91 protein-coding genes and 1 tRNA gene (1 of these 92 running past the window's edge) are annotated in these 115,343 nt (G+C 51.8%); 36 read left to right on the top strand and 56 right to left on the bottom strand.

The genetic code is table 11. The annotated features are described in order from the left end of the window. The 25 genes from TRESADRAFT_RS06590 to TRESADRAFT_RS06710 form a co-directional block, all read right to left on the bottom strand. A partial coding sequence (locus tag TRESADRAFT_RS06590; RefSeq protein WP_002704049.1) for a leucine-rich repeat domain-containing protein occupies positions 1-975 on the bottom strand: 975 nt, incomplete at its 3' end. A 208-nt stretch (positions 976-1,183) separates the two neighbouring features. Then, on the bottom strand, positions 1,184-1,465 hold the full coding sequence (locus tag TRESADRAFT_RS06595; protein WP_002704051.1) for a hypothetical protein: 282 nt from the start codon (positions 1,463-1,465) through the stop codon (positions 1,184-1,186). A gap of 97 nt (positions 1,466-1,562) precedes the next feature. After that, positions 1,563-3,707 (bottom strand): leucine-rich repeat domain-containing protein, encoded by a 2,145-nt coding sequence (locus TRESADRAFT_RS15075; protein WP_002704053.1) that lies wholly within the window; start codon positions 3,705-3,707, stop codon positions 1,563-1,565. Positions 3,708-3,836: 129 nt separating this feature from the next. Further along, positions 3,837-6,533 carry a leucine-rich repeat domain-containing protein gene (locus tag TRESADRAFT_RS06610; RefSeq protein WP_002704055.1) on the bottom strand — a complete coding sequence of 899 codons (2,697 nt, stop codon included), beginning with the start codon at positions 6,531-6,533 and terminating at the stop codon, positions 3,837-3,839. Between the two features lie 262 nt (positions 6,534-6,795). After that, a complete protein-coding gene (locus TRESADRAFT_RS06615; protein ID WP_002704056.1) occupies positions 6,796-7,293 on the bottom strand; it encodes a hypothetical protein in 498 nt (165 codons plus the stop codon). Positions 7,294-7,506: 213 nt separating this feature from the next. Then, a complete protein-coding gene (locus TRESADRAFT_RS15080) occupies positions 7,507-9,051 on the bottom strand; it encodes a leucine-rich repeat domain-containing protein (RefSeq protein WP_002704059.1) in 1,545 nt (514 codons plus the stop codon). 53 nt (positions 9,052-9,104) lie between these two features. Continuing rightward, a complete protein-coding gene (locus tag TRESADRAFT_RS06625; protein ID WP_002704062.1) occupies positions 9,105-10,070 on the bottom strand; it encodes a hypothetical protein in 966 nt (321 codons plus the stop codon). A gap of 13 nt (positions 10,071-10,083) precedes the next feature. Beyond that, the gene (locus TRESADRAFT_RS06630) at positions 10,084-10,941 is read right to left on the bottom strand and encodes a MotA/TolQ/ExbB proton channel family protein (RefSeq protein WP_141607231.1); all 858 of its coding nucleotides are present in this window, start codon (positions 10,939-10,941) and stop codon (positions 10,084-10,086) included. Positions 10,942-11,094: 153 nt separating this feature from the next. Beyond that, complete coding sequence (locus tag TRESADRAFT_RS06635) at positions 11,095-11,331, bottom strand: hypothetical protein (protein ID WP_002704065.1); 237 nt, start codon at positions 11,329-11,331, stop codon at positions 11,095-11,097. 68 nt (positions 11,332-11,399) lie between these two features. After that, positions 11,400-11,936, bottom strand: coding sequence for a hypothetical protein (locus TRESADRAFT_RS06640; RefSeq protein ID WP_002704066.1), 537 nt, complete (start codon positions 11,934-11,936; stop codon positions 11,400-11,402). A 91-nt stretch (positions 11,937-12,027) separates the two neighbouring features. Then, on the bottom strand, positions 12,028-12,333 hold the full coding sequence (locus tag TRESADRAFT_RS06645; RefSeq protein ID WP_002704068.1) for a hypothetical protein: 306 nt from the start codon (positions 12,331-12,333) through the stop codon (positions 12,028-12,030). Between the two features lie 31 nt (positions 12,334-12,364). Beyond that, positions 12,365-12,910, bottom strand: a complete 546-nt coding sequence (locus TRESADRAFT_RS06650; RefSeq protein WP_002704070.1) for a MotA/TolQ/ExbB proton channel family protein — start codon at positions 12,908-12,910, stop codon at positions 12,365-12,367. Between the two features lie 25 nt (positions 12,911-12,935). Then, positions 12,936-13,529, bottom strand: coding sequence for a hypothetical protein (locus TRESADRAFT_RS06655; protein ID WP_002704072.1), 594 nt, complete (start codon positions 13,527-13,529; stop codon positions 12,936-12,938). A gap of 32 nt (positions 13,530-13,561) precedes the next feature. Then, positions 13,562-14,071, bottom strand: a complete 510-nt coding sequence (locus TRESADRAFT_RS06660; protein WP_002704074.1) for a hypothetical protein — start codon at positions 14,069-14,071, stop codon at positions 13,562-13,564. 31 nt (positions 14,072-14,102) lie between these two features. Further along, positions 14,103-14,552, bottom strand: a complete 450-nt coding sequence (locus TRESADRAFT_RS15985) for a hypothetical protein (protein WP_141607233.1) — start codon at positions 14,550-14,552, stop codon at positions 14,103-14,105. A gap of 420 nt (positions 14,553-14,972) precedes the next feature. Beyond that, positions 14,973-16,808, bottom strand: a complete 1,836-nt coding sequence (locus TRESADRAFT_RS06670) for a leucine-rich repeat domain-containing protein (protein WP_002704084.1) — start codon at positions 16,806-16,808, stop codon at positions 14,973-14,975. Positions 16,809-16,825: 17 nt separating this feature from the next. Further along, the gene (locus TRESADRAFT_RS06675; RefSeq protein WP_002704085.1) at positions 16,826-17,635 is read right to left on the bottom strand and encodes a hypothetical protein; all 810 of its coding nucleotides are present in this window, start codon (positions 17,633-17,635) and stop codon (positions 16,826-16,828) included. Between the two features lie 26 nt (positions 17,636-17,661). After that, positions 17,662-17,832 carry a hypothetical protein gene (locus TRESADRAFT_RS16230; RefSeq protein ID WP_002704086.1) on the bottom strand — a complete coding sequence of 57 codons (171 nt, stop codon included), beginning with the start codon at positions 17,830-17,832 and terminating at the stop codon, positions 17,662-17,664. 52 nt (positions 17,833-17,884) lie between these two features. Further along, a complete protein-coding gene (locus TRESADRAFT_RS06680) occupies positions 17,885-18,424 on the bottom strand; it encodes a hypothetical protein (protein ID WP_002704087.1) in 540 nt (179 codons plus the stop codon). An 88-nt stretch (positions 18,425-18,512) separates the two neighbouring features. Further along, on the bottom strand, positions 18,513-18,926 hold the full coding sequence (locus TRESADRAFT_RS06685; RefSeq protein ID WP_002704088.1) for a hypothetical protein: 414 nt from the start codon (positions 18,924-18,926) through the stop codon (positions 18,513-18,515). Between the two features lie 155 nt (positions 18,927-19,081). Then, positions 19,082-19,894, bottom strand: a complete 813-nt coding sequence (locus TRESADRAFT_RS06690; protein WP_002704089.1) for a leucine-rich repeat domain-containing protein — start codon at positions 19,892-19,894, stop codon at positions 19,082-19,084. 201 nt (positions 19,895-20,095) lie between these two features. Next, positions 20,096-22,738: a cell envelope integrity protein TolA gene (locus TRESADRAFT_RS06695; RefSeq protein WP_002704090.1), complete on the bottom strand. Its 2,643-nt coding sequence runs from the start codon at positions 22,736-22,738 to the stop codon at positions 20,096-20,098. A 239-nt stretch (positions 22,739-22,977) separates the two neighbouring features. Then, positions 22,978-23,451: a hypothetical protein gene (locus tag TRESADRAFT_RS06700; protein ID WP_002704091.1), complete on the bottom strand. Its 474-nt coding sequence runs from the start codon at positions 23,449-23,451 to the stop codon at positions 22,978-22,980. Between the two features lie 79 nt (positions 23,452-23,530). Continuing rightward, on the bottom strand, positions 23,531-26,068 hold the full coding sequence (locus TRESADRAFT_RS06705) for a leucine-rich repeat domain-containing protein (protein ID WP_002704093.1): 2,538 nt from the start codon (positions 26,066-26,068) through the stop codon (positions 23,531-23,533). An 18-nt stretch (positions 26,069-26,086) separates the two neighbouring features. Further along, the gene (locus tag TRESADRAFT_RS06710) at positions 26,087-26,626 is read right to left on the bottom strand and encodes a hypothetical protein (protein WP_002704095.1); all 540 of its coding nucleotides are present in this window, start codon (positions 26,624-26,626) and stop codon (positions 26,087-26,089) included. Positions 26,627-26,872: 246 nt separating this feature from the next. On the opposite strand from TRESADRAFT_RS06710, the gene TRESADRAFT_RS06715 reads away from it, so the two are divergent. From TRESADRAFT_RS06715 to pbpC, 3 genes are all read left to right on the top strand, one after another. Continuing rightward, on the top strand, positions 26,873-27,745 hold the full coding sequence (locus TRESADRAFT_RS06715; protein ID WP_002704097.1) for an EamA family transporter: 873 nt from the start codon (positions 26,873-26,875) through the stop codon (positions 27,743-27,745). Between the two features lie 633 nt (positions 27,746-28,378). Next, positions 28,379-33,910, top strand: coding sequence for an alpha-2-macroglobulin family protein (locus tag TRESADRAFT_RS06720; RefSeq protein ID WP_002704099.1), 5,532 nt, complete (start codon positions 28,379-28,381; stop codon positions 33,908-33,910). 7 nt (positions 33,911-33,917) lie between these two features. Then, on the top strand, positions 33,918-36,227 hold the full coding sequence (pbpC, locus tag TRESADRAFT_RS06725; protein ID WP_002704101.1) for a penicillin-binding protein 1C: 2,310 nt from the start codon (positions 33,918-33,920) through the stop codon (positions 36,225-36,227). Positions 36,228-36,256: 29 nt separating this feature from the next. Here pbpC and TRESADRAFT_RS15085 read toward each other — a convergent pair whose 3' ends face one another. Beyond that, on the bottom strand, positions 36,257-38,329 hold the full coding sequence (locus TRESADRAFT_RS15085; RefSeq protein WP_002704103.1) for a methyl-accepting chemotaxis protein: 2,073 nt from the start codon (positions 38,327-38,329) through the stop codon (positions 36,257-36,259). Between the two features lie 372 nt (positions 38,330-38,701). On the opposite strand from TRESADRAFT_RS15085, the gene TRESADRAFT_RS15090 reads away from it, so the two are divergent. From TRESADRAFT_RS15090 to TRESADRAFT_RS06760, 6 genes are all read left to right on the top strand, one after another. Beyond that, positions 38,702-42,223: a two-component regulator propeller domain-containing protein gene (locus TRESADRAFT_RS15090; RefSeq protein WP_002704105.1), complete on the top strand. Its 3,522-nt coding sequence runs from the start codon at positions 38,702-38,704 to the stop codon at positions 42,221-42,223. A gap of 63 nt (positions 42,224-42,286) precedes the next feature. Further along, positions 42,287-44,560, top strand: coding sequence for a GGDEF domain-containing protein (locus TRESADRAFT_RS06740; RefSeq protein WP_002704107.1), 2,274 nt, complete (start codon positions 42,287-42,289; stop codon positions 44,558-44,560). Between the two features lie 39 nt (positions 44,561-44,599). Then, positions 44,600-45,091: a hypothetical protein gene (locus TRESADRAFT_RS06745; RefSeq protein WP_002704108.1), complete on the top strand. Its 492-nt coding sequence runs from the start codon at positions 44,600-44,602 to the stop codon at positions 45,089-45,091. 183 nt (positions 45,092-45,274) lie between these two features. Continuing rightward, positions 45,275-46,648: an MATE family efflux transporter gene (locus tag TRESADRAFT_RS06750; RefSeq protein ID WP_002704109.1), complete on the top strand. Its 1,374-nt coding sequence runs from the start codon at positions 45,275-45,277 to the stop codon at positions 46,646-46,648. Between the two features lie 198 nt (positions 46,649-46,846). Then, entirely contained in the window at positions 46,847-47,194 is a 348-nt protein-coding gene (locus TRESADRAFT_RS06755; RefSeq protein ID WP_002704110.1) for a NusG domain II-containing protein, read from the top strand. Beyond that, positions 47,178-48,221, top strand: a complete 1,044-nt coding sequence (locus TRESADRAFT_RS06760) for a Gx transporter family protein (RefSeq protein WP_002704111.1) — start codon at positions 47,178-47,180, stop codon at positions 48,219-48,221. The genes TRESADRAFT_RS06755 and TRESADRAFT_RS06760 overlap by 17 nt, the downstream gene beginning before the upstream one ends. On the opposite strand, the gene TRESADRAFT_RS06765 is transcribed toward TRESADRAFT_RS06760, so the two are convergent. After that, positions 48,197-49,228, bottom strand: coding sequence for an FAD:protein FMN transferase (locus TRESADRAFT_RS06765; protein WP_002704112.1), 1,032 nt, complete (start codon positions 49,226-49,228; stop codon positions 48,197-48,199). The two genes, TRESADRAFT_RS06760 and TRESADRAFT_RS06765, sit on opposite strands and share 25 nt — an antisense overlap. 118 nt (positions 49,229-49,346) lie before the next feature. Here TRESADRAFT_RS06765 and TRESADRAFT_RS06770 point away from each other — a divergent pair, with 118 nt between their 5' ends. Beyond that, on the top strand, positions 49,347-51,290 hold the full coding sequence (locus tag TRESADRAFT_RS06770) for a hypothetical protein (protein WP_002704114.1): 1,944 nt from the start codon (positions 49,347-49,349) through the stop codon (positions 51,288-51,290). 260 nt (positions 51,291-51,550) lie between these two features. On the opposite strand, the gene TRESADRAFT_RS06775 is transcribed toward TRESADRAFT_RS06770, so the two are convergent. From TRESADRAFT_RS06775 to TRESADRAFT_RS06795, 4 genes are all read right to left on the bottom strand, one after another. Beyond that, positions 51,551-52,627, bottom strand: a complete 1,077-nt coding sequence (locus tag TRESADRAFT_RS06775; protein ID WP_002704116.1) for an ABC transporter permease — start codon at positions 52,625-52,627, stop codon at positions 51,551-51,553. Positions 52,628-52,629: 2 nt separating this feature from the next. Next, on the bottom strand, positions 52,630-53,709 hold the full coding sequence (locus TRESADRAFT_RS06780) for an ABC transporter permease (protein ID WP_002704118.1): 1,080 nt from the start codon (positions 53,707-53,709) through the stop codon (positions 52,630-52,632). Next, complete coding sequence (locus TRESADRAFT_RS06785) at positions 53,699-55,219, bottom strand: sugar ABC transporter ATP-binding protein (protein WP_040842468.1); 1,521 nt, start codon at positions 55,217-55,219, stop codon at positions 53,699-53,701. Before TRESADRAFT_RS06785 ends, TRESADRAFT_RS06780 begins: the two co-directional genes overlap by 11 nt. A 252-nt stretch (positions 55,220-55,471) precedes the next feature. After that, positions 55,472-56,425, bottom strand: a complete 954-nt coding sequence (locus TRESADRAFT_RS06795) for a substrate-binding domain-containing protein (RefSeq protein ID WP_002704122.1) — start codon at positions 56,423-56,425, stop codon at positions 55,472-55,474. 307 nt (positions 56,426-56,732) lie between these two features. Here TRESADRAFT_RS06795 and TRESADRAFT_RS06800 point away from each other — a divergent pair, with 307 nt between their 5' ends. Continuing rightward, entirely contained in the window at positions 56,733-58,241 is a 1,509-nt protein-coding gene (locus tag TRESADRAFT_RS06800; protein WP_002704124.1) for a carbon starvation CstA family protein, read from the top strand. Between the two features lie 106 nt (positions 58,242-58,347). Here TRESADRAFT_RS06800 and TRESADRAFT_RS06805 read toward each other — a convergent pair whose 3' ends face one another. Genes TRESADRAFT_RS06805 through TRESADRAFT_RS06815 form a run of 3 tightly spaced genes read right to left on the bottom strand, consistent with a single transcriptional unit; the run spans position 58,348 to position 62,457 of the window. Next, positions 58,348-59,952 (bottom strand): response regulator, encoded by a 1,605-nt coding sequence (locus TRESADRAFT_RS06805; RefSeq protein ID WP_002704126.1) that lies wholly within the window; start codon positions 59,950-59,952, stop codon positions 58,348-58,350. Positions 59,953-59,976: 24 nt separating this feature from the next. Continuing rightward, positions 59,977-61,419, bottom strand: coding sequence for a sensor histidine kinase (locus TRESADRAFT_RS06810; RefSeq protein WP_002704128.1), 1,443 nt, complete (start codon positions 61,417-61,419; stop codon positions 59,977-59,979). Then, on the bottom strand, positions 61,420-62,457 hold the full coding sequence (locus TRESADRAFT_RS06815; RefSeq protein ID WP_002704130.1) for an ABC transporter substrate-binding protein: 1,038 nt from the start codon (positions 62,455-62,457) through the stop codon (positions 61,420-61,422). Positions 62,458-62,604: 147 nt separating this feature from the next. Between TRESADRAFT_RS06815 and TRESADRAFT_RS06820 the strand changes: the two genes are divergently transcribed. The 7 genes from TRESADRAFT_RS06820 (at position 62,605) to TRESADRAFT_RS06840 (ending at position 68,921) form a co-directional block, all read left to right on the top strand. Continuing rightward, complete coding sequence (locus TRESADRAFT_RS06820; RefSeq protein ID WP_040842472.1) at positions 62,605-64,200, top strand: xylulokinase; 1,596 nt, start codon at positions 62,605-62,607, stop codon at positions 64,198-64,200. A gap of 62 nt (positions 64,201-64,262) precedes the next feature. Continuing rightward, a complete protein-coding gene (gene araA, locus TRESADRAFT_RS06825) occupies positions 64,263-65,783 on the top strand; it encodes an L-arabinose isomerase (RefSeq protein ID WP_002704134.1) in 1,521 nt (506 codons plus the stop codon). 77 nt (positions 65,784-65,860) lie between these two features. Continuing rightward, a complete protein-coding gene (gene araD, locus TRESADRAFT_RS06830; RefSeq protein WP_002704135.1) occupies positions 65,861-66,580 on the top strand; it encodes an L-ribulose-5-phosphate 4-epimerase AraD in 720 nt (239 codons plus the stop codon). Between the two features lie 59 nt (positions 66,581-66,639). Then, the gene (locus TRESADRAFT_RS16235; protein WP_159100039.1) at positions 66,640-66,804 is read left to right on the top strand and encodes a hypothetical protein; all 165 of its coding nucleotides are present in this window, start codon (positions 66,640-66,642) and stop codon (positions 66,802-66,804) included. Between the two features lie 28 nt (positions 66,805-66,832). Further along, positions 66,833-67,594: an exodeoxyribonuclease III gene (locus TRESADRAFT_RS06835; RefSeq protein WP_002704137.1), complete on the top strand. Its 762-nt coding sequence runs from the start codon at positions 66,833-66,835 to the stop codon at positions 67,592-67,594. Between the two features lie 152 nt (positions 67,595-67,746). Continuing rightward, positions 67,747-67,818 (top strand) — tRNA-Gly (locus TRESADRAFT_RS16130). Positions 67,819-67,901: 83 nt separating this feature from the next. Beyond that, the gene (locus TRESADRAFT_RS06840) at positions 67,902-68,921 is read left to right on the top strand and encodes a hypothetical protein (protein ID WP_002704139.1); all 1,020 of its coding nucleotides are present in this window, start codon (positions 67,902-67,904) and stop codon (positions 68,919-68,921) included. Positions 68,922-69,120: 199 nt separating this feature from the next. Here TRESADRAFT_RS06840 and TRESADRAFT_RS06845 read toward each other — a convergent pair whose 3' ends face one another. The 7 genes from TRESADRAFT_RS06845 to TRESADRAFT_RS06875 form a co-directional block, all read right to left on the bottom strand. Beyond that, positions 69,121-70,017, bottom strand: coding sequence for an SPFH domain-containing protein (locus TRESADRAFT_RS06845; protein WP_002704141.1), 897 nt, complete (start codon positions 70,015-70,017; stop codon positions 69,121-69,123). An 87-nt stretch (positions 70,018-70,104) separates the two neighbouring features. Continuing rightward, complete coding sequence (locus TRESADRAFT_RS06850; RefSeq protein ID WP_002704143.1) at positions 70,105-70,566, bottom strand: NfeD family protein; 462 nt, start codon at positions 70,564-70,566, stop codon at positions 70,105-70,107. A 4-nt stretch (positions 70,567-70,570) separates the two neighbouring features. After that, positions 70,571-72,103, bottom strand: a complete 1,533-nt coding sequence (locus TRESADRAFT_RS06855) for a putative bifunctional diguanylate cyclase/phosphodiesterase (protein ID WP_002704144.1) — start codon at positions 72,101-72,103, stop codon at positions 70,571-70,573. 26 nt (positions 72,104-72,129) lie between these two features. Further along, a complete protein-coding gene (locus TRESADRAFT_RS06860) occupies positions 72,130-73,119 on the bottom strand; it encodes a sugar ABC transporter substrate-binding protein (RefSeq protein ID WP_002704146.1) in 990 nt (329 codons plus the stop codon). Positions 73,120-73,152: 33 nt separating this feature from the next. Further along, the gene (locus TRESADRAFT_RS06865) at positions 73,153-75,006 is read right to left on the bottom strand and encodes a sensor domain-containing diguanylate cyclase (RefSeq protein ID WP_002704148.1); all 1,854 of its coding nucleotides are present in this window, start codon (positions 75,004-75,006) and stop codon (positions 73,153-73,155) included. A 417-nt stretch (positions 75,007-75,423) separates the two neighbouring features. Beyond that, positions 75,424-76,437: an LPP20 family lipoprotein gene (locus TRESADRAFT_RS06870; protein ID WP_002704150.1), complete on the bottom strand. Its 1,014-nt coding sequence runs from the start codon at positions 76,435-76,437 to the stop codon at positions 75,424-75,426. A 175-nt stretch (positions 76,438-76,612) separates the two neighbouring features. Further along, entirely contained in the window at positions 76,613-78,145 is a 1,533-nt protein-coding gene (locus tag TRESADRAFT_RS06875; RefSeq protein ID WP_040842475.1) for an NADase-type glycan-binding domain-containing protein, read from the bottom strand. 186 nt (positions 78,146-78,331) lie between these two features. Here TRESADRAFT_RS06875 and TRESADRAFT_RS06880 point away from each other — a divergent pair, with 186 nt between their 5' ends. The 4 genes from TRESADRAFT_RS06880 to sstT all read left to right on the top strand — a co-directional run bounded on the left by TRESADRAFT_RS06880 (position 78,332) and on the right by sstT (position 86,745). Beyond that, a complete protein-coding gene (locus TRESADRAFT_RS06880) occupies positions 78,332-80,161 on the top strand; it encodes a leucine-rich repeat domain-containing protein (RefSeq protein WP_002704154.1) in 1,830 nt (609 codons plus the stop codon). A 4-nt stretch (positions 80,162-80,165) separates the two neighbouring features. Continuing rightward, a complete protein-coding gene (locus tag TRESADRAFT_RS06885; protein ID WP_002704156.1) occupies positions 80,166-82,862 on the top strand; it encodes a leucine-rich repeat domain-containing protein in 2,697 nt (898 codons plus the stop codon). A 240-nt stretch (positions 82,863-83,102) separates the two neighbouring features. Beyond that, positions 83,103-85,271 carry a methyl-accepting chemotaxis protein gene (locus TRESADRAFT_RS15095; RefSeq protein ID WP_002704158.1) on the top strand — a complete coding sequence of 723 codons (2,169 nt, stop codon included), beginning with the start codon at positions 83,103-83,105 and terminating at the stop codon, positions 85,269-85,271. Between the two features lie 250 nt (positions 85,272-85,521). After that, entirely contained in the window at positions 85,522-86,745 is a 1,224-nt protein-coding gene (sstT, locus tag TRESADRAFT_RS06895) for a serine/threonine transporter SstT (protein WP_002704160.1), read from the top strand. A gap of 61 nt (positions 86,746-86,806) precedes the next feature. Here sstT and TRESADRAFT_RS06900 read toward each other — a convergent pair whose 3' ends face one another. From TRESADRAFT_RS06900 to TRESADRAFT_RS16390, 8 genes are all read right to left on the bottom strand, one after another. Continuing rightward, positions 86,807-87,619, bottom strand: a complete 813-nt coding sequence (locus TRESADRAFT_RS06900) for a viperin family antiviral radical SAM protein (protein ID WP_002704162.1) — start codon at positions 87,617-87,619, stop codon at positions 86,807-86,809. After that, positions 87,619-88,746: a cysteine desulfurase family protein gene (locus TRESADRAFT_RS06905; protein WP_002704164.1), complete on the bottom strand. Its 1,128-nt coding sequence runs from the start codon at positions 88,744-88,746 to the stop codon at positions 87,619-87,621. Before TRESADRAFT_RS06905 ends, TRESADRAFT_RS06900 begins: the two co-directional genes overlap by 1 nt. Then, positions 88,743-90,614 carry a PEP/pyruvate-binding domain-containing protein gene (locus tag TRESADRAFT_RS06910; RefSeq protein WP_002704168.1) on the bottom strand — a complete coding sequence of 624 codons (1,872 nt, stop codon included), beginning with the start codon at positions 90,612-90,614 and terminating at the stop codon, positions 88,743-88,745. Before TRESADRAFT_RS06910 ends, TRESADRAFT_RS06905 begins: the two co-directional genes overlap by 4 nt. Next, positions 90,604-91,170, bottom strand: coding sequence for an adenylyltransferase/cytidyltransferase family protein (locus TRESADRAFT_RS06915; protein WP_002704171.1), 567 nt, complete (start codon positions 91,168-91,170; stop codon positions 90,604-90,606). The genes TRESADRAFT_RS06910 and TRESADRAFT_RS06915 overlap by 11 nt, the downstream gene beginning before the upstream one ends. A 56-nt stretch (positions 91,171-91,226) precedes the next feature. Continuing rightward, positions 91,227-91,466 carry a hypothetical protein gene (locus TRESADRAFT_RS06920; protein WP_002704173.1) on the bottom strand — a complete coding sequence of 80 codons (240 nt, stop codon included), beginning with the start codon at positions 91,464-91,466 and terminating at the stop codon, positions 91,227-91,229. A 73-nt stretch (positions 91,467-91,539) separates the two neighbouring features. Beyond that, positions 91,540-91,908, bottom strand: a complete 369-nt coding sequence (locus TRESADRAFT_RS06925) for a hypothetical protein (protein WP_002704176.1) — start codon at positions 91,906-91,908, stop codon at positions 91,540-91,542. A gap of 16 nt (positions 91,909-91,924) precedes the next feature. Continuing rightward, on the bottom strand, positions 91,925-92,047 hold the full coding sequence (locus tag TRESADRAFT_RS16690; RefSeq protein WP_002704178.1) for a hypothetical protein: 123 nt from the start codon (positions 92,045-92,047) through the stop codon (positions 91,925-91,927). Positions 92,048-92,121: 74 nt separating this feature from the next. Continuing rightward, the gene (locus TRESADRAFT_RS16390; protein WP_002704180.1) at positions 92,122-92,271 is read right to left on the bottom strand and encodes a hypothetical protein; all 150 of its coding nucleotides are present in this window, start codon (positions 92,269-92,271) and stop codon (positions 92,122-92,124) included. Positions 92,272-92,549: 278 nt separating this feature from the next. Between TRESADRAFT_RS16390 and TRESADRAFT_RS06930 the strand changes: the two genes are divergently transcribed. From TRESADRAFT_RS06930 to TRESADRAFT_RS06940, 3 genes are all read left to right on the top strand, one after another. Next, positions 92,550-93,014, top strand: coding sequence for a hypothetical protein (locus tag TRESADRAFT_RS06930; protein WP_002704181.1), 465 nt, complete (start codon positions 92,550-92,552; stop codon positions 93,012-93,014). Between the two features lie 30 nt (positions 93,015-93,044). Further along, positions 93,045-93,941: a hypothetical protein gene (locus TRESADRAFT_RS06935; RefSeq protein ID WP_002704182.1), complete on the top strand. Its 897-nt coding sequence runs from the start codon at positions 93,045-93,047 to the stop codon at positions 93,939-93,941. Between the two features lie 166 nt (positions 93,942-94,107). Next, positions 94,108-94,347 carry a hypothetical protein gene (locus TRESADRAFT_RS06940; protein WP_002704183.1) on the top strand — a complete coding sequence of 80 codons (240 nt, stop codon included), beginning with the start codon at positions 94,108-94,110 and terminating at the stop codon, positions 94,345-94,347. A gap of 122 nt (positions 94,348-94,469) precedes the next feature. Here the strand turns inward: TRESADRAFT_RS06940 and TRESADRAFT_RS06945 are convergent, their stop codons facing one another. The 7 genes from TRESADRAFT_RS06945 to TRESADRAFT_RS06975 form a co-directional block, all read right to left on the bottom strand. Then, the gene (locus tag TRESADRAFT_RS06945) at positions 94,470-94,979 is read right to left on the bottom strand and encodes a bacteriohemerythrin (protein WP_002704187.1); all 510 of its coding nucleotides are present in this window, start codon (positions 94,977-94,979) and stop codon (positions 94,470-94,472) included. 167 nt (positions 94,980-95,146) lie between these two features. After that, complete coding sequence (locus tag TRESADRAFT_RS06950; RefSeq protein ID WP_002704188.1) at positions 95,147-96,607, bottom strand: glycoside-pentoside-hexuronide (GPH):cation symporter; 1,461 nt, start codon at positions 96,605-96,607, stop codon at positions 95,147-95,149. 56 nt (positions 96,608-96,663) lie between these two features. After that, complete coding sequence (locus TRESADRAFT_RS06955; RefSeq protein ID WP_002704190.1) at positions 96,664-97,350, bottom strand: TetR/AcrR family transcriptional regulator; 687 nt, start codon at positions 97,348-97,350, stop codon at positions 96,664-96,666. Continuing rightward, positions 97,331-98,812: a DUF6937 domain-containing protein gene (locus TRESADRAFT_RS06960; protein WP_002704192.1), complete on the bottom strand. Its 1,482-nt coding sequence runs from the start codon at positions 98,810-98,812 to the stop codon at positions 97,331-97,333. Before TRESADRAFT_RS06960 ends, TRESADRAFT_RS06955 begins: the two co-directional genes overlap by 20 nt. A gap of 41 nt (positions 98,813-98,853) precedes the next feature. Then, positions 98,854-100,740: a glycoside hydrolase family 36 protein gene (locus TRESADRAFT_RS06965; RefSeq protein WP_050985054.1), complete on the bottom strand. Its 1,887-nt coding sequence runs from the start codon at positions 100,738-100,740 to the stop codon at positions 98,854-98,856. 95 nt (positions 100,741-100,835) lie between these two features. Beyond that, the gene (locus TRESADRAFT_RS06970; RefSeq protein ID WP_002704202.1) at positions 100,836-102,818 is read right to left on the bottom strand and encodes a hypothetical protein; all 1,983 of its coding nucleotides are present in this window, start codon (positions 102,816-102,818) and stop codon (positions 100,836-100,838) included. Between the two features lie 173 nt (positions 102,819-102,991). Next, complete coding sequence (locus tag TRESADRAFT_RS06975; RefSeq protein WP_040842481.1) at positions 102,992-103,285, bottom strand: hypothetical protein; 294 nt, start codon at positions 103,283-103,285, stop codon at positions 102,992-102,994. A 59-nt stretch (positions 103,286-103,344) separates the two neighbouring features. Between TRESADRAFT_RS06975 and TRESADRAFT_RS06980 the strand changes: the two genes are divergently transcribed. The 11 genes from TRESADRAFT_RS06980 to TRESADRAFT_RS07030 form a co-directional block, all read left to right on the top strand. Then, complete coding sequence (locus tag TRESADRAFT_RS06980) at positions 103,345-104,097, top strand: ParA family protein (RefSeq protein WP_002704203.1); 753 nt, start codon at positions 103,345-103,347, stop codon at positions 104,095-104,097. Then, on the top strand, positions 104,098-104,400 hold the full coding sequence (locus TRESADRAFT_RS06985; RefSeq protein ID WP_002704204.1) for a hypothetical protein: 303 nt from the start codon (positions 104,098-104,100) through the stop codon (positions 104,398-104,400). It abuts the gene before it with no gap. Positions 104,401-104,416: 16 nt separating this feature from the next. Then, positions 104,417-105,619, top strand: coding sequence for a hypothetical protein (locus TRESADRAFT_RS06990; protein ID WP_002704205.1), 1,203 nt, complete (start codon positions 104,417-104,419; stop codon positions 105,617-105,619). A 609-nt stretch (positions 105,620-106,228) separates the two neighbouring features. Then, positions 106,229-107,737, top strand: a complete 1,509-nt coding sequence (galT, locus tag TRESADRAFT_RS06995) for a UDP-glucose--hexose-1-phosphate uridylyltransferase (protein ID WP_002704206.1) — start codon at positions 106,229-106,231, stop codon at positions 107,735-107,737. An 8-nt stretch (positions 107,738-107,745) separates the two neighbouring features. Continuing rightward, the gene (locus TRESADRAFT_RS07000) at positions 107,746-108,774 is read left to right on the top strand and encodes an aldose epimerase family protein (protein ID WP_002704207.1); all 1,029 of its coding nucleotides are present in this window, start codon (positions 107,746-107,748) and stop codon (positions 108,772-108,774) included. A 168-nt stretch (positions 108,775-108,942) separates the two neighbouring features. Beyond that, on the top strand, positions 108,943-110,136 hold the full coding sequence (locus tag TRESADRAFT_RS07005; protein WP_002704208.1) for a galactokinase: 1,194 nt from the start codon (positions 108,943-108,945) through the stop codon (positions 110,134-110,136). A 275-nt stretch (positions 110,137-110,411) separates the two neighbouring features. After that, positions 110,412-111,413 carry a LacI family DNA-binding transcriptional regulator gene (locus TRESADRAFT_RS15100; RefSeq protein ID WP_002704209.1) on the top strand — a complete coding sequence of 334 codons (1,002 nt, stop codon included), beginning with the start codon at positions 110,412-110,414 and terminating at the stop codon, positions 111,411-111,413. A gap of 61 nt (positions 111,414-111,474) precedes the next feature. Next, positions 111,475-112,686, top strand: coding sequence for a sugar ABC transporter substrate-binding protein (locus TRESADRAFT_RS07015; RefSeq protein ID WP_002704211.1), 1,212 nt, complete (start codon positions 111,475-111,477; stop codon positions 112,684-112,686). A gap of 18 nt (positions 112,687-112,704) precedes the next feature. Then, positions 112,705-114,024: a carbohydrate ABC transporter permease gene (locus TRESADRAFT_RS07020; protein ID WP_002704213.1), complete on the top strand. Its 1,320-nt coding sequence runs from the start codon at positions 112,705-112,707 to the stop codon at positions 114,022-114,024. After that, positions 114,021-114,872, top strand: a complete 852-nt coding sequence (locus tag TRESADRAFT_RS07025) for a sugar ABC transporter permease (protein ID WP_002704214.1) — start codon at positions 114,021-114,023, stop codon at positions 114,870-114,872. Before TRESADRAFT_RS07020 ends, TRESADRAFT_RS07025 begins: the two co-directional genes overlap by 4 nt. Before the next feature lie 90 nt (positions 114,873-114,962). Next, positions 114,963-115,343 carry the start of a beta-galactosidase gene (locus TRESADRAFT_RS07030; RefSeq protein ID WP_002704216.1) on the top strand. It continues 1,758 nt past the right edge of the window, so the window shows 381 of its 2,139 coding nt (coding positions 1-381); its start codon is at positions 114,963-114,965; its stop codon lies beyond the right edge, outside the window.

The following is a 115,343-nucleotide window of genomic DNA, read 5'->3' on the forward strand; positions in this document are numbered from 1 at the left end:
CTCAACCGACGAAAGCGCCGTGCAGCCCAAGAACGCCCTCTCGCCGATTTCCGTGACGCTTGACGGAATCTCAACCCACGAAAGCGCCGTGCAGACTAAGAACGCCCTCGCACCGATTTCCGTGACGCTTGACGGAATCTCAACCGACGAAAGCGCCGTGCAGCCCAAGAACGCCCCCGCACCGATTTCCGTGACGCCGAAAAGCTCAAGATTCTTCAAGCCGTCATATTTGCATTTGAACAATGTGCCGGAAGCAAAAACGCGCAGGCTGCCTTCACTGTCGGCTTTGAGGACAGTTTTCATGCGCCACCATTGTGGAATTTCGGCAAGCGGAAGTTTCTGCGCTTCTATCACGGCAAGTATTTCCGCGCCGCTTTTTGAAGAATCCGCAAAGGATTCGGCCACTTTCTGAATTTTCGGAAGCCACCTTGAATGGTTCGAGCAGAGCTTGAAAAAGCCCGCGTTCTTCCCCATTTTGAAGAGAGCGACATCCGAGCCTTTTTTGTTCTGGAAAATCTCAAACGAAGAATCCCCGACGTTTTCAAGCAAAGTGCCGAGCAGGGCTTTCATGCCCGCCTCTTTCAATTCGGAAACCTTCTTTTCCTTCGCAATCTGCAACGCGATTTCTTTAACGTGCGTTCTGAGATGCGGGCTTCGCCTTACCGACTTGTATGTGCTGCTGTCTTTTGTGCAGACGATTTCATAGTTCGCCTCGTTCAGGCTGACGAACCATTCCGACGGCACTTTCTCAAAATCGTCCGAAAGCACAATTTTCGAAAGCGACGTGCATTTTATAAACGCTTTTTTGCTGATATGTCTGACGCTTTTGGGTATTGTCAAAGACTGGAGATGCGTGCATTTCCTGAACGCAGTCCAAGCGATGTCCCTAACGCCGTCGGGAATTGCCACGCTCGTCACGTCCTTGTCCGAGCATCCTTTCAGCACGCCGCCTTCAATCTGCAAAATGTCTGCCATTGTTTATTCTCCTGTAATACCGAATTGTATGCATCCTCCGTCACCTTGTCAGACAGAACCGCGCCCGCGGCGTTTTTGAACGTCGCATTTCGAAGCGACCTGTTCTGTTTTGTCATGATGAATAGGATTTCGAATCAAGTTCGGAAATGGCAGAGCGGCCTCACACCGCATCAAGACGGGATATTCGCAAAGGCATCGAACCAGCATGTCAGTCGAAATTCGGGCCGTTCTCTTTTATCCATTCGACAAACAGACCGTAGAATTCGAGCAGGTCGACATCGAAGAAATGCTTGAAAAGAGCCGCCACAGCCGCGAACCAGAAAGGCGTGACAATGATGGCGATGACAAACGAAAGGCAGCCGCCCTTCCCGCTGAGCTTCCTGAATATCGCGAAGATTATCGGCGCGAAGGGAAGCAGCAGCAGCAAAAGAAGGCAGCCGCATCCTCCTCCATTGTCTTCTTCCTCGCCTACGATGATATACTTTTTCATTCAATTCTCTCCTTGATTTATTTTATCGACAAATCTCCTGCTGCGCTAAAAGCCCGCACGGCTCTTGCTTATTATTTGCCTTGGTCATGCAGCATCTCTACAGCCTCGCTTTTCCGTCCGAACATTTCACGCGCTTTGCAGGAACGCCTCTGTTCCAGTCCTCGCCTTTTTCCACAGCTTTCCATTGTGCCACCGTTCCGCCGAACTCCACCGACGAAAGCGACTCGCACCCCGCAAAAGCAGTTTCGCCGATTTTCTCGACGCTTGACGGAATCACCACAGACGCAAGCGATTGGCACCCATAGAACGCATCCTCGCCGATTTCTATAACGCTGTCGGGAATCTCCAAGGACAAAAGCTTTGAGCAATTAGTGAACGCAAAATCGCCGATTTGTGTAACACTATTTGGAATTTTCACATACGAAAGCGATTCGCAACAACTGAACGCATACCCGCCGATTTTCGTGACGCTTGGCGGAATCTCAACCGACGTAAGCAATGTATGATTCGAGAAGGCACACTCGTCGATTTCCGTGACACCATCAGGAATTTTTATTGAGCCGCTCTGACTTGTGCAATATAGAACTGCATTCTCTTTGATTGCACATCCGTTCTCTATCGTGAGGAGAGGATGCGAAAAATTGTCGATATTGCAGCCTTTGAACGCAGAAATGCCGATTTTCGTGACGCTCGACGGAATCACCACAGATGTAAGCGACTTGCACTCATAGAACGCACACCTGCCGATTTCCGTGACACCGTCTGGGATTGTGATTGAACTGCTCTGACTTGTGAAATACAGAACCTGATTATCTTTTATTGCGACACCGTTCTTTATCGTGAGAAGAGGATGCGAAAGCTCGCTGATGTTGCAGTTTTTGAATGCCTCCTTGCCGATTTCCTCGACGCTTGGCGGAATCACAACCGACGAAAGCGACGTGCAACCACGGAATGCCTTCTCGCCGATTTTCGTAACGCTCGGCGGAATCACCACAGACATAAGCGACGGCCACTCATAGAACGCATACTCGCCGATTTCCGTGATGCCGAACAATGCTATGTTCTTTACGTCCTCATAGTTCATTGCTCTCAATTCACCCGTGGCAAAAAAATTCAGAGAGCCGTCGCTGTCCGATGGGAGCGGCAACCTTGCATCCTCGGGAATCTCGGCAAGCGGAAGCCCCTGCTCTGTTATCACGGCAAAAATATCCGCACCGCTTTTAATGGAGTCCGAGAACGCTTCAATCACTTTCCTGAACGTCACAAGCCACTTCGACGAATCCTCGCCAAGCTCGAACACGCCTATATTCTTGCCGATTTTCACGATAACGACAGTCGCGCCCTTCGTGTTTGAGAGAATAAAGAACCCGGAATCCGCCATGCCCTCAAGCAGCGATGACAGCACGGCGGTTATACTTGCCTCATTCATTTCTGCAATCTTTTTTTCTTTCGCAATTTCCATACTGTTCAAGTGCATTCTAAGCTTCGGGTTTCGTTTTACCGCCTTGTATGTGCTGCTGCCCTCCGTGCAGACGATTTCATAGTTCACATTTTCGTAGTCCAGACTGTCGAACCACTCGGACGGCACTTCTTCAAAGTCGTCCCCAAGCGTCACCGACGAAAGCGACTTGCAATCACTGAACGCATAGCCGATTTCCGTGACGCTTGACGGAATCACAACCGACGTAAGCGACGTGCAACCACTGAACGCACTGTCGCCGATTTTTGTGACGCTTGGCGGAATCTCAACCGACGTAAGCGATGTACAATCCGAGAACGCCCACTCGCCGATTTCCGTGACACCATCAGGAAATTTTATTGAGTCGCTCTGCCTTGTGAAATACAGAACTACACCATCTTTGATTGCACATCCGTTCTCTATCGTGAGGAGAGGATGCGAAAGCTCGCCGATATTGCAGTCCTTGAACGCATAATCGCCGATTTTCTTGACGCCGTCGGGAATCACCACCGACGAAAGCGACGTGCAACCACTGAACGCATGAACACCGATTTCCGTGACGCTCGACGGAATCTCCACCGACTCAAGCGATGTACAATCCGAGAACGCCCCCTCGCCGATTTCCTCGACGCTCGACGGAATCACAACCGACGAAAGCGACGTGCAACCACTGAACGCATAAACACCGATTTCCTCGACGCCGTCGGGAATTTCCACGCTCGTTGCGCTCTTGTCCGTGCAGTCTTCCAGCACACCGTCTTCGATTAGCAAAATGTCCGCCATTGTTTATTCTCCTCATGTCATGCTGAACTGTATTTTCCGCTGGAAAATACTTTCAGCATCTGCGTTCATTTAGGTCATTTCGACTACGCTCAATGACCAGTCGGTTGCTGAGCGTAGTCGAAGCACCTCTCACAGCTCCGCCTCGCCATCCGAGCACTTCACGCGCTTTGCAGGAATGCCGCTGTTCCAGTCCGCGCCTTTTTTCACTGCTTTCCACTGCGCCACTGTTCCGCCGAACTGCATGAATAAAAGCGACTGGCAGAACCGGAACGCCTGCTTGCCGATTTCCTTTACGCTTTGCGGAATCGACACTGATTTGAGCGAATAACAATAAAAGAACGCCTTCTCGCCGATTGTCGCAATGCCGTCGGGGATTACGATTGATTCTTTCTGGCTTGCGAGGTACAGAAACTCTTCGTCTTCGATTGCGATTCCGTCCTTTATCGTAAGGCACGGATGCGAAAGGGCGGTGATGTTGCAATTGAAGAACGCCTTGTCGCCGATTTTTGTAACGCTGTCGGGAATCACCACCGACGTAAGCGACCTGCAATCATAGAACGCCTTGTCGCCGATTTCCGTGACGCCGGGCGGAATCACCACCGACGAAAGCGACCTGCAGTCAGAGAACGCCAACCTGCCGATTGCCTTGACGCTTGGCGGAATCGACACTGATTTGAGCGAATAGCAGTTTTCGAACGCATACTCGCCGATTTTCGTAACGCCGTCGGGGATTGCGATTGATTCGCTCTGGCTTGCGAGGTACAGAACCTCGTCGTCCTTGATTGCGATTCCGTTCTTTATCGTCAGGAGAAGATGCGAAAGTTCGTCGATGTTGCACCCCTCAAACGCCTTTTCGCCGATTTCTTTTACGCTGTCAGGGATTACCACAGATTCAAGGCTTGTGCACTTATAGAACGCCCTCTCGCCTATTTCTTTGATACCGAACAAAGCGATGTCCTTTAATCTGGAACACTCTATTTTTCTCAATACGCCTGATACAAACAGATTCAAAAAGCCGTCAGAATCCGCTTCGAATGTAATATCCTTTGATTTCTTCTCGCTGATTTCGCCAAGCGGCAGCTTTTGCTTTTTTATCACGTCAAAGATTTCTTCTCCGCTTTTTGAAGAATCCGAAAAGGCTTCTATCACCTTTTTGACTTTCGGAAGCCACTTCGATGAATCAGCGCCGAGTTTGAACACGCCTGTATTCTTTGCGATTTTCAAGAGAACAACGGTTGCGCTCTTCGTGGTCGCAAGAATCTGGAACGAGAAGCCCCTCACGCTCGGAAGCAAAGTGGAAAGCAGAGCGTCAGCGCCGACTTTGTTCACCGTGGCAATCTTTTCGTTTTTTGCCACTTGAAGAGCAAGGGCTTTGATGTGCTTCTTGAGCTTCGGGCTTCGTTTCACAGCCTTGTATGTGCTGCTGTCTTTTGTGCAGATGATTTCATAATTCTCATTCCAGTCCAGTCTGTCGAACCATTCGGACGGCACTTTTTCAAAATCGTCAGCAAGAATTACCTTTGAAAGAGATTTGCCAACAAAAAAGAACGCATCTTTGTCGAATTCAGTGATGCTTGACGGAAGCGAAATGGACGAAAGCGATTCGCAGAAAGAGTACGCTCCAATTTTTGTGACGCCTGAAGGAACTTCAAGCGACTTAAGCGACTCGCAGCCACTGAACGCATTCTCTCCGATTTCCGTTACGCCGTCGGGGATTGTCACGCTTGTTGCGCTCTTGTCCGTGCATTGCTTCAGGCTGCCGTTTTCCACCAGCATAACAGGCATTTCCCAAACTCCGTCTTTGCACTTCACGCTTTTTTCGCTAGTATGCTCAAGAAGATACCATTTTCCTACTATCGCTTCCCACTGCGCCACAGTTCCTGAGAACTCCACAGACTCAGGATAGTTGTAGCCATCAAGCACGTCCTTATCGATTTCCTTGACGCCTTCGGGGATTATGAATGAATTGCTCTGGGTTGTGCGGTACAGAACCTTTTTTCCCTTGATTGCGAATCCGTTTTTTATCTTCAGGCACGGGTGCGAAAGCTCATCGATGTTGCAGCCCAAGAACGCCTCAGCTCCGATTTTCCTGACGCTGTCGGGAATCACCACCGAAGAAAGCGAAGAGCAGCCCTCGAACGCTTCCTTTCCGATTTCCTTGACGCTTGGCGGAATAACCACCGACGAAAGAGTCTTGTTATCATAGAACGCAGAGTATTCGATTTCCTTGACGCCGTCGGGAATCGTGATTGAACTGCTCTGGTTTGTCCAATACAGAACTTTGTTGTCCTTGATTGCGACTCCGTTCTTTATCGTCAGGAGAGGATGCGAAAGCTCAGTTATGTTGCAGCCCTTGAACGCCTTGTTACTGATAGTCGTGACGCTCTCTGGAATCTTCACGCTCTCAATCGACGCGCAGTCGCAGAACGCCCTATCGAAGATTACCCTGATGCCGTCGGGGATTGTGATGGAACGGCTCTGTGTTGCGCAGTAGACAACCCAGTCGTCGTACTCGATTGCAAGTCCGTCCTTTATCGTCAGGCACGGATGCGAAAGGGCGGTGATGTTGCAATGACAGAACGCATAACTTCCGATACTTGTGACGCTCTCCGGAATAATCACAGACGAAAGCGATGTGCAATTGAAGAACGCATAGTCGTCGATTTCCGTAACGCTTGGCGGAATCACTATCGACTTAAGCGACGCGCACCTCCTAAACGCCTTTATGTCGATTTTCGTGACATAATTCGGGATTGTCACGCTCTCCACATTTTTGTCCAGGCATCTAACCAGCTCTGTGCCGTTGATTTTCAATACGTCTTCCATTGTTTATTCTCCTCTATTTGTCATGCTGAAATTTGATTTTGTCGCTTTCTGAAGCGAACTCAAAACATGGATTCCTTATTTTAAGGAAAGCCTCTTTTTAAAAAAACAACTTTCCTTATCTTAAGGAAAGTTGTCATGCTGAACTCGTTCCAGCATCTGTGTTCATTTAGGTCATTTCGACTACGCTCAATGACCAGTCGGTTGCTGAGCGTAGCCGAAGCGTCTCTACAGACTCACCTCGCCGTCCAAGCATTTTTCCGCATTAAAACGGGACATCTTCATCAAACTCATCTTTGTTTTGAGAATCAGATTGAATCTGCTCAAACAAAAGCAACATTCTGTATTTTGCGTCGCCCTCGCTCTTTTCAACGCTTGCGCCAAAGAACATTTTCCCGCCGTCAACGCAAGTCCCCGTGCAGTATGGCTCAAGAGCGTCAATCGCCTCTTTCGCCTCGCACATCGCACAGTCGGAGCGCACAAAAAGCAGCATCGCCTTGATTTTCTTGTTCTTTACATAATCCACAATTTCGCCAATCGACTCCGCCTCAAAATAAGTCGGGAACTCGCTCCCAAAACAGTTGTCTATGTCGCATTTTTCGAGGTGGGTCAAACTATTGTGCAGTGCGTCATTTATCAACTTGTTCGTTTTCTCTTCGCATTCTTCACAGTATGCTTCGTATTGTCGATCTATCTCTGACGGCTCATGCTCCTGCCAAAAATACTCATCGTCAACGATAAAATCAATGTCGTGGTCGTCCATTCTTCCGCTCCTTTTTGCTCGCTTTTGTTTTTCAGTTTCCGTCGCCACAAGCCCAGTGATAGTGCTGATTCACAAAGAAATCGACACATTCGGCAAAATCCGCTTTTACCGCTGTCATCATATTTCCACCTCTAGACTTTGATTACATGCAAATCCTAGCCTGTGATTATCGCTTTATCAGCACTAGGATTTACATCAATCATAGCCTATGATTCACTTTTCAATCGCTTCTACAGAAACAAGTTCGTAGTAAAAATTTTTCCACGCATCGCCATTTCCTGCACAATCACCAAGATAGGAGCGAATATCGTCCAAACTTACTTCTCCATCCCAGTTTTCAAATGCATTGTCTAGGTCGTTGGATTCCAAAATATCATTGTACGCTTTCTCATAGAGCTTGTTGTCAAGATAGTATTGGAGTGCGCCCTCTTTGGTGTTGAACACAGCGACAACCTCTTTGCCAAAGCCGTAGTCATCGCCCCGCATTTCGTACATCGCTTCGCGCATACCGTACTCGTAGCCATTTTTCACATAGAGCAGAACCCATTTGTAGCCCTCACAATCTTCTGAATAGTCAGTTTCGATAAACGAGAGTTTCTCTTTTTTTGTCCATTCTCGGTCAAGCTTCTTGTCTTCTGTCCGTTCTTGGTCAGGGGGCTCGTCTTTCGCATTCTGCAACGCAAGCGTTTTTATATGAGACTTGAGTTTCCTGCTTCGCTTTATCGCCTTGTATGTGCTGCTGCCCTCCGTGCAGACGATTTTATAGATCGCATTCGCCTCGTTCAGGCTGTCGAACCATTTGCTAGGAACTTTTTCAAAGTTGTCCCCAAGCGTCACCGACCGAAGCGACTCGCAACCATAGAACGCATCATTGCCGATTTTTGTGACGCTCGACGGAATCGCAACCGACGAAAGCGACCTGCAACGATTGAAAGCCTCCTTGCCGATTTCCGTGACGCTGGACGGAATCTCAACCGACTCAAGCGACTCGCACAGCTCGAACGCCTCCTCGCCGATTTTCGTGGCGCTAGGCGGAATCTCAACCGACTCAAGCCAATTGCAACACGCGAACGCATCCTTGCCGATTTCCGTGACGCTCGATGGAATCTCAACCGACTCAAGTGACTCGCAACACGTGAACGCCGAATCGCCGATTTTTGTGACACCGTCTGGGATTGTGATTGAACTACTCTGACTTGTGCAATATAGAACTACATTCTCTTTGATTGCACATCCGTTCTTTATCGTGAGGAGAGGATGCGAAAAATTGTCGATATTGCAGCCACGGAACGCATCCTCGCCGATTTTCGTGACGCTCGACGGAATCTCAACCGACTCAAGCGACTCGCAACCATAGAAAGCCTCCTTGCCGATTTTTGTAACGCTCGGCGGAATCTCAACCGACTCAAGCGACGAGCAGTGAAGGAATGCCTCCTCGCCGATTTCCGTGACACCGTCTGGGATTGTGATTGAACTACTCTGACTTGTGCAATATAGAACTACATTCTCTTTGATTCCACATCCGTTTTTTATCGTGAGGAGAGGATGCGAAAAATTGTCGATATTGCAGCCTTTGAACGCATCATTGCCGATTTTCGTGACGCTCGGCGGAATCTCAACCGACTCAAGCCCATCGCAACCTATGAATGCCCTCTCGCCGATTTCCGTGACGCTATCGGGAATCACCACGCTCGTTATGCTATTGTCCGTGCATTTTTTCAGCACGCCGTCTTCGATTACCAGAACTTCATCTTTCATTTAGTTTATATCTCCTTGCCGCGTTTCTTTGCGCTCAGGCTCGCTTTTGTTTTTCAGTTTCCGTCGCCGAAAGCCCAGTGATAGTGCTGTTTCACAAAGAAATCGACACATTCGGCAAAATCCGCGCTTCCTTTCCAGTCGTCGAACTTCTTTTTCGCTTCTGCAAAATCGCCCGCGTCGATTGCGTGGAACACAAGCTCCGCACCTCCTGCAACGCTCGCACCGACAAGCTGGGCAAGATAAATGAGCTCTCGGTTGTTCCCGAACGCGCCTGCACCCCAGTTTCCAGTGTGGATAACACACTTCTTTGTGTCTGCAAGAGCGAGCGCCGCCGAAAACGAAGCGATAACCGCTTTCAAAATCTGCTCGATTTGCTTTCGCTTGTACTCGCCGCTTCCCAAAGCAGGAGCCGCAAGCGCGATTATGTTGTTCGCTCTCTCCTCTTTAATCGGCGTTACAGCAATGTCGAGGATTTCCTTTGACGCACGGCAGAAATTACGCCCGTAAAGATTGAGCGTTTCGCCAGTCGGGAGCGTCGGGTTCGTCACAACCTTGAGCCAGTACGGCGCGCCCTCCACGATGTAGGGAGTCGGCTCGCCGTTTTCCTCCGTAAGCGATTTAAGCACACTTGTTTCGTTCTTGTCGATGTATTCCATCACAGAGCCCAAAAGCGGGTGCTCAAGAGTCTGTATCTCGTCCTGCGCAAAAAGGTCGCTGTCGTAGTAGCCGAAAAGATTGGGGTCGGCGTAGTTGAGGTAATAGACTTTCGTGTCCGCAGTGTCCGCGTCGTCATAGCTAAAATATTCGTCGCAAAGCTTTACAGAAACGTCATTCTTTGCAAACGGGCTTTGGCTTTCTGCAAACTTCCAGCGAGAAACGCCGATTTTCCCCGTCTGATTCTTGTGGATAGCGAGGGCTTCCTCAAACTTTGTCTTTTTGTTCTTGCACGAATATTCAGGCGGATAGTTTTTTATCAAGTCCTGAATGTCGAGCGTAACCGCTACAAGCTGCTTTTTCATATTTCTCACCTCTTTAATCTTGCGTGTTTTCCGCAGGTGTTCCACCCAAAAGAGCGTCTATTTCGTCCTGTGAAATCGTTCCGCCCTCTTCTCCTGCATTGAAATCTGCGTATAGTATGTTTTCATTTTGACTGGAAACTGGATGTTTTTTCTCATATTCGTCTTTCTTCTGAAGAAGTTTTTCGATGAACTTCCCGCTTTCAACGATTCCCGTAAAGCTCGCGATTTTTTCCATCAGTATCCAAGGATTGTCGCCTAGCTGAATCGAAAGAACGCCCGTCAGCACCATATCAAGAGTAAATCGCTCAAAAGAGTCCGCATCGTCGTAAAAGAGGTAGCTTTCGCCAATCTGCCGAATAATCGTCGAGTCAACACCGTCAATGACAAACGTCAGCATTTTCTTCAAGAAAAGCCTGCCCTTCGTCTCCGTTTTGAGTGCAGACACATACTCGTCGATTGCCAAAAGTCCCTCGTTGCGCCCCTTTGTAGAGCAAACGACGAGGATTTCTGCAAGCTCAAGAAACTCCGTCTTCTGCGCCTCGCTCAAATCAGCGTACTTTGCAAAGTCCATATTTTTTCCAGTCAATTCAACAGAAGGAACTTTGTTCTCAATGTCGATTCTTTCGACTACATCGCCGTTGACAGTGTCGATTTCTACCGACTTGTCGTCAAAGCTGAATAAAAGGCTTTCGCCTTTCGATTCCACCGTGACATTTTCAGATTTTATGATTCCGATGCTCGGCAAAAAAGTCTCGAATGAAACGACAACCGTGCCGTCCTCGCAATCAGAAACAGGCAATTCGGACTTTATCTTGACCGACCCACCACGAGCAGAGATTGTCAGCACGTCGGATTTCAGATTCAGTTCCATAGCGGAAAAAAGATTCGTTTCAAGCTCCGTGAAAGGCATAATTGCCTTTTGCAAAGCCAAAGTGTTCGCCGTGAATTTCATTTGTCGTCCTCTCTGAAAATTATTCAGTTTGGCGCCTCCAAAAAATGCGGGATGCCAAAGCGATATTAGGAATTATAGCTTCGAAACCATATACGCCAAACCAAATAAATATGAAATTTTCGCGGATTTTTCATCGACAAAAGTTCCGGTGGCTCTCAAATACTCAATTTTCTTCTCAAGGAATTTGTTTATATCCTGAAACTGTGACTGCGCATATCTGAACGCATCGATATCGATTTCATACTCTTTATAAAAGGCTTCCCATGTTTCTTCGATTCCATTTTCATCAAAGCAACTCGGCAGTTTCATTTTCTTTCTCCTTTTTTTGTGCTGAAACTTGTGTCATGCAGAACTCGTGTCAGCTTTTCTTTTCTTGCTCAGCCACCCAATAACGCGTCAATCTCCTCATCGGAAGTCGTCGGGGTGTCTTCATCGCTCTTTTTATTCTCTGCATTCAAAAGCTCGTCAATTTCATCGGCGGAAATTGTTCCCCCACTGGAAATTTTTCCAAAAACCAGCTCCACGCCCGTTTTTGATTGCATCTCCGAAATGAACTCCGCCGAATTCAAAATTCCAAGATATGCGCCGAGTTTTTCCGCAAGAATCATGGGGTTGTCGCCCATTTGAATCGAAAGAACGCCGTCAAAAATCTCATTGAAACACGTTTCGTCGAAAGCGGTTTCCGGGTCAACGCTGATATACTTTTCGCCTATCCAGCGAACTGTAGATGCGTCCACTCCGTCAACCACAAGCGAAAGCAGTTTTTTCAGGAACAGCGTGTTTTTCTCGCCTGGAACACTGATTGTGTCCAAGTCCTCTTCAATCGCAAGAAGTCCCTCTCGCCTTGATTTTGCCGAAAGGTAGATGATTTTCTGCGCAATCTCGCAGAATTCTCTTTTCTCGTTTTCGTTCATAAAATCCTCCTTTTACAAAAAGCGATAGCGACAACAGCGTGCCACTATCGCTAATTGCTTATACTTCACTCCAAAGACCAGAAGAGTTAGTTCAAATACATTCAATCTCTTCCAAAATCTTTTCCAAATCGCCTTTGTCTTCTCTGATAAAGGAGGTAATTTTATCAAATATCTTTTCTAATTTATGATATTCTTCTTCTGTAAGAAACCCACCACCAGAAACACCTTGCTGCAAAGAAAAATGATCACATTTTTTTTCTTTCATCAAAAGAACAATTTCTTTATTTAAAGGAAATACTTTTCCTTTATAAACAGGATTATCGTTCATTTCTGGCCTTGCCTTCATAAAATGAGGGTATGTACCATCTTTTATGTTCCAAAGAATTTGAATCTTCATATTATCTCCTTGCATATCATAACCCGCAACTTCAGCACTGTTCCTTTCCACCCAAGAGTGCATCAAGTACCTCTGAGGAAAGTTCCTCTGAGGAAGTCATAGAAGATTCTTCTGTTTTCAAGAACTCATCAACCTCGTCGGCAGAAATCGTTCCACCGATGGAAATCTTTTCCCTGACCAGCTCCACGTCCGTGCTTGCTTGCAGTTCCGAAATGAAGTCCGCCGAATTCAAAATCCCCGTGTATGCAGCAAGTTTTTCCGCAACAATCCGCGGATTATCTCCCATTTGAACCGAAAGAACGCCGTCAAAAATCGCAGTGAAACACGTTTTCTCAAAAGCGCTTTCTGCGTCCACGCTGATATATGTTTCACCGATGTGGCGAATGACAGAATTGTCCACTCCGTCAACCACAAGCGAAAGCAGTTTTTTCAGGAACAGCGTGTTTTTCTCGCTCTTGACGCTGATTGTGTCCAAGTCCTCTTCAATCGCCAGCAGTCCCTCTCTTCTTGCCTTGTTCGCAAGATAGACGATTTTCCGTGCAATCTCAGCGAATTCTCTTCTCTCGTCTTCGTTCATAAAACCCTCCTTTTGACGTGATATTTCAGACTTCTTTGAGCGTCAGATACCCAAGAAGCGAATCGTCGATTTCCTTCAAATCTTCCGCGAATTTGCCCAGTTTCGCGCCATCGACATCGAATTCACCGTCCGTGCCGAATCCGTACCGTTCCAAAAGCATGGAAAATTCCTCTTCGCAATCGGAATCCCAATTCTCCTGAAAATATCTTTTCAAAGACTGTTCGAAGCCGAGTTTGTATTTTCCGTTCTCGTCGATCGCAGAAAGTATTCTGTGCCGCTCCGAATCAAATTCGCAGATATTCACCTCCGCAAATTCGCCTTCTTCGTCGAAAAAGTCATCGCCGCCGACAAGGATAATCTTGAAAGAGAATTTGTCGCATTTTGATTTCAGATAGTCATAAATGCCAACTCCGACTTCCTCGCTGCAACAGCCTGCCGACCCAAATTCCCAAACATTTCCGTCAGTCTCAATCAAATCGGCAGGCATTTCATCTTCTCCGTAATCGCAGTAGATGCTTGCAACTTCCCGAAGTTTCTTGTTCTTTCTGAAAAAATCCAACGCAAGCGCGGAAGTTTTTTCGGAATCGAATTCAACTTTGTAATCGTACGAATTGCTCATTTTAGTTTCTCCTTGCATATTTTTTTCCCGCATTAAAACGGGATATCTTCACCAAACTCATTATCAGCCTCTTGAGAATCAGCCTGTGGCTGCTGCTCCAATGCAAGCAACATTCTGTATCTCGCCACACCCTCAATGTCTTCTTCGGTGCAACCCAAAAGGAACTTGCCGTTCATGCATTCCGCCGTGCAGTATGGCTTAATCGCGTCTACCGCCTCTTGCACTTCGCTCATCTGCGGGTTTCCGCCAACAAAAATCAGCATCGCCTTGATTTTCTTGTTCTTTGCATAATCCACAACCTCCGCAATCGACTCCGCCTCAAAATAAGTCGGGAACTCGCTCCCAAAACAGTTGTCTATGTCGCATTTTTCGAGATGCGTCAAATTATTGTGCAGTGCGTCATTTATCAGCTTGTTCTTTTTCTCTTTGCATTCTTCACAGTACGCTTCGCATTCTTCACAGTACGCTTCGTACTCTGACGGCTCATGCTCCTGCCAAAAATCTTCGTCGTCAATGATAAGATCAATGTCGTGGTCGTCCATTCTTCCGCTCCTTTTTGCTTTCTTTTGTTTTTCAGTTTCCGTCGCCGAAAAACTCGTTCCAAATGCGTTTTTTCTCTTCGCTCTGTTCGATGATGATTTTCTTATAGAAAATCGAATCTTCATCGTTTTCAGAATTGTCGTCAACCGTGATTTTTTCGGTTTGGGAAACGACCCAGAAATCGTAAAGCATTTTTTTGTCGAATAGCGGATTTTTCTTTCCGAGCGAAAAGACGCTATTGAAAAAGGCTTGGAAAGAGCGGAAAACAGATTTCCGAATCGCTTTGATTTTAGAAAGAGCGTCGCCAGGCATTTTTTGGATTATCGAAGAAAGAGCGAATTGTGAAATAACCATTTCCGCCAATGACAGAAACTTTTCATTGCACTCTTCAATCTGACTGTCAGAAAGTTCTTCGCACTCCATCAATTCCAGCGCGTACGCCACCAATTCCTGAATATCGGCGATAAGTTTTTCCGCTTCCACGCAAAGAGAATCGAATTTTTTCTGCTGCTCATCTGTGAGTTTTTCCTGCCACAACGGCTTTGCTTTTTCGCCGTCTATGCAAAAATCGTCCGAAAGGGAATCATCTTCGTCGAAAGAAGAGCTCAAACGCTCAACGCAATAAAGAAAGTGCGCGTACTCGTTGCGAAGGCAATCGCGCAGAGAAATAAGCATCTGCCGAAGAGTGCTGTCGTATTCATCTGCTACGCTGTCCATAGTTGAAAGGAGCGAGTCGATTTCGTCTTGAGTGAGGATTTCAAGGTCCGAATTAGTCACTTTTGGCATTTTTGCGTCAAGCGGCAAAGTCTCTGCAATTTCGTCAACTTCTTCCTGTGAAATATTTTTTTTGTCTGTTTTCTGCATATCGGACTCCAATGAGAGCTATTTCAAATAACTTTTAGTTTACAACTCAGCGTCCCCGTCCGCGCAATGCACGACAGCGAAATTGCACCACTTGTGCCAGTCCTCGCCTTTTTCCACAGCGCGCCATTGTGCAACAGTTCCCGCAAACTCAAGGTTTGAAAGATTGTGACAGCCGAAGAAAGTGCGGTCATCAATTTCCGTAAGGCTTTGGGGCAATTTCACGCTTTTCAGGTTGAAGCAGTTCTCGAACACGCCTTTTTGCTCATTTTCAAAAGGGCCTCTGTAAATTGCTCTTATTATCGCATTGGAGGAATCGTCCTCAAAAAAGTCGGCGCAAATTCGCTCGACACCCTCGTCCAAAACAACGCTTTCGATGTCTTTGTTCAGGCACGCACGCAAGACGCCCTCCTTAAAAAACAAATCCGGCTGCGAAAGTTCGCCGTCCATGCATTTCACGCATTTGAGATTATGAGCGTAGAACCAAAAACGATTGCAAAGCGCGCTTGCAGCCTTTTTGGGGGCGTCAATGACGATTTCGTTTAAAATTGGAAGCTCGCCGTCGACAAAAAACGCGCCGGGCTTTCTATCGCACTCCGCAACAAATTCCTTTGTCGCCACAATCGAAGCGACATTTCTGCCCAAATCGCTGAAACGCCCACCTTTTCCGACAACCGCGTATCGCTCGGCCTTTTCGCCCTGCAAGGCGAGTTTGTTCTTTTGGGCAAACGCCACGACTTCAAGAACGTCCTTGCTTTTTATCATTCCAAGCAGTTCTCTGAGCGGTTCGAGCCGTTTGACTGCGCTCTTGTTCGGAAGTTTCAGCTCGATTCCGCCACGGTTGCACTTCACGCCGATATACTGGTTATCTTTGTCCTCCCACTTTTCGCATACCACGCCGCTTTCTGCAACAACCGGTTCAAGAACGCTCTTCGCGCCCATTTTGGACACTTCGCTTTTCTTTTCATCTTTGAGCTTCTGCTTTACGACTTGCGCATTTACGGTTTCGACAATTTTTTTGATTGTCATTTCGTTCTTGTCCATTTTTCGGTGGAAATAAAGGCAAAGTTCCTTCCACAGTTTGGGAAGCGCATTCACAGTGCAGCCTTGTTCAAAACTCACGCTTTCAACATACGGAAGAAAAGTCTGCTCCGCAGTCGAGCGAACGCTCTCCACGTCAAAGAAAGCGTCCTCGCCAATCGACTTGATGAAAGACGGCACGACGATATTCTTTGAAAAGCAGCGGATGAGCTTTTTCGTCTTTTTGTTGTAGAGCATTCCGTTCTCGAAGGCGAAATGCGGAGTTCTCAATTCGATTTTGATTTCCCGCCACAAACCACAGAATGCAAAGTCGTCGATGTACGCCACGTCTTTTCCAAGTTCGAGCGTTTCAAGCGAATAAAAGCCCTCGAACGCTCTTTTCGGCAATTTTTCCACGCCCTCAGCAATCGTGATATGCTTGATGTAGCTTGTGTCGAAAATCTCGCGGTAGCCTGCAATCAAATCGTTTTCGATGTTCGGTATCACGACACTTTCAAGAGCCTTGCACCTCTCAAACGCACGGCTTTTCACTTTGCAGCCGTCGGGGATTTTCACGCTCGAAAGCGATGTGCAATTTTTGAACGCCTGAGCTCCGATTTGCTCCAAGCCTTCTGGTAGCTCCACGGATTTGAGAGCCGTACACAACGAAAAAGCCAATTCTCCTATGCTCTTGCAAGCCGTGTTTATCGTTATGCTCTCTAGCTTGTCGCATTCCAAAAACGCCTGTCTTCGCACTCTCGCGATGTCTTCGGGAAACACCACGTTCACCGCGCTCTTGTCGCAGGACACAACTTCGTTATTCTCAATCTTCAATACGTCTTCGCTGTTTATTTCCATTTATTCCTCACTTCTTGTCAATATTCGTATGTGCCAAAAAACTCATTCCAAGTCTTTTCGTCCGCTTGATTCACATAGACTTCTTCGTATTTTGGATTATCGAGCGTAGAGCCTTCGGCGTGAACGAGTTTCTCGTTTTCGCTTTTCTTCCAAGCATCGTGCAACTCATTTCTGCGATAGAGCGGACTTTTTTCAACTGCAAAAACGCGCTTGAAAAACTCCCTCGCACTGCTCAAAACCGCCTGCTGAATCTCCAAAATCTTTTCCCGCTCTTTCTTTGGCAAAACGCCGAGCGCGTCGCTCAGAGAAAACTTAGAAACCGCACATTTTGCGACCTGCACGAACATTTTGTTGCACTCGCAAATCTGCACATCAGAAAGTTTTTCAGTCCGCAGCAAATCAAGCGTTTTTTCTGTCTCCGCTCGTATTCTCGAATCGAGTTTTTCAGCTCGACTTGTCAACTCGTCAAAATCTTTCCGCTGGTTTTCAGTAAGTTCTTCTCCAAAAATCGGCTCATTCTGCACGATTTGCGCCTCATCGTCCGCCTCAATGTCAAAGTTAGACAAACTACCAGAACCGCAAAAAGCATCGCACTCATAAAGGAAAAATCCGTAATCGTATAAATAATTCCGCATAGCAATGAAAGCGTGCCGAAGGTCGCTGTCCGCCTCGTCGTCCACTTTGTCAATCGTAGAAAGCAACTGGTCAATTTCATCTTGCGAGAGAATCTCGTATTCTGCATTGTCAACATCTGGGATTTCCTTGTTTGAATCCATAATCTTTTGAAGTTTTTCGATTTCGTCCTGAGTCATTGGTTCGTAATACATTTTCACCTCCTCGCAACGAGCCTTGTTCATTCCATCAGTATCCAAGGATTGTCGCCAGACTGAATCGAAAGAACGCCCGTCAGACCCATATCAAGAGTAAATCGCTCAAAAGAGTCCGCATCGTCATAAAAGAGATAGTTTTCGCCAATCTGCCGAATAATCGACGAGTCAACACCGTCAACAACATAAGTCAGCATTTTCTTCAAGAAAAGCCTGCATTTCGTATCCGTTTTATCTTTTTCTTCTTTTTCACAGCTCCTTTTCGTAGAAGTCGGCAAGCGCGCGGAATGTGTCAGCCACCGCCTTTTTCTTCAGCGTGCCGCCTTTGACAAAGCCGATTGCACTCAACGTGCCGTCGAAAACTTTGTGCCGTGCTTCCATCTCTTCTCCCACAATACCGTCGTCGTCCTCGTCGCTCTCGATAACCTTGCCGCTGTATGCGCTCAGGATTGTCCGAATCTGCTTCATCGCAAGCTCGTTGTGCTGCTCGAGCGAAAGCATTATCGGCTGCATCGCAATGTCCGTTGCATACTCCTGCACTTTCCGCATAAAAGCCTTTTCGATAAAGCTCTCAAACGCTTCGCCGTCTGGAATTTTCTCGTCATCGTCCTCGCTGAAGCCGTCGCCCATCATTTTCTGAAGCCGGGCGACAATGCCAAGATGCGCGTGGGTATACGCCTCTTGCAGAGACTCTTTGTCCGCTTCCTTGTTGGAGCAAGACTCCGCATACCAATTCTCGAACTCGTCGAGCGCGTCTTTCATAATCATCGCAAATTCTTTTGGACACATAAAAAGCCTCCTGTATGCTTTCGTTTTCTATAGATGTGCTTTGATTCTACGGACATTCAAAAAATAGTTAAAGACTCTTTTTTAAATGTCAGAACGGAATATCTTCCCCGAAATCGCTCTTGTTCTCGGTTTTCTCGTCTTCGATATGCCCGAACACAAACAACGCTCTGAATTTTGTGCAGTCTTTTGTGGTTTCATCGCCTGTACCGAAGAGAATTTTTCCGTTTTCAAGGCATTCCTCCGTGCAGTACGGTTTGAGCGCGTCTATTGCTTCCGTCAGTTCGCACATCGGAATGTCAGCTTTCACAAAAAGAAGCATCGCCTTTATTTTCGCGCCTTTCACATAATCGACGGCATCAGGAATCGTCTCGGCTTCAAAATAACGCGGGTCTCCGCCTTCAAAACATCTGTCTATGTCGGGCATTTCGAGGTGAACCAGATTGTGATTGAGCGCGTCGTAAATCAGATTGTCATACATCACGCTGTCGTAATCGGGCTCCAAATCAGGCTCTTACGAGAAAAACTCGTCGTCAATCCCGAAATCGACGTCAAAATCACCGTACACCATTTCATTTCTCCTTGCCGCGGTTTTCTGCGCGTATTTCGCCGTTGTGCTTTTATTCTACGGACGTTCGCACATTAATTAAAGACTCTTTTTTATTCGGATTTCCGGCGTTTTCCGAAATGAACGGATAATTCCGGAACATTATTGCTCCAGTTTCTGTCGAAATTTATTTTTTCCCAGTCAGATTTTGTTCCGCCGTATTCGAGTTTTTCAAGAAAAATGCATTCCGAAAACGCACTGAGCGAAATTTTCTGCACGCTTTTCGGGATGAACAGCGAACGGAGCGCGCTTTTTGAAAAGGCGAACCACTCGATTTGCTCAAGCCCGTCCGGAAACGAAATGGTTTTGAGAGAAGAACATTCGCCGAATGCGCTTATTCCGATGATTTTTGTTCCATCCGGAACGGAAACCGACTCAAGATGAGTGCACGACTTGCAGAAACATCTTCCGATTTCGTCGCAGCAGAAGAATTCGGCTCGCTTCGTCTGCGGATCCGCACGCCCCTCGGCGGAGCATTTAACGAAATAGCGGAGATTTCCCTCGGAATCGCATTTTATCGGGAGGCGCAGATCCGCGCACGAAGACGGCATTTTTGCGACCGTGATTTTCTTCGATTCGAGCGCGTCGAGAATTTCAGGCCCGCTTTTCGTCTGGTCAGAGATTATGTCGAGCGTGTCCTCGATTTTCTGCATCCATTTTTCGCCCGACGCACCCATCCGGAAAATGATGTTGTTCTTTCCCGAGCAAAGAAGCGTCACGACGGAGCTTACATTCGCAGAAAGAATCACGAACGACGAACCGATTCTCCTTCCGACGAGTTCAGAAAAAAGAGATTCCGCGGCGATTTTGTTCACGGAAGCGATTTTCTTCCGTTTTGCGTCTTCGATTTCGTTTGTATTTTGCATTATTCCTCGTCACAGAACAGATGACAGAACAGATGATAGAACAGATGTTCTTCGCCGTCGCTCCTGCATATAAAAAATCATGCAAATTCCACCAACTTTTTTTATTTTTTTGCATTTTTTGTGTGTCATTCTGAGCGAAACGAGCGTATCGCCGTTCTCCTCTCGGAATGACACGTTTTCAAAATATCCTTTGTATAGATATTATTTTCTAGTCCAGTTTCTGCCGTAATAGGCATTCGGAGCGCGAAGTGTAATCGAAGTGATTTCGCCGCCGTTTTGCTCTATCTCGAACAAGACCCATTTTCCTTTGTTGCGGTGATTGTACAAAGCAACAGTGCCGCTTCTGTTCAGCATATATGCGCCTTCGCCATTGTCGCCGTCAGATAACGCGATTTTCGCTTTGCCGTCCTTTCCGAACGTGATTTCTGCGTCATAGCAAGAATGTTCGTCCTCTTGGTTGTTCCACTTGCCCTTGAACGTCATACCGGCAAGGTACTCTTCGTTGCCCTTTGCGATTATGTCCTCGTTGTCGAAAAATATTTCGTCATAATACTGACCTTGCCCCGTTACGAGTAAGTTATTTATGACACGGAGAGCAGCATGAGGGTCTGAGTCGCCTGCACTTAAATAGATAGTGCCGGAATCAACGCTGTAATTACCCTCATAGATGTTTTTCTTTATAGTGAGTTGAACCTTTGAATTGTCGAGGAATGAAATTGTACAGCCGTCTTTATCGTCGAAGAGTTCATACGTCTTCCACTGGAACCTATCAAGCATTTCCTTTTTGATAAGCTGGTTATCGTTTTCCCAAGCCTTTTGCCTAAGCTTCTTGCCGCAGGACTGAACACCGCCGATAATCAGACCGAATACAAGCAATGTTCCGAGACAGCCAAGCCAGCGGCCGCCACAGAAAAAGACAATCACTCCAACTATGACAGCAACAACTGCAATCACCGTTGAAACCCAACCGTCTTCTGAAAATGCTCTTCCCATTGAGTTTTGGAACTTCGCTTTGCTCAAAAGGCTCTTTTTCACCTTTGCGCTTGCCTTCTCGTCGCTGTTCCGCTCCTTGTCTGTTCGCCAGTCAATGAACGTTACAGGATAATAGCGATAGACCTTGCTTTCCTTGAGTTTCATTTTTGATGTTTCTTTGTTCTGCTGCAAGTTGAAGAACGAAAGAGTATCGAGTTTGATGTCGTATTCGCTCGGGCGATTGTACGGTGCAGCGGCAATCGTGTACGCGATGTTCGCCGTGACAAACGGAACGCCCGTGCGGAAGAAACTGTCGAACAACTCGATGTCGTCCTGGAATGTGTTGTACGCTTTTACTTTCTCGTCGTATTTCTTGTCGTCGCGGTCCGGAAACTGCGGCGCTTCCTTTCCTGTGATGTCCTTGTATGTGAGAGTGCCGCTTGAACTGAAAACCGTAACGGCATTGAACGTCATTTCTATGTCATACGCCCAGCCCTGAGCCGTGCCGTCGTAATCCTTGAAGTTCAAAATCACTTTGTTGTCGAGCGTGCTTGCGATGTAAGAGCCTTTTGCGATTTCTTCTTTGTCGCTTTCGATACGCGTCCAAAGAGGGTCTTGCATATCCGAGAAACTGGATGTGATTTCCTTGGCGCTATCGCTCTTCATCGTCTCATATTTCTCATTGATTTCGGCAAGTGCGCTCTCAAGAGCCTTGCGTCCGTTCTCGCTAAGAGTGCCGTCTGCGTTGAGGTCTGCCTTTCGTGGAGGCTCTGCTTTTCGCTCGCGGATTGCGTTACGGCGCTCTGCTTCGATTCCCGCTTCTGCCGCCTTTATGCTGTCGTTGATTCTGCGCTGGTTTGACACATAAACCGCTTTCTGCTTTTCAAGCGTAACAACTTGCTCTTCAACGCCGTTGCGGTTCGCCTTTGCAAAGAGTTCCGCTGACTTGGCTTCGATTTCTGATGCAATCTCGTCGATTTTCTGCTGCTGCTCGGCGCTTCGCTTTTTGCTCTCTTCGGCTTCACGAGCACGGCGCTCCGATTCGGCTTTCATTCGAGCGATATGCTCCTGCTCGCTTTTCTGCTGCTGCAAAAGAGTCGCTTTCTGGTTTTCAAGGCGCATCTTCTCGGCTTCTTTTTCAAGGTCGAACGCGCTTGAGTTCTCGATATCAGCGAGTTTCTCCTGCATACGAAGAAGTTCGGTGTCGATAGCGTTGAGGTTATCTTGAGCGTCCTTCAACTCTTTCGCCGACACAACTGCGATGTTCTGCGTCTTCACGGAACTGCCGCCTGTCGCCTTCACCTCGTTCGCTTTGGCAATAAGGCGCTTTCCTGTCTCGGTGAGTTCAACGCCGAGTTGCTCAAGAACGCCAGCGGAAAGTTCACCGTGCGCTTTGGTGAGAAAGTCCGTCTGCGAATAGTATGACTTCGGGTTATAGCCGCCTTCGCTCGTTCCCGTTTCGATGTTGACGATTGTCGCCTGCAAGCCGTAAAGGTTCTGTCCTTTCTGCTCAATGCGTGTAATCGTGAGTTTGATATACTCTCTCGCCTTCACCATACGACCAAGTTCGAGCATATCGTTGTCGTCGTACATTGCGCTTTCGCTTTCTTTTTGCAACTTCAAGACGTTCTTTTGCTGTTCGCTTTCCAAAAGTTTCATCGCAGAATACTGCGACAAATCGCTCAAAACATCCGTCTTTACCGACTGCGTAAGCCACTTGTCGCTTCCGTTCTTAAGCCCGTTCACCATCACAGGCTCGTCAAGCAAAACGACTCTGCCCTCGCCGCCCTTGCCGTTATACAGTGCACTTTGTCCAAATACGCTTTGCACAATCATAATCGAGAGTGCAAACACAACCAATAATTTCTTCATCGTGTGTCCTCTTTTGAATTAAATTAACTCTTTCCGCAATGTCTTTATATCTCACCAACCAGAGACCTTAACAACCTCTGCAAAAGCAGGGTTCTCTATATCATCGGCAATATTAGCAAACTCTCGGTATGTATATGGTCTTCCTGTTGGCATTCCACCAAAATAAGCGCTATAACTCATACGAGCGCTTCTCGTCGGATTTTCACGGATAATCGGGGCGGAAGAAGATGCTTTATTTTTTATCCCACATTCTGCCGTAATAGGATTTTCTTCCGTTTTGCGTCTGCGATTTCGTCCGTATTTTGCATTATTCCTCGTCCTGAAGCAGTCGCTCTTCGCCGTCGTCGCAATGGACGGTCAATGCATTCCGCCGTGCAGTATGGCTTAATCGCGTCAACGGCTTCCTGCACCTCGCTCATCTGCGGGTTTCCGCCAACAAAAATCAGAATCGCCTTGATTCTCATCTTTTTGACATAATCCAGAACTTCCGCAATCGTGTCCGCTTCAAAATAGTGCGGGCATTCGTTCCCAAAGCATTGGTCAAGGTCGTATTTTTCAAGATGCACCAGATTCTTGTGCAGAGCGTCGTGAATCAGATTGTCTGTCTTTACGATTTCTTCGTCCGGCTCAAGGTCTGACTCATCTGGTTCATCTTTCTCTTTCCAAAAATCTTCGTCGTTCACGATGATATCTATATCGAAATCGCCCAGCATTTTTATTTTTCTTCTTTTGAAAATTCCGCGGAATTCAATGATAGCATAGTTTTAATCGCATCGGAAAAATAGTTGAAGACTATATAATCTCCCAGTCTTCCTTGTCGTTGCCGAGTTCTGCTTTTCCGTCCGTGCAGATAACTTCGCTTACGGGGCACTCTTTCGCAAAGTCATGGATTCTTATGACTTTCCGCCATTCTTCAACAGTGCCATCAAAGCGGATTTCCTTGAGTTTTTCGCACATCCAAAAAGTATTATGCTCTATTTTTTTTAGGGAAGAAGGAATCGTTATGGATTCAAGGCTTTTACACCGAAGGAATGAGAAACTGCACATTTTCTCGACATTTTCAGGAAGCAGAACGGACTTCAATCTTCCGCAATCTTCGAACAAATCTTCCGGCAGAACTTTCACGTTAGGCGGAAAATCCACGCGCTCTATATATGTGCATCCCGAAAATGCGCTTTCACAGACGGATTCGACGCTTTGAGGAATCACAACCTCGGTTTTTCCTTTGCCCCAGTAGCAAGGACAACGGACAAGCGTCTTTTTGTCCTTGCTGTAAAGGATTCCGTCCTCCGCCGCAAAGTTCTTGTTCTCTTCCGCCACGGTAAATCCAGCGTACATTATGCAGTTGTCAAAGGCATTCTTTTTTATTGATTTGACGCTTGCAGGAATGGAAACCTTCGCGAGGTTCAAGCACCCCTGGAACGAGCAGTAACCGATTCTTGCAAGCCCCTCGTTCAGCTCAAGTGTTTCTAGATTCTGGCAGTTGCAGAATGCATAGCCTTTGATTTCTTTCAAGTTCTTCGGGCATCGGAAAGATTCCAAAGAAACGCAATGTTCAAAAGCATATTCTGCAATCTCCGTAAGGTTTTCAGGAAGGTTGATTTCTTTGAGGGATTTGCAGTTTTTGAAAGCATATTCGCCGATTTTCCGTACGCTTTCCGGGATTTTCACCGACTCAAGTTTTTCGCAATCCGAAAAAGCCAATTCCGCAATTCTGCAAACCTCCTCAGGAATCTCTACATTCACTGCATTCTTCGAGCAGGAAAGAAGCACGTTGTCCTTTATGCAGAGTGCGATGTCAGCTTTTCCGTCGGAACAATCAACAAACGGCACATTGATTCCGAAGTTCCACAATTTGTCTTTTTTGATTGAGTTCCATTCTGCGACTGTTCCTTCATATCGGAATTCTTTCAATGCAGGAAGCTCAAAAGCGAAAGAACCGATTTCATAGACATCTTTGCCAATCGTAAGTTCTTCAAGTTTGTTGCAGCCGACAAACGCCACGCTCGGTATCGTCGTATATAAAGGGGGGATTTGTAATGTTTTGGTGTCGCCCGGAACGTGCATCAGAGTTCCGCCCAAGTCCAAAAACATGTCGATTATGTCGCCAATCATCGCAAAATCTGTTTTTCGCTCTGCCGTTTTTCCGTCGCCTTTTCTTATGACTTCCCTGGTACCGAGCCTGTCAAACGGATGCTCAAGCTCGTAAAAGCCCGCTCCGCCGTAATGCTTTATGACAAGCGGAAAATCACAGACGGCAATCAGGTCTTCCCTTGAAGTTCCGAAACAAAGCCCGAGCCCTGCAAGTTTGTCTGAAATCTCTCCGACTGCATTTTCTAGACCGACCTTGCTCATTTCCTCCTGCAATGCCGGAACTTTTTCAGGAGGCAGGGCGCACAACTCTTCCAACGTTCCAATTCCAAGATAGTTCAGATACTGCCACACTTTGTCCTGCAAGTTGAGCGAAGCAATGTTGAGCGAAAGCACCGTGTCCGCATAATAGCTGAAGTACGGGGACGACGATTTCCCTTCAAAAAACTGCCGCCATCGTTTTTCATCCTCGCTCTTCATTACCAGAGACGGAATGTCTTCGGCATCGTATTCCTTCGAAAAGTCAGGATCGGAAAGCATATCTTCCATGCGGCTTTGATAATCCTGCATGATTTCCGCATGAAGGTTCTCTTTTGAAAGCAGGGGCGACTTTGTTCCAAGCGAAAACATTTTTTTGAAGGATTGCCGAACGGTAAAGCGGACTGCGCAAAGCTGCTCCAGCTGCTCAATCGGAAGCGACTGAATTTTTTCATTAAGCGCAAAAAATGAATGCTCGATTGTGCTTGATGCAATCCTCACATACATCTTGTTGCACTCGTCAATCTGAACTTTGGACAGCCCGCCGGAAACTGCAAGCGCGAGGACTTTTTCGCCTGCAGCGAGTATTTCTTCCGGCAGATTTTTAAGCTCAACAAGGATTTCGTCGAACTTCTTCTTCTGTTCCTTGCTGAGTTTTTCTGCCCAATACGGTTCTTCCTCATCTTCCACATCATCTGTAGCGAAATCGCAATGCTCGGCATCGCTGAGTTTTTCTATTTTATAAAGGAGGCTTCCGCATTTTTCGAGTGTGTCCCTCAAATCGATAAGCGAATCCCTAAGCTCGCTTTCCGCTTCGAAAGGGACATAGTCCCTAAGCGCCATAAGCGAATCAATATCATCCTGAGTGAGCAGCTCGTAGTCGGAATGGTTCACCTCGGGCATTTCCTCGTCAGGCGGCAAATTCACTACCAATTCGTCGATTTCTTCCTGAGTAAGGTTTTCTTTATATGTCCTCCCCATTTTCGCCTCCTTGTTTTTTCACAGCTCCTTCTCGTAGAAATCGGCAAGGGCACGGAATGTGTCAGCCACCGCCTTTTTGTTCAGAGTGCCGCCTTTGACAAAGCCGATTGCGCTCAACGTGCCGTCGAAAACTTTGTGCCGCGCTTCCATCTCTTCTCCCTCAATGCCGTCGTCGTCCTCGTCGCTCTCGATAACCTTGCCGCTGTATGCGCTCAGGATTGTCCGAATCTGCTTCATCGCAAGCTCGTTGTGCTGCTCGAGCGAAAGCATTATCGGCTGCATCGCAATGTCCGTTGCATACTCCTGCACTTTCCGCATAAAAGCCTTTTCGATAAAGCTCTCAAACGCCTCGCCGTCTTCGATTTTCTCGTCGTCATCCTCGCTGAAGCCGTCGCCCATCATTCTCTGAAGCCGGGCGACAATGCCAAGATGCGCGTGGGTGTACGCCTCTTGCAGAGACTCTTTGTCCGCTTCCTTGTTGGAGCAAGACTCCGCATACCAATTCTCGAACTCGTCGAGCGCGTCTTTCATAATCATCGCAAATTCTTTTGGACACATAAAAAGCCTCCTGTATGCTTTCGTTTTCTATAGATGTACTTTGATTCTACGGACATTCATAAAATAGTTAAAGACTTTTTTTTCACTGCAAGAAGACACGGATTCCGGGACCTGCTCATAATGATAGGGTGGTTTCATCTTTTCGTCATGCTGAACTTGTTTCAGTATCTATTCTGCGCAACTTAACACGGATTCCGGAACAAGACAGAGGAAAATATGATATACTCCGCGCCCTCGGAGTTTTAAATGATTTGGATTCTTCTCGTCCTGCTTTACGGGGTTCTCAAGGGGCTTCGTGAAATCGCAAAGAAAAAGGCGCTGGAAAAGAACACCGTTATGGAAGTTCTCATCGCGTACACGTTTCTGTCTTTCGTTTTTGTCCTTCCGCAGGTTCCGAATGCTGGCGGGCTCGAAGGCAGATTCTATTTTTACATTGCCGTGAAAGCGTTCGCCGTTTTTCTCGCGTGGATATGCAGCTTCCAGTCGATAAAACACCTTCCCGTAAGCCTTTACGGAATCCTAGATTTGTCGCGCGTGCTGTTCGCGACCTCGTTCGGGGTATTCGCACTCGGAGAATCATTGAGCGCGATGCAGGCAATCGGGCTTGCGACCGTCTGTTTGGGGCTGCTGCTTCTGAAATTCCGCATTCCCCTCGGAAAGAGAAAAACGGATGATTTGAGCGCCAATATAATAGAAGAAAACAGCGCGGAAAAGAAAAAGGCTCCAACTTTTTTCGTGATTCTCGCGCTCATTTCGTGCCTGCTGAACGCGGTCTCGGGATTTCTCGACAAGGTGCTGATGAAGGACATCTCAAGCTCGCAGCTTCAGTTCTGGTACATGCTTTTCATGGTGGTTTACTACGCGCTCTACATGGTCGCGGCACGGACGAAAGTGAGCATGTCCGTCGTAAAAAACAAGTGGATTTGGATTCTCGCGCTGATGTTCATCATCGGCGACAAGGCGCTTTTCATCGCGAACGGAATCCCGGAAAGCCGCATCACGGTGATGACGCTCATAAAACAAAGCGGCTGTCTGATTACGATTCTCGGCGGCTACCTCGTCTTCAAGGAAAAGGACATCGCATACAAGCTTTTCTGCGCCTCAGTCGTAATCGCCTGAATCCTCATCGGAATGCTCCGCCTGTAAAAATCCAAGACGGAAAATGCAGATAAAAAATCGGCGGCGGAACAGGTCTATTGTCATTTCGACTTCGCTCAATGACCGTTTTTTATTTTTAGCATACTTATCGTAACATCACAAATTGAAATCTATAGATGTTCAGTGCAACAATCTGCTCAAGGATTAGTTGCCTTTTAGGCTCTTGAAAAACATGCTGGTTAGGTTGTCAATTTGTTTATACATAAGCGTACTTCTTTTTTATTTTTTTTGTGGTGATTAAAATTTTAAAGATTTACGCTTTTTTGTAAATTTTCAACCAAACTCGAAATTCAGACTACCTAGATTCCGAAACGAGTTCGGAATGGCACCAGCCAACGCGCATCGGACAGCCCTTTTAATGCAAATCGCCTGAAATTTTATCCAATGCTGCGCACTCCGGCGGTGTTGCCGCGCGCAGCAAAATTGTAATTTTCTGAAAACTACTCTAAGATTAAGCGTGTTCGATTGCTCGGTATCGCTCTCACCGCGATTTTGGGCATCGCATTTCGAGGCAACCAGTCCGAAAATCGCAATTGCAGGACACGTCAAATTCAAAACAGTAGGGGCTGGAAAACGCCCAAAGGAGTCAGGCATATGAAAAGAAAAACCGGTGCCGCGTTCGCGGCTGCTTTCTGTGCTTTCGCTTTTTTCTTCGGCAGTTTTTTTTGTGGATGCTCAAAGAAAAAGCAGGTTCAAGTATCATACAACCATGAGACCGATGTCTTTATAGATGCCATAAGCCCGTTCTGCATAGGGCGGATGGAGCCTATATCGGTAAGTTTCGCCAATGACCCCGTCGAGAAGATGGATTCGGCGATTACCCTTTCTCCCGCGGTCAAGGGAACGTGGAAATACAACGAGCGCACAGCCGTTTTCACGCCGGAGGAACCGTACGAAGGAGGAAGCCAGATTGTACTTTCCGTGGACTGCAAGAAACTGTTCGCGGCTGAATTCGACGACGCGGTTTACCGGCGCGAATTTGCCGTGAAGAACGCGGAATACAAGGTCGCTTTCGACGACATAATCCTGAACCCCGAAAGCAATACGTTCACCATCTCGGGGCGGCTCACGACGGACATCGGCATCGACGAGGATGCCGCCAAAAGCATGGTTGCCGCAACGGAAAACGGCTCGAAGCGGGATGTCGGATGGAAGGCGACGATAGATTCCGCAATATGGAATTTTTCAGTACCGGTGACGCAGGACGACAAGGCGAAATCCGTCGAAATCACATGGAACGGAAAAAAGCTCGGCGTCGATCCCCAGCTCGACAAGCTTCTCGCAGGAAGCAGGAAAATCAATTTTCCGAAAAAAGGCGAGCTTGCCGTCATAGACATAAACAGCGCGAACAAAAACGCGATTTCAGCCAGCTTCTCGCAGGAGCTCGACGAGACGCAGGATATCTCTTCCTTTATAAAGTTCAGCGGAAAGGACGACGAGACGAAAATCCTTGCCGACTACAAAAACTACAATTCCGTCATAAACGGGAACGTCCTGACCGTCTACACGGATTCCAACTGGTCGGACTCGACTGCCGTATCGTTCGGCGAGGGAATCAAAGGCTCGGACGGGACGCTGCTTGCACGGAGCGCGTCTGCCCCCATCAACGGAACATGGGAGAAGCCGGAAATCCGCTTCGCGAATGACGGCGTCATCCTTCCGTCATCGAGCGGGACGATTCTTCCCGTCCAGACGCTGAACCTTCAGGGTCTTCTGATTCAGGCATACGCGATAGAAAGCAGGAACATGAACCAGTTCCTTCAGGTGAACGAGCTTGACGGGCAGCGCGAGCTTTACCGGGTCGGCGAGCCGGTCTGGGAAAAGAAAGTTTTCTTCAAGTGGGAGGATTCCGACAAGGATGTTTTCGTCAACCGCGGGCTTGATTTGACGGAACTGGTGAAAAAATATCCGGGCGGAATGTTCCAGATACGGGTTTCGTTCAGGCACGACCAGATAATGTACAGGTGCACCGAGGGTCACCGGGATTTCAGCGCGATACCGATGCCGCCCGACACAATCGAGGAAGACGGTGTGAGGGAGCAGAGCTGGTGGGATTATTACAACGATTTGGATTACGACACGAGAAGCTCGTTCTGGTATTACGACAATGACCCGTGCCATCCCGCCTACTACATGCCGCGCTACAACAGCAGGGCGCTCATAACGAGGAATATCCTCATAACCGATTTGGCGGTAATGGCAAAAATGGACGCGAACGGAAAATACTACTGCACCGTATCCGACCTGAAGACCGCAGCACCCGTAAAGAACGCGGATGTGTTCCTGTATTCGTTCATAGGAAAGCTGCTCGGCTCGGCAAAGACCGACGAGAACGGAACGGTTTCGTTCGACGAGAAATCATCGAAAAAAGCGTATGTGATAACGGCTTCCGACGGGAAGCACAGTTCGTTCCTCCCCCTCTCAAACGGGACGATGCTTTCGACAAGCCACTTCGATGTTGGCGGAGAGCGGACGGAAAAAGGCGTAAAAGGCGCGATATACGGCGAGCGGGGCGTATGGAGGCCGGGCGACGACATATATCTTACGTTCGTCCTTCAGGATTTGAAAAAATCGCTTCCCGCCGACATTCCCGTCACCTTCACGCTTTCAGACCCGCTCGGGCGCGAGGTTGACTCGCAGGTCATAACGGAATCCGTGGACGGATTCTACAAAATCGAGACGAGGACGTTCGACGAGTCGGCGACAGGAAATTACGATGCGAAAGTGAAAATAGGCGGAAACGAATGGCACAAATCGCTGAAAGTCGAGACCGTAATCCCGAACAGGCTCGCGGTCAGCCTTGAGACGAATTCGAAATATCTGAGCAGGACAGGAAATTCGTTCACCGTCACCGGCTCATGGCTTCACGGGGCGCCGGTTCCCGGATACAAGGCGGATGTTTCGGTTCTGTTCACGCCCGCGTCCACCTCATTCAGCAGGTTCTCCGATTACACTTTCACCAATGCCTCGCGCTCCGTCAATTCAGACCGCTCCATCGTCTGGTCGGGAAAGCTTGATTCCGCATCAACCGCAAAATTCGACAAGGACTTGTACGCGGGAAGGAACCTTCCGGGAAAACTCCGGGCGAATTTCATCACCAGGATTTTCGAGCCGTCGGACGCCTATTCGACGCAGTCAAAATCAATCGAATATTCACCGTACCCGCATTACGTCGGAATAAAGCTTCCCAAAGGGGACGCCGCGCGGAACATGCTCCTGACGGACACCGACCACACCGTCGATGTCGTCCTTCTCGACCCGGAGGGAAACGAGGTTCCGGCAGGAAACATCGAGTGGACGATATACAAAATCGACTGGAAATGGTGGTGGGAGAAGGACGCGTATTCGAGCGCGACTTACGTTTCCTCGCAGTACGTGAACAGAATCGATTCCGGGACGGCGCAAATCACGAACGGAAGAGGCTCGTTCAAATTCAACATAAAGTATCCCGACTGGGGACGGTATTTCGTCATCGCGACTGACAGCGAGGGGCACAGCGCGGCACAAATCGTATATGTCGACTGGCCGGGCTGGGCGGGCCGCGCACAGGAAGACGGCTCTGGAAGCGCCGCCATGGTCGCGCTCGTCTCCGACAAAAAGCGATACAAAGTCGGCGAGCAGGCGCACATAAGCTTCACCGCGAACAAGAGCGCGAGGGCGTTCGTCACAATCGAAAAATCCGGGGAAGTCTACAAGCAGGAATGGATTGAGCCGACGGACGGGACGACCGTCTACGACCTTCCCATATCGTCCGACATGGCTCCCAACGTGTATGTCCACCTGACATTGCTGCAGCCGCACGGACAGACGGAGAACAGCCTTCCCGTACGGCTTTACGGGGTCATCCCCGTAACAGTCGACGACCCCGAGACGGAGCTATCCCCCGTCATTTCGGTGCCGCCATCATTCCAGCCGAACAGCAACGCGACGATTTCCGTGTCGGAAAAGAACGGAAAGAGGATGACATACACGCTCGCCGTCGTCGACGAGGGGCTGCTCGGCCTCACGAACTACCACAGCCCGAATCTGCGGAGCGAATTCTACAAAAAAGAGGCGTCCCAGCTTTCGAACTGGGACTTGTACAAATACGTGATGAGCGCGTACAGCGGAAAGCTTGAGACGCTTTTGGCAATCGGCGGTTCCGAGGATATAAGGGCGAACGGCAACAACGACGAGAACCGGTTCAAGCCGGTCGTAAAATTCTTCGGCCCGTTCACCATCGCTCCAGGCGAGAAAAAATCGCAGACATTCCTCATGCCCGAATACATAGGCGCCGTCCGCGCGATGGTCATTGCGGGTCATGCCGGTTCCTACGGCAGCGCGGAGAAAACCGTCACCGTAAAAAGCGATTTGATGGTCCAGGCGACGCTCCCCCGCACGCTCGGAACGGACGAGGAGATTATGGTTCCCGTAACCGTGTTCAACAACACGGAATCCCATCAGGAAGCGGACGTGGCGCTGGCTGTCACGGGCGCGATAAAATCATCGTTCGCGCAGACGGTCGGGCTTTCTCCGAACGAGACGAAAACTCTCTTTTTCAAAGTCATGACAAAAGCTGAGGGAAAAGCCTTGTTCAAGGCGACGGCTTCCTGCGATTCGGGAACGGCGAAGGCGGAGACTTCGGTAACCGTAAAATCGCGGGGCATTCCGGTCGCGTACAATACGCTGTTCTCCGTCCCGGCGGGCAAAAGCGGCACATTCAAAGTCGATTCCCCCACGGAAAACCAGACGACGGAGCTTTTTGCCGAAATCTCGACGTTCCCGCAGATTTCTCTCGAGCGCAGGCTTTCCTACCTGATTGAATATCCGCACGGGTGCATCGAGCAGATAACGAGCGGCGGTTTCCCGCAGCTCTACATTCCCGAATTCACGAAGCTCTCAAAAGAGAAAATCGAGGAGATAAAGACGAACGTGAATTCCGTCCTTGAGCGGTACCCGAAATACCAGACGGGCGAAAAGACGTTCGGATATTGGCCCGGCTCGCAAACCACGCACGAATGGGGAACCTGCTACGCGTCGCATTTCATGGTCGAGGCGCGGAACCACGGCTATTCCGTTTCCGACGACATGCTGAACAGCGCGCTCAGCTATCTGTCGAAATCGTCTTCTTCATGGGAGAACGCAGGTTCGGGCGTATCGGCTTCCGTGCAGGCGTACAGGCTTTTCGTCCTTGCGCTTGCGGGACGCGCGAACATCGGCGCTATGAACAGGCTCGCGCTTTCAGAAACGCTTGCCGGGGATTCGCGACTCCTGCTTGCCGCAAGCTACGCGAAATCGGGACGGAAGAGCGTCGCAAAGGAGCTTCTGGAAAAATACAAGGAGAAGGGAGAGGGCAGGCGCGGCTACGGAAGCGATTTCTCCTCGCCGCTAAGGGAAAAGGCTGTTCTCCTTTTCGCTTACGGCATGATTGAGGACAATGCAGCCGACAAGATTGCGAAGCAGATTGCGGAAACGCTGTCGGGCACCCAATGGCTCAACACGCAGGAAACGGCATGGTCGCTGTTCTCGCTCATCCCGTTCTACACCTCAAAGTCGAAAATTCCCGCGGCCTATGAGCTTCTGTCCGCCGGCAAGAAAATCTCGAACGAAATCTCCGGCGGCACGGTCGTCGAAAAACTTCCCGCGTCGGATTCCGGCGTCCAGGAAGTCACCGTGGCGAACAAGGGCGACAAGACGATTTTCGGCGCGCTGACAGCAAAGGGAATGTCGAAGGCAGGAACGGAGGTCGAGCAGAATTCCGGAATCAGGATGACCGTCACGGGTCTTTCGGGAATCTCGGAGAAGGAAACGGGCGACAGCGTCTCGGTTGAGATACAGATAACGAACACGAGCGGCGAAGACCTGCAGAATCTCGCGCTGACCGTCCCCGTCCCGACCGGATTCGAATTCACGAACGAGCGGCTTTCATCCGACAAAATCGACTCGAACTACACGTACCAGGACATCCGAGACGACGCAATCTACACGTATTTCGATTTGAAAGCCTCGGAGACCGTCATGTTCAAATTCGACGCGACGCTGGCGTACAAAGGAAACTACATCATTCCCGCAATCCACGCGGAAGCGATGTATGACGACAAGATTTCCGCGGTGAAGCCGGGACAGCGGGTCAACCTCATAAAATAGGCGACCCATGCTGAACAATGTGCCGAGGCGCGTTTTTGTGGCGGCCGCAGTTCTGTCTGCGGTCGTCATTCTCGTCTTCTTCAGCTCGTTCACGCTCGACTTCTCCGCGCGCCCGCTTTCCTACGCCGTCTACGACAACGACGGACGGCTTTTGGGCGCGAAGGTTGCCGCAGACGAGCAATGGAGGTTCGAATCGTCAACAGTCCCCGAGAAATTCGAAAGCGCAATCATCGCGTTCGAGGACAAGCGGTTCAGATACCATTTCGGTATAGACCCGCTCTCGCTCGCCCGCGCCGTCACCATGAACCTGAAACAGTCCCGCGTCGTTTCCGGCGGCTCGACGATAACGATGCAGACGGTGCGCCTTCTGGAAAACCATCCGAAGCGGACTTTTTTCCAGAAAGCGAAGGAGGCGGTGCTTGCCGTTTCCCTCGAAATGCGGTTCTCGAAGAAAAAAATACTCGAGCTGTATGTGGCGAACGCCCCGTTCGGGGGAAACGTCGTGGGACTTGAGGCGGCGTCATGGCGCTATTTCAACCGCTCGCCCGACCACCTTACTTGGGCTGAATCGGCGACGCTCGCGGTTCTCCCGAACCAGCCGTCACTCGTCTATCCCGGCGCGAACAAGGAAATTCTTCTCGCAAAGAGAAACGCACTACTGCGGAAGCTTCACGAGCGGGGATTTTTTGACGGCAGGGTGCTCCAGCTGTCCCTTGAGGAGGAGCTGCCCGAAAAACCGTACGCGCTTCCCTCTTCTGCTCCCCATTATCTGGAATTCCTCATCGCGTCCTCGAAGGGAAGCGAGAAAGGCAAGGCGAAAAAGCAGAAATCGAAATTCGCGACGACAATCGATTCGGGAATACAGGCGAATACGGCGCGGATTCTCGAAAGATGGTCAGCGAATTTCCGCAAAAAGGGCATCTCAAATGCCGCCGCCCTCGTCGTCGATACGAAAACGCTTGATATCCTCGCGTACTGCGGGAACACGGGCGGCTACGACGCCAATCCGGACAGCTACGACGTGAATCTAGTCCGCGCGAAGAGAAGCTCGGGAAGCATTTTAAAGCCGTTCCTGTATGCCGCGATGCTTGATTCCGGGCAGCTTCTTCCCGAGCAGCTCGTCATCGACGTCCCGACAAGAATCGGAAGCTACAGCCCGGGAAACAACATTCCGGAATATCAGGGCGTCATCCAGGCATCGGAAGCGCTCTCGCGCTCGCTCAACATTCCCGCCATCCGCGAGCTTCGGGAATACGGCGTGAACGCGTTTTTGGCACATCTGAAAAAATGCGGTTTTACGACATTCACCCGCTCCGCCGACGACTACGGGCTTCCGCTCATACTTGGCGGCGGGGAGACGATGCTGGAGGAAGTCGTCTTCGCATATGCGAGAATGATGAACAAAGCCCAGTCTCCACTAGCCGATTTTCCCTCATCGTCCGGAAGCTCCTACCTGACGCTTGAGGCGCTGGCAAACGGAACGCGGCCGCTTGAGGAAGCGAACTGGCAGCGGTACGCCCATTCAAAAAAAATCGCATGGAAAACAGGAACGTCGAGCGGGAACAGGGACACATGGGCAGTCGGAACAACGCCCGAATACACCGTCGGCGTCTGGATTGGGAATGCTGACGGGCACGGAAATTCGGAGCTGCGGAGCTTCATGACATCGGCACCCGTTCTCTTCGATTTGTTTTCCGCGCTTTCGAGGACGACCTGGCCCGCAAAACCGGAATTCGACCTGAAAGAGGTCGAGGTATGCGCGCATTCCGGGTTTCTTTCCGGCACAAACTGCCCTTCCGTAAAAACGTCTCTCGCACCAAAAAAAGCGCCGGCCGTTTTTGTCTGCCCGTACTGCCGGATTGTATCGCTTACCCCGGACCTGAAATTCCAGGCGACAGCGGACGACCTTGAAGGAGGCGTCCTTCCCGTAACCCAAAAACGGTTCGTCCTTCCCCCCGGAATCGAATTGTGGTACAAGAAAATCAACTTCGGATACGAACCGCTGCCCGCATTCACCGAAAACCACAAGAAATCAGCGGTGAACGACCTTTCGATTGTTTTTCCGGAGCAGGGAGCAAACCTCATAATCCCCGTCGAGATTGACGGAAAAGACGGCGCGATGGTCATGCAGGCGGCATGCCGAGACCCGTCGCGGACAGTATACTGGGATTTGGACGGTGAATTTTTGGGGATGACACGGCATTACCACGACATGGCGGTGACACCGCGCGCAGGAAAACACACGCTGACGCTCAGCGACTCAAACGGCACCGTCGTCTCAAGAACGTTCACGATTGTCGCCGATGACGACGAGTAGCCGCAGCCGCGGAATCGCAATAAAAGCAGCTAGTCAATCTTGAAGCGGGAGACATCCTTTCCGAGGCGGAGGACGTTCTCCTCAAGCGACTCGACACCGCCGTCAAGCTTGACTCCGTCCCGAACGACGCACTGCGCGTTCCCGAGCATGTCGGACATGCTTTCCCTGACGGCATTGAGCGACGTGCGGAGGTTGTCCATCTTCCCGAGAACATGAAAGCTTCCCTCCGCCATGCTGCTCGAAGCCTTCCGCACGCTCTCCGCAGTTTTGTCCATCTCCTCGAGCGAGGCGATGACGCTCCTCGAGTCCTCGCTCTGCGTCTCAAGCGACGAGCGCACCGACTGCACAAGCCCGTCCGTCTCGCGTATGCGCGCCGAAACGCACGAGAAAGCCGCGCTCGACTCCTGCGACACGGAGACGATTTCCTTTATGCTTGACTGAATGTTCTGAAGCTGCATTCCGATTGTCGCGGACTGCTCGCCGGACGTCTCCGAAAGCTTCCTGATTTCGTCCGCGACGACGGCGAATCCCTTTCCCGCCTCCCCCGCGTGGGCAGCCTCAATCGCGGCATTCATCGCCAGAAGGTTCGTCTGCTCGGCGATGGATGAAATCGCCATGTTCGCCTCCTGAAGCATCTGCGACTGCTGCTCGATGATGGAGATGCGCTCGTTGACGTTGTTCTGCTTCGTTATGCCGTTCTGCGCTTCCTGCCCCAAAACGGAAAACGACGACGCCATGCTTTCCATCGACGCGCTTATATCCTCGATTCTCCTGACAAGATGCCCGACGGCGACGGTCGACCCGCGGATGCTGCTCGTCTGGTCGTCAATCATATCGTTCACCGACGAAATGCTTTCGGCGACGACCTTTATCGTCCCGGCAGTCTCCTCGAACCCGTTCGACTGGTCCTGGACATGCTCCTGAACGGCGCCGATGCTCAGCCGTATCTTCGTCATCGAGTCGGAAACGGATGACACGCTCTCCTTCATGTTTTTCGAAACGACGTCAAGCGCGGAGCTCGATGACTTTATCGAGCTGACCATATTCTGAAGCTTGTCCGCAAAATCGTTGAAGCTCTCGACGACCGTCCTCATCTCCACCGACGGCGGGAGGAAGTTTATGCGCTTTGTCAAATCCGCATCCCCGGACGAAATGTCCGAAAGCGCGTTCGCCGTCAGCTTTATCGGGCGGACTATGTTCCTCATGATGAGCACGAGCGAGAAGAATATGAAGGCGAAGAGCACGACGAACGAAAGGATTATGATTTTCATCGTCTTGTTCACGAAAGTGTTGACGGCGGACCGCGGGCGCCCGTACACGAAATACCAGTGCGTCCCCTCAATCGGAGTCGATTTGTAGAGGTACGGCACGCCGCCCGTCATCGCGGAGAAAATCTCATCGCCGCCGGAAAGGAATTTGCCGGCGACATCCCGGTACTCGCCGCCGTTGACCGAGCCGATGTTGTCGTCCGCCGTATACTTCTCGTGGACGGCAAAGGCGCCCTTTTCGGAAAGGATGAACATATCCTCGTCGTTGTTCCGCTTTATCCTGCTGAACACGTCCTTTATCGAATCGAGCTTGCAGTCGACGGAAACGACGCCGAGCGGCTCATGGAATGTGTTGAAAACCCGTTTCGATATGCTGACGATAGAGCTTTTCGTCTGGTCATCGATATAGACGTCGGAATACACGAAATTATCCGGCTCAGCCACCGCTCCCGTGTACCACGGCCTCGTCAGCGGGTTCCATCCCTCGTCGGGAACCCATCCTGTCCCGTCGTAATAAACCCCGTCGATGACGCCGTAGAACCCGGTGGAGTCGACGTACGATTCGGTAAGGTTCTCGAACAGGTTCAGGTTCTCCTCCTCGCTTGCGAACGCCCCCTGAAGAAAAACGTCGTTCAGCGCCTCGAGCAGAACCCGCGGCTTCCGCATCACGTTCATGACGTACTCTGAGGCGGCGTCGCTTGCGCTTATCAGGTTATCCTCCATCTGGTTTGTCGAATAGAATTTGAGCCTGCTCGACGAAATACACAGCATCACAAGAAAAAGGATGGATGTCGGAATCGAAATCATAACAAGCGAGCGTTTTAAAAGAGTCATTTTTTGTAATCTCCTAATTTCCACAAAAAGGCATGTATCCGGGAAAACTGAATTTTCCGAATCGGCTCATTTTTTGCACATTGTTGCAATACTATGAATAGTAACATTGCCCCCGAAAAAAACAACAGGAAAGCATCCGTATAATTAGGAACATTCCGACTACTTTTTACTTTCTTTAATACCATTTTGACGCGGAATTTTGCACTTACGCGCTCCCGTTCCCGCCGTCCGATTGTTGCCACGGAAAAATGTGACTATCATTAAAAATATGTTATAATTATAGGCTATAACACGGAGCTATAAGGAAATTTTCAGGGGATGCCCGTACCATTATTTTTGGCGCCCCGACAAGTATTTTCCTAAGGAGATTTTATGAGACGTATCTTTTTTCTCGCACTACTTGCGGCAGCTGTTCTTGCGGGAGCACATTGCGAGAATTCATTCATGTCCGAGTATGTCAGCAGGGGCTGGACGACAGAAGACGGACTTCCGAGCAACGCGATAACCGACGTGATGCAGGACAGGGACGGATACATATATTTCGGAACATACGGCGGAATGGTCAGGTTCGACGGGCTTGATTTTTCAATCTACAACAAGGAAACGGGCGGCGGCTACGGATTCATCTCCGCGCGCGCTCTCTTCCAGGCAGCGGACGGCGCCATCTGGGTAGGAAGCAACGACGAGGGTATTTTCCGCATCGTGATGGACAGCGACGAGAAAATCCTGTCGTTCACGACGGAAAACGGGCTTCCGAACAACTCCGTCCGCTCGATAGCCCAGGACGCGCGCGGGAACATCTGGGTCGCGACGGCGGGAGGAATATCATACATAACGCCCGATTGCAAAGTCGTGCGCCCGGACGTGAGCGCGGGAAAAGACCTTTCGGGAATATGCACCTCGGTTTTCTGCGACTCGTCGGGGCGGATTTGGGTAACCACGAGCGAGGAAGGCGGAATTTACGTGTTCAACGGAAACGCGCCGTCAAAATACGCGCTCTCATCGCCCGGAATGGAAAATTCGGTCGTCACCTCCGTCTCCGAGGACGCTTCCGGCGCGCTGTGGTTCGGCGTCTCGCCCTGCTTTGCAGTCAAAGCCTCGAAAAGCGGCGAGGAACTATTCGACCTTTCATGTGGAACAGGAAAAGGAACGACGATAGACTCGATAACGCAGGATTCGGAAGGGGCAATCTGGTTCGCGACTGACGCGGGAATCTCAATCTACAAGAACGGCGCGATGACGAGATATTCCGAGGACGACGGGCTTATCGACAACAACATAAACAGGATTGTCGAGGACCGAGAAGGAAACATCTGGGTCGCGACTGACAAAGCCGGAATACAGAAGATGAACCGCGGTCTGTTCAGGACAATTCCCCTCCCCTCCGCGGTGAACGCAATCGCGGAAGGAACGGACGGGCGCGTGTGGCTCGGCTGCGACAAGGGGCTTGCGTGTTTCCGTACAGACTCGAACGGAACGCTGACGCGCGAGACGAACGGCATCACGGAATTCTGCGGGAGCGCAAGAATCCGCCATGTCGCCATCACGTCCGGCGGAAAGATTCTCGTCAGCACATACGCGAATTTCGGCCAGCTACTGTTCAACACGGACGGGACGCTCGCGGGCCAATGGAAAAAGGAGGACGGTCTTCCCGGAGAGAAAGTGCGCGTCGCGGTGGAGCATTCGCGGACGCACGACATCTACATCGGGACGACGAAGGGGCTTTCCGTCGTTGACGGCACGACGGGCGAGGTGCGCACATACACGAAGCAGAACGGGCTTGCGCACGAGTACATAATGTGCATTTTCGAGGACAAAGCCGACGGAACGGTCTGGCTCGGGACGGACGGCGGCGGCATCCTCGTCATGAAGAACGAGAAAGTCGTCGCGCGGTACACGACGGACAACGGTCTTGCCGGAAACATCATATTCAAGATACACCGCGGCAACGACGGAGCCATCTGGATTTGCACGGGAACGGGAATAAGCCGGTTCGACGGGAAATCGTTTTTCAATTTCAGCAACGCCAACGGAATAGGAACCGACAGCGTTTTCCAGATGATTGACGACGGAGCCGGAAACGCATGGATGACGACGAACGGCGGAATCAGGAAAGTCTCGCTTTCCGCGATGAAGTCGATGGCGGAGGGAAAATCAGCATCGCTTGAGGCAAAACTGTTCAACAGGTTCGACGGGCTCAAAACGCGAGGGGCGACATCGACGAGCCTGAGCATCATGGACTCGCGGGGAACGATGTGGTTCACGCTTGTCGACGGAGTTGCCCTCTGCAACCCGAAAAAACTCAGGGCAAACACCACGAAGCCCTCGCTCCATATAGAGAAGATACTGGTCGATGACGCGCTCACCTACCCGTCGGATGGAGGGACGATAACGCTACCCGCCGGGACGAAGCGCGTGAGCATCAAATTCGCGGGGCTGAGCTTTCTTTCGTCGGAGCCAGTCAAATTCAAGTACAAGCTCGACGGATTCGAGGCAGACTACACGGAATGGACGTCGTTGCGGACGGCGTTCTACACGAACCTGCAGCCGGGAACGTACAAATTCCACATAATCGCGCGAAACGGCGACGGAATCGAAAGCGACGAGGACGCTCGCATCGAATTCGTGCAGGAAGCCTACCTCAGGCAGAAACCGTGGTTCTGGGTCGTCGTCGCACTCGTCATCGCGCTCATCATCGGGGAACTTGCGACGGTCATCATCTCGATAATCAAGCAGCTGAAAATCCTGCGCGACTCGATTGCCGAGCTTTCGAGCGGGAACGCGGACCTGACGAAGCGAATCGCGATGAGGCGCCGTTCCGCATTCAGGATTTTCGACGAGCTTGTGACGGAGGAGAACAAATTCCTCGAAAAATTCCAGGGGATAATCGCAAAGATGAAGGAATCGGAATCGAAGCTCAACGACGTCGGCGCGGACATGGGACAGTCGACGGAAAACGCCGCGGGCGCGATAAAGCAGATAATAACGAACATCGACGGCGTCCATTCCTCGATAAATTCCCAGAACGACAGCGTCCAGGAGGCGGCGGGAGCCGTCAACGAAATCGCGCGGAGCATAACGTCGCTCGAGCAGATGATAAATTCGCAGGCGGACGGGGTGCGCTCGGCATCAAGCGCCGTAGAGCAGATGGTCGGAAACATCAGGGGCGTGAATTCCGCGATGGACGACATGGCGAATTCGTTCGCCTCGCTTGAGGGGCTTGCAAAAACGGGGCAGGAAAAGCAGTCCGCCGTAAACGACAAGATTTCCCAGATTGAGGAAAAGTCGAAGATGCTTCAGGAGGCGAACACCGCCATCGCGGCAATCGCGAGCCAGACGAACATGCTTGCGATGAACGCGGCAATCGAGGCGGCACACGCGGGCGTTGCGGGGCGCGGATTCGCAGTCGTCGCCGATGAGATTCGCAAGCTTTCGGAAACGTCGTCAATGCAGTCGAAGACAATCGGGAAGCAGCTCAAGGGAATCCAGTCCTCGATATCGGACGTCGCGCAAGCATCGCAGGAATCGAGCAGCGCCTTCACCGCCGTCTCCGACGAAATCGCGCACACGAACGGCATCGTTCAGCAGATAAAAAAGTCGATGGACGAGCAGACCGAAGGCTCCCAAATCGTCATGCAGTCGCTGATTACGGTCAAGCGCAGCAGCGACGAAGTAACCGGGGCGGCGCACGAAATGTCGGAGCGCAACAACGATATACTCGGCAACATGGGCGGCCTGAGGAAATCGAGCGCGGTGATGATGGAGGCAGTCGACGAGATGGAGGCAGGAGCGCGGCGCGTGCGCGAAAGCGGGACGGACCTTTCCGAAATGTCGCTCAAGATGAAGGACTCAATCGCCGACATCAGCGAGCAGATAGTCCAGTTCACCGTGTAAGACGGGCACATTGTTCCGCCGATTTGTCTTTATTTCTGGCGCCGATATGTTATCATATTCGGCATGGATTTGAAAAAGCGGATAAGCCAGAAAAAAGCCGAATTCATATCTATGTTTTCCGTCGGGCTGATAATAATCTCGCTCGTCTTCGTTCTTACGAGCAAGGTTATGAGCCGCTCGCTCAGGGACGCGGAGGAACGGTACACGCAGCGCAGGGAAGAAACGCTCGACGGCTACACGTATGCAATACGATTCTACCTTGAGAACCACAAGACATCGCTCATGTCGCTGTATGACGAGAATATGTTCAGGACAGCGACATCCTCTGAAATCCAAAAATGGCTTGTGCAGAACAAGGATTTGGTGCACGACGATTTCTACACCGTTTTTTACGTCGACACGAACAAAACGGGATTCTTCTCGAACGGGAACATACTCGGGCTGAGCGGGCGGAGATACCTCCTGTCGCCCGAGGAATTTGGAAGCAGCACCTACTTCGTCAGCGACATAATCGAAACGCCGTTTTGCGAAAATCCCGTTTTCGTTGTGGAAATTCCCATATTCGACAAGGACAGGAAATTCAAGGGAACGCTCTGCGCCGCAATTATCGTCGACACGCTGAAGAAAATCGCGGACATAATCAAAATCGGCTCGAACAGCTCCGTCTACGTCATGGACAGGACGGGAAAATTCCTCATCCACCCGAAAAGCGAATACATCGGAAAAATCTTCGTCCCGAAAACCGAGAAGTACAAGAGCATCACGTCGAACGTGACGGCTTCATCCGACTCCGGAATCGACGAGACCGAGAACGAGAACGGCATCCCCGTCGACTTGTTCCACAAAAAAATCGACGAGTGCGGATGGACGCTCGGCGTCGCGTTCCCCAAAGAGCAGCGCACAAAACTCTACCGGCAGCAGAACCTGACGAAAGCGCTCACGCTCGTCATATCGACGGCGGCGCTCCTGACGCTCCTCCTCATCGAGGAGCTCGTCTCCCGCTATTTCTACAGCAGGCACATGATTGAGTCCATCTACGACCCGCTAACGATGCTCTGGACGAGGGAGAGATTCGAGCGGAAGGCAAGCGATTTTTTCAAGAAGATGCCGAACGACTGCTTCATGCTGATTGAGGCGGACATCCGCGGGTTCAAATTCATAAACCAGAACTACGGGGAGGAAAAGGCGGACGAGATAATCCTTTTCTACTCGAAGCTGCTCGACAAGATGACGAAAAAACACCACGGAATAATCGCGCGCGGATATGCCGACCATTTCTATTCGCTCATGAAAGTGGACAAAGCGAAGCACGCCATACGCGATTTCAAGGAATCGGTCGAAAAAATATGCGCGGAAGTCAAATCATTCCAGATTCCGTTCTTCCCGAAGTTCGGAATCACGTTCCTCCGCCCGTCGGAAAAACCGCTCGTCACGATAAAAGACCTCATCGGCCAGGCCTCGTTCGCAAAAAGCACGGTGAAGGACAACCTTCTCGTCCCGTTCTCCATTTACAACTCGCGCCTCCTCGACAAAAGCAACCAGGAGCATCTCATCGAGACGAAGATGGAAAGCGCGCTATTGGGAAGCGAATTCTACGTCATGTACCAGCCGAAAATACGGCTTTCCGACGACAAGATTGTGGGCGCGGAGGCGCTCGTGCGGTGGGAGTCGAAGGATTTGGGAAGCCTCACGCCGGACACGTTCATTCCGATTTTCGAAAAGAACGGGTTCATCACGAAGCTCGATTTCTACGTCTACGAGCGCGTGTTCGAATTCATTCACATGCAGCTTGCCGAGGGAAAAAACATCGTGCCGATTTCCGTGAACATGAGCAGGAACCACAACAAGCCGGAAAAATTCATGCACGATTTCATGAAACTGTTCAGGAAATTCGACATATCGCCGAAACTCGTGCAGGTCGAAATCCTGGAGCGCTCCGTGATGGACAACAACACGCTCTGCGAGATAACTGACCGGCTCCACGAGGAAGGATTCACCGTCGCGATGGACGATTTCGGCAGCGGCGAGTCGTCGCTCAACATGCTCACGAAAATACCCGTCGACGTACTGAAATTCGACCGCGATTTCCTCCGCCTTTCGACAGGAAGCAACGGGAACCTCGACAAGAAATCGGCAGGCTTCATCAAAAGCCTCATCAACATGAGCAAGGAGCTCGAGAAGGAGACGATTTTCGAGGGCGTCGAGACGGAATCGCAGCGGGATTTCCTGCGCGACGCGGAATGCGACCAGGTTCAGGGGTTCTTCTACTCGAAGCCGCTCGACGAGCTTGCGTTCGTCGAGTTCCTGGAAAAAAAGACGGCAAAAAGGCGCAAATAGATTTCCGCCATAATTCCAACCAAAAGCGAGGAGACAAATATGGAAAGAAAAACGATGAAGAAAATCGGGCTGCAGATGAGCGTGCTGATGGGAGTCTCGCTCAGTTTCTGCCTGTCGCTGTCGGGAAACGCGCTTTCCGGGCATTTCACGATGCAGGGCTTCGCCATAAGCTTCGCCGCGAGCACGGCTTTGAGCCTTCTTATCGGTTTTGCCGTTCCGGTGAAGCCCCTTTCCGACAAAATATGCGACGCGCTGTCGCTCCGCCCGCGCACACTTCCCCGAAGCGTCGCGGAATCGCTCGTCTCCGATTGCGTCTACACGCCGCTCATAACGCTCCTCATGGTTTTTCTCGCATGGAAAAGCGCGTCGGCGCACGGGGCGCAGATTCCGTTCGCGCCGATGTTCCTCCATTCGCTCGCGACGAGCATGATAATAGGCTTCGTTCTTATCCTGATTCTGATGCCCGTTTTCCTCCGCCTCGTTTTCAGAATGAACGGAATAAATCCGCAAGGCGAAAACCATGAGCCTTGATTTTTTCCGCGCAAAACTGCTACCATGAGCTGCTCACTCGGAGGGTTTATCATTCGGAAGAAATGACAAGCTGGATAAGGTGCGGGCTGAAATGCCTGAATCTTATCCGGCTTTTTTTTGCATCAGACAAGATTCCGCCACAACCATTTTCCGGGCAAGACAGACATTCACAGGGAGACTCAAATGACAGAAAAAGACGAGAAAATTTCATTCACCTCGGGGAAAATTGCCGGAAAGCTCCTGCGCTTCGCCGTTCCCGTTCTCGGGGCGCTTTTCCTGCAATCGTTGTACGGCGCCGTCGATTTGCTCGTCGTCGGGCAGTTCGGCACGGCGGCAGACGTATCGGCGGTGACGACAGGAACGATGATGATGCAGACGATAACATTCATCATCGCCGGGCTTGCGATGGGAACGACGATACAGATGGGGCAGTCGCTCGGGGCAGGAAAAAAAGAGAAGGCGGCGGACATCGTCGGGACGAGCATACTCTTTTTCATTCTGCTTTCCGCGGCGGTGACGCTCATCATGGTTTTCATGACGCGTCCGTTCACCGCCATCATGAAAACGCCGAAGGAGGCGTTCGAGAAAACTGTCTCATATGTGCACATCTGCTCCGCCGGAACGATTTTCATCACGGGATACAACATTCTCGGAAGCGTTTTCCGCGGGATGGGCGACGCGAAGACGCCGCTCGTCACGGTTCTCGTATCGTGCATAGCGAACATCGCGGGCGACCTCGTTTTCGTCGCGGCGGCTGGCCTCGCCGCACCGGGAGCCGCAATCGCAACGGTGCTGTCACAGGCGATGAGCGTCGTTTTCTGCATAACGCTCGCAAAAAGAAAGGGGCTTCCCTTCGACTTCACCAGGCGGAACATCCGCTGGAATCCGAAAATCGTCGCGTCCGTCTGCAAAACAGGAATCCCGATTTCACTTCAGGACGGGCTTGTCACAATCTCGTTCCTCGTCATCGCGGCGATAATAAACCGGCTCGGGCTTGTAGCGTCGGCGGGTGTCGGTGTCGCGGAGCGCGTGTGCGCGTTCATCATGCTCGTCCCCATCGCGTTCTCGCAATCGCTTTCCGCATTCGTCGCGCAGAACATCGGCGCACAGAAATTCGACAGGGCGAGAAAAGCGCTCGCCTGCGCCATCGCCGCCTCGCTCGTCTGCGGGGTGACGATGGGGACAATCGCATTCTTCCGCGGGAATTTCCTCGCGATGATTTTCTCGAAGGACGATGCCGTCATCAGCGCCGCGCACAGCTACCTCAAGGCATACGCAATCGACACGCTTTTCGTATCGTTCCTTTTCTGCTTCATCGGCTATTTCAACGGCTGCGGAAAAACGGCGTTCGTCATGATGCAGGGAATCATCGGCGCGTTCTGCGTCCGCATCCCGGTCTCTTACGCGATGAGCCTCGGGGAAAACCCGACGCTTTTCAGAATCGGGCTTGCCACGCCGTCTTCGACATTCGTGCAGATACTTCTCTGCGCCATAGCGTTCGCAATAGTAAGCAGAAGCCAGAAAAAAAGCATTGGTGCCGTCAGCAAAAACGGCTGATTTGTTTTTTGTCATCCTGAACGCCTTTCGCAGGAAAATTTGCTTCGGAATGACACGAGAAGCCATCATCCACCGAAATTCCTCCCGCGCAGAATCAGCCGGCATCCAGTTCCGTTTTTTTCCGAGAAAAATTCCAAAGAAGGAACCGATTCGCCCGTCCGTATTCTCACGACGTGGAACATGAAATATAATCGCGCCATGAAAAGATTCCGGCCGCTTGATTTTCTCGTCGTTCTCCTCGTTCTTGCGACGGGGATTTTTTTGTGCGCGGGAACCACATTCCGGAAAAACGCGAAAGTCTTCGTGAAAGCCGCCGGAACAGAATACGAATTCCCGGCGGGCGATGACGGAATCCGCGAGGTGCGCGGCAAGAACGGAATGACGAAATTCGAGATACGGGGCGGGCGGATACGAATCCTCGACTCGGCATGCCCGAACAAAACATGCGTCCATCAGGGCTGGGCATCCACGCTCGTGTGCCTGCCGAACGACGTCATCATACAGCTCGAAGGCGGAAACGAGGAATACGATGCGCTTACAAACTAAGAATCAGGTCGCATACCTTTCGGCGCTCACGCTCCTGTTCTCGTACATCGAGTCGATTCTTCCGCGGACGGTGCCGTTTTTCAGGCTCGGGCTGGGAAACATCGCACTGCTCATGTCGTTCAGCCTGCCCCCGATGCCGTTCATGGCGCTCTGCGCCGTAAAGGCGGCGGCATCCTCGATGATGGCGGGGACGCTTTTCTCTCCGTTCTTTCCGGTCTCGCTCGCGCAGAGCATCGCAAGCGGCTTTTTCATGTACGCTGTTTCACGGTTGAACGCGCGGCTCGGGGGAAAACTGCTCTCGCTCTACGGAATTTCCGTCCTCGGCTCGGCGATAAGCGCGGTCGTCCAGATTATCTGCTGCTCGCTCTACCTCGGGCGCGGAACGTTCACGCTTTTGGGCGCGATGCTGATTTTCAACACGGCAAGCGGAATCATCACGGCGTTTTTCTGCGGCAAAATCGGAAATCCATCAATCAAAAAAAGCGGAACCATCTGCGCGCACCTCGCGGCAACCGACGGCAGTTCCGGACGCTGGCGGAAAAACCGGCACGCCCAGATGGTACTCGCCGTCGCGCTCCTCCTTTCGGCGGCTTCCGTTTTCTTCGTCAGAAGCATCCCCGTCCTCGTACTGGCGCTCTGCCTCAGCTTGGCGGCGCAAAAACTGTGCGAGCGGCGCATCCTCGTTCTTCCCCATCTCTCGCTCTGGGTGTTCGTCATCGCCGCGGCACTTCTCGCCCCCGAAGGAAAAGTCATCATGAAAATCGGGAGCATTGCCGTAACGCAGGGCGCGCTCGTTTCGGGAATACAAAAATCGCTCCGGCTTTCGGCGGCAAGCGCGCTGAGCCAATGCGCCGTCGTCCTCCGCCCGCCGAAGGATTCGCTCCTCGCGCTGTCCCTCCTCTATTACCGGGCGCTGAGCGACACGTTCCGAACGTCCGAAGGCGGCATTTTCCGGCGGATACAAAAAACGCTCGGGACGGAATCGGACGATGGCGGAACGAATCACCCGGCAACGGAAACGCTCTGAAAGGGGAAAACGAGCTTTATCGAACCGGACAACCCCGGCGAATAGACAATCCCGCGCTCTTTCGTAATAAGGATGAAATCGAAATCGCGCGTCTTCCGCCAAAAATCAACGGCGCCCTCTTTCCCCATGACGAAAAGCGACGTGCTCAGGCAGTCCGCGTACATTCCCTTCCCGCAGATTACCGTCACGCTCTCCACGTCGCTTTCGGCTGGGCTTCCAGTTCTCGGGTCGAAAATGTGGATATACTTCTTCCCGTCGTCGCCGACAAAAAAACGCTCGTATCCGCCGCTCGTGACGACTGCCTTCGACTCGACTTTTACCGCGCAGGCAGCATCGTCCGGATTCCAGGGGCACCTCACCGCGATTGTCCAGGGCGAGCCGTCCGTCTTCGTCCCGAGCGCGTGGATGTTCCCGCCCAAATCGAGGAGCGCCGATTTTATCCCGCGGGAAGAAAGGATTCCGGCAGCCTTGTCCGCCGCATAGCCCTTCGCAATTCCGCCGAAATCGACCTGCATCCCCGCGGGAAGACGGGCGACGAACTGGGACGCCCCCGATTCCGCGGAAAAAACGCGCATCTTCGAGAAATCGGTCAGCGGAAGAAGCGCCTCTATCCGCGTTTTCCCGACAACCTCGTACTGCTCCGTCGTGAATCCCCATTCGCGGACGAGCGGATATATCGCCGGATTGAACAGCCCGCCCGTCTTCGCATACATGAACGAGGAAAAATCGACAAGCTCCTTCACATCCTTGCAGACGGGAACATCGCGCACGGCGGAATTGTTCATCCTGAAAACGTCGCTCCCCGGAATCGTCACGGAAAGCGACTTCTCAAGGCGCGCAATCTCGTCGCGGACATCGGCGCAGGCTTCCCGCCCCTTCTTCTCGTCCGCCGAGAAAACCTGGACGCTCATGAACGTGTTCATCGCGGCAAAACTGTCGGCCACCCTGACATTCTTGCAGGAGACGAGGGCAGCGCACAAAGCCGCGCACACAAAAAAACTTCTCATATGAGACAATTTCGCAAAAAGTAAGACTATTTTCAATGAATCAATTGACATGTCACATATGTTAGATTAAATTCACGCGCGTTAGCAATAGCTAACCATAAAAAAACAAGGAGTCGTTATGAAAAAAACATCACGCTTTGCCGCGTCAGTTCTGAAGGCGGTTTTTGCACCACTGTTGCTTGCCGCGGCGCTCGGTTTTTCCTCATGCTCGGATGACGGAAATGACGGGAAGGACACGCAGGGAGAATCGTCATATCCGGAAGACGGAAAAACATCCCCGCTGTCAAACGAGAGTATCACGGAACTGAACGAGGCGATTATCATCGCGAATGCCTATGTAGCGCAGGACAGCACGCTCGCTTCCCTAAAGTCCGATGTCGAGGAAGCCGAAAAACTTCTCTCATCGTCGCTCGCGAAGGACAGCGACGCGGAAGCGCTTGTCGCGGAAATCAAAAAAAAGCTTGATGACGCGAAATCATCGGTGACGGTAACGGATACATCTTTTGAAAGCATCGCAGGTTCCTCGCAGTCGAGGGCGTACAAGGGGCTTTTCGAGCCGACGATTCTAAAAACGGAATACGACGGAATCTGGCTCAAATACATCACCCCGCTTGTCGGAACCGAGAACGCCGCGCAGACAGCAACGATGCTCAAATCATCAATCAGCGCGCCGTCCTACGGAAAAAATGTCAGCGAGGAGCAGAAAAAGCAGGGATTGTTCAACTGCGAATTCCACCCGCTCGACACCGTTCTCACGTTCTCGTCAAAAGACGGAGCATACACGTTGAGCGACGGAACAAAAACGTATACTTACGAATATCTCGGGCTCTCGCACATGGGAAAAAACGACAACTGGCACGCGCTTTTCCCGGAAAGGTTCAAGGAAGGAGAATCGAGAGCCTTCGACTGCTCCGTCTACAAGGCGAAAGAGAGCGACGCGGGTGAATACAAATACGTTCTCCTCTGTCCCGACACGCCGGAAGAAACGTACCACATCGAATTCCGCTACGGCGCGAACATAAACGATTTGCAGTCGGCACTGGACGGAGAATACGCATTCTGGCTTGCCGCGGGAATTCCAAGCGACGCTGACGAAGAAATGATTGAGAACGTAATCAAACTTTTCGTCGAGGAAAATGTCCCGCCGGCAACCGAGTACGCCTACGCGCTCGTAAACATCCCGTTCGAGGAATTTTTCAAGGAAGAAGCGCAGGAATTCGACGCGTACACGAGCCCCACGACAAAAGCCGCAGCGGGAAACATGTCATACGGAACGTACCACACGCAGGAAACTCCTTCGGAAGCGACGACGCGCGGAATCACCTATCCGGTAAAAATCGCGAAAGCATCTCTTTCAGCGCTCACGGGAAAAAAGATAACCGACGACAGCCCGAGTTTTGAGGTGACGACGACCGCACGCGGGAAGAGCAGCACAATCCGCTATTCGGGAAAGCAGAACCTTTTCCAGAGCGGGGACTACAGCTACTACGTTCTCGACGACGCGCCCGCATTCTACAAGGAGCTTTCGGCAGAAGGCGGCTCGGTTTCTGCTGGAAAAATCGTCGGAAACGCAACTAAAATCGAACGCCTCTACGTCACCATCACGAACGGCGAGGCGCATCACGATTTCTCGCCGCAGATAACGATGTACATCGACGACCCGACGAACGCCGGGAAAGTGACGAAGCTCACGTTCAACGACGAGGCGGAAAAAGCCGCGAAAGTGACTGAAGGCGGAACCGAGGAGCAGCCGCTGAGCGCGCTGAAGGCAATCATCGCGACTGATACCAACGGAAAAACGTACGGGCTTACGACGCTGAGCAATTTCTTCTGGGCGAAGAGTCAGATGGGATTCAAAGCGCCGAAAAGCGAGGACGAGACAAAAAACAACTACCCGCAGCATCCGCTCGTCGGAAAACAGATTGCGAAGCTCTCGTTCATCACGCAAAACGGGCTTCACGAAGCGGAAAACATCACCGTCGGTACTGTCGCGGAAAACGTCTTCACCGCACATGACGGCGACGAAGCGAAATTCATAATCCCGAATTTGCAGGGAAAATAACAGAATTCTTTGCCCCCGAGCAAAAGCGGCTCTGTCCGGCATTTTTCGGGCAGAGCCGTTCCCTCATTTCAGGCCGGATGCGTCAAAATCCTCCACGACAGGCTTGATTCCGCAGATGCCGAATTTTCGGAAAGGAAATTCTTCTCCGTGCCGCGTTGTTCGTCTGCGCCTTTCAGCATACCTTTAGCACCAACAAAAAAACGGCCGGAACGAATCCAGCCGCCAGAATTGCTCAAAAATCTTCCATATATATATGCCTATCAGCCAGCCATCGCGCCGAGCTTCCTCTTCCTTTGCGCGAGGATTACGCTCTGGAGCAGGATGAAGAAACACAACATGAGGCCGGTGGTGATGCTCTGCCAGTACGGCTCGCGAAGACCTGATGCAACGACGATGTTGTTGATTGTCTTGAGCGACATTACGCCGAACAATGTGCCGATTACGCTTCCGACGCCGCCCGAAAGCAATGTGCCGCCGATAATCGACGACGCGATTGCCTGCATTTCGGCTCCGGTCGCGTTCGAGGCGTTTCCGGCTCCCGTATGAAGGAGATAGATGAAGCCTGCGATTCCGGCAAGGACGCCGCACAGAACGTAAGCGAAGAACTGCGTGCGGCGGACGTTGATTCCGAGCATGAGCGCGCTCTCGCTGTTTCCTCCGACCGCATACAAATTCCGGCCGAACCGCGTCCACCTGAGCATCGCCCAAAGAATCAGAACGACAATCAGGGCAATCACTACGCCCACCTCAATCGAAGACGGAATCCAGTTGCCGTTTTTGGCGTAAGTCCCGATAAGCGGAAGGTCAATCTCAAAATCCTTCAAGTCAAGGAAAAGCTCGTTCTCTGCCGTGCGGGGGACTTTGCTGACGATTGTGGTCATGCCGCGCGTGAAGAACATGCCCGCGAGGGTGACGATGAACGGCTGTATTTTGAGATATGCGACGAAGTATCCCTGAACCACGCCCATCAGAAGCCCGATTCCGAGGGCAATCACGATAGAGCTGAAAACGCCGCCGTTATGGTCTTCCATAAAAACGACAGAAGCCATCGTGATAAGCGCCACCGAGCCGCCGACAGAAATATCGATTCCGCCGGTAATCATGACGATTGTCAGACCGCACGCCGTCACAATGAGGTATGCGTTGTTGTTGAACAAATCCAAAAACTGCTGCGGGTTCAAAAATCCGCCGCCCCAGATGAGCATTGCCAGAAGGTACATTCCCACGAAGGTGCAGATTGTAATCGTGAGGAGCAGTGTGGTGTTTGAAAGAGGCTGCTTGTCTTTTCCCTTCGCGAGAGGATTCAAATCCTGCAATGTCTGCATGATGTTTGCCATAATTATTTCGCCTCCACTTTTGCCTTTGCCGCGTGCTTTTCCATAATCTTGTTCTTGAGTTTTCCGAGCCATGCCTTGACGACCGGAGAGCCTGCGACAACGATGATGATGATGACGATTGCCTTGTACGCCTTGACCGCCGTCGATGAGACTTTCATCGCGTAGAGCGTGATTGTGAGGGCCTGGATGATGTATGCGCCCAAAATCGAGCCGGAAAGCTTGAATTTTCCGCCGCCGAGCGAGTTTCCGCCGATTGCGACCGCGAGGATTGCGTCCATCTCGATGTCAAGAAGGATTGTCTCATGGTTGATGAGCCCGATTCGGCAGACGTTGATTGAGCCTGCCATCGTCACGCATACGCCGAGGATTACGAAAACGACAAGCTTCCATACAACCGGATTGATGCCGTTGAGCTTCGCCGCCCGCTCGTTTATGCCGACAGACTGGATGTACAGGCTCAGCGTCGTCTTTTTGAGAAGGAGGTTAATCAGGACGATGAAGGCGATGACAACGAGAATCGGCGTCGGAATCGCGATGTGCGGGATGAAACCGCCGATATACGTCAAAAGCGGGCTTTCGACATTCGGGGTCGCTCCGCCGTTAATCCAGTACGCAATCGGACGCCCCGCCGTGTACAGAATCAGCGAGGCAATCATCGGCTGAATGTTGAATTTCGCGATAAGAATACCGTTGAACAAGCAGAAGATAATCGCAACCAGGCAAGCGACAATCAGTGCCGCGAGAATCGTTCCCGCGTTTATCGTTCCGGCTCTCAGGATTTTCACGAAAACGGAGCCGGCGATTGCCGCCGCAGCCCCGATGGAAATATCCTGTCCCTTCGTCGCGGACGTGATGAGCGTCATTCCGATCGAAAGGATTACAAGCTCGCTCGCGCCGTTGAGGATGCTGATGAGATTTCCCGAAAGGACGGTGTTCCCGAAGTTGTTGCTCTTTATTCCGATTGAGAAGAAACTGGGGTCGCGTATAAGGTTGAACACGACAAGAATCAGCAGCGCGACAATCGGAATCGCAAGCTGCGACTGAAAAAGTTTTTTTATCTGATTCACGATTTTATTTGTCATTTTTTGCTTTTCCTCCGGCAATGGTCTGCATGATTACATCCTGGCTCAATTCCTCGCCCTTCAGCTCGCCGACGATTTTCCGGTCGCGCATGACGATAAGGCGCTGGCAGACAGAAAGCATCTCGGGGATTTCCGAGGAGATGAACGTGACGCTCACGCCCTGCCCGGCAAGCTTCAGCACCTGCTTCTGAATCTGGATTTTCGTCCCGACATCGATGCCGCGGGTCGGCTCGTCGAGGATGAGATATTGCGGGTGCGTCAGAAGCCAGCGCGCAAGGATGACTTTCTGCTGGTTTCCGCCGGAAAGCGACTTGATGGGCGTCTCCTTGGAAGCCGTCTTGATTTCGAGCAGTTTGATGTACTCGTCGGCAAGCCTTTCCGATTCCGCGCGGGAAATCGGATGGAAGAACCCGCGCAGAACCTGCATCGCGAGCATCATGTTCTCTCGCACCGACAAATCCTGGATGATTCCGTCACCCTTCCTGTCCTCGGGCAGATAGCCGATTCCGTTTTTCATCGCGTCTTTCGGGGAAGTGATTTTCACGTTCTTGCCGTTGATTTTGACCTTCCCGCTCGTGATTCTGTCCGCGGCAAAAACCGCGCGCACGCTCTCGCTTCTTCCCGAACCGAGAAGACCGGTGAACCCGTTGACCTCGCCCTTCCTGATGTTGAAATCGAACGGACGCACGCCCTCCGTAGTCGCAAGGTCGGTCGCCTCGTAAACGTTCTCCGTGTTCGGAAGGGGGCGCTTCATGTTCTTGAGGTTCGTCATGTCCTCGGCGTCCTTTCCGAGCATCGCGGAAATCAGCTTTACGCGAGGCATCTCGCTTACGGTGTATTCCCCGACAAGCTCGCCGTTTCGGAGAACCGTGATTTTGTCGCAGACCTCGTAAACCTGCTCAAGGAAGTGCGTGATGAAAATGATTCCGACGCCGTGGCTTTTCAGGACGCGCATCAGCGTGAACAGAAGCTCGACTTCGTTGTCGTCCAATGAGGAAGTCGGCTCGTCGAGGATGAGAACTTTGCAGTCCATATCGACAGCTCGGGCAATCGCGACCATCTGCTGGACCGCAAGAGAGCACGTTCCGAGCTGCTGGCTCGCGTTTGCCGGAATGTTCAGGTGGCGCAGAAGCTCAGTCGCCTGCTTCTCCTGCTTCTTCCTGTTCACGAATTTGTAATTTCCGCGACCGATATACATATTCTCCGCGACCGTAAGGTTGGGGCAGAGCGTGATTTCCTGATAGACAGTCGAGATGCCGAGATTCTGGGCATCCTGCGGGGAACGGATATTCACAGGACCGTCGTTTCCCGCGATTCTTATTTCCCCTGCATCCTTTATATGTACTCCGGTGAGAACCTTCACCAGAGTTGATTTTCCGGCTCCGTTTTCTCCCATGAGCGCGTGAATTTCTGCTTCCCTCAGGGTAAAGTCAACATTCTGAAGAGCCTTTACGCCCGGAAATTCCTTGTAGATTCCGCGCATTGACAAAACAATATCATTATTTTCCATTTATACACCTTTGTCATACTCAAACTCGTCCCGGAGCGCGCCGCATTCCGGAACATGAAGAGCGTTCATCAGACAACGCCTGTGACGCGCAGCATTCCGAATGGCTGCCAACGCGTTTCCGGACCGTTTTATTTTGAACCGGCTTCCTAAAAAAAACGGCGTAAAATATGCAGCACACACTTTACGCCGTTGAATCATACAGCTCCCTAACCGCCACCGTTTTTCCCGACGGCGGAAAGCGCTATCTGATGGTTACTCACCAAGACCGTATTTGTCGATGTCAGCCTGCGTGATAGTCTTCGCGTCGAATCCCTTCTCGTCGGAGATGATTTTCTTTGAGGGAACCTTGCCCGTTGAAATCATCTTCTCGATTACGGCAGCCTGGAACGGAGAGCACTGTCCGTCATAGTTCCAGTTTCCTGCGAGAAGCTCGCGGAGCGCCCACTTGTTGCAGTCGAATCCCATGACGACAACTTTTCCGTTGACGCCGTGCGTGATTCCCGCCTCGTCGAGGGCTGCGACAGCTCCCTTCGCCATGCCGTCGTTCTCGGCGTAGATTACGTTGAAGTCCTCTTTAGAGTTGATGACAGACTCGACGATTTTCTTGGCCTCAGCCTCGTCCCATGTAGCCGTCTGCTGGACAACTTTCTTCATCTTGCCTGAAGCGAATTCAGCGTCCAAAGCGCCGGTGCGTCCAATCTGCGCATCAGAGCCCATAGCGCCCTGAATGTGGACGATGTTGTAAGCCGGAAGGTTCTGCGCCTTGAGCCATGCGACAGCAGTGTCGCCCTCTTTTGCCATGTCGGAAACGACGGCAGCTTCGTAAAGGTTGTCCTTCACGTTAATCATTCTGTCGAAAAGGAAAACCTTGATTCCCGATTTCTTCGCCTTCTTGAGGACTGAGCTCCATCCGTCAGTGGCGGCGGCCGAAAGAAGGATGTAGTCAACTCCGTCGGTGATGAACTGCGATGCCGCGTTGAGCTGCTCGTCGTTCTTGAGGCTGTAGAACGTCTTCACATCGTATTTCGCAGACGTAAAAACAGTCTCGAAATCTTTCACGTTCGCCGCGCGATAGCCTGATTCTGACGGCGGATTGTTGATAATGCCAATCTTGATTTTTCCGTCAGCGGCTTTCTTGTTTTTCTTTGCCGCGAAAGCAGAGGTCAGGCACAGAAGCGCCATGACAAAAGCGATAAGTTTTTTCATCTAATTCCTCCTTTTTTAGATGTCCTTTACTATGGTTGCAATAGTAAGTCCGCCCTCCACCGTTTTGAATGCAAATATTTAGGATTTTTTTTGACTTTTTTAGGAATTTCAGGAACCCCGTAAAATCCGGCGCGGAAAAAAGTTAGTTTTTTTATTTAAAAAGTTTGATTTCTTACTCGGGCGGATTTCCCCGCGGCTCATTTTTTTGACAACGAAAAAATCCGGATTTACAATGAGGCGAAAAACAAAGCCGCTTGAGAAACAAATTTCACAGAATTATTTCCCATCCAGACTTTAGGAGGTTTTTATGGTAACTTTTTTCGTTGCATTGGCCATCCTAGTAGTTGGCTATTTCGTTTACGGCTCGATTGTCGAGAGAATCTTCAAGCCGTCGGACAACCCGACCCCGGCAATCGCAAATCCTGACGGCGTGGATTACGTCCCGATTCCTGCCGCGAAGGCGTTCCTCATCCAGCTTCTGAACATCGCGGGTCTCGGCCCGATTTTCGGAGCGATTTCAGGGGCGATGTGGGGACCGAGCGTCTACATCTGGATTGTCGCCGGAACGCTTTTTGCCGGCGCCGTCCACGACTTCCTCGCGGGAATGCTTTCCGAACGAAATGACGGGGCCTCGATTTCGGAAGTCACCGGAAAATACCTCGGACCCGTGATGCACAACGTCATGCGCGTCTTCTCGGTCGTGCTCCTCGTCCTCGTCGGCGTCGTGTTCATGGTCGGCCCCGCGGGACTGCTCGCGCGCCTCACCCCCGAATGGCTGAACGTGAAAGTCTGGACGATAATCATCCTCTGCTATTATTTCCTTGCGACGCTCCTTCCCATCGACAAAATCATCGGAAAAGTCTATCCGCTTTTCGGAATCCTCCTCATCCTGATGGCGTTCGGAATCATAATCGGGACAATCAGGAATTCGGCGGAAAGACCGATGATGGAATTCACGTTCAAAAACCTCTATCCCGGAAACGTTGACGGAACAGGAGTGAAGCCGATTTGGCCGCTGATGTTCATAACGGTCGCATGCGGCGCGATTTCGGGATTCCACGCAACGCAGTCGCCTATCGTCTCCCGCTGCATAAAAAGCGAGAAGGAAGGAAGGCGGATTTTCTACGGAGCGATGGTCGCGGAGGGAATAATCGCGCTCATATGGGCGAGCGCAGCCGTCGCGTTCTTCTGGAACAAGGACGGAAGCGGGACGGGGCTTTCAGCTCTCAAGGCAATAGGCGGCGGAAATTCGAATTCCGTCTACGACATGTGCGTCGCGCTGCTCGGCAAAATCGGCGGCCCCATCGCGCTGCTCGGCGTAATCGTCTGCCCGATTACGTCCGGCGACACCGCATTCAGGAGCGCACGCATGACGATTTTCGACTGGTTCAAGCTCGACGAGAAAAACATAAAAGTCAGGCTCGGCGCGGCAGTCCCGCTCCTGCTCATCGGATACGCGATTTCGTTCATCAACTACAACGTCGTCTGGAGATATTTCTCATGGTCGAACCAGACGCTGGCGATGATTGTGCTTTGGGCGGGGGCCGTCTACCTTGCGACGAACTACGAGAACAGGAACAGATGCTGGATTGCCGCAGTTCCCGCGACGTTCATGTCGGCGGTCTCAATCACCTATCTGATGTACGCGCCGGAATGCTTCAACCTCGGCGCGAAGGGAGCATCCGGGCTTACGGTTTCCTACGGAACGGGAATCGCCGCCGCGGTCGTCTGCCTCGCGCTTTTCCTCCTCACCGCTTACAGGAACCCGAAATCGAGCCTTGAGCGGCAGAAAGGAATCGCAATCGGAAGAAAATAGTCGCCGCCGATAACGGCACCGTTTTCTCAAAGCGCATACAAAAAGGGCTGCCCGCCGCGTTCACCATGACGCGCATTTTGGGCAGCCCCTTCTTTTTCTGCACCGCTCATTGGACAGCGGACAATTTGTATTCCCGCGGCGACAGACCGGTGTTTTTCTTGAATATGTAGCTGAAATAATGCGGGTCAGAAAAACCGCACTCGTAGGCGATGTCGTATCCTTTCATCTCCGTCTCGCGCATGAGGCGCTTGGCGTTCTCAAGGCGCACGTTCGTCAGGTATTCGATGAAAGTCGTCTTGCATTCCTGCGAGAAAATCGTGCTGAAATGGTTCGGGCTGAGCGCGACGACTTCGGCGACCGTGGTGAGCGTCGTGTTCTGGTCGGCGTAATGCTCCTCGATATAACGCTTCGCCTTCAGAATGACGTCGCCGTATTTTCCGGTCATCTTCGAATCGCGGAATTCCAGCGCGAACGAAAGAACCTGGGTGATTTTCCGCCTGAAATTCTCCTCATCCTGAACAGCCTCGTCGATGAATTTCCGCTGGAGGATTTCCGGTTTCAGCTTCTTTATGTCGCCGCCGAATTTTTCGAGGAGCTTCGACACGGAGAAAATCAAATCGACAAGAAGATACGAGGCAAAGACGTTGAACTGCCCGGGATTGCTTCTGATAAGCTGCATCGACTCGTCGATTATCGCGGAGATGTCGTTTTTTCCCGCGTATTTGAGCCTGTCGACGAGCGGGTCGTTGTCCTTCAAATCGAGGAGCGCGGAATCGACCTGCGACTCGGAATCAAGATTCTGTCCCAAATCCTCCGAGCTTATAATCCGGCTTCCCCCGCCCTTCTCGCCCGCAGAGAGAATCCGCTTGGCGTCCTCGTAAGACAAATTCAGCTCGGAAAGATGCTCCACGGTCTTCCCGATTGCCGTCAGCGTCGTGCAGTCGTCGTTTTTTGCCGCGATATGCGCGATTGTCTCCGCGGCATGGAAAATTCCCTCGTCAAGCTCCTCTCTGGTGCTTCCGCGGAAAATGCAGACGAGCAGGTTCGAATGGTGAAAAAAGCATTCCGCCTGCTCCCACGACGGAAGGTAGGAATTGAGGAGCGAGCACGTCTCCTCCTGGTTCTGTATGGTGCTTGTCCGGCTTTTTATCCTGCTTATGAGGACTTTGTAAAAGCGCGAAATCAGGTTCAGCCCGAGCTCCTGGCTTTTCTGCATCACGTCCGACATGTTCTCCGAGCCGTGCACGAGGTTGCTCAAAAATTCCTTCTTCTTGAGCGTCTCGCTCGATTTCAGCTCCTCCTTCAGGCGCGTTATGTCGGAAAGCTGCTTCCGCTCCTTGTCGATGCGGACCGCCGTTTTCTTGAGGCTCGAAAGAAGCTCGTCGGGCGTGAACGGCTTGAGAAGATAATCCTCGATTCCGATTGAGATTGCCTTCTTCGCGTAGTCGAATTCGTCGTGACCGGAAAGGATTATGATTTTTATCCACGGCTGGATTTTCTTCACCGCCGCGGAAAGCTGCAGGCCGTCCATGAACGGCATCTTTATGTCGGTAATCAGAATGTCGGGCTTCACCTCATGGAGCATGGAGAGCGCAATCTCCCCGTCAGTCGCCTCGCCGGCAAACGAAAACCCCGAGCTTTCCCAATCGATTTTCGAGCGGATCCCGTCAAGGACAATCGGCTCGTCATCAACAACAAATACGCTGTACATTTTTCCCACTCCCCCGCAAAAACGCTACGAGCCGATTTCCCCCGGAATCACGAACGAAATCGAGCTTCCCTTTCCCGGCTCGGACTCGATGACAAGTCCCTGCGTCTGCTCGCCGTAATACAGTTTCAGCTTTTTGTTCACGTTGTAAAGCCCATAGACGGAAGTGAGTTTCTCGGAATCTGCCGCGCCCGTCGAAAGCTCCGCGCGCACTTCGGAAAGCCGCTCCGCCGTAAAACCCGCGCCGTTGTCCCGAACCTCGAAGCGGATTTTAGTCCGGCTCCCGTCGTCATAGCAGACGCGCACGCACAACTCGCCGCGGCCGCGCTTGTTCTTTATCCCGTGATAAATCGCGTTCTCCACGAGCGGCTGCAGGACTAGCTTTATCATTTTCAGGTTGATGAGCGACTCGTCCGCCTCGATTCTGTAATTGAGGATGTCGGCATAGCGGATTTTCTGAATCGTAAGATAGTTTCTGATGTGGTCGAGCTCCTGCCCAATCGTAATCCATTCATGCCCGCGGCTCAGCGAAATACGCAAAAAGTCCGAGAACGCCTTCGTAATCCGCACGACCTCGTCCGTCTTCTCCTCCTCCGCGAGCCAGACAATCGTGTCGAACGTGTTGTACAGAAAATGCGGCGTAATCTGTGCCTGGAGCGCCTTCATCTCCGCCTTCTGGAAATTCTTCTGCTCCTCCATGTTCTTCTTGATGAGGACGTCAATCTGCCCCGTCATTGTGTTGAGGTTTTCAGCGAGCGTGTCCAGCTCGTCCACGTGCGGAATGTCGATGCGCGCGTCGAGCTCGCCGTTCGCGACTTTCGTCGAAAGCTTCTCCATGTCGCTTATCGGCTTCTGGATTGCCGCGGATACAGTCATAAAGCTGTTCGCCGAAATGAGCAGCGCGAAAATCGTGATGACGAGCAGAATCAGCGTCAGGATAATCGACGTGTTCTTTATCGAAAGGTTCGTCCTGTACGCGGACTCGCTTTCCGAAACGATGAAATCCTGCATGATGTCGGAGAAAAGCCCCGTGATGGTGCGGATTTCCTCCAAGAGCGCCTCGTTCTCGCTTACGGAGCTTCCGAAACTCATCCGCGCGATGAGGTTGTGTATGCTCCTCAGGAGGGTCGCGCTCGCACGCGTCGCAACCTCAAGCTTGTCGCGGCTGTCGTTGCTCTTCGTAATCTTGAGCATCTCCTCCAGCCCGAACGTAATCTCGTTCATCATCTCGTAATGGCGCCCTTCCTCGACGTCCTTTTTCCCGCAGATTATGTTCCACAGCTCCTCGGGTATGTCGTCCTTGACGATTCCGTTTATGCGGTTCGCGTTGCTCACGTTGGAGATGATTTTGTTGTACTGCTGCGTGTGAATCTGCGAGACGACAATCGAATACACGGACGGGATGAGCGTAATCGAAAGAAGGACGATGTATGTGATTTTGAGCGTTTTCTTGAGGCTTTTGTTCTTCACTTAGTACCCTCTCGGCTCGTAAAGCGTGAAATCGTCGTCCTCGGTGAAAACAGTCTCGTCGTTGTAGGTGATACGCGGAATCTGCCGTCCCGAAGCGGCTTTCTTGACGAGAATCATGAGCATTTCGCCCAAATTCGGATTGCACTCGACGACGCAGTTGAGTTTTCCTGCGACGAGCGAGTCAATCGATTTCTGCTCGGCGTCAAAACTGATTATTATCGAGTCCGCCGGATTGATGCCGTAATCGGCGAACGAGTCGAGAATTCCGAGCGTCATCGAATCGTTGTGCGAATAAATCACGTCGATTTTCTGCCCGTCGAAATAAATGCCGTCGTTCTTGAATATTCCCGAATCGCGGTTTTTCTGAATGAGCCTGTCCGCGATTTCCTTTCCGCGCGACCGGAGGAAATCGCCGTTCTCGCAATGGATTATCCTGAATTTCTTGTCCGCCGAAATTTCCTCGCGGAATCCCTCGGCACGGCCGCTGACGACGGACGAATTTTCCGTCCCGCGTATTTCGAGGATATTCACCGGCGAATTCTCCTCCGCGCATTTCCTCATCAAAAAGCGCGCGGCACGCCTTCCCTCCTCAACGGAATTCTCGCCCAAAAATCCGGCATAAAGCGACTTGTCGGAATTTATCTGCCTGTCAACGACAATCACGGGGATTCCCGCCCGGCGCGCCTCCTTGAGCACATCGTCCCAGCCGTCCTCCACAATCGGAACGAACGCGATGACGTCAACCTGATAGACGATGAATGAGCGGATTGCCCGCAGCTGGTTTTCCTGTTTCTGCCGGGCGTCGTCGAACAGAATCTGGATGTCGTTCTTCTCCGCCGCCTCGAAAATCGACTGCGTGTTCCGCGTTCGCCACGCGCTTTCCGAGCCAATCTGCGAGAACCCCAGAATCAGCCGCTCGCTTTTTTTCTCCGCCTTCTTTCCGCCGAGCGTTATGAAAAGCAGGACGGCAAAAGACGAAAGCGCGGCAACGGCGAGCAGCGAAGCAAAAATCATGTACGGACTTTTTATTAATTTCATTTTTTTAGAAGCCTCATTTTATGAACGAGATATTATAAAGTCAAGAATTATCGCTATAGTGCAAAAAATATATTTTTTATAATTATTTTGCCATTTTTAAATAACCGAATTACAATGGGAGCCAATCTAAAAAAACAGAAGGAAAACATGGACGCAATTAAAAACCTCATTGAATCGGGCAATGCGATTGTGGGAATCGAATTCGGCTCGACACGAATCAAGGCTGTGCTGATTGACGAAACGAACGCGCCAGTCGCACAAGGAAGTCACACCTGGGAAAATTCCCTCGTAGACGGAATCTGGACTTACTCGCAGGAAGAGATTATTGCGGGTCTGCAATCGGCGTATTCCGACTTGAAATCTGACGTTCAGAAAAAGTTCGGTGTCGCCCTCAAAAAAATCAGGGCACTTGGAATTTCGGCAATGATGCACGGATACCTTGCCTTTGACAAGAACGGTACGCTTCTTGTTCCGTTCAGAACGTGGCGCAACACGATTACCGGCGAAGCTTCAGAAAAACTTTCTTCGCTCTTCTGCTACCCTATCCCGGAACGCTGGAGCATTTCGCATCTTTATCAGGCAATTCTGAACAAAGAGCCGCACGTAAAAGACATTTCTTTCTTTACAACCCTCGCGGGATTCATTCATTGGAAGCTCACAGGCCAAAAAGTTTTGGGAATCGGAGACGCTTCCGGAATGTTCCCGATTGACACTGCCACAAAAAATTACAACAAAAAATTTATAGAAAAATTTGACAATCTTGTTGCTGACAAAAAATTCGCTTGGAAACTGGAAGATTTGCTGCCGAAAGTTCTTCTTGCAGGCGAAGATGCAGGCACGCTCACCGCGGACGGTGCAAAACTCCTTGACCCAACAGGCGAGCTTGAAGCCGGAGCTAAACTTGCTCCGCCAGAAGGCGATGCCGGAACTGGAATGATTGCGACAAACAGCGTCGCAAAACGAACGGGAAATGTCTCGGCAGGAACTTCGGTTTTTGCGATGGTCGTCCTCGAAAAGGATTTGAGCAAAGCTTACAACGGCTTGATTGATTTGGTCACAACGCCTGACGGCGCGCTCGTGGCGATGGCCCACGCGAACAACTGCATGGGCGAGTTTGACCATTGGGTAAATCTCTTTGACGAGGTTCTAAAGGCAACTGGCTGCAACGTTGACAAAGGCAAGCTCTACGGAACGCTTTTAAAAGCCGCTCTTGAAGGTGACAAAGACTGCGGCGGGCTTTTACCGTTCAATTATCTTTCTGGAGAAAGCATTACAGGTCTTACGGAAGGCAGACCGCTTTTTGTCCGCACGCAGCACGCAAACTTTACAATGCCAAACTTTATCCGCGCACAACTTTTTACGGCTCTCGGCGCGCTCAGAACCGGCATGGACATTCTTTTTGACAAAGAAAACGTAAAAATTGACAGCCTTACAGGTCACGGCGGATTCTTCAAGACCGCGGAAACTGGACTTACCGTTATGTCTGCTGCATTGCACACCCCTGTTTCTGCACTGGAAACTGCTGGCGAGGGCGGTCCGTGGGGAATGGCTGTTTTGGCAAGCTATCTCGTGAACGGTGGCGGAAAGACTCTTGACGCATGGCTGGCCGAAAAAGTATTTGCCACAAGCAAGAAAACGACGGTTTCGCCAAAACAAGATGACATTGAAGGATTCAACAAATTCTTCGCACGCTACACAAAAGGCTTGGCAATCGAAAAAGCTGCTATCGAATCGATTGAATAAGCCGGTGGGCAAAGTCGAAAAAATTATAAAAAAACTAATCATCAAAAAAGGAGGAAAAAAAGATGATAGGATTAGAGGAGTTTGAATTTTGGTTTCTTACAGGAAGCCAAGACTTGTATGGAGAGGAGACATTAAAACAGGTTGCCATCGACTCAAAAAAAATCGTTGATGAGCTTAACGCCAAAGCAGGATTTCCTTGCAAACTCGTTTGGAAAGAGACTCTTTTGACGCCATCTTCAATCCACAAAACTCTTGAAGAAGCGAATGCCTGCGACAAATGTGCCGGCGTTATCGTTTGGTGCCACACATTCAGCCCTGCAAAAATGTGGATTGCGGGCTTGAACGCTTACAAAAAACCTCTCTTGCAGCTCAACACTCAGTTCAACGTGGAAATTCCTTACGCAACGATGGACATGGACTTTATGAACCTGAACCAGAGTGCGCACGGAGACCGCGAATTCGGATTCATCACAAGCCGAATGGACATGCCACGAAAAGTTATCGTTGGTCACTGGGCAGATGAATGCACTCAGAAAAGAATCGCTGACTGGATGCGAGTTGCCCGCGCCGTTGCTGATGGAAAAACGCTCCGCGTAATCCGCTTCGGAGACAACATGCGCGAAGTTGCTGTTACTGACGGCGACAAAGTTGAGGCAATGATTAAATTCGGATGGAGTGTTCCGTATTACGGAATCGGCGACCTCGTAGCGTACATGAACGAAGTTAGCCAGGGTGATATTGACGCACTCTTCGACGAATACAATCAGAAATACGAAATCGTATATGACTGTGGAAACGGATTCGACAAGGATTTTGTTATCGGTCAGATTAAAGAGCAGGCAAAAATCGAAATCGCCCTCAGAAAATTCCTCAAGGACAACGACGGAAAAGCACTCTGCACCAACTTCCAGGATTTGCACGGAATGAAGCAGCTTCCAGGTCTTGCAATTCAGAGACTTCTTGCAGACGGCTACGGATTCGGTGCGGAAGGTGACTGGAAAACTTCCGCTCTCGTCCGAACGTTCAAGGCAATGACGGCAGGTCAGGTTGTTGCGGGCAAAAAAGGCAACGCATTCATGGAAGACTATACTTACAACCTTGTCAAAGGCAAAGAAGCCAACATGGGTAGCCACATGCTCGAAGTTGACCCAGAAATCGCTGTCTCAAAACCAAAAATCGAAGTTCATCACCTCGGAATCGGCGACAAAGAGCCACCTGCACGCTTCGTATTCAACACACTCGAAGGCGAAGGTCTCGTTGCCGCTGTCGTTGACATGGGTAACCGCTTCCGCTGCGTAATCAACGAAATCAACGTAATTCCGCCAGAAGCACCGCTTCCAAAACTCCCAGTTGCACGAATGCTCTGGCAGCCGTATCCGAGCCTTGCAACTTCTGCAGAAGCATGGATTCTCGCAGGCGGCGGACACCACACTGCATTCTCGAACATCATCACACGCGAGCAGCTTCAGGACTGGGCTGAGATGGTCGGAATTGAGTGCGTGGCAATCGGAAAAGAGACTACAATTCCTCAGATTCGTAACGAACTCCGCTGGAACGCCGCTTACTGGAACGCAAAACGCTAATATAGTAGAGTTACGTCATGCCGAAACAAGTTTTTTTGTAAAAGCCTTTCGGCATGACAAAACTAAGGACAAAAAATATGAGTATGTTTCAGACAATAAAAGAGCAGGCTTACGAAGCAAACATGCAGATTCCGGCTCAAAAACTTGCAATTTACACTTGGGGAAACGTGTCGGCTTTTGACCCAGACGCAGGTGTTTTTGCGATTAAGCCATCTGGAGTCGCTTACCCGGAACTTACAGTTGACAGCATGGTTGTTGTCGATTTGGACGGAAAGGTTGTTGAGGGTGAATTGAATCCTTCAAGCGATACAAACACGCACCTTGTTCTTTACAAAGAATGGGCTGTAAAAGGCGGAGCCAAAATCGGCGGAATCGTGCATACGCATTCAACTTACGCCGTGGGCTGGGCACAGGCACAACGTCCTATTCCGCTTTTTGGAACGACGCACGCAGACCACATTCAGTCGGTAGTTCCTTGCACGCCTTACATTACAAAAGACGCTCTCACAAGAAACTACGAGCTTGAGACCGGAAACCTTATCGTAAAGCACTTTGCCGACGAAGGTTTGCACCCGGCAGAAACAACGATGGTTTTGGTCGCAGGACACGGGCCATTCACATGGGGAGCTACACCGGACAAAGCCGTGTACAACGCCGCAGTTCTTGAAGAAGTTGCAAAAATGGCGACAATCACTCTGCAGGTAAATCCTGCCGCAACCCAATTGCCACCGTACATCATCGACAAGCACTACCAACGCAAGCACGGACCGAACGCTTACTACGGTCAGAAAAAATAAGTAACAACTTTTTAGCCCTCTGTAAATATCTCGCTCTGCCGGCTGCGTATTCTTCAGAAATGCCTATTGCCTTTGATGTGAGTTCATCTGATGAAAGTGCATTCCCAGATGCCGAAAGCATTGGAATGCACTTTTTTGTTAGAACAGAAACGCTGGTAAATACAAATAAATATGCTGAAATAATTTCAATCAACGAAAAATACAACTGCTTCTCCCCTTTTTGACCGTTTTCGTAGCTGGTATAATCACATCATGAAATACAAATTCATATCTTGGAACGTAAACGGGCTTCGCGCCGTGATGGGAAAGAATTTCATGGAAGCATTCGATTCGCTCGGCGCGGATTTTTTCTGCCTTCAGGAAACGAAGCTTCAGGCGGGACAAATCGAGATGGATTTGCCCGGCTACAAGGAATACTGGAACTACGCGCAGAAAAAAGGATACTCCGGAACCGCGATTTTCACGAAGCACGAGCCGCTGAGCGTTTCTTACGGAATCGGAATCGAACAGCACGACACGGAAGGGCGCGTCATCACGCTCGAATACGCGGATTTTTTCCTCGTCACGGTCTACACGCCGAATTCCCAGAACGAACTGAAACGGCTCGATTACCGCATGGCGTGGGAGGACGATTTCAGGAACTTCCTCGTCTCGCTCAAGGCGAAAAAGCCGGTAATCGTCTGCGGGGACATGAACGTCGCGCACGAGGAAATCGACATAAAAAATCCGTCCGCGAACAGGCGCAACGCAGGATTTACGGACGAGGAGCGCGCAAAAATGACGGAACTGCTCGCAAGCGGATTTATTGACACATTCCGAACGCTCAATCCAGAACTCAAAGACGCTTACAGCTGGTGGTCGTACCGGTTCCACGCGCGCGAGCGCAATGCCGGATGGAGAATCGATTATTTCCTTGTCTCCGACGACATCAAGCCGCGTATTTCAGACGCGAAAATCCACGCCGATATTTTGGGCTCCGACCACTGCCCAGTCGAGCTTGAGCTTGAATTCTAGCCAGGCAAACCTGCTGTCCGGAAACGAAACCGTCATTCCGAAACAGGTTCGGAATCAACGAACGAAAATGCTGAAATCGGTCGTTTTTATTCAGAATTTCGGGCAAAACACTTGAACAAAAAAAAGCGATGATGTATATTAATCTCGCTTTTGCGGTTGTCATATAACGGCTATTATCCGGGCTTCCCAAGCCCGTGACGCGGGTTCGACTCCCGTCAACCGCTTCTTTTTGATGAAAACGCGCCCGAAAGGTTATGGACTTTTCGGGCGCGTTTTTTTATGCGCGGAAAAAGGAAAGGAGGAGTCAATGGAGAATATCTTTCTGAACGCACGGGCTTTTTTAGAGCAGACAGGCGCGCTGATATGGTTTTTCATATCGGTCATCCTCATATTCGCTTTTATCGCCGAGCTGATATCGGTTTCGCTCAGGACGAAACTTCCGGCGCACACGGCAATCGTGCTGTCCGCGGCAGGAACAGCAATCCTGATGGTTCCCGCGACGCTCTCGCTCGACTCGCTCATCGAATCGAAAGCGAGGGCGGGAAGAATCGGCGAGATTTCCAGACTGGAAGCGGAAATGAAAACGAAGAAGCTCGAGCGCGAGGCTGCCGAACGCAAAATCGAAATCGACTCGATGCGCACGCAGCTTGCCCTCCTCAAAAACACGCAGGCAAGCGTCGCAAAAATGCACGACATCGCGGAAGTCGCGCTCCTCAAGGCGAACCTCCGTCAGACGGTCGTCCACGATGAGCCCGTCTCATTGCCGGAACAGCGGAAATTCCTCGGGATTGTCGATGCCGGATTCGCGAACGACAAAGTCCTCGTCGTAAGCACGCACGACATCGACGCGAAATTCGGCGTGGACATGGCGGGCGTGATGATAAAGAAGACGGATGACGATTCCGTCGTTGTCTCCGGAATCACGCCGAAATTCATCGGCTCGTCGAAAAACATCACGGCGACGCCGATAAAGGAGCTAAGGCACTGCACATACCGGAAGGCGAAACCGACGGGCGAGCCTGTGCTCGACACGGTGACGGTGCTGAACGACTCATTCTCGAAGAACATCGTCGACGGATATCTCGCGAAATTCGAGGACGAATACCAGAAGTCGCTCTCCGACGGCGGCGAATTCGGCTACCTGAACGACGCCGTTTCCCAGCTTGCAAGGAATTTCATAACGGTCGTGCTCGCGCCCGCATACAAGAACATCGCTTTCTCCGACGAGATTCCCGAAGGCTCGGTGCAGTTCGACAAATACATCCAGCAGGAAATCGATTTTTATTCAGCAAAGACGGCGGAAAAAGAGCGGGAAAGCGGCTCATAAAGGAAACGCCCGGAAATAATGCCGATACATAAAACGAGCCCGAAATCCTTGCTTCGGCTCCGTTCTGCTGCAAAGACGAGGAAAAGGATTTCGCGGAACACTCGTCCGGCATGAAAGCAAAAACGCAGCCTATGTTCAAGGCGGCAAAAAAAATCGGCACCCGAGAAAACGGGCGCCGACAAGGCCGTTCCGAAAGCCGCTATTTTCCGCTTCCCTTTGCAATCTCCGAAATCGACGAGACGATTCCCGCGAGGTTCTGGAAATCGGCGGGGACGATTATCTTCGTCGCCTGTCCGTTCGCAGCCTTCTCCATTGTCTCAAGGCTCCGGAGCTTTATGACGGCATCGTCGATTCCCGCCTCGCGAATCATCCGCAAGCCGTCGGCGGTCGCTTTCTGGACTTCAAGAATCGCCCTCGCCTCGCCTTCCGCACGGCGGATTCTCGCCTCCTTCTCAGCCTCGGCCTCAAGAATGCGCGACTGCTTTTTTCCCTCCGCGACGAGAATCTCGGACTGCTTCTGGCCTTCGGCGACGAGAATCTTCTCCCTGCGCTCGCGCTCCGCGCGCATCTGCTTCTCCATCGCGTCGCGTATCGCCTCGGGCGGCATGATGTTCTTCACTTCGACGCGGTTGACTTTTATGCCCCACGGGTCGGTCGCCTCGTCGAGGATTGAGCGCATTTTCGTGTTTATGACGTCGCGGCTCGTGAGCGTCGCATCAAGCTCAAGCTCGCCGATTATGTTGCGGAGCGTCGTCGCGGTGAGCGTCTCGATGGCGGTCATCGGATTTTCGACGCCGTATGTGTAGAGCTTCGGGTCTGTTATCTGCATGTAGACGACGGTGTCGATGTTCATCGTCACGTTGTCCTTCGTGATGACTGGCTGCGGCGGAAAATCGAGGACTTTCTCCTTCAGCGAAACCCTGTTCGACACGGAATCGATGAACGGCAGTTTCGCGTGGAGCCCCGTCTGCCAGGTGGACGAATACGTCCCCAATCTCTCGATGATGAACGCGTCCGACTGCGGGACAATCCGGATGTTCGCGATGATAAGAACGAGCACCACGACACATGCGATTCCAATCGTAAATATTGGCATAAAACCTCCTGTATGCTAAAAAATGTCCGGAATTTCCGGACATCAACCGGGGAATCAGCAATCCCCGTTTTTCCCGACAAAAATCCGTCAGCCTTCCTGCGCCCGCGAAACGACGAGCGTCGCCCCGCGTATCTCATCGACGACGCATTCCGTTCCCTGCGCGATTTCCGAGCCGTCGCCGCTCGTGACGGACCAGACGACGCCGTTTATCCTGACGCTTCCCTTCTCAGCCGCCGTTATCCCCGTAGCAAGCCGGACTTTCTTTCCCACAATGCTGTCGCTGTTCGTCGCGACGTGGCGGACGGCGAGCTTTTTTGCGACGAAGCCGCGCGTGGAGACGAGCAGCGCGGAAGAAATCGCGATGAAAACGAGGAACTGCACGCCGAACGGAAAGCCGAGGAACGACACGAAAATCATAGCGAAAGCACCGCACCCGAACCATATCGTCGTCAGCGAGAACGTCATTCCCTCGACGACGAACATCGCGACGGCGACAAAGAGCCAGAAGAACGGCGCGCGCGAAACAACAAAACCGAAAAGACCATCCATAAAATCAGCCCTCCTTCACCCTGAAATCGACAGCATCGGCGGCCGGAATCGGCTTGGAGAAATAATATCCCTGTATCGTATCCGCGCCGAATTCGCGCAGGCGCTCGAACTGCCATTTTTCCTCAACGCCCTCTATTATCATCTCCTTCCCGAGGTCGTGCATGAGCGTAATTATATTCTTGATGAACGAATCCTTGCCGTCAACAAGATACGCATCGACGAGCGACTTGTCGAGCTTGATGACATCGACGGGAATATACGTGAGATAGCCGAGCGACGAATAGCCCGTCCCGAAGTCGTCCATCAGAATCCTGATTCCCAGCTCCTTGAAGCGCTTGAACAGCCCGTCGGCAAGCGCGCTTTTCTCAAGGAACATCCCCTCGGTAATCTCTATTTCGACAAGCTCGGCGGGAACGCCGTACTTTTCGAGGAGAGAGGCGAGGAAATCGACGTAGCCGTGGTCGTTCAGCTGGTTGCTCGAAAAATTGATTGAGACGGGATGGAGCGTCTTGCCGCCGTTTTTCCATTCCGAAAGCTGCTTTATCGCAAGCTCCGTCGTGATTCGTCCGATGCGCCAAATCCATCCGCTCCGCTCCGCCACGGGAATGAACTGTCCCGGGTATATTCCCGGCTCCTTCATGCGCACGAGCGCCTCAAAACCGGACACTTCCTTTGTCCGCGCATCAATCTGCGGCTGGTACACCATAAAGAACCCGTCGTTCTCGAACGCAGCCTGAAGCTTCTCCTTTATGCGGATTTCCTCCCGCGCGCGCTCCTTCATCTCGTCGCCATAGACGACGATGCCGTTCTTCCCCAAGCACTTCGCCTCGTACATCGCGCACTCGGCGTTCGTTATGTGCTGCTCGGCAAGCGTCACGCCGTCGGAATTCGACACGCCGATGCTCGCCGTTATCGTAAGCGTCTCGTAACCGAGCGGGATGGGAGAGCGGATTGCGTCCATTATCCTCCCGATTTCCTCGGAATCGCGCGTAAGACACGCCCCCGGCATCACGAACAGGAATTCGTCGCCGCCGTACCGCGCAAGCTTCCAGCCGACCTCATCGGAAATCGACTTGAACACCGCGACAAGGTACTGCAAAACGCTGTCCGCGAACGAGTGCCCGTAGTTCTCGTTTATGCTCTTGAACCCGTCGATGTCGACGATTACGACGGAATACACGTCGTCCTCCGTCATGTTCAGGCGGAGATATTCCGTTATCGTGCGCCTGTTCAGGATGTCGAGCACCTCGTCGTACTCCACCTGATACCGGAGCTGCTCCTCAAGAAGCTCGTATTTTCTGCGCAAGGCGCGCGACTCGCGCAGGGACGCGCCGTTCACCGCCGAGCCGAAGACAATCGAGAGCGCGAGGAACAGGAGCGACAGAATCATAAGCGGGACGGAAATCATCCCGCCCTCGCCAATTCTCCCGCTTTCCGAGACGGAACAAAACAGAAGCGCGATTGCCCCTATTATGCAGAACGCGCTGCAAACGAACGAAACAACGTGGAAAACCTTGGTGTATTTTCTGAATCTCATATCATTTTCCTCTCGCCACGGCAAAATCACTTGTCCACAAACCTCGCGTGCGACTTCATGTACCCGTCAAGCCCTTCCGAATCATCCCGCGTGTACGTCAAAGTCGGAATCACTACGGTCGGCTCTATGGATTCGCCCTTAGCGGCGCGCACGGCATTCCTCACCGCCTCGTAGCCGAGCATGTAAGGCTGCTGCGTCGTGACGAAGAGGAGGTTCCCGCCGCCGCGCATCTCCTCGGCAAGCGACATGCTCATGTCGGTTCCCGCGACGATTATGTCATCGCGCCCGAGCCGCTTTATCACGTCGACCGCCGCCATGAGCGACATCTGGTTCCAGCACCAGACGAAATTGATGTCGGGATGCTCCGAAAGCATTTTCACGACGGAAACGCTCGCCTGCTCGTAAAGGTTCCCGCGAATCTGCCTGACAATCCGGAGCTTTCCCGCGTCAACGAGCGTTTTGAGCCCGTCCCTGAATCCGTCGCACCGCTCCTTCCCAATCGAGAAGGAATCGTCAATCACAAGCCCCGCGCGCACATCGGAAAGCCCGTTTTCCTCGACGAACCGGCACAGGCACAGCGCGGTCGCGCGCCCGAGCTCCGTGGAATCGACGATTACCTGCACTGCCGGGCGCGGTTGCACGACGCTGTTCCACGTCACCACGGGCACATCGACTTCCGAGGCGAGCCTCAACGAGCGCCCCGACTCCTCCACGGAAAGCGGGCATATCACGATTGACTTCACGTCGTCCTTGAGCATTTCCTTGACGAGGTCGCGCTCGACGGAAACATCGTAATGGGAATCCGCCTCAACGAGCATGACGTCGAATTCCTTCGCGGCATCACGCATCCCGGCAATTGCCTCGACGAACCATTCGTTCGTCCCGTCAAACAGTATACTCCCGATTTTGAGTTTTGCATTTTTTTCGCACGACGAAACAACCATGAGGGAGACGGCGGCCGCGATTACAAGCCGCGCCACAATCGATTCCCCGCGTTTTCCCGACATCCTTGCCATCCTCATCTCCCGCCATCTTCCCGACGCGAAAAATCATTCGCATATCGAAAATTTGTTCTTGCCGCTGTTCTTCGAGTTGTAGAGCATCAAGTCCGCCTTCCCGTACAGCTCCTCGAAATTCCGCCCGTCATAAGGATAGAGCGAGATTCCGATGCTCGACGTTATCCGCACGCTGCTCTTCCCGTCCGAATACACCTCGTCGATGAACTTGCAGAGCGCGGCAGCCTTCTTGCCGATTATGCCGCGCCACTGCTGCTTGCCTAAAGCGGGCAACTTCATGAAAACCGCGAATTCGTCGCCGCCAATCCTGCCGACAAAATCGTTCTCGCTGAAAACGGTGCAGATTTTCTGCGACACCGACGAGATGACATGGTCGCCGACGATATGCCCGAGCGTGTCGTTCACTTTCTTGAAATTGTCGAGGTCGATTATGTAGAACGCGTAGCAGCATTCGTTTTTCGAGTAGTAAAGCTCCCGCGTGACGTAATTCGTGAACGCGCCCTTGTTCAGAAGGCCGGACAACGTATCGCGCTCGGCTTTTTTCTTGAGGATTTCTTCCTTCATTACGTCGTCCTCCACGTTGACGAAATTCCCCACGAACCGTATCGGCTCGCCGTCCTCGTTGCGGATGACCGTCCCCGTCATTTTGTACCAATAGTAATTCCCGTCCGCGCACATAATCCGCATCTCGCGCATAATCGACTGCTTTCTGCTTTCGTAAATCGATTTCAGCTCGCTGACGACAGAACGGTCGTTCTCGTGCAGAATCCTGCAGAGGATGCGCAGAATCTCGTCGTGGGAATACGACTCCCGCGCGGACGGCGATATGAAGCTTGCGTTTCCGTTCAGCTCGATGCGGCCTTTGAGGAAGTCGTAGTCGAAGACGATTGTCTGCGTCTGCGTCGTGACAATCCTGAACCGGTCGTTCGCCATCTCGACGATGGAATTCTGCCTGATGAGATTCAGTATCGCGAGGAACAGCAGGACGAACGCGAAGCTCAGCATGAGGACAACGATGAGGAGGTTCAGCGAAAGCGTCTTGCTCTGGGCGTGGATGACTTCCTGCGAGATGATGATTGCGTAATACCATCCGTTCATGTTCACCGGCGTCAGGATTGCGAGGCGCTCCCGCGAGCCGCTCTGGTACGGAATCGTGAACGTCTTCCCGCCTATGATGTCGAGCTTCACGTCAACGAGGGATTTCTCTCCGTCTATTCCCCATGAAGTCCCGAGGTCGTAGAAATTGAGGATTCTGTCCGTGACGAGCGACGAGCCGGATGAGCGCGCGAGAATCGTCCCGTCGCCAGAAAGGAGGAGGCTCGTGCTCGTCTGCTGGAAACCGACCGCCTCGATGAGCTCTCCGAGCGCGGAGAGCGGAAACTGCCCGTACATGATGCCTTTCGTCTCGCCGCCGCTGATTATCGGGACGGAGATTGTCAAAAAATCGCCGTCGTCGCCTCCGTACTGGACGGAATCCGATATCGTAGAAAGCCCCTCCATCGCGCGGCTGAAAAAAGGCGTCTTGGAAAAATCGCCGAGCACATTCCGCCCGGAATCAATCATGCGCCCGTCCTTCATTATGACGGTGACCTTGCTGAAATTCCCGAAAACCTTCATGCGCGACATATTGTCCATCACGACGCTGGAATCCTCCATATCGATATCGCTCCATGCGCGGGCGGCAAGTTCGAGGAATTCGACGTAGCTCGACAATTTCGTCTGGAAAGCAGCCGCCTGGGAACGGGCGTTCGTCTCGAGGTAGAAAGATGTCGTCGATTCAATCATCGCGTCCGTGTTCGCGGAAAACCAAATGAACGAACCGAGCAGTATAATCACCGTAAAAATGACGGCCAGCACAGTCGGCAGAAGAAACACATTTTTTTTCATTCTTTTCCCATGAATCCGCCGCATAGGGAATACGGCAGATTGCGCAAAAGCCGCTCAAACAAAAGCGGAACGGAGTTTTCATACGGCGGCCGGACGCAACGGCTTCGGGCAGCCATATTTATTATTGTCGGCAGAAAAAAGAAATATCCTTGACTTCATCTTGATAAAGATGGCGGCAAACGAAAGAAAAATTCAAGAAACGGACTGCGGCATTACGAAAGGTATGCCTCCAAGCTGCCTGAGCGGAGCAGAAGCCCGTTCATTGCCATGCAGGAACTGGTAAACTCGGCTTTGCCCGATGACCGATTTTTTTCTGGTTAAAACTACAGCAAACCTGTCCGGAAACTTCAGCTTCCGAGCAGGCCGAATATCCCGCCGAAAAAGCGGGATATTCTCTCGACAGATTCCCGATGCTTCTCAGCGCGTTCCGAGGAGAGCACCGACATCCGCGGTCACGGACGACGAAATCATGTCAGACAGGAGCGGGTATGATTTTCTCCGCGCGGTGTCAAGCTCATACGAGACGGTCTTCTTCTCGACGGCAAGGTTTTTCGCGTAGACTGATTTTCCGCCTTTCAAGCGGATGTCAAGCTCAAGCGACGGATAAATGGCGACGGGCTCGTTCCCGACGGCGTTGTCCGAGATTGACGCGCGCGCGACATATGAGGCGTCGGCCTCTTTTTTCACGACCCGAAAGCCGCTTTCGGAAAGCGATTTCGACAAAGATGCCACGATTATTCCGGCATGGTCCCCGTCAACGGTGACGAAAACGGAAAGCCCGTTCCGAACTTCCGCCTGAAGCGCGGGAATTCCGTCGTATTTGCGTTTGTCGTCGTCATATACGGAAGCTTTTTGAAGGTTGACGAGACGCGCGAACGCAAGCTCGTTTATGAAATCCGAGCCGCCGCTTCTCGCCTCTCCAAGCCTGCGGCACCTCGCAAGCGGCTCATCCTCCGAAAGCGCGTCATTGTACAGCGAGAGGAATTTCGTGCGGGCGCCCTCGACGGCAGGAACGACCTGCTCCCACGCCTTGTCCCTCGAAACGTAGGCGGCGCACTTCCATTTCTTCTCCGCCTTGTCGAAATACGGCTCCGTGTACTCAAGTCCGCTCAACTCCACGTTCGAAGTCACCGAAAGCGAGCGGTCAATCGATTTCGTCGATTCGGTGGAATTCCCGCTCTGCGTCATCGACTGCGAAGCGTTCGTCTGCGACTGGATGGTCGAGCGCAAATAGCGCGCCAGCTCCGACGCCGCGTCGTTCTTCGCCTCCTCGCGGGAAGTTCCCCTTCCAAGCCCAGAAAGATACGTGCTTTCCGGATACGCGCCCCTCAAATCCGACGCCCATTGCGGTGCGGGAACATCGTTACTCGCGCACGACGCGAGCAAAAATCCTGCCGCCCACACTGACAATGCTTTTCTGATTATGCCCATGAAAATCCTCCGTTTTTTCTTTCTAATAATGCCCGATGCGACTGATGCACCAGCAAAAGCAAGTGTATTTTACCTTTATCGGCGAAAATGTAACAGATGCGCGAAAACGGAACGCCCGAAAACAAAACTTATTTTGCGAAATCATTTGATGGATTCTCAGTGGCGAACGCAGTTTCTAGCGGGACTTTTTCAAATCCTCCAAGTCCGCGCTCCAGGACGAAAAAGCGGCGGCGTTCCATTTTTTGCCTTTGTAGGTTTCGTCGATTCGGAATTCATAGACATTCGTGAAGGCTCCTTTTTCTGTTATGTCGCGCAAATCCAGAATCTGCTCGCCTGTGCGGTCCAAAAGCGAGACTTCCTTCGTCTTTCCGTTCGCCATGTTGGTCACGGTCAGCTTTTTGAGCCGTCCGTAATCCAATTCGCTCTCTTTCTCAAAATATCCGTTTTCAATTCTTATGATGCCGGAGACTGGACGATTGCATTTTAAGACAAGCGTCGTTCCAATCGGAGAGCCGTCGATGATGAAGCCGAATCCGCCGCCGTCGTCGATGACCTCTTCCTCGCGAATCTCGTCCGCATACTCGCGCACTTCGCCCGTATATTTTATCGTGTAAAATGTACCTGGCGGAATTTTCGCCGATTCTTCGTCGCCCTCGCGTCTTCTGATTTCTTTTCGGTCTATGCGCTTGATTCCGATTCGTCCGTCTTGAAAGAAGTTTCCCTCACGAAAATGGAACCAATTGGAATCTTCGCGCGTTTTTCCGCTCTCGTAGTAGTAGCTTGAAATCCGCTCGATTCTGTCGATTTGCGTCCAGGCGCTTATCGCCGCATCGAGCATACCTCCCGTTTTTGCAATGTCCGTTCCGATTACGCCGTCCATTCCCATGAAACCGTCGTCAAGATGAATCGCATACCGCAGGGAAATGTGCTTCAAAATGTCCTTTCCGTTTTCAAAAAGAAATTCCCTCGCCGCAGTAATGTCTTTTTGAAGCTTTTCCACCTGTCTATTGAATTCGAAATCGAATTCCTTGTCTTTTGAAAATTTATAGTCCCCGCCGTACTGTCCCGACGCGACGATAAAATCTTTCTGAATCCTTTTCCAAAATCCAGAAGGCGGAAGGTAGATGTGAATCGTGGCGTAGAGTTTTTCCAGGCAAATCTCCGCAATCTCCTCTTCGCTCATCTCGCTGAATTTCTTTGGAAGCAAAATCGCGTCAGGCTCCGCCGTCACAAGAAAGTTGTCGGTGAACGGAAGGTCTTTCGGCCGGTTCTTCCAAATCTCGTAAAGCGCGTTTTGAACTTTCGGCAGGACAAAATACGCCCAGGCCGCGTCCTTCACGCTGTCCTTCGTGACGGTGACCCTGTATCCCAAACCGCATTTTCCAGCCGACTCCTGTGGTTCCACGAATCCGTCGAAAATGTAGTGCATGATTAGCGCGAGCTGCCCTCCGTAATACTGCGGAACAGCCTTTTCTCCGTAGCATTTTTCCTTGAAGAAACTGCCCGGACTATGCCAATAGCGGTATGTTTCCATGTCGAACGGAACTCCCCGCACATTTTCCACATACACGAAAGGGATTCCGTATCTTTGCTCAAGCGTTTCGAGCGCGTTTTCTTTTGCCGTCTCCGCCGACTTCACATTGCCGACTCTCATGCACGACGAAAACGCAAAACATGATGCAAGAAAAAGAATTGCACGGATTTTCATGGTTCCTATACTAATATCGTTTAGAGCGGTTTGCAACGAATGTGCTGACAAGGAATCTAGCATTTAATTTTCTATTCCGACGAATAAAAACGAATACGTGTTAAAATTGAATGTCGGGCCGATGCAAAACTGCAAAACTCGGCATTCAACCTAATTTGAAAAACGATTTTGGAGCAGAAAGTTATTATGGAAGAAACAAGTTTTACAAAAGAGGATGCACAAAAGCTCCTTGCAGAAAATCCGCGCTGTGTGGTAATCCCTGAGGGTGTTACGAGCTTTATGAGCTACCCTTTTGCCGACAATGCGTCGATTGAAGAGATACATCTTCCAAAGAGCATAACGTCTATTGAGATGGCGTTTAAGAACAACGAGAATCTCACGGTGATTGAATATTCTGGCACGCTTGTCGAGTGGGAAAAGATAATCAACATATATGCAATGCTTGAAACGAGTGCGAAGAGCGTGAAATGCGCCGACGGAGAATGGGAAGTGCCGACTCTGCACATCACCACCAACTACAGCAAAAGCAGAGTGCTCCAAAAGTGCGCAAGGTTCGCCGAAAGCGTGGTTATCCCCGACGACGTTGAGGAAATCTGCGGAAATGCGTTCTCCGGCTGCAAAAAGATAAAGTCGCTTACGATTCCCGAAAGCGTCAAAACAATCAGAGGTGCGAACTATGGCGGGCATTTTGCCTTTGACAGAATGGAGAGCCTTGAGGAGATTGAGATTCCCGCGACAGTTGAATCGTTTGAAGCCAAGTTCTGCGGCTGCACTTCGCTCAAAACGGTCAGAATGAAGTTCACGCAAAAGGAGCTTGGTTCGCACACGTTCCACGATAATATAAAGATTGGAGTCGACAAGACAAACACAGTCTGGCGTGATATTCGACAAGAACTCTCCTGCCCTGCTCTTGAGACGGTAGAACTTCCGATTGTGGAAACGATAAACAAGTGCTTGAAAGGCTTGCCTGCTCTTAAAACGGTGATTTTCCCCGATGAGCTTGGAAGTCTTGACCCGCTGGATATTCTGACGATTCCAGAAAGTGCGGAAATCCTTGTGGGCGAGAACGCAAAAATCGCAAAGACCTACATCGAGAAAGACGGAAAAACAACAGCCGAAATCATCTATGTCAAAAAGACTGGTAGGCTTTTGGCAGTGAGAACGAAAGAAACGAAGCTCGCTTTGCCCGATTGCATAAAGCAGATTGAGCCGAACTGTTTCCCGCCGTGCGTGATTGAGCTTGAGATGCCGAAATCGCTCAAGAAAATCAAGCTGCCGAAAAAAGACAGATGGAACGATTACGAGATAGACATCACATGCTCGAAAAACCTGCTTGCTTTCCTTGAAAACTACGACATCAACAGTTCTGACGCGGTGAAAGAGAAGCTCAAAAAAGAGAAAATCGCAACTGTGGCGGCGGTTGGTGCGGGCGGTTTGGCGATGAGTGCGCTTGACGGGCTGGACGTGGAAACAAAGGCAGTTACAAAACCGCGCGTTGGCTCGACGATTAGTGTGAAGCTCCCGTATGAATACAAAATCGAGTTCTTTTATCCGAAAAAGCAAAAGACTGAAGAGCAAGAGGCTCTTACGGCTCTGTTTGCGGCACTCACGGCGGAGCACGACGAGGCGACAGAAAGCAAGCTCGAATATCTTGAGAACATTTGGAACGTCGGCAATAAAAACAAAGAGATTTTGAAAGCAGAACTCACAAAAGCAGACTTTGACGACGCAACGATACAAGTTTTGCTTGAGAAAAAGCTCGAAGGCACTGACGTGAAAGCGACGGTTGAAAACCACATCGTAAAGTTGGTGGCACAAGACCGCTTTGTTGTTGTCTGCAAGGCAGAGTATCCAAAATACGCATACAGCCCGTTCAGAATCGATTCTGATTTTGAGATGCTGAAAAATTCCGCAGAGAAAATCGCCGCTGCAAAATCGCTAGAAGAAGTGCAAGCCGAAGTCAAATGGCTGGAAGCATTTGCAATCGATACGCAGAACTGGAAAAAGGGAGAATAAAAAAATGGAATATACGAAACTTGATGTTGAGAAGATTGTCGCGAACAATCCGAGCATAACAGAAATCGTCGTGCCGGAGGGAGTTACGGAGATTGGCGAGGGAGCTTTTTATGACGCAAAAAACACGCTTGAAAAGGTGGTCTTGCCAGAATCGTTGGTGAAAATCGGGAAGCAGGCATTTGCATTTTGCCAAAAGCTCACGGCGATTGACTTGCCTGCTCATCTTACTGAAATCGCTGAAAATGCATTTCAAGAGTGTGGCTTGAAGAGCATTGTCTGTCCAAAGGGCTTGAAGAAGATTGACAGCTATGCATTCGGACAGTGCAAGAGTTTGGAGAGCGTGGAGCTGAACGACTCCGTGGTGAAAATCGGGAAGCAGGCATTTGCGCATTGCGAAAAGCTCACAGCGATAGATTTGCCGGGTAATCTTGTTGAAATCGATGACCGTGCATTTCAAGAGTGCGGCTTGAAGAGCCTTGTCTGTCCAAAGGACTTGAAGAAGATTGACAGCTATGCATTCGGACATTGCAAGAGTTTGGAGAGCGTGGAGCTGAACGAGGAAATTGAAAGCATAAAAGACGCGTTCCCATTCTGTTCGGCTCTCAAAGAAATCAAGCTGCCAGAATCTTTGGCGAACGGTGATTTCAGCTTTTCGAGCTGTACGGCGTTGGAAAAGGTCGAATTGCCGAAAGCTTTGACAGAGATACCGAATTCTGCCTTCAGTCATTGTTCATCGCTCAAAAAAATCGAGATTCCTGCGGGCGTGAAAAAAATCAATTCTGGTGCTTTTGGTTCTGCGGCATTGGAAAGCATTGAGCTTCCTAGTGGGCTTGAGGAAATTGGCGAGATGGCATTTTTCAAGTGCAATCTCACGGCTATTGAACTGCCACAGTCGCTGAAGAAAATCGAGAGCAGTGCATTTTCGGGGAACAACATCGAAAGCGTGGTGTTCCCGTCTGGCATAGAAGAGGTGGATGGATTTGACTGCACTCCGCTAAAGAGCGTGGAAATCCCCGACGGCGTTTCTGAAATCGGAAGATTTGCATTCGCATCCTGCAAGAACTTGGAGAGCGTGAAACTTCCGAAAGAGCTTGTATATAAGGAAGAAAAATACATCGGCTGGCAAAATAAAGAAGAAACGCGGATTGTTGGCGGTATCGGGGACTCGGCGTTTTCTGGCTGCGAGAAGCTGACTTCCATTGAGTTGCCTGAAAATCTCGACATGATTCAAAGCAATACATTCGAGGGTTGTGCGTCTCTAAAGTCTATAAAAATCCCTGCAAGCGTGAAAGCAATATACGGAAAAGCGTTCAAAGGCTGCACTGCACTCGAAGAGATAGAAATCCCTGCGACTGTGGAAAAAGCAAGCAACGAAATCTTCTTGGATTCCGGCGTGAAAAAAATCAGATGGCTTTCAAAAGCTGAAATCATGACAGGTGCGCTGAAGGATATGGGGAACTTGGAGGAAGCTGAACTCAACGGAGCGACAATCGAGAAGTTTGCATTTGCTGGCAACGGCAGACCAAGCAAAGACTGCCCACTCAAAAAACTCACCATCGGCAAAGACACAGAGAAAATCGAAGATAGTGCATTTGCGTATTTGGACAAACTATCAGAAATCAGCGTGGACGCAGAGAACAAGAAATACGCTTTTGATTCTGGCTGTTTGTATGCAAAAAGCACGAAGCGGCTTATCCGTGCTGTTCCTGTGGGCGAGAAAGACGGGAAGCCGCTCTATCAGATTACCGACAAAGTAAAGGCAATCGGAGCAAATGCGTTCCCGAAAAGTGTGGAGAACGCCGTCGTTGAGTTCTTGGGCAAAATCGAGAAAGTGAGCGACAAGGCTGTTGACGGTTTCAGCAAATCTAGCTGGAAAAAGGAGTTTACTCCAGACGGCGCGACGGGCGGAGCTAGAACCGTGTACGATGCAATGAACTTCGTCAAGGCAAAGGAAGCCAAAATCGAAGCCGTGAAGAAAGCGAGCGCGGACGCTTTGGTGCAAGTAGCTTTGTCTGATTGGCAATACGGATACGACGAATGTGATGGCTACTCCCCTGCTCGCAAAGTCTACCGCGTGAAGTTGCCGTTTGGTGCGTCGTTTATCGTGAATATGAAGATGAAGCCGACTCAAAAAGACGCGCAGACCGTGTTCGACGCAATCAACAGCCTAAAGCCGATTTCGACAGACGAGTTTGTTTTGTTTGAAAAGCTACGAGAGTTGAGCGAACAGAGTGAAATGAGCCTGAAACCGCCAGCCAGCGGAAACGGAAAGTATCTGATTGAGTTCAGCGGGGACAGAAACAGCTACAACGACAGCAAAAACACGTTTGTTTCGTCGGAGGGCGTGCCAAGCGATAGTTTTATTGAAAAGGACATTGAATCTTTCTTTGCAGGCACAAAACTGGAGTATCAGCTATTGCTCAAGGCAGAAAAAGACAGCAACGGAAATGCGAAAATGCCGTCAGTGCAAATCGCCATCAAAAAAGGCGACAAAATCGTTGTGTTTAAATTCCGAGAATGGAAAATCTTTGCCCGCGGAAAAGACGACAATGGCAATGTAAGAAACTACCTTGATATTCGCCACGGCTTGCAGAATATCATCGCGCTTGTGCAGAAAACCGACGGCGACGATATTGCAGCGGCTCTTGCACTTGATAAAGATATACAGCGAATAGCAAAGCCTTTTGTGTTTAGTGTTTAGTTAAAATAATTGCCACACGGATTCCGAATTACTAACGTAATTCGTTTTGCAAAAACGACGTTAGTCGTTTCAAATCCGTGTGGCAATTTTAAGCAGACTAAGCCTGCCTTACAAAACAGGTTGTGTCTGTCTTACAAAACAGCCTTTGGCTAAAAACCTCTCCCCCACCCTCTCCTACCAGGCGGCGGACAAATCCGCTTTTTAAGATGAAATAAAATATAAGCTGTATACAATGGGCACATGAAAACATCTATTCGATTCTCTATCGTCAAGAAAATGACGATTGGCATTACGGTGCTCACGCTTTCTTTCATCATTGCACTCGGAACAATCATTTATGCACGCGTCCACGCGCTCAACAACGAACAGTTCTACGAAAAGCTCAATCAGTCGCTCAACCTTATGGACGTCACGATGCGGAACTATTTTGAGAGCATCGCAACGTCGGTCAAGCTTTTTTCCGAAACGAATTTGATAAAAGAGGACAACGACAACATCAAATCGTATGTCGGCATGACGGACGCGAGCGGAAAAATCGCGATGACCCCGCTTGAGAACGGAGAATACGAGGCGGGAGTGTACCGGCTGGCGCGCGCATTCGTGAACAACAAGCCGGAGCTTTTGGGCATGAGCCTGGCGCTGGAAAGCAACGGAGCATTCACGCGCTATCCTGAAGTCGCGCGCACGAACAATTACGACAGCCGGACGCGCTCATGGTACGCGGACGCAGTGAAGGCAAACGGAAAGGTGCATTTCTCGAAGGCGTACACCACAAGCGCGGGCGAGACGGTCGTCGTCGCAAGCCGGACAGTGAAAACAGAAGGCGGGAAGATTCGCGGAGTTGTCACGACGGACGCCGATTTGTCGAATTTGAAAGATTTGTTCCGCTCGATTTCGGGAAGCGACTACAAGAAGACTTCGATAATTTTGTGCGACGCGGACGGCTCGATTCTTGTGGACACAATCCACTCGGCGAATCTGTTCAAAAACATCAGGGAAGTCGGAATCAAGGGCTTGGCGCAGTTCAGGAACGGCCAGGAGATTTCATTCCGAGAGAGAATCGAGGGGCACGGCTGCGAAATCCGCACAATCGCGTCGAAGAACGGCGTCATTCCGCTCAATTATGTCGTAGTCGTGCCGGATGTCGAATCAAAAAAGAGCAACAAGGCGATTGTCAGGGCGTTGCTTTTGTTCCTTGCGATTGCGATTGCGACAAGCATAATTTCCTCGGGCATTTTCGGTCGAAAAATCGCAAGCCCGCTCCTCAAAGTCACGGGAATCCTCAAGAACATCTCGGAAGGCGACGGGGATTTGACGCAGCGGCTTCCGAAACTGTCGAAGGACGAAATCGGGGAGCTTTCCGAATATTTCAACGCCGTGATGAAAAAGCTTTCGATATCGATTTCCTCGGTAAAGGTTGAATCGGAGACGATGCACGACATCGGGAAGAACCTTGCCGAGAACGTGAACGAAACGGCGAGCGCGACAACGGAGATTTCCGCGAACATCGAGAACATGCGCTCACAGGTGGAATCGCAGGCGGCAGGCGTCGAGGAGACGACGGCGACGATGAAAAGCATCGTCGAGGGAATCAGGAGACTCAACACCGACATCGATTCCCAGAGCGAAAGCGTTGACAATTCTTCAAGTGCGATTGACCAGCTCGTGTCGAACATCAGGAGCGTTACCGCCATCCTCGAAAAGAATTCGGAAACGGTGGAAAAGCTCACGAATTCGGCAGAAAAAGGCAGGACGCTCATCGCGGAAACCGTGGACTTGACGCAGAAAATCAGCGAGGATTCAAAAGGGCTCATGGACGCGACGAAAATCATCCAGAACATCGCGTCGCAGACGAACCTGCTCGCAATGAACGCGGCAATCGAGGCGGCCCATGCGGGAGAGACAGGCAAAGGATTCGCGGTCGTCTCGGACGAAATCAGGAAGCTCGCCGAAGACTCAAGCGCGCAGGGAAAGCACATTTCTGACGTTCTCTCAAAGCTCGGCCAGCTCATCGCGACGGTCGCGAAGAGCGCGGAAAGCATCCAGCACCAGTTCGCGATTATCTTCACGAACACGCAGGCGGTCAGCACGCAGGAAGAGGTCATCAAAAGCGCGATGGAAGAGCAGAGCGCGGGAAGCCAGCAGGTTCTGGATGCGATGAGACAAATCACGGCGCACACGGCGAACGTCAAGACGGAAGCGGCTGCGATGAACGAAGGCAGCACGCAGATTCTCGACGAGATGTCGAAGCTCGCATCCCTCACCGCCGAAATCAACAGCGGAATGAACGAGATGACGGCCGGTGTCGTCGAAATCAACACGACGATGCAGGAAATAAACCAGAAATCGGCGGAAACGAGCGGCAGCATCTCAAAAGTTGCCGAAGTCCTGGGAACGTTCAAAGTCTGACAGGTCAGATTTCGGAGACGGCACGAGCAGGTCGTTGCGCGGAGCCGAAGCATGGATTCCGAAACGAGTTCGGAATGGCACTTTTTTATGTGCTGTCAGGAAACTCCGGAAGCCAACCGAATCTTGCGCCCTCTCCGAGAAAATTGTTCCGTAAATCGGCAGGCGGGCGGCTTTTTTTTGCGGGATTGTCTATAAAAAGAGATTCCTATTTATGGTAGAATCCCCGCATTTCGTTTTAGGAGTCTAAAAAATGAACTTTCTCAAAAAAGTTTTTGGAGTGCCGCTTGTCCTTCGGATTGCAATCGGTCTTGTTCTTGGCATCGTGCTTGGGCTTTTGTTTCCGCAGGCGTCATTCATCGGAGTTCTCGGAACCTTGTTCATCGGTGCCTTGAAGGGCGTCGCTCCGATTCTCGTTCTTCTTCTCGTGATAAGCTCTCTTTCCGTTGCCGGCAAGAACCTCGGAAAACGATTCACAATGGTCATCGCCCTCTACATCGCTTCGACCTTGATAGCGGCTCTTATTGCTGTTCTTGCGAGCTATATGTTCCCGGTTACAGTGGTCCTGGCCTCCACCGAGGAGATGTCCGCACCCGGCTCTTTGAGCGATGTGTTCTCGAATCTTCTGACGAACATGGTCATGAATCCTGTCGCCTGCGTAATGAACGCGAACTATGTCGGAATCCTCTTCTGGGCGATTTTGACGGGTCTTTCAATCAGAAAATTCACCGACGATTCTACGAAAACCGTTCTTAAAGATATTTCCACGGCCGTTTCCGTGACGATTTCGTGGATTATCCAGACGGCTCCGTTCGGCATTCTCGGCATCGCGTTTACGACCGTAAGCGACAAGGGACTCATGGTCTTCACGTCTTACGGAAAGCTCATCGTCCTTCTTGTCGGGTGCATGCTTTTTCAGGCGTTGGTCATCAACCCGCTCATCGTCGCCGTCAGTCTCAAGAAAAATCCGTATCCGCTCGTCTTCAGATGCCTCCGTGAATCCGCGGTTACGGCCTTCTTCACCCGAAGCTCCGCGGCGAACATTCCAATCAACATGGCTTTGTGCGAGAAACTCGGCCTCCACAAGGATTTCTATTCCGTTTCGATTCCGCTCGGCGCGACAATCAACATGGACGGAGCCGCAATCACGATTACGGTGATGTCGCTTGCCGCCGCCAAATCGCTCGGAATCGAGGTGCACATTCTCCACGCGCTCATCCTTTCGATTGTGGCGACTCTCGGAGCGTGCGGCGCGTCCGGTGTCGCCGGCGGCTCCCTCCTCCTCATTCCGATGGCGTGCTCGATGCTCGGCGTTCCGCAGGACATCGCGATGCAGATGGTGAGCATCGGATTCATGATTGGAATCATCCAGGATTCGCTGGAGACCGCCTTGAATTCTTCAAGCGACGTCTTGATTACAGCAACAGCCGATTTTGCCCAGAAAAACAAAAATCTTTCGGCAGAGGCTAATGCTTAAACTGTGAATTTTTTATACCCGCCATGCTGAAAAATCGGAATGGCGGGTATTTTTTCGCATTCTATTTGTAGCGTGCCGCCTCGCTTTCGAAATCAAAATCGATGTCGTCCAGAATTTCGTCAAGAGACTTTTCGAGCGCATTGTGTTTTTTGTCGAAATGCAGGTTGTTCGTCGTGACGAAACCCGAAGAGTCGATTATCAGATACGCTTTTTTTATGTTCTCCTGTTTTTCGGTAACAGGATTGTAGCCATCATATTTCTGCACATATTTGTCGAATTCAGACTCCGACAAGGCGTTTTCCTCGGCGAACGGTGTCGTGGGAAGCATCTGCAAAATCTTGAACCGTTTCGGCCGGACGTCATCAAGAAGCCGCTTTATGTCCTCGTTGAAATTCAATTTCGACGCGACGACATTTATTTTGAGCGTTATGCCGCACTCCTTTATGCACCTGCAAATAGCAACGAGCCTTCCGTAATCGAAAACCCTTCCGCCCACGCCTTCGCACCGGCCGAGAATTCTGTTCGTTCCGTCGTTCAGAGAATCGATGCTGAGCCCAATCATCGTAAGTTTTCCGGCATTTTCGCGGACGAATTCCTCTGTCAGAAGAATTCCGTTCGTTATAAGCGAAGCCTTTATTCCTTTCGAGACGACAGCGTCGATTATTTTTTGCAAGTCTTTGCTTGTAGTCGGCTCTCCGCCCGCAATGTTCACGCGCCCATCCGTTATCCCGTGTTTTTCGAAATAACCGGCAATGTTTTCGATGATTTTCTGAATATCGTCGAACGAAAGACAGTTCTTGTCTTTTTTGGCGTAGCAGCAGCGGCAGTTGAAATTGCAGAAATCCGTAAAATGCAAATTGAAAATCTTGTTCATCATGCGCTCCTTAGTTTCTTGAAATCGCAAATGACGGCAGAAAAAATCCGCGCGAATTCCTCGCATTCGGCAAGCGTGTTTTCTTTGCACAGAGAAATCCTCATCGTTTCCCGCGCGCTTTTTTCCGAGCCGGTCATCGAATAAATCACGTGCGAGAACGCGTTTTCGTTGTTCAGGCAGGCAGAGCCGCCGGAAACGCAAACTCCCTTGAAGTCGAGTTCCGAAATCAGATTTTCGCTGTCAAAATCGGGAATCGTGACGCTCAGAATATGCGGAATCGAACAACCTGCGCCGTTGAAAACCGCGTCCGGAACAATTTTTTTGATTTCTCGCTTGAGAAAATCTTTCATCTGCTGGATTTCCGCGAGCTTCATGTCGGAAACAATTTTTTTGACTGCCAAAGAGAACGCATAAAGACCCGAAACATTTTCCGTTCCGCCTCGTATTGCATTTTCTTGTCCGCCACCAAAAATGATTGGAGACAAGGAAACTGACGGACGCAATAGAAGGCATCCGATACCTTTCGGCCCGCCGATTTTGTGCGCGGTAATCGTAATCAGGTCGAACTGCTCCCACTCAACGTCAACATGCCCGATTGCCTGAACTGCATCCGTGTGGACGGCAATTCCGTTTTCATGCGCGATTTTTACGATTTCGCGCCAGTTTTTCTGAATGATGCCCGTCTCGTTGTTCACGAAGCTGAATGAAAGCAATACGGTGTCATCGCGGATTGCCGAGCGGAATTCATCGATATCGATTTGCCCGTTTGAATCGACATTCAGAAAAGTCGCGTCAAAGCCGTTTTCCAAAAGATATTCGGCAGGCTCAAGAATCGACTTGTGCTCGGTTTTGACCGTGATAAAATGCCCTTTTTTGTGGGTGGCCAGAAAGCCGAAAAGCGCAAGGTTGTTGCTCTCGGTCGCACCGCTCGTTGCAATCAGCTTCCAGCTCGGAAGACCGAGTGAAGAAAGTATGTCGTTTCGGCTTTTTTCAAGCAGTTTTTTTGCTTTCTCGCCGGCAGAATGTTCGCTTGACGGATTTCCCCAACTGTTTTTCATCGAGTTCATCATCGCTTCAAGGATTTCGCCGTCCATTTTTGTTGTCGCAGCATTGTCAAAATAAATCATATTTTCCAAACCTTTTTCTCGCATGTTCCAGACACCGAAGTGTCGATTTCATAAATCTCGCCTTCGCTGAAGCGGTTTTCGTCGATTCCGACAAGCGCGGGAATTCCCTTTTCGCGCAGAAGAACGGAAAGATGGCAGAGAAGCGAGCCTTCCTTGAACAGAAAGCCCGCGCAGTTTTTTCCGAGCCGGTTTTTCAGGGCAATATCCGGCACATCGCACAAATAAATTTCCTTTCTGCCGGTCTCGCCGTTATCGACAAAAGAATCCTTGAAATGCGAATCGAGCGATGAATCAAGGCTCTGCCGCTCAAGCCTCACGAGAACACCCTTTCCGCTTCCCCGTGAAATGACGCCGTTCAGAATGTCATCTTCCTGGACGTTCGCGGATTTCTGCTCGTCGGTGACATCGATGAGATACGGGATGATTTTTCCGCCCTTTTTCAGGATGCCAATCTCAAGATTCAAAGACTTTTCTTTCGTGAGATAACTGGAGAACGCACTGATGACAGAAGAAATCTCGGAATCGGTCAGGCTGATTTTCTCACCGCATTTCTGCTCGATTCTGCAGCCTTCGATAAGGCGTATGCATTTTTCCTGAACAATCTCGTTTCGGTTCAAGACTGTTTTGTTTTCATCTATTATATAGCGGCTCATCGGAAAAATTCCCTTCGCAACGAAATGCCCGCGTGCAATCTCCAAAATAAAATTATCGCCATTGCGCCGCACTATTCCCGTGTAAAGAGGATCAAAAATCTCCTGGATTATCATCGTGCAAATCCAGGAATTGTCCTTCACTTTTTCATACAGCGCTTTGAGCGTAGCAAAAACGTTGCCGTGCTCCGGGAACGTGCGGATTCCGTAGCGGTTGCAGGCGATTGCGTTTGAGACATTCTGCTTTTCACCGGCAAACGAGCGGAGAATTTTTGAATCGGTAAGTTTCGGAAGAATGACGACGACATTGTATCCCGTGCAAAATTCGCTTCGTTCAAGTTCAGTTTTCTCTATCGGAAACTCATCCGTCAGGCAGTTCACGCACACCGCAAAAGCGGGCGAAACCATAACGCCGCGTTTTTCGGCAGCCAGGCGCATCGCGATTTTGTCGAGCGATTTTATTTTTTTGTTTCCGCCAATCTCCGAAACGGAAACTTTTTTGACGCAGTTCTCGTTGAAAAGGATTCCCGTTGCAGGGCGGCACTGCAGAAAATACAGTTTTCCGCTGCCTTTTTCCACGGCGAATTCCATATCGAGCGGCTTCCCGAATTTCGTTTCCGATAAAATGCCGATTTCGCACACTTCTTTCAGCCAGTCTTCATTTATTTCCCCGATTTTCTCTTTTTCGACAATCCGATTTTCGCCCTTGTCGGTTCCAGAAACGAGAGCCTCTCCGATTCCGTGCCTGAAATTGACTACGCATTCTTTTTTTGAATATGTCAGCGGATTCGACGTGAAAAGCACGCCTGAAATTTCAGCGTCAACCATCTCCTGAAAAACGACGCCCATTTTCTCGCCAGAACGGCTTCCGCTGTGAACGACTTCCCGAACGGCGCCCAAAACCGAATCTTTGTCAAAATCAACGTTGAGTTTCGTTTTGTAATTGCCCGCCTTGCTTTCTTCCGCGCCGTCCTCGGTTATTCCCGAAGAGCGAACGGCGATTCTGTTTTTGCTGAAAGCCGCATTTTCGATAAGCGCGGAAACTGTGGAATTTGCATAACTCTCGAAATCGCTGGAATTTTCACTTGGAAAAACGCGCGCAAAATACGTTTTTGGAACTTTGATTTTGTTGTCGAAAAGCCATTTCAGTCCAAACGCCTTGCCACCGAACTCTTCCTGCGTTATTTCGGATTCAGAACCAAGAATATTATTTTCCATCAGCAATTCTCCCACACAAATCGTGCTCTTTTATGTAATCCGCCACCGAAGAAGGGACGAGGTTCTCCCAATTTCCGCCTTCCGCAATCGTTTTCCTCAAAAGGCTTCCGCTTATCGGCTTTTGTTCCGGCGTGCGCTCCCACATCACTTCGACATTCACCCCCAAATCCGAAAGCGTCTTGAATTTGTCGCGCCCCCAGTCATCGTAAATCGTCATGAAGAACACGGCGTCTTTCGGCACGAAGTTGAAAAGCAAATCCGGGGTTTCAATCGGAAACGGCACGATAGTAAATTCGCTTTCGCATATTCCCTCGCCCAAAAGTGCCGCCCGAATCATCTCAAGCCGTTCGAAGAATGTGAACGGATTTGCGGTGGAATCGAGCCTGTGCGTGTCGATTCTGCTGATTCGCTCGTCTTTCGTGTTTCCCGTGTAGTTCGTGATTCCGATTATCAGCCGCTCGCACCGCTTTTTCCCTTCGAGCAGGTATTCAAGATGCCCGTTGTGCAATCCCTGAAAACGCCCGTGAATGACGCCTATTTTATGTTTTTCTCTCACATGCTCCTCCTAAAGAAAACGTACAAATCCCCCGCGTTTTTGCCAAAATTTCCCCATCATGACATCGCCCGGCAGATTTCCGTGACGACATTCAGACCGGCGCGCTTGTCGCTTCCGGACACGCTGACCGAAACCGAGCGGTAGCCGCTTCCGTTCGGAACCTGCAATATCGCGTGGTTTCTTTTTCGGCTGACCGAAATCCCGAGTTTCTGCAGCTCCGATTCGATTCGGGACGTCATGTGCTTGTAGCCTGTGAAAATGCGTTTGAGTTCTGCTCGAAAATCATTCCTTGTCATGTGTGCCTCCTTCTGGATTGCCTGCAAACCGAAAAAATCCGGCAGATTGCAGGCAAAAAATACGTTTTTTGATTCAAAACGGATGGCTCGTCAAATGCCAACCGTTTTCTTCGGGACATTCGTAGACGGAAAGATGGACTCCCGCCTTTGCGCGGATTCCCGCCATTTTTTCCGCTTCTGCCCTCGTCGGGTATGCGTCCTTTGCATTCCCGTTTACGTCACTGCACGAGCATCGCGTGGTCAGTTTTTGAACGAAAAATTCCCTCGGTTTGAGATGAAATTTCCCGCATTTTGGGCATTGGTAGGGAGCAAAATCGCAGCCGATTCTTTCCCTTTCGTAGTCCGCGCTCGACTGTGCTTCATCAACCGTGTCGTATTCGGTGAGCGGATTCCCGCTTTTAGAAAAGCAAGTCGAACTTTTTCTTGGTGGCGAAAAATACATGCGAAACCTCCTAGTCTTACAAATCCGGATTCTGATAATCAAGGCCGCGCGAATGCCAATACTCCTCATTGTTCGGGTTGTTCTGGTTTGCGTAGTCGTCCAGCTGCTCCTGTGTGTAGTCGTAATCTTTTCTGAGCATGAATGCCTCCTTATGATAAACAAGCCGCAATCCGCCGGAATGTTGACGGATTTGCCGAGAAAAAAAAGAGAAGTTTACTTTTTTCTGTTCGGGTTCAGCTGCTTTCCGCGGTTGCCATGATTCTGGTCGCACTGACGGTTCGTTCCCGCCGTGCCTTTGTTTGCGTTCTGCATGTTCGCGGCATTGTTCGCGGGGGTGATTGGTTTTGTGTTCTTGTTTGGCATTGTTGAGCTTCAAATTCTTGGTTTTCTTGTTGAAGGAAAAAAACAAAAAGAAATGATTTTGATTAATGAAGAAACTGGCAATCCTTACACAAAAAGCTATATCAGTAAGCTTGTAAAAAAGATTCGTGCAAGAATGTCAGAACTGCTGGAATCATAATAAAAAACTAAGCTTCTCGTTTACGAATTCTAAAATCGCCCTATATTTAATTTTGTGATGACTATTTATCTTTTATGTCGAAATCTTGAAATGCTTGTGGATTGGAAGCGGGGAGTAAAATATGTTGGAAACAAACGAAAAATATTTAAGTCAGGAAGAGCTTGACGGTATACTGTCAGAAACACATGATTATGTCCCATCACAGAAAGAGCTTGATACAAAAGTTCTGTATGATGACTACTATGTTTACCTTATAGGTAGCTTGCTTATGACTATTCTAATGGCTTCTACAGGTCAGAATACAGATAAAAAGTACGGGCACGAAAAGCCTATGTCCTTCAAGATGTCATTTATTGCCGAAGCTCGTGATGATATCAATAACATTAATTCTATCAAAGGTCGTCCTGTAAAGAAAAATCCGAATCTTCGTGACCTTAACATGGGTGATTATAATGCAGACATAGATTCAATTCACCACAAATTGAAATTATTAAAAAGAACAGGCGGTTGTGCGGATTTTATGAAACCTTTTTTTAAGGAATTCGTGGAGCTTTATAAGTGCCTCCCGAAACCGATTTTACTGTAACCTGTTTTACTACAAAAGCAGAGGAAGAAGATGATTGATTTTAGTTTTCATTTTACAGAATCAACAGAAGAAGAAAAACAGATTTTAGATTCAGAAATAAAAAGCCAAGCCCCATCAAACACATGCATCCGTTATTTCACCGGCAGACGCTGGAATAACTGTGGAGTTGCGGCGGTTGATGTGAAAGGAAATGTTTGTGCCATTTTGAAAGTGAAAATGCAGAATGACATTTCTACTGAATTTTCTGATGTATATTTTTTTTATGAATATCTTATTTATTATCTTTTTAATTTTGCAAAAAGAGTTGAATGGAAAAAAGTAGAGCCCAATCTTCAGGAGGACTTTCTTAAACTAATTGCCTATTTTGACAGGAAAGTTGCAGGAGAAGGGAGAGTGCGAACTGTTTATAAGGCGGATGTAATAAAAGATTCAGATGACATTATTTATTATGTAGAGCAGCAAAAGAAAGTTTTCATCAAACGTCTTAATAAACCAAGAAAAGAAAAGTCTGAGCCTCTTATGCTTCCCAGGAGTGAAACAGGTCTTCCTGTAGATATATCTGATGTAGAGGCATGGTCTACGGCAGAATGGGGACAAATGGAATATATTGTCCTTTCAAAGGGTGACGAAACTTATTGCATATTTCCAGAAAATAAAGACCAACAAACTGACGAAAAGCACGAAATGGAAAGAATTTGGAACTTTTTTGGTGATGATTTTGAAGATACCTGTTTTACGAAGGAAGAAATCGAAGCTGTACGAGAATGGATGAAGATGCAACTGAAAGATAAAAACAGTACCTTAAGTCGCTATTTTGCTCAACGTCGTGCCGAAGATGAGAAACATCACAAAGAGTTATTTTCTCGTATTCAGGAAAATACAGCCAGACAGAAGGAAAATCTTATACAATTAAAATCAAAACTATAGAATTTGTATTCTACAGGCTTACTCTGCTTCAAAAAATTAGGAGGGAAATGATATAAATTTTGTGCAGCTTGTTCCGTGTCTTGGCGACGCAAAAGGCAGAATTGTAAAACTGCCAGATTCCTTTATATTCCGTTGCTTGTGTTATGAATATTGGAAAACGCTGAAAATGTTTTTGCCAGAGTTCAAGAAAAAAGCAGAAAACGTCATGCACAGCGGAAATTTCGACATTACGCCGCTCGTCGCTTTTATTGTTGTTTCCAAAATGGAGATTCAGGAAACGGGGATGTTCAAAAAGAAGTCGGGGAATTTTTCAGAGATAGACGAAATAATCCATCTTTTTCTCGATTGCGGTGCGGACATGAAGGAACCTACAAAAATCGGAAGTTCGGAATTGTGGCGTATGTGAAGTGTGCCAAACGCCCTCCCACCCAGCAAAGATTCCACCCCGCATTTCAAATCTCCGCCAGACAAAAAATGCGCGGAACTGAGCTGCCATGTTCCGCGGGCACTTGTGAGGCCGAAGCAAACTCAGAACGAAAAAGGTTCTCCGAGAGATTCGCGTTCGGAAATGTAGTCGCGGCAGGGTTTCGCGAACAGTTTGTCCTCGTGCGCGATGTGCGTGAAAATCCATTCATGCAGGAAGCGCACGAACTGAATCGCGTCCGTTATCGAAAGTTCGGAGAACGATTTGACGGTCTCGACGACTTTTTTTGTGAACATCTCGTGCGAGCGCTTGTGTTCGGCAAGGGCGGGGAATCCCGCGGCTTTCATAAGGGTTTCCTCGTCGCGGAAATGGACGAGAACATAGTCGGCGCATTCCTTGAGCGCGCCCTTCATCGATTCGTGCCAGTCAGATGACGAGTCGGCGCGCGTCTCCATTATTTTTTTGTAGAGACCGTCGCACAACTCGACAAGTTTTTTGTGCTGCGAGTCGATTTTCTCTATTCCCATCTCGAATTTCGAGTCCCATTCCACGAATTTCTTCTCTTTCCGTATGTCGTCAAGCGAAATGCCTTTCGAGACGCTGTACAAAACCATAAAAGCCCCCGTTCCGGAAGCGAAAACGGCTTCCGGACAAATCTACTATACTTCAACTTTCGCTCCGAGACCATCCCAAAAAAAGCCCCGCGCGGATTGCAGCTTTTCCGGCGAGGCATTATTGAAACAGCATTGAAAAACCCGTGAAATGTTTCACGGGAAAGCACTTATTCCCGGGCAGATTTCTTTTCGGAAAGCTTCTCCGAAATCTCGGCGATTTTGGAATCCGTCAGGGTGAACCGGCTCCGGAAAAGAAGGAGACCCGCGGCAAGAACGAAAATCGGAACGAGCGTCATCACCATGCGGAGCGCCATTTTCGACGACGCGGGAACGCCGGCCGCAAAATCGATTCCCGACTCGGCGATGCAGGAACCGCCCGCCTGCTTGAAATTCAGCACGGAAAGAGCTATCGACGCGACGAACGCGGAAATTCCCGAGGCGAGCTTCACCACGAACGTCTGCATCGAGAAAATCACGCTCTCGTCCCTGCGGTTGTTCTTCAGCTCGCCGTAATCGACGGTGTTCGCAAGGAAAACCGTGATTATGACGTTGTTCACGCCCGCAGACGCCATGACGATGACGCCGGGCACGAGGAGCGGGACGATGTTCGACACGCCGATAGTCGCGAGCGCAAGAAGCGCGACGTACCCGATGATGCTCATGAATATGCTGACGTAGAAAATCCGGATGTTGTTCAGTTTGAGGACGCCGCGAAGGAAAGGATAGAGAATCATCATCGCGAGAATCTGCGTTCCGCCGCCGACCATGTTGAAAAGCGCGTACCCGTTGTGCCAGGACGTTCCGCCTATGTCGTACTTGAAGAAATAGATGACGAGGTTCGACGTTATGTAGAGCGCGATGTTTATGACGACAATCGTGAGGACTACGGTCATCGCCTGGTCGTTCTGGACGAGCGCGCGGAACATCTCGCCGACAGATGCCGTTTTCATGTCCACGGACGATTTTTCCCTGACGAAAACGCACATCACTATCGTAAAGACGACGAAGAGAACTGCGACCGCGAGCGTGAAGTACCTGAACCCGTTCAGCTCAATCCACTGCTTTTCAGGAAAGCGCATCGAAAGCCCGGCAGGAACGGCGCCGCCGAAAATCTTTCCGAGAACAGGAACGGCGACCATCGTCAGTATCGAGATAATCGCGGAACCGACTCCCGCGCAGCTCCTTGCCAAAGTCGTCAGACCTTCACGCTCGCTTCCGCCGTTCGTGAACGCGGGAATCATCGACCAGTAGGGAATGTCCATCATCGTGTAGGTGACGCCCCACACGATGTACGTGACGGCGGCATATGCGACAAGACCGCGCGCGTCAAGCGACGGCGGAGCCGCGAACATGAGGAAAAGGACGACGGCATTCGTCAGCGTCCCGACAAGAAGCCACGGACGGAATTTTCCCCAGCGCGTCCTTGTTTTCGCCACGACGACGCCCATTATCGGATCGTTGAACGCGTCGAAAACACGCGCCACAAGAAGGATGACGCCCATCGCGGCGGCGCTCACTCCGAGGATATCCTCGAAATAGTAGAGGACGTAGCTCGCGGAAAGCATATAGACCATATCCTTACCGACGGCGCCAAGACCATACGATATCTTCTCTTTCAGACCCAACATTTTGTAATCCTCCTTTTCGATTGCGGCGGAATATTCCCGCCGGCACGATTCCCGCGTCAGCCGAGCGCGGAAAGCATCATGTTTATAAGAATCTCTATCTGCCGCCGCCCCTCAAACGCCCTGTCCATCTGGAGCATCTCCCCGGAAATGGCGATTTTTTGCGCGACGCAGAAAAGCGAGTGCATCATCGTGAAGCAGATTTCGAGGTCGGACGCCTCGGGAAATGCGGAGCCGCTTTTCCCGAGATGAATCGAGCCGTCCTTTCTGCCTTTCGAGAAAGCATTGATGACGAGCTGGTTCGTCACGTTTACGGTTTCGTCGTAGCGCCTGAGTTTCTCCGCGCCGACATCCCCCTTCGTTATGAAGGAGTCAAAATAATAGATGAAGCTGAAGAAACTTCTCTGCGTGACGACAGCATCCTGAAAAACCTCAAGCAGGCTCCGTATCTGCTCAAGGCCGCTGAGCGAACCGTACTCCTCGGTGGAAAAGACGCCGGAAAAAACGCGCTCCTCGACTCCCCAAGCATAAATCGCCGCCTCAATCGCCAAATCCTCCTTCGTCTGGAAATAACGGTAGAGGGACGCGACCCCGATTTCCGCCTGAACGGCAATCTCGTTCATCGATATGCTCTCGATTCCCTTCTCCGCGAACAACCCGAACGCGCACTCGACGATGTGGCGCATACGCTCGTTGCGGAGGTTCTCCATCTCAATCTTTCTTCTCTCAGCGGCCTGCATAGGCATAAACGGACTCCTTTCGCCCGGAATCCATGTCGGCGGCAAGCTCCACAGCGTGGTAGGCGCCGTTGTAAATCCCGGACTTCTTGTTTGACAGAATCGCATGATTCATGTTCAAGAGAATATCACGTTTTTCTATGAATGATGCGAGCATGGACTCCGCGTAGGCAAGATTCGGGCATTCCGGCGTTCCGTCCCCGATTTCGGCAGCGCGGACAGCGCCCCAGCATTCGTGCCCGCCGACGTGCTGAATCATGAGCTTCGGGACGGGATAGAACGCAAGCTCGCTCGGCTTCGTTATGAGAACGTCGCAGGCGCGCATGAGGAGATTCGTCGCGTAGACCGCAGCGAATATGTCCTTATGGCAGAACACGTGCACGCCGGATTCGGCCGGGGACGAGGCGAACGCGCGCGTTCCTTCCCAATCGTCGAAGTGCGTCTCGGAAATCCCGCCGAGCTCCGGGACTTTCTGCTCGAACATGTCCCAGACGCTTTTGTAATCCCCGATATTCAGGTAGAGAACCGCCCTCCCCTCTTTTATGAACGGGACGAGCTTCCGAACGAGCGCGGCAAAATAGTCGCCCTGCGCGCCCGCGCCCCCAATCGTGAGGAGGAAGCGCACGGGTTTTCCCGATTCCGCGCGGGCAATCCGCTCGGCGCAGTCCTTCTCTATGTTCGAGACGAATTCGTCGTCGATGTAATGCCCGGCATAGAAAATGTCGTCCTCGCCCATCGGCGCAAGCACTTTCTCGCCCGCGAACGATTTGAGCGTCCGGTACGAGAAATACGACGACGGCGTCTGCACGAGATGGAGCGCGCCCTCGGAAAGGTGGAGCGCCATCGCCCAGTTGTCGGGAATCGCGTTCACCACGTGCGAGAATCCCGCGTGCACCGCGGCCTGCGCCGGCCAGACGTGCGTCGCGATGAACGGAATGTCGCGCGGAAGGTCTCTCATAACGGGCGTCATCAGCTCGGACGAAGCCTGATCAACCGCGTTGTACGTGAGGCGCTTGAACCCCTCCGTGTTGAGCGGATCCCAGACGAATTTGTTGAACATCCTCGACTTCTGCGAAAGCCTCGACGCCATCGAATAGAGTTTGTTCTGATAGGCGATTATCTTCGTGCCCGTCGTTTCGGGAAAAGAATTCAGGTCGAGCCAAAGCGGGGTGTAGCCCAAAGCGCGCGCGGCGCTCGCCATCGCCATCGATATGCGGTAATGCCCGAACCCCATGCGGATGTTTCCGATTACAACGCATTTCTCGGGCAGTTTCCCGAGCGGCTTGTCGGAAAGGGTGAGCACCTTCGCGCCGAATGCGGGCGTGAGGACGGGATTGTCCACGACGGCAAGATGGTATTCTCTGTTCCTGTCGTCGCCGAATTTCCGCAGGAATTTCCGCTGTCTCGCGAACGCCTTCCTCACCGTCCTGCTGTCAATCTTGTTGCCGAATATTTCCGATGTCCTGTCCATTTTTCCCCCTTGCTTAAAATCGTGTTTTTCCGGAATCCGCCTCATTTTCTTTCCGCGCCGCCATAACGGACCTCGTAAAGCGAAATCGAATGCGGCTCGAAGACAAGCGCGTTCCCGCGCCCCGACGCGAATTCGATTACCGGCTCAAGCGCGGCATCATCCGTTCCTGCGCCCGCAACCGTCTTCCGCTCCGCGCGGAGCGGCGAGTCGCCCAGATTTATTATCCCGCGGTATTTTCCGTTCCTGCTGAAAACCGAATAAGCGACCGGGCTGATATTCTCGACGCCGAATTCGATTCCGCCGAACTTCCCGAAAAGCCCGCAGATTTTTTCCGTCAGCTTTCCCTCGCGCGAGACGTCGAATTCCGTCGGGTCGTCCGAATACATCAGCTGGCTCGCAAAAAGGAAATTCACCAGCGCGATGAGGATTTTCTCCTTGTCGGAAAGCATGATGTTCTCGGAGCGCATGAAAACGACGTCCGGGTCGTTAAGGAAAACAGCGCCGTCCCAAAACGCGTGCCCGAGCGTGCTCTGCATGTTCGCGAACGCGCTCGTCCGTGCCGGAAAATGCGCGGCGCGCAGCCAGCCCACGTCCCACGCTTCCTTCGTGTCCGGCCCGATGCGCGAAAGCGGGAATGCGTTGAACGAGTTTTCGAACGGAAGCCCGCAGCCGAGGTAGGCGACCCCCTCCCCAGCCGCGTTCACCGTGCGCCGCGTAAGGACGCGCACCGCCTTGTCGTACCATTCGTAGGGGGCGCCTTCGCGCGCGAAATTCCCGACCAGCATCCCCGCAAAGAGGAAGTCGAGCTTTATGTAGCGGAATCCCCACTCCTCGATTACTTTTTCCATGAGAGAGTCGAGGTAATCGAGAACGTCGCCGCGGCTGAGGTCGAGGCAGAAATACGAATGCGGAAGCGAGGGCTGCTCCTTTCCGAACGACGCGCCCCAAAGCGGGTTCATTCCCGCGGCAACGGGCTTTCCTTTTTTGTCGCAGAGAATCCAGTCGCGATGGTTCCGCGCGAATTCGGAGCGGAAATCGACGATGAACGGCGCGAGCCACAACCCGGGAACATATCCCCTCGACGAAATTTCCGATGCGAGTGCGCGCATCCCGCTTGGAAAACGCGACTTGTCGGCATCCCAATCGCCGAGCGCACGCTCCCATCCGTCATCGACCTGGAAGACGCACGGTTTGCCGCCGTCGATGAACTGCACCTTGACGATATTCTGCGAAGTGTCGAGCGAATCGAGGTCGGCCCTGATAAGATTCCAGTTTATATCCGCATAGTGGTTGTACCACGACTCCCAGCCGCCAATCATCCCGCCGCCGAGGAACGAGAGCCGCCCGAAACGCTCCCCGTCGTCATGCGAATAAAGCGCGCGCACCGAATCCTTCAGCTCGAAAAAACCGTCCGCGCCGAAAACGAAAAGCTCCGCGATTTTGTCCCCGCGACGCCATTCGTGCCCGTCGGATATGACGGAGCAGGCAATCTCCCGCGCGTTTCTGTCCACGCCGAACACCACGGGCGGAAGCGCGGACGTTCCCGTACGGCAGTTCCCCGTGGAACAAAGCGCCAGATAGACGTTCCGCCCGCCGACGTTCCACCGCAAATACATTATGAAGCACCCGACGAGCGCGCGCCGGCTTATCCCGCGCCGCCTTCCCGGGGGCGTAAAATACTGTTTCCATTGGGGAATCACCGGAAAATACTTTTCCTGCGCCTTTCCGCACGCGACCTCTCCGCCGAATCCCCATGACTGCCAGCCCGAACCGTAAAAGGAGAAGTCATTCTCCAAACAGAACGACCGGCATCCTTCGGGGATGAACCGCCCAATGAGATTGTTGATGGAAAAACGCGCGAAGGTCCGGCTGCACTCGTCGCGCTCCCCCGCCCCCTCGTACATGTACTCAATTCTTTCAGAAAGCATATCCAGTAAATCCTCACCGCCGGACGAGTCCGCCATAGATGAGCGCGGATTCGTCCGGTTTCTTCTATAATAATACGATTTTTTTCCGCCCTGAATCAGAAGAACATCTCGATTCCAATCGGCATGTAGAATTTATTGTTCTTGGAGGTGTAGGAAAGGTCGACAAGGCCTTCCACGTTTCCGTCCATAGACGAAAGCGAGAACCTCTCGGCGATTCCGGCAAAGAGATAGTTGTTCGCGCCGAACGTCTTCTTCACGTAGATTTCCGCGCCGATATTGTGCTGGCGGAGCTCAAGGTCATTGAGAGCGAGCGGCTGCGTCTGCCCCATCGCAAGCGCTTTCCCGTCAGCGCTCGCGGAAGTGATGTTGTAGTTTCCGGAAAGCCCGAGGAACACGTCCTGCTTCCCGAACGGGTTCAGGCAGACCTCCGCGAGGAAATCGGCACCCGCCATGAAGATGTTCGCGCCGTCGCCAGCCTCCATAGTAAGCAGGCCGGAACCGCTTCCGGAAATGTCCGTGTAATTTCCGAGGTTCGACGTTCCCTGTCCGCCCCACAAGTGACCTTTGTAAAGGATGAAACCCTTCTGAATGACGCCCATCGCACCGAGGCAGGAATACCAGTTGTAGAATTTCTCCGGGTCGTAGTCGCGGAGTCCTTCGCGCGTGACAATCGGAACCTTGACCCCGAGCTCGATGAGAGCCGCGTTCGGATTTTTCTCAAGATCGAGGTCGCCGAGACTGCTCGCACCGCCCATAAACCCGAGCCAGTCGATTCCGAATTCCATGCGGCCGTAATAATCGTTCATATCGTATCCGACGCTGCGGGCAGCCTGATATTTGCTCGCCTCGTAGCGGTAGTTAGAAGCCGCAATCGAATCTCCCCAATACTGCGCCTTTACCTGCAGAAGCCCCGGCACGGTGTAGCCGATTCCCGCCTGCGCCGTGCGGAACGCGTCGTACATGCCCACCGACTGAGAGCTGTCCTTGTCCGCGGCGCTGTCGTTCTTTATCGTATCGTTTCCGATTTGGAGCTCGCCGATGTTGCCGGCAAGGTCAATCGCGGCGTTCGCGTAGAATCCCTTGAGGACGGAATCCTCGTTTCCCTTGACGGACGCGAAAAGTCCCGTCGCAGTCCAGATTTCCTGGAAGATGTCGTCCTCGCTCTTCACGTCGCCGGACTCGCGCTGCCCGAAGTCGCCGATTTTTCCCCTCAGCTCGTTCTCCCTCATGCGCCCGAACGAGACTTTCGTCTGGAAAAGCGGGTTGTCCATCTTCGCCCAGATTTTTGCCTGGTCACCGATTGCGACGGCGTATTTTCCGTCCTCGTTGTAGTTGATTTTGCTCGTATCCTCAGTCGAATCCCACAGCTTATGGACGAACAGCGCGCGCGCGTCCGAATCAAGGTTGAAATCGAACCCGAATTTCTCGTCAGGCGTGCGCCCGATAATCCAGAATCCGACGCGGGAGCCGTATGACCAGTCCGGATTCAGCCCCGCGAAGTTTTTTGATGATGAAGTGTCCGTCTCGAAGGCTTCAAGAGCCGCCATCAATCCTTTTGCCGTCGCATATTTCGTGAAATTCTCGCCTGACTTGCTGCCTTCTGACTGCGCAATTCCAAGAACCGCAGCAGTATCGGTATTTCCGCCCGCATATGCGTCATACGCGGCTTTGTATCCTTTATATGTCGCGACGGCCGCACCGTAAGCCGCAATATTGCTCTGGTCATCCGCCAAATCCACCGTCCCGACAGGCTCTGCGCCCAAAGCTGAGACTGCAGCATTCACAGCCGACAGCGTGCCGCTGCTTTTTGCCGCTTCGTAAGCTGCAATATCGCTTTCCGCAGATGCAGTTGCCGAAGTCGCAAGGCTTGTCATATCGACCGTCACTTTCGTCGAACTGTTCGAATGCCCCAGCTCAAACGTAGAGCGTCCCCACGCGCCGAACGATATCGTTCCCGCGCTGCTCTCAAGCGTGTGCGCCTTCACAAGCTCGTGCGTCTCCGCAAACGTCATCCCCGCCGAAAGGGAAAGAAGCGCGGCCGCAGCAAAAAACCTTTTCGTCCGTTTTGTCATCCTCATAATTTTTTCCTCCGTTTTTCTTTTGTCGATTTTCATCAGTATGAGTGGTATCAATTCATACTGATAGAATTACTATCACAATGATGATACTAATATCACTTATCAAAAATTGTCAACACCCGTTTGCCGACAAATCGGCATAACGGGCGGCATCCTGCCGACGGACATTTTTTTCAAAAAGAAGGAACAAAAAACAATACCCCAACCGGCTGTTCCAAAAGATTCGAATATGCCGCCACATTGTTGCAAAAACACATAGTCAAAAAAGCAAAAAACGACACCCCCGTAAACCGCATAAAAACGCCCGTCATTGCGTCCAACCTCTTCGGCTGATATTTTTCCCAAAAAAGAAAATCCGGCGCGTCTACGGCCGTTCTCGCAGGGGCAAAAAACAGCAAAAAAACGGCATTTTTTTCTGTAGTGTATTTGTAGTGTTGTAGTGTGTTTGTATTCTTGTTGTCATACATTGACACTACAAATAGAATATGGTAGTGTGTTTGTATACATCAGAAAAAAGAGGCACATCATGAAAACGATAACATTCGCAAACCAGAAGGGCGGCGTAGGGAAGACGAGCACCGCAGTAGCAGTGGCGACGGAGCTTGCAAAAAGGGGCAAGACGCTGATGGTCGACGCCGACTCGCAGGGGAACACGTCAACATGGCTCATCGACAGCCTGAGCTTCGAGCTCGCGCAGGTCCTCGAGGAAAAATGCACGCTCAGGGAGGCAATCGTTGAGACGGGGATAGAGAACCTGTTCGTTCTCCCGACGGCGGGAGTCGGCGGCGGTCTTCGGGACTACGCGCTGTACCGGGCGCCGAAGTACCACAAGGAATTCAAGAGGAACGTCGTCGCGGCGGCTGAAGTCGAAGGATTCGACTACTGCGTCATTGACACGAGCCCCGCGTTCAACCCGCTGGAATGGAACATCTTCCTTGCGTCGGACGAGATTGTCGCGGTCCTCGAGCTCGACGTGTTCAGCGCCGACGGAATGGAATCGTTCACCGCGAACATCGCGGAGCTCAGGAAGCAGGAGGACCTCGGCGACGACAAGCCGCTGTTCAACAAGATAATATTCAACAAGAGGGACGAGCGCATTTCCCAGCAGAAGCAGTTCTTCTCGGAATTCCAGAAACTGTCGGGATACAACTTCTACATCATCCCCGTCGACCAGGCGGTGAAAAAGGCGCAGGGGCTCCATTGCGCGGTCGACATGGTGAAGGACGTCAAGAAGGACACCCTCACGGCGCTCGCGGGAATAGCGGAGGCTCTGAAATAAATGGCGCTCAAACTCACGCAGCAGCCGGCAAAAGCCGGGACGGGAAGCATCGGAAGCCAGATAGAGAGCATACAGGCGAACACGCCAAAGGCGGCGGCGGAGCGAGAGGAGAAGGCGGACGACACGACCGTCGTCTCCGTCAGGATGCCAAAAGCGCTGAAAACCGAGCTGAAAGTCCTCTTCGCGAGGCACGGCATGACGCTCTCGGACGGGATAAAGCGAGGCATGGACTGCCTCCTCTACCTCGAGAAGCTCGGCGACATAATCGTCACGAACACGCAGATAATCCCGAACAAACGATAAAGGCGGCGGAACGAACATGAAAGAACTGACGAACCTGAGATACCCGAAGAACCTCGTCTCCACGGAGCTGGCGACGCAGAAATCAACGCAGTCGATGACGGTAATCGACGAGAACAGGAAGCTGACGACGGACAAGCTCAAGTCGAACGCATACCAGCTTGCCGGCGCGTATCCGTACCTCTTCGACTGCATAACAATGCTCTGCAACGAGAACCCGACGATAAACGGAGAGCCGATAGTTCAGCAGGTCCCTGACAGCTTCTTCCTGCACGCGACTCTCACCTGGGAGGACTTCAAGCACTTCGCGCTGGGGAGCTACAGGAAGGAGACGAAGAACACGCTCCTCAAGGAGCTGCTCAAGCTGCAGGACTCGAAGACAGTCAAGGCGATATCAATCGGGAACGGGATAATCGTCAGGACGTCTCCGATTCAGATAACGCTCTATCAGGAGGCGACGGACAAGAACGACTCCCGCATCAAGAACCTGATAGAGCGGCAGCGCAACCTCCGCAACAAGAAGACGGAGGAAATCATGAACCAGATGATTGAAATCAAGAAGACGAACGCCGACGAGGCGATGGCCGAGGAGCTCATGGACAAGCTCGAGGACATCATCGAGAGCGGCAAGGACGACTCGGAGAAGTTCGGCAAGATATACGGGATAGAAATAACGTTCTTCGGCCCGCTTTTCGAGGCGGCGCTCAAGGAAATCGGGGGGCCGTTCGTGCAGATTGGGACGAACTTCCAGGCGAAGCTCGAGACCTCGATACGGCAGTTCAAGAATTCCCCCAAGTTCATGAAATACCGTTCGGTGAGGAAGTACCCGACAACGTACCGGAAATACGCGCTGTATCTGGCGGAACGCGACAACGGAAACGGCGACTACATAACGATAAAGGCGGAGGACATGCTGATACACGTCGACCCGCAGAACCTCAACACGCACCTCAAAATCCGCAACACGAACGAGATGCGGATTTTCGTCGACAAGGCGAACATGCTCCTAAACGAGATGGCGCGGAACGGGCTCCTGAAAGGTTTCCGCTATGCCCCCAAAAAATGCACCTACAACGCCTCTTCGAAGGAATTCATAATCGGGGTGTACAGGGAGAGCGACAAGACGATGATTCCCGAGTACGAGGGAAACCTCACCGACGAGGAGCTTGCCGCCATCGCGAAGGACGACGAGAGCGTGGGAAAGAACCACAACGCGTTCTGAAAACGACTACACAAAAAGCGCGCGGTTCGGGACTTGGAATGAAATTCCTGTATCGTATAAAATCACGAGCAGAATCGCGATTTTTGCGGTACATGAGTAAAGCAGTTCGGGACTTGGAATGAAAAAAAACATACATACATATTCAGAGTACCTTGAACCGTTTTTCGCAGTACACAAGTAAAGCAGTTCGGGACTTGGAATGAAACAGTTCGGGACTTGGAATGAAACAGTTCGGGACTTGGAATGAAACAGTTCGGGACTTGGAATGAAACAGTTCGGGACTTGGAATGAAAAAAGGCACTTTTTTTGGCCTCTCTTAGTCTTCTTAGACTTCTTAGGGCGTCATTTCCTCGCCACTAAAGTGTCTTGGAAATAACGCCCAAAAAGAAAAGAGCTTCCGGGAAAGCCCTGACGAACAACTCGGGGAAGCGTCCCCGAACCCCACCTACCGCACTCCGACGGCTGCGCCGTCTCCGTTTGGTTCAAAAAGAATCGAAGGAACAACACCGCTTTTTTTTGGAAACCGGCGACCATTTTCGGAAAATACGGAAAAATCTATGCAATCGGTTGCAGTTGTATTTTTCCTAAAAAAAACGTTAGAATGGCCGCATGAACATCTATGAGAACATCAGCAGGCTCGCATCCTATGGAGTCAGGACGGGACTGATTGAGCGCGAGGACGTCGCGTTCGTGAAAAACAGACTCCTTTCGGAGCTCGGGCTTGACGGATTCGAAAACGACGACGAAGCCAATTCCCTTCCCGAAGTGAGCGTGGACGATTTGGAGGAAATCCTTTCGGAAATGCTGGACTACGCGCAGGAGAAGGGAGTCGCCGGACCGACAAAAACGCACAGAGACATCTTCGACACGAAACTGATGGCGGTCATGGTCTCGAAGCCGTCCGAAATCTCAAGGGAATTCTGGAGCAGGTACGAGAGAAGCGCAAAAGAGGCCACCGATTTCTTCTACAAGTTCTCGCAGGACACCGACTACATCAGGCGGTACAGAATCCGCAAGGACCTGAAGTGGAAGACGGAGACGCCGTTCGGGGAGCTGGACATAACGATAAACCTCTCGAAACCGGAGAAGGATCCGAAGGCAATCGCAGCGGCAAAGAGCATCAGAAATGCAGGATACCCGAAGTGCCTTCTCTGCAAGGAGAACGTCGGCTACGGCGGAAGGCTCGACCACGCGGCACGGGCGAACCACCGCGTGATAGCGCTTGAGCTGGCGGGCGAGAAATGGGGATTCCAGTATTCGCCGTATGTGTACTACAACGAGCACTGCATCGTCTTCAACTATGAGCATGTTCCCATGAAGATATGCAGGAAGACGTTCGAGCGGCTGCTTGAATTCGTGGGGAAATTCCCGCACTACACGCTCGGGAGCAACGCCGACTTGCCGATAGTCGGAGGCTCGATACTGTCGCACGACCACTATCAGGGCGGGGCGTACGAATTCCCCATGGCGAAGGCCGGATACGAGAAGATGGTCGTCATAGACGGCTTCAAGGACGTCGAGGTCGGGATAGTCAGGTGGCCGCTGAGCGTCGTGAGGATATCCTCGGCTTCGGCGGAGCGGCTCGTCGAGCTTGCCGACCGCATACTCGAGAAATGGCGCTCGTACACCGACGAGGACGCGTTCATCATCGCGGAGAGCGGCGGCGAGATGCACAACACGATAACCCCGATAGCGCGCATGCGCGGCGGGAAATTCGAGCTCGATCTCGTCCTGCGGAACAACATCACGACGGAGGAGCATCCGCTCGGAGTCTACCATCCGCACAAGGAGCTCCACCACATCAAGAAGGAGAACATCGGACTGATTGAGGTTATGGGACTTGCCGTCCTTCCCGCGCGCCTCAAGGACGAGCTTTCCGCGCTTGCCGACGCGTTCGTGGACGGGCGGGACATCTCCGGCGACGAGGTTCTGTCGAAGCATGCCGACTGGCTCTCTGAGCTTCGCGCGAAGTACGGGAAGGTGGAGCAGCGGATGGCGTGGGGAATCCTGCAGCGTGAGGTCGGGATGGTGTTCTCGAAGGTTCTCGAGCATGCCGGCGTTTTCAAGTGCGATGATGGGGGGCGCGCCGCATTCGAGCGCTTCCTCTCGAAAGTGTGAGGTGTTTTATGAAATGCGTTGTTGAGAAATCCGTTGACGGGAAGAATCTCGTCTACAGCGTGTCGGACGGACGGATGAAATTCGTCGCGACCGATTTGGGCTGCACCATTCTGTCAATATTCGTGCCGGACCGTTCCGGGAACATGGTCGACGTGGCGCTGGGATTCGGCACCGTCGGCGAATACGACGGGTGCGGGGATTCCCGCGGCGCGGTCGTCGGGCGCGTCGCTAACAGGATATCAGGCGCGGGGTTCACCCTTGACGGGAAGAGGTACGAGCTTGACGCGAACGACGGCGCGAACACGCTGCACGGGGGAACGTTCCGTTACGAGAAGGCGCTTTGGAGCAGCGGGGCGACAGATGACGGCGTGATTTTCAGGAGAAGGAGCGCCGACGGCGAGCAGGGGTTCCCCGGGAACGTGGACATAACCGTCGAGTACGCGCTGAGGGACGGCGGACTCTTCATGGGGTATACCGCGACGTGCGATTCGAGGACGCCGATTTCGCTTACGAACCATTCGTATTTCAACCTCAACGGAACGAAGCCCGAGGGCGGGAAAATCGAGGGCATCCTCAACCACGAGCTTCAGATTGACTCGGGCGAATTCCTTGAGGTGGACGGCGCGTGCATCCCGACGGGAAGGATTCTCCCCGTAGCCGGGACGCCGCTCGACTTCCGCTCCGCGAAGAGCGTGGGGAAGGACATCGCCGGATGCGACATGAGAATCGGCGGCGGATATGACAACTGCTACATCACGGGCGCCGACGAGACGGGGATGGTGCGTTTCGGCATTGTTTCCTCTCCGCTCACGGGAATCTCGATGGAGATTTTCACGAACCAGCGCGGGGTCCAGGTGTATTCGGGGAACTACCTCGAGGGAAGCCGCGGAAGGGACGGCATGACGCATTCGAAGCACGACGGAATCTGCTTCGAGTCGCAGCGCCTCAACGATGCGGTGAACCGCGCGGAATTCCCCGGCTGCATTATGAATCCGGGCGAGGTGTACCGCTCGGAGACGCTTTACAAATTCCTTTGATTAGACCTGTCCGATAACTTCGTTATCGCTCTGGTCGACGAGTTCAAAGGCGCGCAAGCAGCACGTTTTTGAACATCGCATTTCAAAGTAACCTGTCCGGAAAATGAAGTTTCCGGACAGGTTTATTCTTATTTGCCGCGGTCTCCAGCGGCATTTTTGGAGGTTACGATGAGTCTTACAGCTAGGGAATACGACCCGAGGGAGCTTGTTCCCGAATTCGTCAGGATTTACGGCGGCAGGGGCGAGGACGTCGCGGTCTTCTCCTCGCCGGCGCGCATAAACATAATCGGCGAGCACATTGACTACAACGGCGGGAAGGTGTTTCCCGCGGCAATCAACCGCTACCTTTACGTGGCGATACGGAAGAGGAGCGACACGAAGGTCGTGTACAACGACGTGCGCTTCCCCGGGACGTTCGAATTCGACATAAACGACGATTTCGCCTTCGACAAGAAGAACGACTACGCGAACTACCTGAACGGAATCCTCAGCCAGATGAAGGCGCGCGGATGCCGTTTCGGCTGCGGGTTCGAGATTCTGATGGTGTCGAACGTTCCGGCGGGCGGCGGAATTTCGTCGAGCTCCGCGCTTGAGTGCGGGTTCGCGTATGCCGTGAGCGAGACGTTCGGGTTCGGCATCGGGCGCATCGAGATTGCCAAGCTCGGGCAGATGAGCGAGCACAACTTCATGGGGGTGAACTGCGGCATAATGGACCAGTTCATCATCGCGACGGGAAAGCGCAATTTCGCCGAGATGCTCGATTGCGCCACGCTCGAATACGAATATGCCCCGCTTGAGCTCGGCGACTACCGCTTCGTCGTCATGAACACGAACAAGGTCAGGAAGCTCGCCGACTCGAAGTACAACGAGCGGAGGGGCGAGTGCGAGGAGGCGCTGCGGAGGCTGCGCGCCGGCGGCGTCGACATTGAAGCCCTCTGCGACATGACGCCGGCGCGCTGGGGCGAGGTGCGCGGCATCGTCGGGGAGCCCGTGCTTGAGCGGCGCGTGACGCATTGCGTGAACGAGAACCAGCGCGTGCTGGATGCGGTCGACGCCCTCCGCGCGGGGGACCTTGCCCGCCTCGGCTCGCTCCTGAAGGAATCGCACGCCTCGCTCCGTGACGATTACGAGGTCACCGGCGTCGAGCTTGATACGCTTGCCGATTCCGCGTGCGCCCAGGAAGGATGCCTCGGTGCGCGTATGACGGGAGCCGGTTTCGGCGGCTGCGCCATAGCTCTCGTGCACAAGGATTCCGTAGGCAGCTTCATCGAGAACGTGCAGCGCGAGTATTCCGCGAAAATCGGGTACGAAGCCGGGTTCTTCGCCTGCGAGTCCGGCGACGGCGTGTCCCGCCTCATCTGATTCGATATGCCGCGCCCCGCAATCGGGCGCGGCTTTTTTTTGCTCCGTCCGGAAATCGCGCTGAGCGGCACGCTTTGCCGTTCCGAACGTGATTCGGCTTCCTCTTCTTCGCCGCCCGCCCCGATGCGCTGAACATGTTCGGCGTGACGGAATTTCTTCGGCTATCATTGCGTGCTTTTTTTTGCGCGGCTTTTCTTCAGCTGTCGCGTTTTCCCCGCACATCGTATTTTTTGTTCGTTGACATTCTGTGCAATCGATTGTACAGTTGCTCCTGTATGAGCAACCGATTGCACCAACAGTCGTTCACGATGGACGACATCGCCAGGGAACTCGGCATATCGAAGAGCACTGTCTCTCGTGCGCTTGCCGGTTCGAAAAGAATAAGCGCGGAGACGCGCGCCCGCGTTGAGGAGTGCGCGCATCGGAACGGGTTCATCCCGAACCTTGCCGCGAAGGCGCTCGCGAAACAGCTGACGCTCAATATCGCCGCCGTCATGCCGTCGGAGGCGACGAACGTCGAGATGATGTTCTTCCACGAATGCCTGAACGGGATGGTCGCGAAATCCGCCGCCTCGGATTACAGCGTCCTCGTCTGCATGGACGGCGCGGCGGGCGGAAGCCTGCTTGCGAAGGTCGTCTCGAACAGGAAGGTGGACGGCGTCGTCCTGATGCAGTTCCGGCGCGGGGACGAAAACATCGAATTCCTCAGGAAAAGCGGCATTCCGTTCGTCGTAATCGGCTCCGGCGTGAAGGACGGGCTCGTCTGCGTCGATTCGCGGATGACGGAAAGCTGCGCCCGTTTTACAGCCGAATGCGTGAGGCGATGCGGCCTCGTGGAGCGGGGCAGAGTGCTTTTCGTCTGCGGCTCCCTTGACATCGAGGCGAACAACAACCGCCTTCTGGGGTTTTTGGGCGGGATGGAGAAGACGTGCTCCGATGATGTGCAGTACGCGATTTGCACGTACCTTGACGACATGGACACGTCGGTGTTCGACAACCACTGGAATCTGATTCTCTGCTCCGACGACGTGGTGTGCGTGCGCGTCCTTTCCGTGCTGAAGGCAATCGGCATCGAGGCGGGGCGCGATGTGCGTATCGCCTCGTTCCACGACAGCGTGCTGCTCGCGTCGAGCGACCCGCCCGTGAGCGCGCTGAAGGTCGATGCGTTCGGGCTCGGGGAGAGGGCGGCGGAGACCGCGCTCAGGATGATTTCCGGCGACGACGTCGAGGAATGCACGTTCGTCGGCTGCTCCTTCGAATTCAGGGGGACGGCGTGATGCAGGGTTCGCTCGTGCGGGAAATCCTTATAGGACAAGCAATGCATTTTAGGAGGAATATATGAGGAGATTTGCGAGGGGGAGCGTCTTTGTTGCGGCGCTCTCCGCTGTTTTCGCGCTGTGCTCGTGCGCGAAGAAGAATCCCCGTATCGCCGAGGACGGGACGATTACGCTCGTCGTGTGGGAATCGACGAACGGGCCTGACGAATTCATACGGCAGGCGGGGCGCATTTACGAGGAGACGCACCCGAAAATCCGCATCAAGTTCGTCAACGTTGAGGTCGGCGATTCCGTCGGCCAGATTGCGCTTGACGGTCCTGCGGGTGTCGGACCCGACGTTTTCGCGGCGCCGCACGACAGGCTCGGGACGCTTGCGATCGGCGGGCACGTACTCGCGACGAAGAATCCGGAGGAGGTGCGCAGCCGGGCGCTCAAGTCGTGCTCGACTGCCCTGACGTATGACGGAATCATGTACGGCTACCCCGTTTCCGCCGAGACGTACGCGCTTTTCTACAACCGGAATCTCATCGCCGACGCGGACGTTCCGCGAACGTGGCAGTCCCTCGCGTCGTGGTCGGAGCGATTCAACGCGGAGAATCCGGGGAAGCGCGGGTTCGTTATGGACGTGGGGAACGGCTACTACACGATTGTCTTCACGACCGCAGACGGGAACAGGCTGTTCGGCGAGAACGGGACGGACAGGGAGCATTCGAACATAAACTCGGAGAAATCGGTCAGCGGGATGAGGTTCTTCCAGAGCCTTCGCCATGCCCTCGACATTCCCGCGTCCGACCTCGACACCGCGACGGTCGACGCGGCATTCCAGAGCGGGAACGCCGCGATGCACATAACGGGGCTGTGGAACGTCGTCGCGTTCGGCAAGGCGGGAATCGATTTCGGCGTTGCCCCGCTGCCGTCGCTTCCGGGCGACGATAGCCCCGCGGCGTCTTTTTCGGGGACGCGCGCGATGTTCGTCTCCGCGTATTCCGATTTTCCTGACGAGGCGAACGATTTCGCGCGTTTCCTCATGAGCGACGAGATGCAGGTTCTTCGGTTCAGGCTGACGGGCGCGCTTCCGAGCGTGAGCGTCGATGTGGAAAGCCCGTACCTCGGCGGGTTCATGAAGCAGCTCGAATATTCGTTCCCGATGCCGTCGATCCCCGAGATGGCGATGTACTGGAACGCTATGAACAGCGCCTCGAAGAACATATGGAACGGCGCGGACGTGCGCAGGGAGCTCGATGCCTGCAATTCCGCGATTGTGGCGCAGTAGGTGAGCGGAGGAGGAAACATGGTCAGTTTGAGAAATGACGTCGACGAGTCGCGCAAGGTGCGCGCCGTTGCCACGTGCTTCATGGGGCTGTCGCATATCGTCTACCTGAAGGAATATGCGAAGGGGGCGTTCTTCGCGTTCTTTGAGCTTGCGTTCATCGCGCTTTTGCCGTTCTTCGCGGGGAAGCTCGCGTCGTTCGTGACGCTTGGAGAGCCGCATCCGGAGCTTGTCATAAAGCTGCGCGACAACTCGCTTTTCATGATGATAGACGGGATTCTCGTCCTCGCCGCGGGTGCGGTCTTCGCGGCGCTCTACGTGCTGAGCGTCCGGAGCGCGATGAGCGGGTATCGCGAGTACAGGCGGACGGGCAGGTTCCGGACGCAGGCGGAGTCGGTGGGCAGGGCTCTTTCCGACTCGTTCCCCGTCTTCGCGCTCGCGCCGGCGGTCGTCATGGTCGCGGTTTTCGTCGTCGTGCCGCTCGTGTTCTCCGTTCTCGTCGCGTTCACGAACTATTCGGCTCCGGCGCACATATCGCCGAACAACACTATAGATTGGGTCGGCATGAAGAATTTCGCCTCCCTCCTCGGCGGCGGGAACAACTGGTCGGCGGGATTCGTCCGCGTCGCCGTGTGGACGCTTGTCTGGGCGGTGCTCGCGACGGTGACGTGCTACGCCGGCGGGCTTGTCGTCGCGGTGCAGCTCAAGGAGACGAGGTTTTCCGTGGCCCCCGCGTTCCGATTCATATTCATCCTTCCGTATGCCGTCCCGAACGTCGTCTCCATGCTCGTGTGGAAGAACCTCCTCAACGGGACGTCCGGCATCATCAACAGGACGCTCATCCACCTGGGGATTATCGAGAAGGGAATTCCGTGGCTGTCCGACCCGCTCCTCGCGCAGGTGACATGCGTCCTCGTGAACCTCTGGGCGGGATTCGGATACTTCATGCTCCTTTCGCTGGGGACGATGACGGCAATCAGCGAGGACATGAACGAGGCTGCGCGCGTTGACGGCGCGAACCGCAGACAGATTTTCGCGAAGATAACGCTGCCGCTCGTCCTTTACCAGACGCTGCCGCTCATAATCATGAGCTTCGCGCACAACGTGAACAATTTCGGCGCGATTTTCTTCCTCACGGGCGGTGAGCCGGTCGTCGCGGACTCGACGGTGACGTCGGCGGGCGGAACGGACATCCTCGTGACGTGGATATACAAGCTGACGATGAACCTGCAGCAGTATCAGTACGCGTCGGTCATCGCGGTGATGATTTTCATCGTCCTTGCTCCGTTCGCGATTCTGCAGTTCAGGAAGACAAAAGCATACAAGGAAGGTTCCGTATGAAAGAGATAAACCACACGAATTTCGCGGAATGGCTCAACAAATCCGTCATGTACGTCATTTTCCTCGCCATTTCGTTCCTCGTCCTCTATCCGCTCGTGTACGTCGTCGCCGGCGCGTTCTCCCCGGGGAATTCAATCGCGGCGATGAGCATCGTGCCGTTCGGGGACGGGTTCACTGTCGCGCATTTCGCCGATTTGTTCACGAAGACCGATTACGGAAGATGGTTCGCGAACACGCTGGCGATTTCGCTGGCGACTTCCGCGGCGACTGTTGTCGTGTCGTCGCTGTCGGCATATGTTTTCTCGCGTTTCTCGTTCCGGCTCAAGAAACCGTTCCTGATGTCGCTGCTCATACTCCAGATTTTCCCGAGCTTCGTCGGGATGATTGCGATATACGTCATCCTGCTGCGCTGCGGGGGACTCGACACGCTCTGGGGGCTCGTCCTCGTCTACACGGCGGGGAACATCCCGTACAACACCTGGCTCGTGAAAAACTACATGGACACGGTGAGCCGGAACCTTGACGAGGCGGCGAGAATCGACGGGGCGGGGCATCTGCGCGTCTTCTGGCAGATAATCCTTCCCGTGGCGCGCCCGATAATAACGTTCCTCGCGATAACGAGCTTCACCGCGCCGTGGATGGACTTCATCTTCCCGAAGATGGTGCTGCGCTCGTCCGAGAAGATGACGCTTGCGGTCGGGCTTTTCGGGTTCGTGAGCGACAAGAAGAACGAATTCACGATTTTTGCGGCGGGCGCGCTCCTGATTGCCGTCCCGTTCGTGCTCTTCTTCCTGATAACGCAGAAGACGCTCGTGACGAGTTTCGGGGGCGCCGCGGTCAAGGAATGAGCCGCCCCGGTTTTTCCGTTCGGCCGTGCCTGGCTTTTCGCGGATGACCCGTGCGGGCACGGTCTTTTTTTGGGTTTGGAGGATTTTTAGATGTCATACGGATTTGACAGCATAAGCCTTATCCGCGACGGGAAGAGATGGTTCCCCGTCATGGGAGAGATTCACTATTCGCGCGTCCCCAACGCTTTTTGGGCGGACGAGCTTCTGAAAATGAAGGCGGGCGGCGTCGATGTCGTCTCCGCGTATACGATTTGGATTCACCACGAGGAGATTGAGGGCGAATACGACTGGAGCGGCGACAGGAACCTCCGTCGCTTCGTGGAGACGGCGTCATCGTGCGGGATGAAAGTCCTTTTGCGCATCGGCCCGTGGTGCCACGGCGAGGTCAGGAACGGGGGATTCCCGGACTGGCTGCTCAAGAAGGATTTCGAGCCGCGCACGAACGACCCGCGCTACCTTTCCGAGGTCGGG

This window comes from Treponema saccharophilum DSM 2985 (assembly GCF_000255555.1).
GTDB lineage: Bacteria > Spirochaetota > Spirochaetia > Treponematales > Treponemataceae > Treponema_D > Treponema_D saccharophilum.

What these genes read in the sequence shown, in the direction of transcription:
- TRESADRAFT_RS15085 (WP_002704103.1), bottom strand. Translation starts at nt 38,329, where the DNA reads ATGACTCTTTTAAAACGCTCGCTTGTTATGATTTCGATTCCGACATCC.
- TRESADRAFT_RS06945 (WP_002704187.1), bottom strand. Translation starts at nt 94,979, where the DNA reads ATGGTTTTGTACAGCGTCTCGAAAGGCATTTCGCTTGACGACATACGG.
- TRESADRAFT_RS06880 (WP_002704154.1), top strand. Translation starts at nt 78,332, where the DNA reads ATGGAAGAAACAAGTTTTACAAAAGAGGATGCACAAAAGCTCCTTGCA.
- TRESADRAFT_RS06660 (WP_002704074.1), bottom strand. Translation starts at nt 14,071, where the DNA reads ATGGACGACCACGACATTGATCTTATCATTGACGACGAAGATTTTTGG.
- TRESADRAFT_RS06805 (WP_002704126.1), bottom strand. Translation starts at nt 59,952, where the DNA reads ATGTACAGCGTATTTGTTGTTGATGACGAGCCGATTGTCCTTGACGGG.
- TRESADRAFT_RS06975 (WP_040842481.1), bottom strand. Translation starts at nt 103,285, where the DNA reads ATGTATGACAACAAGAATACAAACACACTACAACACTACAAATACACT.
- TRESADRAFT_RS06860 (WP_002704146.1), bottom strand. Translation starts at nt 73,119, where the DNA reads ATGGCAAGGATGTCGGGAAAACGCGGGGAATCGATTGTGGCGCGGCTT.
- TRESADRAFT_RS06955 (WP_002704190.1), bottom strand. Translation starts at nt 97,350, where the DNA reads ATGCCTATGCAGGCCGCTGAGAGAAGAAAGATTGAGATGGAGAACCTC.
- TRESADRAFT_RS06850 (WP_002704143.1), bottom strand. Translation starts at nt 70,566, where the DNA reads ATGGATGGTCTTTTCGGTTTTGTTGTTTCGCGCGCGCCGTTCTTCTGG.
- TRESADRAFT_RS06765 (WP_002704112.1), bottom strand. Translation starts at nt 49,228, where the DNA reads ATGAGAAGTTTTTTTGTGTGCGCGGCTTTGTGCGCTGCCCTCGTCTCC.
- TRESADRAFT_RS15080 (WP_002704059.1), bottom strand. Translation starts at nt 9,051, where the DNA reads ATGAAAGATGAAGTTCTGGTAATCGAAGACGGCGTGCTGAAAAAATGC.
- TRESADRAFT_RS06875 (WP_040842475.1), bottom strand. Translation starts at nt 78,145, where the DNA reads ATGAAAATCCGTGCAATTCTTTTTCTTGCATCATGTTTTGCGTTTTCG.
- TRESADRAFT_RS06610 (WP_002704055.1), bottom strand. Translation starts at nt 6,533, where the DNA reads ATGGAAGACGTATTGAAAATCAACGGCACAGAGCTGGTTAGATGCCTG.
- TRESADRAFT_RS06755 (WP_002704110.1), top strand. Translation starts at nt 46,847, where the DNA reads ATGAAAAGATTCCGGCCGCTTGATTTTCTCGTCGTTCTCCTCGTTCTT.
- TRESADRAFT_RS07005 (WP_002704208.1), top strand. Translation starts at nt 108,943, where the DNA reads ATGAGTCTTACAGCTAGGGAATACGACCCGAGGGAGCTTGTTCCCGAA.
- TRESADRAFT_RS16690 (WP_002704178.1), bottom strand. Translation starts at nt 92,047, where the DNA reads ATGCTCAGAAAAGATTACGACTACACACAGGAGCAGCTGGACGACTAC.
- TRESADRAFT_RS06670 (WP_002704084.1), bottom strand. Translation starts at nt 16,808, where the DNA reads ATGGAAATAAACAGCGAAGACGTATTGAAGATTGAGAATAACGAAGTT.
- TRESADRAFT_RS06930 (WP_002704181.1), top strand. Translation starts at nt 92,550, where the DNA reads ATGTTGGAAACAAACGAAAAATATTTAAGTCAGGAAGAGCTTGACGGT.
- TRESADRAFT_RS07000 (WP_002704207.1), top strand. Translation starts at nt 107,746, where the DNA reads ATGAAATGCGTTGTTGAGAAATCCGTTGACGGGAAGAATCTCGTCTAC.
- pbpC (WP_002704101.1), top strand. Translation starts at nt 33,918, where the DNA reads ATGCTGAACAATGTGCCGAGGCGCGTTTTTGTGGCGGCCGCAGTTCTG.
- TRESADRAFT_RS06985 (WP_002704204.1), top strand. Translation starts at nt 104,098, where the DNA reads ATGGCGCTCAAACTCACGCAGCAGCCGGCAAAAGCCGGGACGGGAAGC.
- TRESADRAFT_RS06820 (WP_040842472.1), top strand. Translation starts at nt 62,605, where the DNA reads ATGGACGCAATTAAAAACCTCATTGAATCGGGCAATGCGATTGTGGGA.
- TRESADRAFT_RS06615 (WP_002704056.1), bottom strand. Translation starts at nt 7,293, where the DNA reads ATGGACGACCACGACATTGATTTTATCGTTGACGATGAGTATTTTTGG.
- TRESADRAFT_RS06775 (WP_002704116.1), bottom strand. Translation starts at nt 52,627, where the DNA reads ATGGCAAACATCATGCAGACATTGCAGGATTTGAATCCTCTCGCGAAG.
- TRESADRAFT_RS06680 (WP_002704087.1), bottom strand. Translation starts at nt 18,424, where the DNA reads ATGTGTCCAAAAGAATTTGCGATGATTATGAAAGACGCGCTCGACGAG.
- TRESADRAFT_RS06760 (WP_002704111.1), top strand. Translation starts at nt 47,178, where the DNA reads ATGCGCTTACAAACTAAGAATCAGGTCGCATACCTTTCGGCGCTCACG.
- TRESADRAFT_RS06970 (WP_002704202.1), bottom strand. Translation starts at nt 102,818, where the DNA reads ATGAGGATGACAAAACGGACGAAAAGGTTTTTTGCTGCGGCCGCGCTT.
- TRESADRAFT_RS06715 (WP_002704097.1), top strand. Translation starts at nt 26,873, where the DNA reads ATGATTTGGATTCTTCTCGTCCTGCTTTACGGGGTTCTCAAGGGGCTT.
- TRESADRAFT_RS07020 (WP_002704213.1), top strand. Translation starts at nt 112,705, where the DNA reads ATGGTCAGTTTGAGAAATGACGTCGACGAGTCGCGCAAGGTGCGCGCC.
- TRESADRAFT_RS06900 (WP_002704162.1), bottom strand. Translation starts at nt 87,619, where the DNA reads ATGAACAAGATTTTCAATTTGCATTTTACGGATTTCTGCAATTTCAAC.
- TRESADRAFT_RS06785 (WP_040842468.1), bottom strand. Translation starts at nt 55,219, where the DNA reads ATGGAAAATAATGATATTGTTTTGTCAATGCGCGGAATCTACAAGGAA.
- TRESADRAFT_RS06905 (WP_002704164.1), bottom strand. Translation starts at nt 88,746, where the DNA reads ATGATTTATTTTGACAATGCTGCGACAACAAAAATGGACGGCGAAATC.
- araA (WP_002704134.1), top strand. Translation starts at nt 64,263, where the DNA reads ATGATAGGATTAGAGGAGTTTGAATTTTGGTTTCTTACAGGAAGCCAA.
- TRESADRAFT_RS06920 (WP_002704173.1), bottom strand. Translation starts at nt 91,466, where the DNA reads ATGACAAGGAATGATTTTCGAGCAGAACTCAAACGCATTTTCACAGGC.
- TRESADRAFT_RS06655 (WP_002704072.1), bottom strand. Translation starts at nt 13,529, where the DNA reads ATGAGCAATTCGTACGATTACAAAGTTGAATTCGATTCCGAAAAAACT.
- TRESADRAFT_RS06695 (WP_002704090.1), bottom strand. Translation starts at nt 22,738, where the DNA reads ATGAAGAAATTATTGGTTGTGTTTGCACTCTCGATTATGATTGTGCAA.
- TRESADRAFT_RS16390 (WP_002704180.1), bottom strand. Translation starts at nt 92,271, where the DNA reads ATGCCAAACAAGAACACAAAACCAATCACCCCCGCGAACAATGCCGCG.
- TRESADRAFT_RS06840 (WP_002704139.1), top strand. Translation starts at nt 67,902, where the DNA reads ATGGAGAATATCTTTCTGAACGCACGGGCTTTTTTAGAGCAGACAGGC.
- TRESADRAFT_RS15090 (WP_002704105.1), top strand. Translation starts at nt 38,702, where the DNA reads ATGAGACGTATCTTTTTTCTCGCACTACTTGCGGCAGCTGTTCTTGCG.
- TRESADRAFT_RS06690 (WP_002704089.1), bottom strand. Translation starts at nt 19,894, where the DNA reads ATGCAAAATACAAACGAAATCGAAGACGCAAAACGGAAGAAAATCGCT.
- TRESADRAFT_RS06870 (WP_002704150.1), bottom strand. Translation starts at nt 76,437, where the DNA reads ATGGGCATAATCAGAAAAGCATTGTCAGTGTGGGCGGCAGGATTTTTG.
- TRESADRAFT_RS06635 (WP_002704065.1), bottom strand. Translation starts at nt 11,331, where the DNA reads ATGAAACTGCCGAGTTGCTTTGATGAAAATGGAATCGAAGAAACATGG.
- TRESADRAFT_RS15075 (WP_002704053.1), bottom strand. Translation starts at nt 3,707, where the DNA reads ATGGCGGACATTTTGCTAATCGAAGACGGTGTGCTGGAAGACTGCACG.
- TRESADRAFT_RS06700 (WP_002704091.1), bottom strand. Translation starts at nt 23,451, where the DNA reads ATGCTGGGCGATTTCGATATAGATATCATCGTGAACGACGAAGATTTT.
- TRESADRAFT_RS06780 (WP_002704118.1), bottom strand. Translation starts at nt 53,709, where the DNA reads ATGACAAATAAAATCGTGAATCAGATAAAAAAACTTTTTCAGTCGCAG.
- TRESADRAFT_RS06815 (WP_002704130.1), bottom strand. Translation starts at nt 62,457, where the DNA reads ATGAAATTAATAAAAAGTCCGTACATGATTTTTGCTTCGCTGCTCGCC.
- TRESADRAFT_RS06800 (WP_002704124.1), top strand. Translation starts at nt 56,733, where the DNA reads ATGGTAACTTTTTTCGTTGCATTGGCCATCCTAGTAGTTGGCTATTTC.
- TRESADRAFT_RS06675 (WP_002704085.1), bottom strand. Translation starts at nt 17,635, where the DNA reads ATGTATTACGAACCAATGACTCAGGACGAAATCGAAAAACTTCAAAAG.
- TRESADRAFT_RS06965 (WP_050985054.1), bottom strand. Translation starts at nt 100,740, where the DNA reads ATGCTTTCTGAAAGAATTGAGTACATGTACGAGGGGGCGGGGGAGCGC.
- TRESADRAFT_RS06855 (WP_002704144.1), bottom strand. Translation starts at nt 72,103, where the DNA reads ATGAGATTCAGAAAATACACCAAGGTTTTCCACGTTGTTTCGTTCGTT.
- TRESADRAFT_RS06925 (WP_002704176.1), bottom strand. Translation starts at nt 91,908, where the DNA reads ATGTATTTTTCGCCACCAAGAAAAAGTTCGACTTGCTTTTCTAAAAGC.
- TRESADRAFT_RS06630 (WP_141607231.1), bottom strand. Translation starts at nt 10,941, where the DNA reads ATGGAACTGAATCTGAAATCCGACGTGCTGACAATCTCTGCTCGTGGT.
- TRESADRAFT_RS06835 (WP_002704137.1), top strand. Translation starts at nt 66,833, where the DNA reads ATGAAATACAAATTCATATCTTGGAACGTAAACGGGCTTCGCGCCGTG.
- TRESADRAFT_RS06705 (WP_002704093.1), bottom strand. Translation starts at nt 26,068, where the DNA reads ATGGGGAGGACATATAAAGAAAACCTTACTCAGGAAGAAATCGACGAA.
- araD (WP_002704135.1), top strand. Translation starts at nt 65,861, where the DNA reads ATGAGTATGTTTCAGACAATAAAAGAGCAGGCTTACGAAGCAAACATG.
- TRESADRAFT_RS06910 (WP_002704168.1), bottom strand. Translation starts at nt 90,614, where the DNA reads ATGGAAAATAATATTCTTGGTTCTGAATCCGAAATAACGCAGGAAGAG.
- TRESADRAFT_RS15095 (WP_002704158.1), top strand. Translation starts at nt 83,103, where the DNA reads ATGAAAACATCTATTCGATTCTCTATCGTCAAGAAAATGACGATTGGC.
- sstT (WP_002704160.1), top strand. Translation starts at nt 85,522, where the DNA reads ATGAACTTTCTCAAAAAAGTTTTTGGAGTGCCGCTTGTCCTTCGGATT.
- TRESADRAFT_RS15100 (WP_002704209.1), top strand. Translation starts at nt 110,412, where the DNA reads ATGAGCAACCGATTGCACCAACAGTCGTTCACGATGGACGACATCGCC.
- TRESADRAFT_RS06865 (WP_002704148.1), bottom strand. Translation starts at nt 75,006, where the DNA reads ATGAAAAAAAATGTGTTTCTTCTGCCGACTGTGCTGGCCGTCATTTTT.
- TRESADRAFT_RS06935 (WP_002704182.1), top strand. Translation starts at nt 93,045, where the DNA reads ATGATTGATTTTAGTTTTCATTTTACAGAATCAACAGAAGAAGAAAAA.
- galT (WP_002704206.1), top strand. Translation starts at nt 106,229, where the DNA reads ATGAACATCTATGAGAACATCAGCAGGCTCGCATCCTATGGAGTCAGG.
- TRESADRAFT_RS06980 (WP_002704203.1), top strand. Translation starts at nt 103,345, where the DNA reads ATGAAAACGATAACATTCGCAAACCAGAAGGGCGGCGTAGGGAAGACG.
- TRESADRAFT_RS06740 (WP_002704107.1), top strand. Translation starts at nt 42,287, where the DNA reads ATGGATTTGAAAAAGCGGATAAGCCAGAAAAAAGCCGAATTCATATCT.
- TRESADRAFT_RS06960 (WP_002704192.1), bottom strand. Translation starts at nt 98,812, where the DNA reads ATGGACAGGACATCGGAAATATTCGGCAACAAGATTGACAGCAGGACG.
- TRESADRAFT_RS06750 (WP_002704109.1), top strand. Translation starts at nt 45,275, where the DNA reads ATGACAGAAAAAGACGAGAAAATTTCATTCACCTCGGGGAAAATTGCC.
- TRESADRAFT_RS06795 (WP_002704122.1), bottom strand. Translation starts at nt 56,425, where the DNA reads ATGAAAAAACTTATCGCTTTTGTCATGGCGCTTCTGTGCCTGACCTCT.
- TRESADRAFT_RS06940 (WP_002704183.1), top strand. Translation starts at nt 94,108, where the DNA reads ATGTTTTTGCCAGAGTTCAAGAAAAAAGCAGAAAACGTCATGCACAGC.
- TRESADRAFT_RS06710 (WP_002704095.1), bottom strand. Translation starts at nt 26,626, where the DNA reads ATGTGTCCAAAAGAATTTGCGATGATTATGAAAGACGCGCTCGACGAG.
- TRESADRAFT_RS06745 (WP_002704108.1), top strand. Translation starts at nt 44,600, where the DNA reads ATGGAAAGAAAAACGATGAAGAAAATCGGGCTGCAGATGAGCGTGCTG.
- TRESADRAFT_RS06720 (WP_002704099.1), top strand. Translation starts at nt 28,379, where the DNA reads ATGAAAAGAAAAACCGGTGCCGCGTTCGCGGCTGCTTTCTGTGCTTTC.
- TRESADRAFT_RS07025 (WP_002704214.1), top strand. Translation starts at nt 114,021, where the DNA reads ATGAAAGAGATAAACCACACGAATTTCGCGGAATGGCTCAACAAATCC.
- TRESADRAFT_RS06990 (WP_002704205.1), top strand. Translation starts at nt 104,417, where the DNA reads ATGAAAGAACTGACGAACCTGAGATACCCGAAGAACCTCGTCTCCACG.
- TRESADRAFT_RS06845 (WP_002704141.1), bottom strand. Translation starts at nt 70,017, where the DNA reads ATGCCAATATTTACGATTGGAATCGCATGTGTCGTGGTGCTCGTTCTT.
- TRESADRAFT_RS06950 (WP_002704188.1), bottom strand. Translation starts at nt 96,607, where the DNA reads ATGTTGGGTCTGAAAGAGAAGATATCGTATGGTCTTGGCGCCGTCGGT.
- TRESADRAFT_RS06640 (WP_002704066.1), bottom strand. Translation starts at nt 11,936, where the DNA reads ATGAACGAAAACGAGAAAAGAGAATTCTGCGAGATTGCGCAGAAAATC.
- TRESADRAFT_RS16235 (WP_159100039.1), top strand. Translation starts at nt 66,640, where the DNA reads ATGCCTATTGCCTTTGATGTGAGTTCATCTGATGAAAGTGCATTCCCA.
- TRESADRAFT_RS06595 (WP_002704051.1), bottom strand. Translation starts at nt 1,465, where the DNA reads ATGAAAAAGTATATCATCGTAGGCGAGGAAGAAGACAATGGAGGAGGA.
- TRESADRAFT_RS06885 (WP_002704156.1), top strand. Translation starts at nt 80,166, where the DNA reads ATGGAATATACGAAACTTGATGTTGAGAAGATTGTCGCGAACAATCCG.
- TRESADRAFT_RS06650 (WP_002704070.1), bottom strand. Translation starts at nt 12,910, where the DNA reads ATGAACGAAGACGAGAGAAGAGAATTCGCTGAGATTGCACGGAAAATC.
- TRESADRAFT_RS07015 (WP_002704211.1), top strand. Translation starts at nt 111,475, where the DNA reads ATGAGGAGATTTGCGAGGGGGAGCGTCTTTGTTGCGGCGCTCTCCGCT.
- TRESADRAFT_RS06770 (WP_002704114.1), top strand. Translation starts at nt 49,347, where the DNA reads ATGAAAAAAACATCACGCTTTGCCGCGTCAGTTCTGAAGGCGGTTTTT.
- TRESADRAFT_RS06645 (WP_002704068.1), bottom strand. Translation starts at nt 12,333, where the DNA reads ATGAAGATTCAAATTCTTTGGAACATAAAAGATGGTACATACCCTCAT.
- TRESADRAFT_RS16230 (WP_002704086.1), bottom strand. Translation starts at nt 17,832, where the DNA reads ATGCTGACTTATGTTGTTGACGGTGTTGACTCGTCGATTATTCGGCAG.
- TRESADRAFT_RS06625 (WP_002704062.1), bottom strand. Translation starts at nt 10,070, where the DNA reads ATGAAAAAGCAGCTTGTAGCGGTTACGCTCGACATTCAGGACTTGATA.